97 protein-coding genes (1 of these 97 only partly in view) are annotated in these 114630 nt (G+C 67.5%); 47 read left to right on the forward strand and 50 right to left on the reverse strand.

The features are described 5' to 3' along the window. Nucleotides 1-194 precede the first annotated feature (194 nt). From INR38_RS06050 to INR38_RS06060, 3 genes are all read left to right on the forward strand, one after another. Nucleotides 195-1829 (forward strand): alkaline phosphatase D family protein, encoded by a 1635-nt coding sequence (locus tag INR38_RS06050; protein ID WP_207441792.1) that lies wholly within the window; start codon nucleotides 195-197, stop codon nucleotides 1827-1829. Between the two features lie 137 nt (nucleotides 1830-1966). After that, on the forward strand, nucleotides 1967-3196 hold the full coding sequence (gltS, locus tag INR38_RS06055) for a sodium/glutamate symporter (RefSeq protein ID WP_012206832.1): 1230 nt from the start codon (nucleotides 1967-1969) through the stop codon (nucleotides 3194-3196). Nucleotides 3197-3219: 23 nt separating this feature from the next. Then, nucleotides 3220-4863, forward strand: a complete 1644-nt coding sequence (locus INR38_RS06060; protein WP_207441793.1) for a phospholipase D family protein — start codon at nucleotides 3220-3222, stop codon at nucleotides 4861-4863. 16 nt (nucleotides 4864-4879) lie between these two features. Here the strand turns inward: INR38_RS06060 and INR38_RS06065 are convergent, their stop codons facing one another. Beyond that, nucleotides 4880-6202, reverse strand: coding sequence for an FAD-dependent oxidoreductase (locus INR38_RS06065; protein WP_013801159.1), 1323 nt, complete (start codon nucleotides 6200-6202; stop codon nucleotides 4880-4882). Between the two features lie 397 nt (nucleotides 6203-6599). Between INR38_RS06065 and INR38_RS06070 the strand changes: the two genes are divergently transcribed. The 3 genes from INR38_RS06070 to INR38_RS06080 are packed head-to-tail and all read left to right on the forward strand — an operon-like array spanning nucleotide 6600 to nucleotide 8016. Further along, complete coding sequence (locus INR38_RS06070; RefSeq protein WP_012206835.1) at nucleotides 6600-6875, forward strand: ParD-like family protein; 276 nt, start codon at nucleotides 6600-6602, stop codon at nucleotides 6873-6875. Continuing rightward, nucleotides 6872-7678 carry a type I methionyl aminopeptidase gene (gene map, locus INR38_RS06075; RefSeq protein ID WP_034396318.1) on the forward strand — a complete coding sequence of 269 codons (807 nt, stop codon included), beginning with the start codon at nucleotides 6872-6874 and terminating at the stop codon, nucleotides 7676-7678. Before INR38_RS06070 ends, map begins: the two co-directional genes overlap by 4 nt. 2 nt (nucleotides 7679-7680) lie before the next feature. After that, entirely contained in the window at nucleotides 7681-8016 is a 336-nt protein-coding gene (locus INR38_RS06080; protein ID WP_012206837.1) for an SMR family transporter, read from the forward strand. A 27-nt stretch (nucleotides 8017-8043) separates the two neighbouring features. Here the strand turns inward: INR38_RS06080 and INR38_RS06085 are convergent, their stop codons facing one another. The 3 genes from INR38_RS06085 to INR38_RS06095 all read right to left on the reverse strand — a co-directional run bounded on the left by INR38_RS06085 (nucleotide 8044) and on the right by INR38_RS06095 (nucleotide 12975). Beyond that, a complete protein-coding gene (locus tag INR38_RS06085) occupies nucleotides 8044-9690 on the reverse strand; it encodes an acyl-CoA synthetase (protein WP_012206838.1) in 1647 nt (548 codons plus the stop codon). 471 nt (nucleotides 9691-10161) lie between these two features. After that, nucleotides 10162-11634, reverse strand: coding sequence for a hypothetical protein (locus INR38_RS06090; RefSeq protein ID WP_207441794.1), 1473 nt, complete (start codon nucleotides 11632-11634; stop codon nucleotides 10162-10164). Nucleotides 11635-11637: 3 nt separating this feature from the next. After that, on the reverse strand, nucleotides 11638-12975 hold the full coding sequence (locus tag INR38_RS06095; protein WP_065346028.1) for an SPFH domain-containing protein: 1338 nt from the start codon (nucleotides 12973-12975) through the stop codon (nucleotides 11638-11640). A gap of 266 nt (nucleotides 12976-13241) precedes the next feature. On the opposite strand from INR38_RS06095, the gene INR38_RS06100 reads away from it, so the two are divergent. From INR38_RS06100 to INR38_RS06120, 5 genes are all read left to right on the forward strand, one after another. After that, nucleotides 13242-13967 (forward strand): response regulator, encoded by a 726-nt coding sequence (locus INR38_RS06100; protein ID WP_207441795.1) that lies wholly within the window; start codon nucleotides 13242-13244, stop codon nucleotides 13965-13967. After that, nucleotides 13964-16180 carry a HAMP domain-containing sensor histidine kinase gene (locus INR38_RS06105; RefSeq protein WP_207441796.1) on the forward strand — a complete coding sequence of 739 codons (2217 nt, stop codon included), beginning with the start codon at nucleotides 13964-13966 and terminating at the stop codon, nucleotides 16178-16180. Before INR38_RS06100 ends, INR38_RS06105 begins: the two co-directional genes overlap by 4 nt. A gap of 41 nt (nucleotides 16181-16221) precedes the next feature. Then, nucleotides 16222-18255, forward strand: coding sequence for a DNA primase (gene dnaG, locus INR38_RS06110; RefSeq protein WP_207441798.1), 2034 nt, complete (start codon nucleotides 16222-16224; stop codon nucleotides 18253-18255). 263 nt (nucleotides 18256-18518) lie between these two features. Beyond that, the gene (gene rpoD / locus INR38_RS06115; RefSeq protein ID WP_013801152.1) at nucleotides 18519-20960 is read left to right on the forward strand and encodes an RNA polymerase sigma factor RpoD; all 2442 of its coding nucleotides are present in this window, start codon (nucleotides 18519-18521) and stop codon (nucleotides 20958-20960) included. A gap of 149 nt (nucleotides 20961-21109) precedes the next feature. Beyond that, on the forward strand, nucleotides 21110-21589 hold the full coding sequence (locus INR38_RS06120; RefSeq protein ID WP_207441799.1) for a CYTH domain-containing protein: 480 nt from the start codon (nucleotides 21110-21112) through the stop codon (nucleotides 21587-21589). 85 nt (nucleotides 21590-21674) lie between these two features. Here INR38_RS06120 and INR38_RS06125 read toward each other — a convergent pair whose 3' ends face one another. Beyond that, nucleotides 21675-22181, reverse strand: coding sequence for a GNAT family N-acetyltransferase (locus tag INR38_RS06125; RefSeq protein WP_207441800.1), 507 nt, complete (start codon nucleotides 22179-22181; stop codon nucleotides 21675-21677). Nucleotides 22182-22222: 41 nt separating this feature from the next. Continuing rightward, nucleotides 22223-23731: a PLP-dependent aminotransferase family protein gene (locus INR38_RS06130; protein WP_207441801.1), complete on the reverse strand. Its 1509-nt coding sequence runs from the start codon at nucleotides 23729-23731 to the stop codon at nucleotides 22223-22225. 145 nt (nucleotides 23732-23876) lie between these two features. Here INR38_RS06130 and gabT point away from each other — a divergent pair, with 145 nt between their 5' ends. The 3 genes from gabT to INR38_RS06145 all read left to right on the forward strand — a co-directional run bounded on the left by gabT (nucleotide 23877) and on the right by INR38_RS06145 (nucleotide 27769). Beyond that, nucleotides 23877-25187 carry a 4-aminobutyrate--2-oxoglutarate transaminase gene (gabT, locus tag INR38_RS06135; RefSeq protein WP_207441802.1) on the forward strand — a complete coding sequence of 437 codons (1311 nt, stop codon included), beginning with the start codon at nucleotides 23877-23879 and terminating at the stop codon, nucleotides 25185-25187. A 30-nt stretch (nucleotides 25188-25217) separates the two neighbouring features. Further along, nucleotides 25218-26675, forward strand: coding sequence for an NAD-dependent succinate-semialdehyde dehydrogenase (locus INR38_RS06140; protein ID WP_207441803.1), 1458 nt, complete (start codon nucleotides 25218-25220; stop codon nucleotides 26673-26675). A gap of 116 nt (nucleotides 26676-26791) precedes the next feature. After that, the gene (locus tag INR38_RS06145; RefSeq protein ID WP_013801146.1) at nucleotides 26792-27769 is read left to right on the forward strand and encodes a ketopantoate reductase family protein; all 978 of its coding nucleotides are present in this window, start codon (nucleotides 26792-26794) and stop codon (nucleotides 27767-27769) included. On the opposite strand, the gene INR38_RS06150 is transcribed toward INR38_RS06145, so the two are convergent. The 6 genes from INR38_RS06150 to INR38_RS06175 all read right to left on the reverse strand — a co-directional run bounded on the left by INR38_RS06150 (nucleotide 27757) and on the right by INR38_RS06175 (nucleotide 34800). Next, nucleotides 27757-29937, reverse strand: coding sequence for a TonB-dependent receptor (locus tag INR38_RS06150; RefSeq protein WP_207441809.1), 2181 nt, complete (start codon nucleotides 29935-29937; stop codon nucleotides 27757-27759). The genes INR38_RS06145 and INR38_RS06150 overlap by 13 nt on opposite strands. A gap of 211 nt (nucleotides 29938-30148) precedes the next feature. Beyond that, complete coding sequence (locus tag INR38_RS06155; protein WP_207441810.1) at nucleotides 30149-31534, reverse strand: sulfite reductase subunit alpha; 1386 nt, start codon at nucleotides 31532-31534, stop codon at nucleotides 30149-30151. 44 nt (nucleotides 31535-31578) lie between these two features. Then, nucleotides 31579-32655 carry an FAD:protein FMN transferase gene (locus INR38_RS06160; RefSeq protein ID WP_207441812.1) on the reverse strand — a complete coding sequence of 359 codons (1077 nt, stop codon included), beginning with the start codon at nucleotides 32653-32655 and terminating at the stop codon, nucleotides 31579-31581. Nucleotides 32656-32696: 41 nt separating this feature from the next. Beyond that, entirely contained in the window at nucleotides 32697-33515 is an 819-nt protein-coding gene (locus tag INR38_RS06165; RefSeq protein ID WP_071956552.1) for a DUF4198 domain-containing protein, read from the reverse strand. Nucleotides 33516-33613: 98 nt separating this feature from the next. Continuing rightward, nucleotides 33614-34141, reverse strand: a complete 528-nt coding sequence (locus INR38_RS06170; protein WP_034396360.1) for a DUF2271 domain-containing protein — start codon at nucleotides 34139-34141, stop codon at nucleotides 33614-33616. Between the two features lie 20 nt (nucleotides 34142-34161). Continuing rightward, the gene (locus tag INR38_RS06175) at nucleotides 34162-34800 is read right to left on the reverse strand and encodes a PepSY-associated TM helix domain-containing protein (RefSeq protein ID WP_013801140.1); all 639 of its coding nucleotides are present in this window, start codon (nucleotides 34798-34800) and stop codon (nucleotides 34162-34164) included. A gap of 246 nt (nucleotides 34801-35046) precedes the next feature. Between INR38_RS06175 and INR38_RS06180 the strand changes: the two genes are divergently transcribed. From INR38_RS06180 to INR38_RS06205, 6 genes are all read left to right on the forward strand, one after another. Further along, entirely contained in the window at nucleotides 35047-35547 is a 501-nt protein-coding gene (locus INR38_RS06180; RefSeq protein WP_230355034.1) for a sigma-70 family RNA polymerase sigma factor, read from the forward strand. 77 nt (nucleotides 35548-35624) lie between these two features. Then, nucleotides 35625-36587, forward strand: coding sequence for a FecR domain-containing protein (locus INR38_RS06185; RefSeq protein ID WP_347566752.1), 963 nt, complete (start codon nucleotides 35625-35627; stop codon nucleotides 36585-36587). 126 nt (nucleotides 36588-36713) lie between these two features. Then, nucleotides 36714-39236, forward strand: a complete 2523-nt coding sequence (locus tag INR38_RS06190) for a TonB-dependent siderophore receptor (protein WP_207441814.1) — start codon at nucleotides 36714-36716, stop codon at nucleotides 39234-39236. 156 nt (nucleotides 39237-39392) lie between these two features. Further along, nucleotides 39393-40469, forward strand: a complete 1077-nt coding sequence (locus tag INR38_RS06195) for a tripartite tricarboxylate transporter substrate-binding protein (protein WP_207441816.1) — start codon at nucleotides 39393-39395, stop codon at nucleotides 40467-40469. A gap of 220 nt (nucleotides 40470-40689) precedes the next feature. Continuing rightward, entirely contained in the window at nucleotides 40690-40995 is a 306-nt protein-coding gene (locus tag INR38_RS06200) for a winged helix-turn-helix transcriptional regulator (protein ID WP_012206858.1), read from the forward strand. A gap of 109 nt (nucleotides 40996-41104) precedes the next feature. Continuing rightward, the gene (locus INR38_RS06205) at nucleotides 41105-41458 is read left to right on the forward strand and encodes an FKBP-type peptidyl-prolyl cis-trans isomerase (protein WP_012206859.1); all 354 of its coding nucleotides are present in this window, start codon (nucleotides 41105-41107) and stop codon (nucleotides 41456-41458) included. Nucleotides 41459-41575: 117 nt separating this feature from the next. On the opposite strand, the gene INR38_RS06210 is transcribed toward INR38_RS06205, so the two are convergent. From INR38_RS06210 to ppsA, 4 genes are all read right to left on the reverse strand, one after another. Next, nucleotides 41576-42100 (reverse strand): hypothetical protein, encoded by a 525-nt coding sequence (locus INR38_RS06210; protein WP_207441819.1) that lies wholly within the window; start codon nucleotides 42098-42100, stop codon nucleotides 41576-41578. A 186-nt stretch (nucleotides 42101-42286) separates the two neighbouring features. After that, nucleotides 42287-44377 (reverse strand): VC_2705 family sodium/solute symporter, encoded by a 2091-nt coding sequence (locus tag INR38_RS06215; protein WP_034396370.1) that lies wholly within the window; start codon nucleotides 44375-44377, stop codon nucleotides 42287-42289. Further along, nucleotides 44370-44750 (reverse strand): DUF4212 domain-containing protein, encoded by a 381-nt coding sequence (locus tag INR38_RS06220; protein WP_012206862.1) that lies wholly within the window; start codon nucleotides 44748-44750, stop codon nucleotides 44370-44372. Before INR38_RS06220 ends, INR38_RS06215 begins: the two co-directional genes overlap by 8 nt. A 17-nt stretch (nucleotides 44751-44767) precedes the next feature. Next, nucleotides 44768-47158, reverse strand: coding sequence for a phosphoenolpyruvate synthase (ppsA, locus tag INR38_RS06225; RefSeq protein ID WP_012206863.1), 2391 nt, complete (start codon nucleotides 47156-47158; stop codon nucleotides 44768-44770). 209 nt (nucleotides 47159-47367) lie between these two features. Here ppsA and INR38_RS06230 point away from each other — a divergent pair, with 209 nt between their 5' ends. Continuing rightward, entirely contained in the window at nucleotides 47368-48189 is an 822-nt protein-coding gene (locus tag INR38_RS06230) for a pyruvate, water dikinase regulatory protein (RefSeq protein ID WP_012206864.1), read from the forward strand. Nucleotides 48190-48204: 15 nt separating this feature from the next. Here the strand turns inward: INR38_RS06230 and INR38_RS06235 are convergent, their stop codons facing one another. Beyond that, nucleotides 48205-49149, reverse strand: coding sequence for a LysR family transcriptional regulator (locus INR38_RS06235; RefSeq protein ID WP_207441821.1), 945 nt, complete (start codon nucleotides 49147-49149; stop codon nucleotides 48205-48207). 144 nt (nucleotides 49150-49293) lie between these two features. Between INR38_RS06235 and INR38_RS06240 the strand changes: the two genes are divergently transcribed. Then, nucleotides 49294-49575 (forward strand): DUF2798 domain-containing protein, encoded by a 282-nt coding sequence (locus INR38_RS06240; RefSeq protein ID WP_180319020.1) that lies wholly within the window; start codon nucleotides 49294-49296, stop codon nucleotides 49573-49575. A gap of 48 nt (nucleotides 49576-49623) precedes the next feature. On the opposite strand, the gene INR38_RS06245 is transcribed toward INR38_RS06240, so the two are convergent. The 5 genes from INR38_RS06245 to ahpC form a co-directional block, all read right to left on the reverse strand. After that, on the reverse strand, nucleotides 49624-50748 hold the full coding sequence (locus tag INR38_RS06245; protein ID WP_207441823.1) for a ChuX/HutX family heme-like substrate-binding protein: 1125 nt from the start codon (nucleotides 50746-50748) through the stop codon (nucleotides 49624-49626). After that, nucleotides 50745-51116, reverse strand: coding sequence for a hypothetical protein (locus tag INR38_RS06250; protein WP_242698977.1), 372 nt, complete (start codon nucleotides 51114-51116; stop codon nucleotides 50745-50747). The genes INR38_RS06245 and INR38_RS06250 overlap by 4 nt, the downstream gene beginning before the upstream one ends. Before the next feature lie 66 nt (nucleotides 51117-51182). After that, the gene (locus INR38_RS06255; protein ID WP_207441830.1) at nucleotides 51183-53471 is read right to left on the reverse strand and encodes a TonB-dependent hemoglobin/transferrin/lactoferrin family receptor; all 2289 of its coding nucleotides are present in this window, start codon (nucleotides 53469-53471) and stop codon (nucleotides 51183-51185) included. Between the two features lie 319 nt (nucleotides 53472-53790). After that, nucleotides 53791-55347: an alkyl hydroperoxide reductase subunit F gene (gene ahpF, locus INR38_RS06260; RefSeq protein ID WP_012206870.1), complete on the reverse strand. Its 1557-nt coding sequence runs from the start codon at nucleotides 55345-55347 to the stop codon at nucleotides 53791-53793. Between the two features lie 103 nt (nucleotides 55348-55450). Continuing rightward, nucleotides 55451-56014, reverse strand: a complete 564-nt coding sequence (ahpC, locus tag INR38_RS06265; RefSeq protein ID WP_012206871.1) for an alkyl hydroperoxide reductase subunit C — start codon at nucleotides 56012-56014, stop codon at nucleotides 55451-55453. Between the two features lie 368 nt (nucleotides 56015-56382). On the opposite strand from ahpC, the gene bfr reads away from it, so the two are divergent. Next, nucleotides 56383-56859 (forward strand): bacterioferritin, encoded by a 477-nt coding sequence (gene bfr / locus INR38_RS06270; RefSeq protein WP_012206872.1) that lies wholly within the window; start codon nucleotides 56383-56385, stop codon nucleotides 56857-56859. Between the two features lie 94 nt (nucleotides 56860-56953). Here the strand turns inward: bfr and INR38_RS06275 are convergent, their stop codons facing one another. The 3 genes from INR38_RS06275 to INR38_RS06285 all read right to left on the reverse strand — a co-directional run bounded on the left by INR38_RS06275 (nucleotide 56954) and on the right by INR38_RS06285 (nucleotide 60517). Then, nucleotides 56954-58252, reverse strand: a complete 1299-nt coding sequence (locus INR38_RS06275; protein WP_207441832.1) for a sensor histidine kinase — start codon at nucleotides 58250-58252, stop codon at nucleotides 56954-56956. Between the two features lie 98 nt (nucleotides 58253-58350). Continuing rightward, nucleotides 58351-59070 (reverse strand): FadR/GntR family transcriptional regulator, encoded by a 720-nt coding sequence (locus tag INR38_RS06280; protein ID WP_034396394.1) that lies wholly within the window; start codon nucleotides 59068-59070, stop codon nucleotides 58351-58353. 112 nt (nucleotides 59071-59182) lie between these two features. Beyond that, on the reverse strand, nucleotides 59183-60517 hold the full coding sequence (locus INR38_RS06285) for an MFS transporter (protein WP_013801125.1): 1335 nt from the start codon (nucleotides 60515-60517) through the stop codon (nucleotides 59183-59185). A gap of 203 nt (nucleotides 60518-60720) precedes the next feature. Between INR38_RS06285 and INR38_RS06290 the strand changes: the two genes are divergently transcribed. Beyond that, a complete protein-coding gene (locus INR38_RS06290) occupies nucleotides 60721-61263 on the forward strand; it encodes an ureidoglycolate lyase (protein ID WP_034396397.1) in 543 nt (180 codons plus the stop codon). A 73-nt stretch (nucleotides 61264-61336) separates the two neighbouring features. On the opposite strand, the gene INR38_RS06295 is transcribed toward INR38_RS06290, so the two are convergent. From INR38_RS06295 to INR38_RS06305, 3 genes are all read right to left on the reverse strand, one after another. Further along, on the reverse strand, nucleotides 61337-62305 hold the full coding sequence (locus INR38_RS06295) for an alpha-E domain-containing protein (RefSeq protein WP_012206877.1): 969 nt from the start codon (nucleotides 62303-62305) through the stop codon (nucleotides 61337-61339). Continuing rightward, complete coding sequence (locus INR38_RS06300) at nucleotides 62306-63775, reverse strand: circularly permuted type 2 ATP-grasp protein (RefSeq protein WP_180319016.1); 1470 nt, start codon at nucleotides 63773-63775, stop codon at nucleotides 62306-62308. Between the two features lie 143 nt (nucleotides 63776-63918). After that, nucleotides 63919-66417: a DNA internalization-related competence protein ComEC/Rec2 gene (locus tag INR38_RS06305; RefSeq protein ID WP_207441847.1), complete on the reverse strand. Its 2499-nt coding sequence runs from the start codon at nucleotides 66415-66417 to the stop codon at nucleotides 63919-63921. 173 nt (nucleotides 66418-66590) lie between these two features. Here INR38_RS06305 and INR38_RS06310 point away from each other — a divergent pair, with 173 nt between their 5' ends. Continuing rightward, a complete protein-coding gene (locus INR38_RS06310; RefSeq protein ID WP_012206880.1) occupies nucleotides 66591-67049 on the forward strand; it encodes a RidA family protein in 459 nt (152 codons plus the stop codon). Nucleotides 67050-67092: 43 nt separating this feature from the next. Here INR38_RS06310 and INR38_RS06315 read toward each other — a convergent pair whose 3' ends face one another. The 4 genes from INR38_RS06315 to INR38_RS06330 all read right to left on the reverse strand — a co-directional run bounded on the left by INR38_RS06315 (nucleotide 67093) and on the right by INR38_RS06330 (nucleotide 74275). Beyond that, the gene (locus INR38_RS06315) at nucleotides 67093-68862 is read right to left on the reverse strand and encodes a methyl-accepting chemotaxis protein (RefSeq protein WP_207441849.1); all 1770 of its coding nucleotides are present in this window, start codon (nucleotides 68860-68862) and stop codon (nucleotides 67093-67095) included. 127 nt (nucleotides 68863-68989) lie between these two features. Next, nucleotides 68990-71377, reverse strand: a complete 2388-nt coding sequence (gene parC, locus INR38_RS06320; RefSeq protein ID WP_065347955.1) for a DNA topoisomerase IV subunit A — start codon at nucleotides 71375-71377, stop codon at nucleotides 68990-68992. A 39-nt stretch (nucleotides 71378-71416) separates the two neighbouring features. After that, nucleotides 71417-72289 carry a lytic transglycosylase domain-containing protein gene (locus tag INR38_RS06325; RefSeq protein ID WP_207441854.1) on the reverse strand — a complete coding sequence of 291 codons (873 nt, stop codon included), beginning with the start codon at nucleotides 72287-72289 and terminating at the stop codon, nucleotides 71417-71419. Between the two features lie 3 nt (nucleotides 72290-72292). Continuing rightward, entirely contained in the window at nucleotides 72293-74275 is a 1983-nt protein-coding gene (locus tag INR38_RS06330) for a DNA topoisomerase IV subunit B (RefSeq protein WP_012206884.1), read from the reverse strand. A 181-nt stretch (nucleotides 74276-74456) separates the two neighbouring features. Here INR38_RS06330 and INR38_RS06335 point away from each other — a divergent pair, with 181 nt between their 5' ends. The 5 genes from INR38_RS06335 (at nucleotide 74457) to bamC (ending at nucleotide 78592) form a co-directional block, all read left to right on the forward strand. After that, the gene (locus INR38_RS06335) at nucleotides 74457-75662 is read left to right on the forward strand and encodes an MFS transporter (protein WP_192366902.1); all 1206 of its coding nucleotides are present in this window, start codon (nucleotides 74457-74459) and stop codon (nucleotides 75660-75662) included. Nucleotides 75663-75675: 13 nt separating this feature from the next. Next, complete coding sequence (locus tag INR38_RS06340; RefSeq protein WP_013801118.1) at nucleotides 75676-75825, forward strand: hypothetical protein; 150 nt, start codon at nucleotides 75676-75678, stop codon at nucleotides 75823-75825. 71 nt (nucleotides 75826-75896) lie between these two features. Next, on the forward strand, nucleotides 75897-76466 hold the full coding sequence (locus INR38_RS06345) for a class I SAM-dependent methyltransferase (RefSeq protein WP_097201610.1): 570 nt from the start codon (nucleotides 75897-75899) through the stop codon (nucleotides 76464-76466). A 75-nt stretch (nucleotides 76467-76541) separates the two neighbouring features. Next, nucleotides 76542-77438 carry a 4-hydroxy-tetrahydrodipicolinate synthase gene (gene dapA, locus INR38_RS06350; protein WP_012206888.1) on the forward strand — a complete coding sequence of 299 codons (897 nt, stop codon included), beginning with the start codon at nucleotides 76542-76544 and terminating at the stop codon, nucleotides 77436-77438. Nucleotides 77439-77479: 41 nt separating this feature from the next. Next, entirely contained in the window at nucleotides 77480-78592 is a 1113-nt protein-coding gene (gene bamC, locus INR38_RS06355; protein ID WP_013801116.1) for an outer membrane protein assembly factor BamC, read from the forward strand. A 184-nt stretch (nucleotides 78593-78776) separates the two neighbouring features. Here bamC and INR38_RS06360 read toward each other — a convergent pair whose 3' ends face one another. From INR38_RS06360 to INR38_RS06370, 3 genes are all read right to left on the reverse strand, one after another. Next, entirely contained in the window at nucleotides 78777-79061 is a 285-nt protein-coding gene (locus INR38_RS06360) for a hypothetical protein (protein ID WP_012206890.1), read from the reverse strand. A 387-nt stretch (nucleotides 79062-79448) separates the two neighbouring features. Continuing rightward, complete coding sequence (locus tag INR38_RS06365) at nucleotides 79449-80579, reverse strand: cupin domain-containing protein (protein WP_013801115.1); 1131 nt, start codon at nucleotides 80577-80579, stop codon at nucleotides 79449-79451. A 103-nt stretch (nucleotides 80580-80682) separates the two neighbouring features. Beyond that, nucleotides 80683-81642: a helix-turn-helix domain-containing protein gene (locus INR38_RS06370; protein WP_207441855.1), complete on the reverse strand. Its 960-nt coding sequence runs from the start codon at nucleotides 81640-81642 to the stop codon at nucleotides 80683-80685. Between the two features lie 260 nt (nucleotides 81643-81902). On the opposite strand from INR38_RS06370, the gene INR38_RS06375 reads away from it, so the two are divergent. Beyond that, nucleotides 81903-83354 carry an aldehyde dehydrogenase gene (locus tag INR38_RS06375; RefSeq protein ID WP_017404385.1) on the forward strand — a complete coding sequence of 484 codons (1452 nt, stop codon included), beginning with the start codon at nucleotides 81903-81905 and terminating at the stop codon, nucleotides 83352-83354. 152 nt (nucleotides 83355-83506) lie between these two features. Further along, nucleotides 83507-84028 carry an FKBP-type peptidyl-prolyl cis-trans isomerase gene (locus INR38_RS06380; protein ID WP_207441856.1) on the forward strand — a complete coding sequence of 174 codons (522 nt, stop codon included), beginning with the start codon at nucleotides 83507-83509 and terminating at the stop codon, nucleotides 84026-84028. A 67-nt stretch (nucleotides 84029-84095) separates the two neighbouring features. On the opposite strand, the gene INR38_RS06385 is transcribed toward INR38_RS06380, so the two are convergent. Both INR38_RS06385 and INR38_RS06390 read right to left on the reverse strand, forming a co-directional pair. Then, nucleotides 84096-84668 (reverse strand): glycine zipper 2TM domain-containing protein, encoded by a 573-nt coding sequence (locus tag INR38_RS06385; protein ID WP_043819177.1) that lies wholly within the window; start codon nucleotides 84666-84668, stop codon nucleotides 84096-84098. A 145-nt stretch (nucleotides 84669-84813) separates the two neighbouring features. After that, on the reverse strand, nucleotides 84814-85194 hold the full coding sequence (locus INR38_RS06390) for a PepSY domain-containing protein (RefSeq protein ID WP_017404382.1): 381 nt from the start codon (nucleotides 85192-85194) through the stop codon (nucleotides 84814-84816). Between the two features lie 256 nt (nucleotides 85195-85450). Between INR38_RS06390 and INR38_RS06395 the strand changes: the two genes are divergently transcribed. The 3 genes from INR38_RS06395 to INR38_RS06405 are packed head-to-tail and all read left to right on the forward strand — an operon-like array spanning nucleotide 85451 to nucleotide 87879. Then, on the forward strand, nucleotides 85451-85756 hold the full coding sequence (locus INR38_RS06395) for a PepSY domain-containing protein (protein ID WP_012206897.1): 306 nt from the start codon (nucleotides 85451-85453) through the stop codon (nucleotides 85754-85756). Nucleotides 85757-85762: 6 nt separating this feature from the next. Next, nucleotides 85763-86434 (forward strand): response regulator transcription factor, encoded by a 672-nt coding sequence (locus tag INR38_RS06400; protein ID WP_207441863.1) that lies wholly within the window; start codon nucleotides 85763-85765, stop codon nucleotides 86432-86434. After that, complete coding sequence (locus INR38_RS06405) at nucleotides 86431-87879, forward strand: sensor histidine kinase (protein WP_207441865.1); 1449 nt, start codon at nucleotides 86431-86433, stop codon at nucleotides 87877-87879. The genes INR38_RS06400 and INR38_RS06405 overlap by 4 nt, the downstream gene beginning before the upstream one ends. Nucleotides 87880-87925: 46 nt before the next feature. Here the strand turns inward: INR38_RS06405 and INR38_RS06410 are convergent, their stop codons facing one another. The 4 genes from INR38_RS06410 to coaBC form a co-directional block, all read right to left on the reverse strand. Then, the gene (locus INR38_RS06410; RefSeq protein ID WP_207441866.1) at nucleotides 87926-88750 is read right to left on the reverse strand and encodes a hypothetical protein; all 825 of its coding nucleotides are present in this window, start codon (nucleotides 88748-88750) and stop codon (nucleotides 87926-87928) included. 63 nt (nucleotides 88751-88813) lie between these two features. Beyond that, a complete protein-coding gene (dut, locus tag INR38_RS06415; protein WP_034396440.1) occupies nucleotides 88814-89263 on the reverse strand; it encodes a dUTP diphosphatase in 450 nt (149 codons plus the stop codon). 70 nt (nucleotides 89264-89333) lie between these two features. Then, the gene (locus INR38_RS06420; protein WP_017404377.1) at nucleotides 89334-89855 is read right to left on the reverse strand and encodes a hypothetical protein; all 522 of its coding nucleotides are present in this window, start codon (nucleotides 89853-89855) and stop codon (nucleotides 89334-89336) included. Nucleotides 89856-89872: 17 nt separating this feature from the next. Continuing rightward, nucleotides 89873-91096 (reverse strand): bifunctional phosphopantothenoylcysteine decarboxylase/phosphopantothenate--cysteine ligase CoaBC, encoded by a 1224-nt coding sequence (gene coaBC / locus INR38_RS06425; protein ID WP_013801106.1) that lies wholly within the window; start codon nucleotides 91094-91096, stop codon nucleotides 89873-89875. A 102-nt stretch (nucleotides 91097-91198) separates the two neighbouring features. Between coaBC and INR38_RS06430 the strand changes: the two genes are divergently transcribed. From INR38_RS06430 to INR38_RS06455, 6 genes are all read left to right on the forward strand, one after another. Continuing rightward, nucleotides 91199-92857 carry a CTP synthase gene (locus tag INR38_RS06430; RefSeq protein WP_071956573.1) on the forward strand — a complete coding sequence of 553 codons (1659 nt, stop codon included), beginning with the start codon at nucleotides 91199-91201 and terminating at the stop codon, nucleotides 92855-92857. 40 nt (nucleotides 92858-92897) lie between these two features. Further along, nucleotides 92898-93755 (forward strand): 3-deoxy-8-phosphooctulonate synthase, encoded by an 858-nt coding sequence (gene kdsA / locus INR38_RS06435; protein ID WP_012206905.1) that lies wholly within the window; start codon nucleotides 92898-92900, stop codon nucleotides 93753-93755. Nucleotides 93756-93758: 3 nt separating this feature from the next. Then, the gene (locus tag INR38_RS06440; RefSeq protein WP_012206906.1) at nucleotides 93759-94049 is read left to right on the forward strand and encodes a DUF1330 domain-containing protein; all 291 of its coding nucleotides are present in this window, start codon (nucleotides 93759-93761) and stop codon (nucleotides 94047-94049) included. A 234-nt stretch (nucleotides 94050-94283) separates the two neighbouring features. After that, nucleotides 94284-95570, forward strand: a complete 1287-nt coding sequence (gene eno / locus INR38_RS06445; RefSeq protein WP_013801103.1) for a phosphopyruvate hydratase — start codon at nucleotides 94284-94286, stop codon at nucleotides 95568-95570. Nucleotides 95571-95634: 64 nt separating this feature from the next. Then, on the forward strand, nucleotides 95635-95913 hold the full coding sequence (ftsB, locus tag INR38_RS06450) for a cell division protein FtsB (RefSeq protein WP_012206908.1): 279 nt from the start codon (nucleotides 95635-95637) through the stop codon (nucleotides 95911-95913). Between the two features lie 175 nt (nucleotides 95914-96088). Then, nucleotides 96089-96517 (forward strand): hypothetical protein, encoded by a 429-nt coding sequence (locus INR38_RS06455; RefSeq protein WP_099733031.1) that lies wholly within the window; start codon nucleotides 96089-96091, stop codon nucleotides 96515-96517. Between the two features lie 12 nt (nucleotides 96518-96529). Here the strand turns inward: INR38_RS06455 and INR38_RS06460 are convergent, their stop codons facing one another. Then, nucleotides 96530-97522, reverse strand: coding sequence for an Hsp33 family molecular chaperone HslO (locus INR38_RS06460; RefSeq protein WP_012206910.1), 993 nt, complete (start codon nucleotides 97520-97522; stop codon nucleotides 96530-96532). A gap of 35 nt (nucleotides 97523-97557) precedes the next feature. Further along, on the reverse strand, nucleotides 97558-98082 hold the full coding sequence (locus INR38_RS06465) for a gamma carbonic anhydrase family protein (RefSeq protein WP_207441868.1): 525 nt from the start codon (nucleotides 98080-98082) through the stop codon (nucleotides 97558-97560). Between the two features lie 54 nt (nucleotides 98083-98136). Between INR38_RS06465 and INR38_RS06470 the strand changes: the two genes are divergently transcribed. The 3 genes from INR38_RS06470 to INR38_RS06480 all read left to right on the forward strand — a co-directional run bounded on the left by INR38_RS06470 (nucleotide 98137) and on the right by INR38_RS06480 (nucleotide 101757). After that, the gene (locus INR38_RS06470; RefSeq protein WP_063328076.1) at nucleotides 98137-98943 is read left to right on the forward strand and encodes a ferritin-like domain-containing protein; all 807 of its coding nucleotides are present in this window, start codon (nucleotides 98137-98139) and stop codon (nucleotides 98941-98943) included. A 188-nt stretch (nucleotides 98944-99131) separates the two neighbouring features. Then, nucleotides 99132-100409 carry an HDOD domain-containing protein gene (locus INR38_RS06475; protein WP_013801100.1) on the forward strand — a complete coding sequence of 426 codons (1278 nt, stop codon included), beginning with the start codon at nucleotides 99132-99134 and terminating at the stop codon, nucleotides 100407-100409. 58 nt (nucleotides 100410-100467) lie between these two features. Continuing rightward, the gene (locus INR38_RS06480) at nucleotides 100468-101757 is read left to right on the forward strand and encodes an HDOD domain-containing protein (RefSeq protein WP_012206914.1); all 1290 of its coding nucleotides are present in this window, start codon (nucleotides 100468-100470) and stop codon (nucleotides 101755-101757) included. 78 nt (nucleotides 101758-101835) lie between these two features. Here INR38_RS06480 and INR38_RS06485 read toward each other — a convergent pair whose 3' ends face one another. The 3 genes from INR38_RS06485 to INR38_RS06495 form a co-directional block, all read right to left on the reverse strand. Continuing rightward, entirely contained in the window at nucleotides 101836-102834 is a 999-nt protein-coding gene (locus tag INR38_RS06485; protein ID WP_013801099.1) for a tripartite tricarboxylate transporter substrate binding protein, read from the reverse strand. Between the two features lie 131 nt (nucleotides 102835-102965). Further along, nucleotides 102966-103949 carry a site-specific tyrosine recombinase XerD gene (xerD, locus tag INR38_RS06490; protein ID WP_207441870.1) on the reverse strand — a complete coding sequence of 328 codons (984 nt, stop codon included), beginning with the start codon at nucleotides 103947-103949 and terminating at the stop codon, nucleotides 102966-102968. 76 nt (nucleotides 103950-104025) lie between these two features. Further along, on the reverse strand, nucleotides 104026-104988 hold the full coding sequence (locus tag INR38_RS06495) for a tripartite tricarboxylate transporter substrate binding protein BugE (RefSeq protein WP_012206917.1): 963 nt from the start codon (nucleotides 104986-104988) through the stop codon (nucleotides 104026-104028). A 327-nt stretch (nucleotides 104989-105315) separates the two neighbouring features. Here INR38_RS06495 and INR38_RS06500 point away from each other — a divergent pair, with 327 nt between their 5' ends. Beyond that, nucleotides 105316-106224, forward strand: a complete 909-nt coding sequence (locus INR38_RS06500) for an AEC family transporter (RefSeq protein ID WP_197944032.1) — start codon at nucleotides 105316-105318, stop codon at nucleotides 106222-106224. 21 nt (nucleotides 106225-106245) lie between these two features. On the opposite strand, the gene INR38_RS06505 is transcribed toward INR38_RS06500, so the two are convergent. Beyond that, complete coding sequence (locus INR38_RS06505) at nucleotides 106246-107139, reverse strand: LysR family transcriptional regulator (RefSeq protein WP_012206919.1); 894 nt, start codon at nucleotides 107137-107139, stop codon at nucleotides 106246-106248. Nucleotides 107140-107369: 230 nt separating this feature from the next. Between INR38_RS06505 and INR38_RS06510 the strand changes: the two genes are divergently transcribed. Beyond that, on the forward strand, nucleotides 107370-108758 hold the full coding sequence (locus INR38_RS06510) for a sodium:solute symporter (protein ID WP_013801096.1): 1389 nt from the start codon (nucleotides 107370-107372) through the stop codon (nucleotides 108756-108758). A 24-nt stretch (nucleotides 108759-108782) separates the two neighbouring features. Continuing rightward, nucleotides 108783-109853 (forward strand): agmatinase, encoded by a 1071-nt coding sequence (gene speB / locus INR38_RS06515; protein WP_207441880.1) that lies wholly within the window; start codon nucleotides 108783-108785, stop codon nucleotides 109851-109853. On the opposite strand, the gene INR38_RS06520 is transcribed toward speB, so the two are convergent. The 3 genes from INR38_RS06520 to queG form a co-directional block, all read right to left on the reverse strand. Next, on the reverse strand, nucleotides 109850-110896 hold the full coding sequence (locus INR38_RS06520) for an AraC family transcriptional regulator (protein WP_207441882.1): 1047 nt from the start codon (nucleotides 110894-110896) through the stop codon (nucleotides 109850-109852). The two genes, speB and INR38_RS06520, sit on opposite strands and share 4 nt — an antisense overlap. Before the next feature lie 236 nt (nucleotides 110897-111132). Next, entirely contained in the window at nucleotides 111133-114180 is a 3048-nt protein-coding gene (locus tag INR38_RS06525) for a diguanylate cyclase (protein ID WP_207441888.1), read from the reverse strand. Between the two features lie 115 nt (nucleotides 114181-114295). Further along, a protein-coding gene (gene queG, locus INR38_RS06530; protein ID WP_012206924.1) for a tRNA epoxyqueuosine(34) reductase QueG crosses the window boundary here: on the reverse strand, nucleotides 114296-114630 show its 3' end. It continues 721 nt past the right edge of the window; the window shows 335 of its 1056 coding nt (coding positions 722-1056); its start codon lies off the right edge, out of view; its stop codon occupies nucleotides 114296-114298.

Raw genomic sequence — 114630 nt, forward strand, 5'->3', positions numbered from 1 at the left:
ACGAAAACGGCATGGACGTGCTGCGCCGCGCCGACACCGCCATGCTGCAGGCCAAGGAGCGCGGCAAGCACTGCATTGCCACGGCATCAGGCGCACAATGGCAGCCAGTTGGAAATGCAGGCGCCGGCCTTTGATCCACCCAGGGCCACGCCCCGTCTTTCCCCGCTTTTTTGCGCCACCTGCCCCGAACCGCCATGCACCTGCCCTTCAGCGCCTCCGTCCCTGCACCGCGGCGCCAGTTTCTGGTCGGCTCGGGCCTGGCCACGGCGCTGGGCCAGTTGCCTGCCTGGGCCCGGCTGGGTGAACGGCCTGCGCACAACCCCTTCACGCTGGGCGTGGCCAGCGGCGACCCCGAACCCGACAACGTGCTGCTGTGGACGCGGCTGACGCCACCGCTGACCCAGCTGGGCGAGACCGACACCACGGCCATGCCTGCGCTCAAGATCCGTTGGGAGCTGGCGCACGACCCGTTGTTCCGCCAGATCGTGCGCAGCGGCGAGGCCATGGCCCAACCCGAATGGGGCCACGGCGTGCATGTTCAGGTGGGAGGACTGGCGCCCGACCGCTGGTACCACTACCGCTTCATGCTGGGACAGGCGGTCAGCGGCACGGGCCGCTGCCGCACGGCGCCCGCCCCCGGCAGCATGCCGCAGCGCCTGCGCCTGGCCTATGCCTCCTGCCAGCGCTGGGAGCACGGCTACTACGCAGCCTGGCGCCAGGTGGTGCAGGACGCGCCGGACCTGGTGATCTTCCTGGGCGACTACATCTACGAATACGCCACGCCCGCCATGACGCTGGGCCTGGCCCGCACGCACAACCTGCGCGCCGCGCAGACCCTGCAGGACTACCGCGACCGCTACGCCCTGCACAAGAGCGACCCGCTGCTGCAGGCCGCGCACGCCCTGTGCAACTGGTCCGTGGGCTGGGACGACCATGAGGTGGAGAACAACTACGCGGGCGACCAGGGCCAGGGCGATGCCGCGCGTTTCCTGGCCCGGCGCATGGCCGCCTGGCAGGCCTTCTACGAAAACATGCCGCTGCGTGCCAGCGCGCTGACGGGCGCCGGGGCATCGCATGGCGGCGGCGGCCTGCAGCTGTACCGCAGCCTGCAATGGGGCCGGCTGGCCCGGCTGCATCTGCTGGACGGCCGCCAGTACCGCAGCGCCCAGGCCTGCCGCACCGAGGGCGAGGCAGACAAGGGCAGCGTGCGCCCTGCGCAATGTGCAGCCCTGTCGGACACGGCGCGCAGCTTCCTGGGTTGGACCCAGGAGCAGTGGCTGTACCGCCAACTGGCCGAGGACGCACGCAACCAGGGCAGCGAGGGGCCGCGCTGGAGCATCCTGGCCCAGCCCACCCTGCTGTCGGCGCACCGGCCGCCTTCGGGATCGCAGGCCACGGACAGCTGGGACGGCTACCCGGCCGCGCGCCAGCGCCTGGTGCGCCACCTCACGCCGGGCGCCCAGCCCACGCCGCGCAACAGCGTGCTGCTGGGCGGCGACCTGCACCAGAACTACGTCTGTGCCGTGCATGCCGATCCCGAGGCCGCGCCCGAACGGCGCAACCCCATCGTGGCCAGCGAGTTCTGCAGCACCTCGATCACCTCGCGCAGCGGCACCACACAGGCCAAGGTCGATGCCATCGTCGCCCACAACCCGCAGGTGCTGTACGCACGCTGCGAGGAACGCGGCTATGGCCTGGCAGACATCACGCCCGAACGCTGGACCAGCGAGCTGCGTGCCGTGGCCAACCCCATGCGCGCCGACAGCCGCATCTACACGCTGGCCCGCTTCACCGTCGAGGACAGGCGGCCCGGCCCCGTAGGCAGCTGACAGGGCACTGACGCAGGGCACGACCGAAGGGCACTTTCAGCAGGCCTCGGAATCAGTGGCTATCCTGACATCGCCACCCGGCATGCCGCCTATCGTATGGTGAGCTGCCTTGCCCCGCCCACCAGAACACGGAAGCCATGCACCTGACTTTCAGCGCCTACTACACCCTGATCTTCGCCGCCCTCGTCCTTTTGCTGGGCAAATGGCTGGTGCAGCACCTGCGCCTGCTGCGCGAATTCAACATCCCCGAGCCCGTGGCCGGCGGTCTGGTCGTCGCCGTCGCCCTGTTCGTGCTCAACCAGACCCTGGGATACACCTTCAGCTTCAGCAGCGAGCTGCAGATGGCCTTCATGCTGGTGTTTTTCTCATCCATCGGGCTGAGCGCCAATTTCGCCAAGCTGCGCGAAGGCGGCCGTTCGCTGCTGCTGTTCCTGGCCGTGGTCGCCGTCTTCATCGGCCTGCAGGACCTGGTGGGCGTAAGCCTGGCCACGATGCTCGGGCTCGACCCGCTGTTCGGGCTGATCGCAGGCTCCGTCACCCTGACGGGCGGCCATGGCACGGCAGGCGCCTGGGGCCAGGTTTTCGAGCGCGAATACGGTATCCAGGGTGCGGTCACGCTGGGCATTGCCTGTGCCACCTTCGGACTGGTGATCGGCGGCCTGATCGGCGGCCCGCTGGCCAAGGCCCTGATCACGCGCCGCAGGCTTGCCGTGCATGACCCCGCAGCCGCCCCCGAAAAACAGCCCCCGCTGGGCGAAAGTGCAAGCCACGGCGGCTTCGAGAACCCCGAGCAGACGCGCCTGATCACCACCAGCGCGGCCATAGAAACACTGGCCCTGTTCGCAGGCTGCCTGGGCTTTGCCGAGTTCATGGCGCAGTTCACCGCCGGCACCCTGTTCTCCCTGCCCACCTTCGTCTGGGCGCTGGCAGGCGGCGTCGTGATCCGCAATACGCTGGACTATGTCTTTCACTTCCAGGTATTCGACCGGGCCATCGACGTCTTCGGCAATGCCTCGCTGTCCATCTACCTGGCCATGGCCCTGCTGTCGCTCAAGCTGTGGGAGCTGGCGGGGCTGGCGGCGCCGCTGATGGTGATCCTGGCGGCCCAGACCCTGGTGATGGGCCTGTATGCCGCGCTGGTGACCTTCCGCATCATGGGCAGCAACTACGATGCGGCCGTGCTGGCCGCCGGCCACTGCGGTTTCGGCATGGGTGCCACGCCCACGGCCGTGGCCAACATGCAGGCCATCACCAACCAGTACGGCCCCTCGCACAAGGCCTTCCTCATCGTGCCGATGGTGGGCGCCTTCTTCGTCGACATCGTCAATGCCACGGTGATCCAGCTGTTCATCCGCTGGCTGCACTGACCACCGCAAACACCGAACGCCCCATGCCCCTGCTGCGCCGCGCCCTTGCCACCACCCAGGCGCTCGTCCTGGCCCTGCTGCTGGCAGGCTGCAGCCTGCCGCCGCTGGCCGGCCGCAGCGAATCCACGGCGCTGGCGCCCGAGGCCGCCCAGGCCACGCTGCTGGGCCAGGCGCTGGCACCGCTGCTGGACCAGCATCCGGGGCTTACCGGCATCCACGCGCTTTCCGATGCACGCAACGCCTACGCGGCGCGTGCCCTGCTGGCCCGCGTGGCCCAGCGCACGCTGGATGTGCAGTACTACATCTGGCGTGACGACACCACGGGCCACCTGCTGCTCGACGAACTGCGCCAGGCCGCCGACCGGGGCGTGCGCGTGCGCCTGCTGCTGGACGACGGCGGCACGGCGGGGCTGGACACGCAGCTCAGCGCGCTGGACCGGCATCCGCAGATCGAGGTGCGGCTGTTCAACCCCTTTGCGCAGCGCACGCCCAAGGCGCTGGGCTATATGACGGATTTCTCGCGCACGCAGCGGCGCATGCACAACAAGAGCTTCACGGCCGACAGCCAGGCCAGCATCGTGGGTGGACGCAACATCGGCGACGAGTACTTCGCGGCCACCGACGGCGTGCTGTTCGCCGACCTGGACGTGGTCGCCATGGGGCCGGTGGTGGCCGATATCGCGCACTCGTTCGACCAGTACTGGGCCAGCGCCTCGGCCTACCCCGTGGCCAGCCTGCTGCCGCCGCTGCCCGACTATGCGGTGGCGCGCGCCAGCGAGGCCCTGGCCACCGAGGTGCAGCGCCCCGAGGCCCAGGCCTATGTGCGCGCCGTGGCGCAAAGCCCGTTCACGCAAGAGCTGCTGGCCGGCCGCCTGCCACTGCAATGGGCCCACACCACCCTGGTCAGCGACGACCCGGCCAAGGTGCTGGGCCAGGTGCCCAGGCAGGGGCTGCTGATCACGCAGCTGGCACCCGCCATCGGCCAGCCGCAGCGCCAGCTGGACCTGGTCTCGCCCTACTTCGTGCCCACCGAGGCCGGTGTGCGCGCCCTGGCCGGCCTGCGCCGCCAGGGCATTGCCGTGCGCGTGCTCACCAACAGCCTGGAGGCGACCGACGTGGCCGTGGTCCACGCCGGCTATGCCCGGTACCGGCGCCCGCTGATCGAGGAAGGCGTGCAGCTGTACGAGCTGCGCCGCCAGATCGGCGAGCCGGACACGCCCGCCGCCGATGCAGGCGTGCCCCGGCAAGGGCTACCATCGCCCGCCGCGTCCTCGGGCGGGAAGTCGGGCGGGAAGGCGGGCGTGGGTTCGGGCAGCCGCCCCGGCAGCTCGGGCTCCAGCCTGCATGCGAAGACTTTTGCGGTCGATGGCGAGCGCATCTTCGTGGGCTCGTTCAACTTCGACCCGCGCTCGGCCCACCTCAACACCGAGATGGGCCTGCTGATCGACAGCCCCGAGATGGCTTCGCAGATGAGCCGCATGCTCGACCAGAGCCTGCCGTCCGCCGCCTACCACGTGCAGATCGATGTACAGGGCCGCCTGAGCTGGACCACGGAAAGCGGCACGCCGCCTGAGCCACTCACCACCACCACCGAGCCCGGCAGCAGTGCATTCAAGCGCCTGATGCTGCACGTGCTGGGCTGGCTGCCCATCGAGGGGCTGCTTTGATGCCGGGCCTGGCCGCTCAGTCCAGCCGGATCGACGGGCGCAGGCGCGAATTCATCAAATCGATCAGCCACAGCAGCCCGCCGCGCCAAAAGCCGTAGATGCGGGCCTGGTGCGAGCGGTACAGCATGATGTGGCTCAGCATGGCCATGCGCCCGCGGATCACGCCGCCGTTGAACAGGCCGAATTTGCCCAGCGATCCATAGGCGTCGTAATGGGCCAATGACACCAGGGCGCCAAAGTCGCGGTAGGCAAAGCCTTCGGGGCGGAAACCCGGCTCCTTCAGCAGGCGCGGCAGCGTCTCCACCAGATAGCGGGCCTGCTGGTGCGCCACCTGGGCGGTGGGCGGCAGCGGCACGCTGGCGCCGGGCAGGGTGAAGCTGGCGCAATCCCCCACGGCGTAGACATGGGGGTCGCTGGTCTGCAGCTGGCCGTTGACCTTGAGCTGGTTGCCTTGCGTGGTCTCCAGTCCCAGCTGCGCCAGGAAGGCCGGGGCCTTCACGCCCGCTGCCCAGACGCGCAGGCCTGCGGGGACGAACTCGCCGCTGGCCAGCACGAACCCCTCTTCGCTGGCCGACTGCACGCGGCCGTTGACGATCACCGAAACGCCCAGGGCCTGCAGCCGCAGGCGCGTGGCTTCGGAAATCTCTTCAGGAAAGCCGGGCAGCAGGCGCGGCCCGGCCTCGATGAGCACGATGCCGAAGCGCGCGGCCTCGCCCAGCGCGCCGTAGGCGCGGGCGCTCTCGGCCAGCTGCACCAGCTCGGCCGCCAGCTCCACGCCCGTGGCGCCGCCGCCCACGATGGCCACGCGCAGCTGCTCGCCGCTGGTCATGCAGCGCACCATGCGCAGGCGGATCTCGCTGTTGAAGGCATCGGCCTTGCGGCGCGAGTCGATCATGAAGCAGTGCTCGTCCACGCCCGGCGTGCCGAAATCATTGGCGCCGCTGCCCACGGCGATCACCAGCCGGTCGTAGGCAATGCGCCGGCCCGGCACGATCTCGCGGCCATCGGGCGCCTCGATGGGGGCCAGCAGCACCTCGCGCGCCTCGCGGTCCAGGCCGCACATTTCGCCGGGCTGATAGGCAAAGCTGGCGTCGCTGGCCTGGGCCAGGTAGGTGGTCTGCTGCTGGGCCAGGTCGCGCGTGCCGGCTGCAATGGTGTGCAGCATGGGCTTCCAGACATGGGCCGAATCGCTGTCCACCAGGGTCACGGAGCCGATGGCGTCCGTGCGCCCCTTGCCCAGCGCCGTGGCAATCTCCAGCCCCGCCACGCCACCGCCCACGACGACGATGCGCGCCCCGCCCGATCCCGTTGCCGAACCCGCTTCTTGTTCCTTGCCCATTGCTGCTCCCTGCCGGAAGGCCCGGCCGGCCGCACCATGCGCCGGCTTGCAGGACATTCGCTTCCAGACAGTCTTGATTCTTGTCAGTTTGGGTAGCAGGCGACTTGCTAGGGGTAAGCCCCAGATCTGCAACAGATATCTGATAGAAGACCGCCGATCGCGCAAGGCCCAGTCTTGTACAGGACCGCGCTGCAGGAAAAACATTGTCTCTGCCGGATGGCCAGCCGGACGTGATCATTGCGCTATCAACACAAGAGCATCCACCCCGTCCGTCACGCAGCATAGACGACGACATGGCGGTCTGCATCTGCAGGCCTGCACGAATGCCCCGCCGCCGGGCCCGCGATTTGCGATTGTCAATATACGAAACGTATATTCCCCGTATGATCGCCACCCCATGGGAATCGTCAAAATATCCGACCAATTGCACGACCAGATCCGCCTGTCCAGCGCGGCCCTGGGTCGATCCATCAACGCCCAGGCCGAGCATTGGCTGCGTGTCGGCCAGCTGGCCGAACACCATCCCCATCTCGACTACGCAGGCATCTGCGCCCTGCTGCTGCAGGAGGCCGCGGCCACGCTGAAGCTGGGCGAGCCCGAGGCGGCACCGGCTCCCGCCGATACGGCAGCACGCCGCCCGCGCCCCGTGCGCCTGTCGGGAGGCCTGCAATGAGGGGCGCCAAGCTGCGCAGCGTCCCGCTGCACGATGCCCTCGATATCGGGCAATCACGCAAGGCCGGTGGCCTGGCCGCCCGCGTCCTGCAGATGCTGGTGCCCCACGTGCAGCCGGGCGTCAGCACCGAGCACCTGGACAAGCTCTGCCATGACTTCATCGTCGATGAACTGCGCTGCGTGCCCACCAATGTGGGCTACCACGGCTTTCCGAAGACGGTCTGCACCTCGCCCAACCACGTGGTCTGCCACGGCATCCCCGACGCCCGGCAGATCCTGCGCGAGGGCGACATCCTCAATGTCGATGTGGCCGTGACCACGCCCGAGGGCTGGATCGGCGACACCAGCCGCATGTACTACGTGGGCCAGCCCTCCAACCAGGCGCGCCGCCTGGTGGAGACCACCTACGAGGCCCTGCTGGCCGGCATCCGCGCCGTGCGCCCCGGCGCCACGCTGGGCGACATCGGCCATGCCATCCAGACCGTGGCCCAGCGCGAGCGCTTCAGCGTGGTGCGCGAGTACTGCGGCCACGGCATCGGCAAGGTCTACCACGACGACCCCCAGGTGCTGCATTACGGCCAGCCCGGCCAGGGCATGGTGCTGGAGGCCGGCATGATCTTCACCATCGAGCCCATGCTCAACGCCGGCAAGGCGGCCACGCGCGAACTGGCCGACGGCTGGACGGTGATCACCAACGACAAGTCGCTGTCCGCCCAGTGGGAGCACATGGTGGTGGTGACCGACACGGGCTTCGACGTGCTCACACGCTGGCCCGAGGGCACGGGCAGCTACGCGGCCATCTGAGCATGGCGTCCAACTACCTGTACCTGGGCCTGGCCATCGTCGCCGAGGTGGCGGCCACCTCCTGCCTCAAGCAGTCCGAAGGCTTCACGCGGCTGTGGCCCAGCGTGGTCACGGTCCTGGGCTACGCGCTGGCCTTCTACTTCCTGTCGCTGACGCTGCGCACCGTGCCCACGGGCGTGGCCTATGCGATCTGGTCCGGCGCGGGCATCGTGCTGATCTCCCTGGTCGGATGGCTCTGGCAGGGCCAGACGCTGGACCTGCCCGCGCTGGCGGGCATGGGCCTGATCGTGGCGGGCGTGCTGGTCATCCAGCTGTTTTCCAAGACGGCCGGACACTGAGCCGCTGCCCGCGCTGCGGCCCGGCCCTCAGCCCGTGATGGCCTGGACCGATCCGGCCTGCCGGCGCAGCTCGAACTTCTGGATCTTGCCCGTGCTGGTCTTGGGCAGCTCGCCAAAGACCACGGCGCGCGGCACCTTGTAGCCGGCCAGGTGCTTCTTGCAGTGGGCCACGATGTCTTCGGCCGTGGTCTGCGCGCCGGCCTTCAGCTCGATGAAGGCGCAGGGCGTCTCGCCCCACTTGGGATCGGGCTTGGCCACCACGGCGGCGGCCAGCACGGCCGGGTGGCGGTAGAGCACGTCCTCGACCTCGATGGACGAGATGTTCTCCCCGCCCGAGATGATGATGTCCTTGCTGCGGTCCTTGATCTGTATATAGCCGTCCGGATGCTGCACGGCCAGGTCGCCCGTGTGGAACCAGCCGCCGCGGAAGGCCTCGTCCGTGGCCTGCGGGTTCTTCAGGTAGCCCTTCATGGCGATGTTGCCCTGGAACATGATCTCGCCCATGGTCTGGCCGTCATGGGGCACGGGCTCCATGGTCTCCGGATCGAGCACGCTGGCCGAGCGCTGCAGGTGGTAGCGCACGCCCTGGCGGGAATTGAGGCGCGCGCGTTCGCCGATGTCCAGCGCATCCCAGGCTGCGTGCTTGGCGCAGACCGTGGCCGGGCCGTAGACCTCGGTCAGGCCGTAGACATGGGTGATGTCGAAGCCCAGCTGTTCCATGCCCTCGATCATCGACGCCGGTGGTGCGGCGCCCGCCACCATGGCCTTGACCCCGGCGGGCACTCCCTCCTTCATGGCGGCCGGCGCATTGACCAGCAGGCCGTGCACGATGGGCGCGCCGCAGTAATGCGTGACGCCGTGGTTGCGGATGGCATCGAAGATGGCCTGCGCCTCCACCCGGCGCAGGCAGACGTTGACGCCGGCGCGTGCCGCCACCGTCCACGGAAAGCACCAGCCGTTGCAATGGAACATGGGCAGGGTCCACAGGTAGACGGCGTGCTTGGGCATGTCCCACTCCAGCACATTGCTGATGGCATTGATGGCCGCACCCCGGTGGTGGTAGACCACGCCCTTGGGATTGCCCGTGGTGCCGCTGGTGTAGTTCAGCGCAATGGCGTCCCACTCGTCGGCGGGCAGCTGCCAGTCGAAACCGGCATCGCCGCCGGCCACGAAATCGTCGTAGTCCAGGCTGCCCACCTGCTCGGCGGCCGGGCCGTACAGCGCGTCCTCGACCTGGATCACCAGCAGCGGCGCGCTGCGCTGGCGCAGCTTCAGCGCCTTGGCCACCACGCCCGTGAACTCCGGGTCCACGATCAGCACCTTGGCCTCGCCGTGGTCCAGCATGAAGGCAATGGTTTCCGCATCCAGCCGCGTGTTCAGCGCATTGAGCACGGCCCCCGCCATGGGCACGCCGAAATGCGCCTCCACCATGGGCGGCGTATTGGGCAGCATCACGGCCACGGTGTCGTTCTTGCCCACGCCCGCCTTGTGCAGGCTGCTGGCCAGCTGGCGGCAGCGCGCATAGGTCTCGCCCCAGTTGCGGCGCAGCGTGCCGTGGACCACGGCCAGCCGCTCGGGATAGACCTCGGCCGTGCGGGCGATGAAGCCCAAGGGGCTGAGCGGCGCATGGTTGGCGCTGTTGCGCTCCAGATGCTGGTCGTAAATGTGGGTCATCGTGGTCTCCGGTTCGCTGGGTTTTCTGGTGAGATGCCCGCCTGCCGCCGCAGGCTGGCGAAACCTGAAGATATAGCAAGACAGGCTTACACAAGCTTGATGCGCATCCACCCGGCTCGCCACCGCACAGGCCCTGATAACCAAAGCAGCATGCATGGTCTTTGCAGGGCATCACAACTTTCAGAATTTCATGGAAATTGAAAATACTTATGCAGAACAATCACTTGACCTGCCTGCAGGCGCGCCTGTGACTGTCCCCCAGGCGACTGCACAACCACAGTCCTCTATAAGACATCATTTATCAGATGACTCGGCCGCACGGCCCCGGCTTCACTCGTAGAATCGCCGCTTGGATTCGCCGGCCAGCACCGCTGGAAGGCGAACAAGGAGTTCCTAGAGGAGTCGCCTGGCAACGCTCCAGGCATCGTTGGAGACGAGCCTGCACCCCACCGGTGCAGGCTTTTTTTTGCTTCAGCGCAGGCTCAGGGACTGGCGCTTCCAGGCCGGGTCCTGCCAGCGCTGGAACAGCGGCAGGGCGGACACATCGCCGGTCACGCGCTCGGTGGCCAGGCCGTCCAGCCGCACCACTTCGAAGCTCTTGCGGTAGCGGCCCTGGCCACGGGCCTCACGCGCCACCAGCATCAGCTGGCCGCCAGGCACCCAGCCTGCCCATTCGGCCACGCCGGTCTCCGGGGCGGTGGCGGCCGGGGGCAGCACGTCGGCCAGCCAGCCGCCTTCGGTCTTGCGCAGCACCCACAGTTCGCGCCAGCCTTCCAGCGGCTGCACGGCCAGGGCCACGGCCGTGCCCTCGCGGTTGGTGCTGGCCGATGCAGCCCACACCACGCCATAGGTGCAGCGGCGCAGCAAAGGCGCCTTGGCGCCGTGCTGGGCGTCCACCAGCAGCACGCAGGTTTCGCCGGGAGCACCGGGCTCGGTCAGCAGCGTCGGGCGGGCTCCGGCAGCAGGAGCCGCAGCAGCAACAGGCGACAGCGCCCAGCGCACGGCGCTCACCCGCATGGCCGCGTCGTTGTAGGCGCTCTGGTCTTCATCGGGCAGTTCGGACTTGCCGACGCCCGTGAACTCGGCCAGCGCCCGGGCGGCCGATGCCGCCACGGCAGGGTCGGCCATGCTCTTGCGCGCCTGCTGAAAGGCCAGCGCCGCCCACACGCTGGCGCGGCGCATCTGCACGCGGCCGCGCAGGTAGGGCGGCAGGCCGGTCACGTCCACGCGCTCCAGCACATCGGCCTGCCAGGCATGCATGCGGGCGCGCTCATGGGCCGGCAGATCGGGGTCCACGCATTCGGGCCGTGTCAGCGCCAGGGCGGCGCGGGCGCGCTGCGGCGCGTCGGCGGCGGGCATGGCCAGCACGCGGCGGAAGAATTCGCCTTCATAGCAGACCTGCATGCGGCCTTCGACCTCATAGGTCGCAAAGCGCAGGCCGTAGCCGTTGGCCACATCCAGGTGGGCCGACAGCGTGACGCCCGAGGCCTTGCCGGGCGCCGCGGCGGAGGCGCGCCGCGCCAGCCGGTCGGCAAAGCCGCCCAGTGCGTCGAAGGCCTGCGCGCCTTCGGCGCCAGCCAGGGTCCTGGCGGGCGCGGCCTGCAGGTAGGCGGCCGCCAGGCCAATGCCCAGCGCCTCGGCACCGGGCGTGTCCTGCACGAAGCGCAGCACGGCCAGCAAGGCAGGGGCATCGGCCTCGGTTATTGCCACGCGGCGCACATCGCCTGCGCGGATGAAGCCGCCGCGCTCGCGCTTGTGGTCCCAGACCTGGAGGTAGTCCAGGCGTTCGCCCCTGATCTCCAGCACCTCGCCTTGCCACAGGCTGGCCTGCTGCTGGGCGCCATCGCGCGGCGCGGCGCGCAGGCTGGCCTGGTCCTGCACCACGATGGCGCTGCCCATGCCGGTGGCCAGCGCTGCGGCGGCCAAGGTCGATACGGTCAGCATGGCTTATTGCTCCTGAACGGCTGCGTTGGCATCTTCGGCCGCCACGGAGGCTGCGCCGGCCTGTGCATTGCGGCTGCCGCCCAGCAGGGCCGCGCCGATGAAGTCGCCATTGGCCGGCGGGGGCGCGATGATGACCTGGATCTTGTCCGAGAGCTTGTCGGCCAGCGTCTTCTGGATGAGCAGCGGGTAGCGCGTGACCAGGGTGCCTTCGCGCGCCATCTGCTCGGCGTTCACCTTGCCCAGGCGGTCCATGCGGAAGGCCTCGGCCTCGGCCAGCTTCTGGCGCGCATCGGCTTCGCCATTGGCCTCTATGCGGCGGGCCTGGGCGCTGCCCTCGGCGGCTTTCACGCGGGCCACGCGCTCGGCCTCGGCCTCCAGCTGGCGCTGCTCGATCTGGCGCTGCTTGAAGGGCAGCACATGCTTCATGGCCTCTTCCTGGGCACGCGCCGCAATCACCTGCTCGCGTGCGGCGGCTTCGGCGGCCACTTCGCGGCGCACCTTGTCGGCATTGGCGTCCAGCTCGGTTTCCTTGACGCGCTTGTCCTTGAGCTCCAGCGTGTAGCGCATCTTCTCGGAGGCCAGCTCCTCGGCCAGCAGGCTGTCCATGCCGCGGCGGTACTCGGCAGGCAGGTCCACCTTGCCGATCTGGATGCTGCGCAGCGTGACGCCGTCGGCCGCCAGGCGCGTGCGCAGTTCGGTCTCCATGATCTGGGCGATCTCGGCGCGCTTGGTCGAGAAGATTTCGCGCACGGTGTAGCGCGCAAACACCTTGTAGACCAGGCCCTGCACGGCGGGCTCCACGATGTCGCCGCCTATGTCCAGAGGCAGGTTGCCGGCCTTGACGGCGGGCGATGCGGGATCAAGCGCATAGCGCACGTTCAGGTCCAGACCCAGGGACAGGCCCTCGACCGACTGCAGGGGTGCGCTGCCATTGGCTTGGCGCATGGCCTCCGGACGGTAGCTCTGGTCGCGCAGGGAGAACACGCGCACCGTGTGCAGGCCCGGCACCACCCACACGCTGCCATCGCGCCACAAGCTGACCGAGCCCGTGAACTGGTTCAGGCGCACGCCCAGCGTGCCCTGCTCCAGGTGCTGCACGGGCGGGTTGCGCACCACCACCAGACCTGCCGCCACCACCACGGCACCGATGGCCAGCCAGCGCACGGTACGTGCCGTGGGCAGCAGGACTGCCCAGTCCACGGGCTGGCGGCGGGGCGCGTTGCCCGGCAGCGTGCCGGCGTCGGCTGCAGGCTCGGAGGAATCGGCAGGGCCGGCTCCGTCCAGGCGGGCGGACTTGCGGCCCGTCAGGGCCTGCATGATGCGGTTCCAGGTGGCTTTCATGGTGTTCTCTCTCTCGGCTGTGATGGCTGTTGTTGGCTGTTGTTGGCTGTTTCTGAGGCACCGGAAACAGGGGTGGCTCATTGAGGACCGATTGTTCGGATCCACCCCGGAAGCAACAACGCGGCGCGCGGCCCAATGCGTTCACGGCGCCAGCGCAAACGCTCCGGCCCCGGAAGAAAAACTCACACCCGGGCCGGCGCAGGGCCGAGATAATCCCGCGAACACCGCCACGGCGGCCTCCCCCGACCCCACCACTGCACAGCCCCATGACCCGTATCGCCGTGATCGAAGACGACCTGCCCACCAGCAACCAGTTGGCGGGATGGATACGCAGTGCGCGCAGCGGCATCGTGATCGACCAGTGGTTCACGCGCGACGAGGCCGAGGCCGCCCTGGCCCGCGAACACTACGACGCCGTGGTGCTGGACATCGAGCTGGGCCGCGAGCGCCATGCGGGCGTGGCCCTGATCAACGCCATCAACAAGCTGGGCCAGGGCACGCCGGTGCTGGTGGTGTCGGCCATGCCGGCCGCCATCTACCGCAGCATCATGAAAGCGCTGGACGCCTGGGACTACCTGCAAAAGACCACGTTCGAGGAGGCGGACTTCATCGAGACCTTCCTGGACATCCTGCGCACCACGCAGCGCGCGGCGCCCGTGGCCGCGCAGGCAGCCGCAGCGCCCGCAGGCGACGCCCTGGTGCTGGACCCGCTGTGGCAGCGCACGCCCACCTGGCGCGGCGAGCGCATCAACCTGCCGCTGACTGCCCAGCGCATCCTGGCCACGCTGCACCAGCGCAGCGGCGAAGTGGTGTCCTACGACGAGCTGTTCGAGGTGGTCAAAAGCGGCCGCAACCGCGACAACGTGCGCAAGCACGTGAGCACCATCCGCGAGGCCCTGCGCGAGGTGGACCCGGGCTTCGAAGGCATAGAGAACGTGCCCATGCGCGGCTTTCGCTGGGTGGGCCAAACCGGCGCCGCCGTCCGCACATGAAGCGCCTGCTCAACCCCAGGCTGGAGCTGCCCCGGCTGGAAGTGCCGCGCCTGGGCCTGGCCGCATTCCGCCAGCGCATTCTGCTGCGCGGCGTGTTCGTGCTGCTGGCCGTGGCCACGGTGTCCTTGAGCGTGGTGGTTCTCAAGGACGAGAAGGAACGCGCCTGGCAGGCCTACCAGCACGGCTTTGTGCGCAGCCAGGCCGAGGTCATGGCGCGGCTGCGCCATCCTTCGGGCCGGCTGGCCCTGCTCAACGCCGGCCACCTGGGCCAGGGCGTGACGCCGCTGGCGCCGCTGCTGCTGCCCTACGCGGCCATCGACTTCGACGATCCGCAAAAGTCCCAGCAGGCCGTGGAGATGGCCGGCTGCTCGGTCCAGTACCCCGATGGCGCCTCGCTGTGCGCAGCCATTGGCAACAATCCCTACGCAGGCGGATTCATCTATCTGGTGGGCAGCTTCTTCGCAGGCGAGCTGACACCGCGCGAGCGCGGCTCGCGCGAGCCCGCCCAGGCACACCGCGCCCGCATCACGCTGGACATGCGCGGCAGCACCTACCGCTGGATCGCGCCCTATGAGGCCATGCCGCAGCAGGGCAACAAGTCCGGCAACGGCGAGCACGGCCGGCTCACCGGCTTTGTGGACAACGGCACGCCCCAGCTTGAGGCCCGCGCGCGGCCCGTGCGCGATTTCCGTGGCTGGCTCTGGCAGAACGGCCATTGCCGCGACCTGCCGCCTGGCGTGCAGGGCAATGCGGGCAATGACAAGACACCCCCTGCAGCCGACTGCCTGCGCCGCACGCACTACTCCATCCGCCTGCCGGTCGAGCTGTTCCGCGAAGCCCTGTTCCGCAGGGACGTGCGCCCCGTCTGGCCGCCAGAAGACCTGGGCAGCATGCGTGTGCGCGTGGAAATGCTGGCCCCCGGGGACACGGAGCCGCCGGTGTTCGACAGCAATGCGCCGGGAGCGCAGCTTGCGGCCTCGCTCAACGACATCTCGCGCAGCCTGCTTCCGGGCGAGCGCGTGCAGATCCGCAAGGTGGGTGCCGACGAGGCCAGCGCCATCACCCTCAAGGGCGTGGATGTGCAGGCCGCGCCCTCGGCGCCCTGGCTGCTGCGCCTGATCAGCTGGCTGCCGCTGGATGCAGCCGGTGTCTCCGCCGCCACCATGACCCCGGCCGTGCCCACGGGCCAGGACATTCTGGACACGCCCACGGGCAACTACACCGTCAGCTTCACCGGCCACCCGCGCGATGTGGAACAGGGCCTGGCCGCCGTGGCCACGCGCCTGTCCTGGTACCTGGGCGCCATGCTGGCGGCCATTGCGCTGGCCTGGCTGATCGTCGAGCTGGGGCTGATTCGCCGCGTGACAGCCCTCACCCGGCGCGCCGCCGCCGTGTCCTACAACGTGCAGGATGGCCATGTCGGCCCGCGCCTGGGCGACCTCGAAGTATCGGACCTTCGTGGTTCCGACGAACTGGGCATTCTGGCCGGTGGCCTGGCCGACCTGCTGCAGCGCGTGAAGGACGACCTGCAGCGCGAACAGCTGCGCGCCCAGCAGGAACGCGACATGTGGCATGCCGTGGGCCACGAGATCATGTCGCCCCTGCAATCGCTGATGGTGCTTTACGGGCCCGACGACCCCGGCCACCGCTACGTGCAGCGCATGCAGCAGGCCGTGCATGTGCTCTACGGCACGGCATCGCCGGCCGAGGCGCTGCAGGCCGCCAACGTGCCCGAAGGCCGGCTGGACCTGAACGCCTTCCTGTCCCACGTGGCCGCCAACGCGCACTTCGCGGGCATTGCCAACGTGGTCTACGAAGGCGGGAGCGGGGGCGGGAACAGGGACGTCACGGGCGCCGTGATCGTGCGCGCCGACGAGTTTGCGCTGGAAGACGTGGTCACCCACATCCTGCGCAATGCCGACAGCTACCGGCCCGCGGGCACGGCCATCACGCTGTCGCTGTCGGCCTCGGAGTCCGCCGCCAGCGCCACGCTGCACAACCAGGGCGCCACCATTGCGGAGGACCTGCTGGAGCGCATCTTCGAGCTGGGCGTGTCCGCCCCCCAGGAGCCGGCGGCCGCCGGCGGCGCCGAGCACCGGGGCCAGGGCCTGTTCGTGGCCAGGACCTACATGGCCAAGATGGGCGGCACGATCAAGGCGCACAACACGCGCGATGGCGTGGCCTTCACGCTGACCTTCCAGCGCCTGGGCTGAGCGCCGGGCACCGCCGGCCAGTGCCCCCGGGGCACGGCCGGATGGCCCCGCGAAGGCACAATACGCAGGTGTCCATTCCCCAATCGTTCATCCAGGAATTGCTCTCGCGCGTCGACGTGGTCGATATCGTGGGACGCTACGTGCAGCTCAGGAAGGGCGGCGCCAACTTCATGGGCCTGTGCCCGTTCCACAGCGAGAAGTCGCCCTCCTTCACCGTCAGTCCCAGCAAGCAGTTCTATCACTGCTTTGGCTGCGGCAAGAATGGCAACGCCATCGGCTTTCTGATGGACCATGCCGGCATGGGCTTCGTCGAAGCCGTGCAGGATCTTGCCGGCCAGGTCGGCCTGCAGGTGCCGCAGGACGACATCAGCCCCGCCGAGCGCGAGCGCCAGGCCGCGCAAAAGCAGAAACAGGCCACCCTCACCGACGTGCTGGAGAAGGCAGGCGACGCCTACCGCAAGCACCTCAAGGCATCGCCCCAGGCCATCGACTACCTCAAGCGCCGCGGCGTCTCGGGCGAGACCGCCAAGCGCTTCGGCCTGGGCTACGCGCCTGCGGGCTGGCGGTCGCTGGCCAGCGTGTTTCCGCAGTACGACGATCCGCAGCTCGAAGAATCGGGCCTGGTCATCGTTGGCGAGGGCGACGACAAGCGCTACGACCGCTTCCGCGACCGGCTGATGTTTCCCATCCGCAACGTCAAGGGCGAGTGCATCGGCTTCGGCGGCCGCGTCTTCGGCGACGAGAAGCCCAAATACCTGAATTCGCCCGAAACCCCGGTCTTTCACAAGGGGCGCGAGCTCTACGGCCTGTTCGAGGCCCGCACCGCCCTGCGCGACATGGGCTATGCGCTGGTCACCGAAGGCTATATGGACGTGGTGGCCCTGGCCCAGCTGGGCTTTGCCAACGCCGTCGCCACGCTGGGCACGGCCTGCACGCCCGACCATATTCACAAACTGTTTCGATTTACCGAGGCCGTCGTCTTCAGCTTCGACGGCGACGCGGCGGGCCGGCGCGCCGCGCGCAAGGCGCTTGATGCCGCCCTGCCCTATGCCAGCGACACGCGCAGCGTCAAATTCCTCTTCCTGCCCGCCGAGCACGACCCGGACAGCTTCATCCGCGAATACGGCAGCGAAGCCTTTGCCCGCTACGTGGGCGACGCGCTGCCGTTGAGCCGCTTTCTCATCGAAGCCGCCAGCGAGGGCTGCGACCTGGGCCAGGCCGAAGGCCGTGCCCACATGGCCAGCAATGCCCGCCCGCTGTGGACGGCACTGCCTGACGGCGCCCTCAAGCGCCAGCTGCTGGGCGAGATCGCCGAACTCGTGCAGCTGGATGCGCGCGATCTCTCGGACCTGTGGTCGCAGGAAGCCGCCCGCAGCGGCCCGGCACGGGGCTCCATGGCCGGTGGCGCCCACCATCCGGGCCAGGCCAGCCATGCACCGGCCGCGGCCGACTGGGGCCAGCCGGCCGAATACAACGCCCCATCGGGCTGGCCCGAGGGGGGCAGCCAGGGCGGCGGCACAGGCGGCTGGCGTGGCGGCGAGCCCGGGCGCGGCGGCAAAAAGCCCTGGCCGCGCAAGCCCTGGGACAAGAATGGCCGCAGCGACTTCAACCCGCCGCCCATGGGGCCGCGCGTAGCCCCCGCCACGCGCACGGACCAGGCGGCGCGCCTGCTCATGGCGCACATGGAGTTCATGGAAGAACTCACCCACGAGGACTTCGAGGCGCTGGCGCGCTGCGCCGCAGGGCACGGCGCGCTGTTCCGCTGGATGGAAGCACAGTTCCAGGAATCCGGCCCCCGGCCCTTCGCCGTGCTGCGCGAGCAGCTGCGCGGCCTGCCCCATGAAGTGCTGGCCGACAAGCTGATGAGCGGCCCCCACGCCCATCCCGAAGGCGAGCTGTCCGAGCTGCGCCGCGAGCTGCGCGGCGTGCTCAACCGCATCGTCATCGACCACATCAAGGCCCAGATCGACGAAGCCGTGCGCGACATGGCACGGGACCCCAGCGCCGCCCAGCGCTATCGCGATCTCTTTGCCCGACAGCAGGTCCTGGAAAACCAGATGCGTACTTCCTCTTGAAATCGAGGTAAGCAGATATAATTAGGGGCTATCGGCAAGAGCGACAGCAGCACCTCCGGACCGGGCCCCGTGAAGAACTCACGTGATTGCAGCAACTGCACGGCCCAATTTCCCGCAAGGACTGCACACCAAATGTTCGCCCAGACATCTTGCCTGGAACGTTTTTCGCTTCCCTGGCGGACCTAGTCCGTCCGCGCGTGCGCCTAGGCGGCGCTTGTTTGAGTTTCCCTTTGTGTGTGTTCGCTCCTGACCGTGAGGTGCTCATGCCCGTTTCAAAGTCCGTGAAGTCCAAGCAGGCCCCCGAAGCTCCAGCGAAGCCCAAGACTTCGACAACCTCTTCAGCCCCGGCCAAGGCCGGTGCCGGCAAAGCCGCTGCAGGACCGAAGAGCGCCGCATCTGCGGCCAAAGCAAAGAAAGATACCGACGTGGTAACCAAGTCCCAAGCCGAACTCAAAGCCATGGCCGACGAGCTGCTCGCCGCCGCGACCCCCAAGCGCGGCCGCAAGAAGGCAGCCGAAGGCGACGACGCCCCCGCCCAGACCGAAAAGAAGCCTGCCGCCGCCAAGAAGGCGCCGGCCAAGGCAGCCGCAAGCTCCACCGCCGCTGCCAAGACCCCCGCCAAGCGCGGCCGCAAGCCCAAGGCCAAGGAAGGCGGCGACGACATCGATGATGCCGACCTGTCCGACATCGATGGCGACATCGACGGCGAAGGTGAAGGCGAGTCCGAGGTCGAGACCGAAGTGGAAGTCGAGGTCGAGACCACTTCGGCCCCGGCCGAAAAGGTCAAGCCCCTGCGCATGAAGATCAGCAAGGCCAAGGAACGCGCCTTGATGAAGGAATTCGGCCTGGACGAAACCGTCCTGACCGAAGAGGAAATGTCCACCCGCCGCCAGCGCCTGAAGGCGCTGATCAAGCTGGGCAAGACGCGCGGCTACCTGACGCACAGCGAAATCAACGACCACCTGCCCGACAAGCTGGTCGATGCCGAGACGCTGGAAGTCGTGATCTCCATGCTCAACGACATGGGCGTGGCCGTCTACGAGCAGACTCCCGATGCGGAAACCCTGCTGCTGAACAACACGGGCCAGTCCGCCACCACCGAAGAGGAAGCCGAGGAAGAGGCCGAAGCCGCCCTGTCCACGGTGGACTCCGAGTTCGGCCGCACCACCGACCCCGTGCGCATGTACATGCGCGAAATGGGCACGGTCGAGCTGCTGACGCGCGAAGGCGAAATCGAAATCGCCAAGCGCATCGAAGGCGGCCTGATGGACATGATGGAGGCCATCTCGGCCTCGCCTGCCACCATCGCCGAGATCCTGGCCATGTCCGAGGAAATCCGCGAAGGCAAGGTTGTCATCTCCACCATCGTCGACGGCTTCGTCAACGCCAATGAGAACGACGACTACGTGGCCGAAGAAGACTTCGACGAATACGACGAAGAGGACGACGACGACGGCAAGGGCGGCTCCAAGGCGCTGACCAAGAAGCTCGAAGAACTCAAGAACGAGGCGCTGCGCCGCTTCGACGCCATGCGCGAGAACTTCGACAAGATGCACAAGGTGTACGACAAGGACGGCTACGGCACGCCCGTGTACATGAAGGTGCAGAAGGCCCTGACCGAAGAGCTGATGACCATCCGCTTCACGGCCAAGACCATCGAGAAGCTGTGCGACCTCGTGCGCGCCCAGGTGGATGACGTGCGCAAGAAGGAACGCGAGCTGCGCAAGATCATCGTGGACAAGTGCGGCATGCCGCAGGAGACCTTCATCGCCCAGTTCCCGCCCAACCTGCTGAACCTGCAGTGGGTGGTGCAGCAGGTCGCGGCCGGCAAGCCCTGGAGCAACGTGCTCGAGCGCAACATCCCGCCCGTGCAGGAGCTGCAGCAGAACCTGATCGACCTGCAATCGCGCGTGGTCGTGCCGCTGGACGAGCTCAAGCGCATCAACAAGCGCATGAACGATGGCGAGCGCGCCAGCCGTGACGCCAAGAAGGAGATGATCGAGGCCAACCTGCGCCTGGTGATCTCCATCGCCAAGAAGTACACGAACCGCGGCCTGCAGTTCCTGGATCTGATCCAGGAAGGCAACATCGGCCTGATGAAGGCGGTGGACAAGTTCGAATACCGTCGCGGCTACAAGTTCTCGACCTATGCCACGTGGTGGATCCGCCAGGCCATCACGCGCTCGATCGCCGACCAGGCGCGCACCATCCGTATCCCGGTGCACATGATCGAGACCATCAACAAGATGAACCGCATCTCGCGCCAGCATCTGCAGGAGTTCGGCTTCGAGCCCGATGCGTCCATCCTGGCGGCCAAGATGGAGATCCCCGAGGACAAGATCCGCAAGATCATGAAGATCGCCAAGGAGCCGATCTCCATGGAAACGCCGATCGGCGACGACGACGATTCGCACCTGGGCGACTTCATCGAGGACACCAACAACACCGCTCCCGTGGACGCCGCCATGCAGGCCGGCCTGCGCGACGTGGTCAAGGACATCCTCGACGGCCTCACCCCGCGCGAAGCCAAGGTGCTGCGCATGCGCTTCGGCATCGAAATGTCCACCGACCACACGCTGGAAGAAGTGGGCAAGCAGTTCGACGTCACGCGCGAACGCATCCGCCAGATCGAAGCCAAGGCCCTGCGCAAGCTCAAGCACCCGAGCCGCTCGGACAAGCTGCGCAGCTTCATCGACTCGCTGTAAGGCGCTGTGGATGCCGGCCCCCCGGGCCGGCAAACACCCCCTGGAAAGCCCCGCACTCCCCTGCGGGGCTTTTTGTTTGTGGCGGGCCATCTGCCGACAGGGCGACGGTGGCGCGATAGACTGCCGCCTTTGTCTGCACGGGCAACAGCATGGCTCTCGAAATCGAACGCAAATACCTGGTGGCCGACCCTGGCATCGTGGCAGGCCTGACCGGCGTGCGCATGGCGCAGGGATACATCGCCGACAACGGCATGTGGGTGCGGGTGCGCATCGCCGGAGACACCGGATTTCTCACGCTCAAGGGCCCGGCACGCGGCATGAGCCGGACCGAATTCGAATACCAGATCCCGCTGGCCGATGCCGAGACGCTGCTGGCCCAGCACTGCGCGCATGGCGCCATCGACAAGGTGCGCTACATCGTGCCGGTGGACGGTTTCGACTTCGAGGTCGATGTGTTCGAAGGCCCCCTGGCCGGCCTGGTCACGGCCGAGATCGAGCTGGCGAGCGAGGATATCCAGCCGCCATCGCCCGCCTGGCTGGGCGCGGAGGTCACCTCCGACCTGCGCTACAGCAATTCGCAACTGGCCAAGACCCGGCAGTTGCCCTCACCGGCCGTGCTGCCGGGTTGACGCAGGACGGCCCTGTGGACGCCCCGGGGCTATAGGGACTGACTGCCGGGACTGACTGCCGGAACTGCCTGCGCCGTGCAGCAGTTCAGCCGCCGGCCCGGTCCAGGGCCATCGTCTGCACCCGCAGTTCGCAGCCCTCGCGCAGCGGCTGCAGATCGCCCTGCGCCCGGAAGCCATGCGCCAAATACAGCCGCATGGCGGGAGAGTCTGCTGCGGTCACGCCCAGCCGCACACGCCGCATGCCCATCTGCCAGGCCCAGGCGACGGCCTGCGCCAGCAGCGCCTGGCCCGCGCCCCGGCCACGCGCGGCAGGATCGACCCACATCTGAAAGAGGTCGGCCACGCCGGGCTCGTCGGCACACAGCTTGCACCAGACCAGGCCGCAGGCCTGTTCGCCGTTGACAGCGAAGAGCACCCTGTCCCTGCCCCCGGCAGCAGCGGCCTGCAGCCGTGCAGCCCAGTCCGCGTCAGCCCTTGCAGCCTCTGCCGCCCAGGTGCTGCCGAAGGCGTCGGGGGCATCGCGCAGGGCATGCAGGCGGATATCGCGGTACTGCGGCCATTCATGGGGGTCAACGGGGCGGATGGAGATCATGGAGCTTTCTGCGTCGGACAAAGGGGTTGGGAAAGAGAACCTCAGCCCCGGCCATGCCGGGCTCCGAGCACCGCCAGCATACGGAAAAAGGCGGCACCGATCTCCTCCTCGCAGACGCAGGCGTATCCCAGCAGCAGGCCGCGCCGCTTGTGCGGGCCTGCGTAATAGCGCGACAGCGGCTTGACGAAGATGCCCGCCTGCCGGAGATCCTCGGCAAGCGCCACATCGTCGTCCTGGCCCGGCAGCTGCATCACGAAATGCAGGCCTGCGCTGCTTTCCACCCAGGGCAGGTGGTCGGCGCCCAGGTAGCGCTCGATCAGGGACAGCAGCATGCGGCGGCGCTTGCCGTAGAGCAGGCGCATCTTGCGGATGTGGGCGGCGTAGTGGCCTTCGGTGATCAACTCGGCAATCACCTGCTGGGGCAGTTGGTGCCCCTCGCGGTACAGCTCGGAATGGATGCGCCGCAGGGGCTCGGCCAGGGCCGGTGGCAGCACCATGTAGCCCATGCGCAGCCCCGGATAGAGGGTTTTGCTGAAGGTGCCTATGTAGATCACGGGTGCACCTTCCTCCATGCCCTGCATGCTGGGCACGGGACTGCCGGAGAAGCGGAATTCGCTGTCGTAGTCGTCCTCCACGATCCAGGCGCCCACGCGGCGCGCATAGGCAATCAGCGCACGGCGCCGGGCCATGCTCATGACGGCGCCCAGGGGATATTGGTGCGAGGGCGTGACGAAAATCAGCCGGGGCGCGGGCAGGCCTTCGGGCAGTTGCATGCCCTCCTCGTCCACGGGCACGCTGTGCAGGTGCAGCCCGTGCTGCATGCGCAGCACGTTGGCAATGCCCCAGTAGCCGGGCTCCTCCATCCACACGCAGTCGCCGGGATCGGCAAGGCTGCGCACCACCAGGTCGATGGCCTGGTGCACGCCTTCGGTGATCAGCACCTGGCCCGGCCCGCAGTCCACCGAGCGCGCCACGCGCAGGTGCTCGGCCAGGGCCTGCTTGAGCGCGTCCACGCCGCCGCGCGTGCCGTAGGTCAGCAGTTGCGGCCCGGCGTGGCGCAGCAGGCGGTTGTGGATGCGCGCATAGGTGGCGCGCGGAAATTCGGTCACGTCGGGCACGCCGGGCATGAAGGCGCCCCATTGCTGCTCGGAGGCCTGGGCCGTTTTCAGCAGGGCCTGCGCCTGTGCAGACAGGCCGCCGCCCGGTGCGGGCGCCGCGGCGGTGGCGCGGCGTGCGGGCGCACGCCCGCCGCTCAGCAGCAAGGCCGCAGGCAGGGTGTCCACCACATGCGTGCCCCGCCCCACCTGGCTGCGCACATAGCCCTCCACCTGCAGCTGCTCGTAGGCGTGGTTGACGGTGTTGCGCGACACGCCCAGCTCGCGCGCCAGGTCACGCGAGGCAGGCAGACGGCTGCGCGGCAACAGGGCCCCGCTGTCTATGGCCTGGCGGATGGCCAGGTACAGGCCCCGGTTGAGATGGGTGCGGTCGCCGCCCAGCCCGCGCCAGTCCATCTGGAGGATGAGATCCGCGCACACGGAGGGTTTTGCCATGCCTGCCTTGGTGGAGTGAGGATAGAGCTGGAGGTGGAGGCGCGCTCAATTGGCACCACCATCTTTTCAAAAGATGGCTCCAGTCATGGAACCAATGGCCACTATAACGGGAAGCCTTGCATCCCCATCAACGGAGAACCCTCTCATGTCCAGCGCCACCGCCTCTTCCCCGAACCAGCAACTCCAGAACCGGCGCAACGCCGCCATGCCGCGCGGCGTGGGCGTGATGTGCGGCTTCCATGCCGTGCAGGCCGACAACGCCCTGCTGACCGATGCCGAGGGCCGGCAGTACATCGATTTCGCGGCCGGCATTGCCGTGCTCAACACGGGCCACCGCCATCCGCGCGTGGTCCAGGCCGTGCAGCAGCAACTGGAGCGCTTCACGCACACGGCCTTCCAGATCGTTCCCTACGAAAGCGCGATTGCGCTGGCCGAGCGCATCAATGCGCTGGCGCCCATCGCCGGCCCGGCCAAGACCGCCTTCTTCACCACGGGCGCCGAGGCCGTGGAGAACGCCGTCAAGATCGCGCGCCATGCCACGGGCCGCTCGGCCGTGATCGCCTTCCAGGGCGCCTTCCATGGCCGCACCCAGCTGGGCATGGCACTGACGGGCAAGGTGGCGCCCTACAAGCAGGGCTTCGGCCCCATGCCGGGCGAAGTCTTCCACGCGCCCTTCCCCAGCGAGCAGGCGGGCGTGAGCGTGCAGCAGTCGCTGGACGCCATTGCCATGCTGCTCAAGACCTCGGTGGACCCGCAGCGCGTGGCCGCCATCATCGTGGAGCCCGTACAGGGCGAAGGGGGCTTCCACCCCGTGCCTGCCGCCCTGTTCACCGGCCTGCGCCAGCTGTGCGACCAGCACGGCATGCTGCTGATCGCCGACGAGGTGCAGACCGGCTTCGCTCGCACGGGCAAGCTGTTCGCCATGGAGCACTACGGCGTGCAGCCCGACCTGATCACCATGGCCAAGAGCCTGGGCGGCGGCCTGCCGATCTCGGGCGTGGTGGGCCGCGCGGCCATCATGGACGCACCCCACCCCGGCGGCCTGGGCGGCACCTATGCCGCCAACCCGCTGGCCGTGGCCGCGGCCCATGCCGTGCTCGACGTGATCGATGAAGAACGGCTGTGCGAGCGCGCCCACGCACTGGGCAACCAGCTGCGCGCGCGCCTGCAAGCCCTGCAGGCGCAGGATGCCGGCATTGCCGACGTGCGCGGACTGGGCTCGATGCTGGCCGTGGAGTTCCGCCTTCCCGGCAGCGGCGAGCCCGATGCGCAGCGCGTGGCCGCCGTCGTCCGGCACGCGCAGGAGCAGGGCCTGCTGCTGCTGACCTGCGGCCTGTACGGCAACGCCATCCGCTTTCTCTATCCGCTGACGATTCCACAGCCGCTGTTCGCCAGGGCCCTGGACATCATCGACAGCGCCATCACCCAGAGCGCGTCCCAGCCAGTCGCCGCCTGAATCCCCATCCCAGCCACACCCTGCCGCACCATGAGTCTTTCACTGCAACGCCCCGATCTGTTCCGCCAGGCCTGCCTGCTCGCCGAGGGCTGGCGAGCCGTGGGCTCCGGCCCCGCCATCGACGTCTTCAACCCCGCCACGGGCGAGCGCCTGGGCCAGGTGCCTGCCCTGCAGGCCGGCGAGACCGAAGCCGCCATTGCCGCCGCACAGCGCGCCCTGCCCGCCTGGGCCGCGCTGACGGGCAAGCAGCGCGCCGGCATCCTGCGCCGCTGGTTCGACCTGATGCTGGCGCACCAGGACGATCTGGCGCGGCTGATGACCCTGGAGCAGGGCAAGCCCCTGGCCGAGGCACGCGGCGAGATCGCCTACGCGGCCTCCTTCATCGAATGGTTTGCCGAGGAAGGCAAGCGCGTGGACGGAGAACTGCTGCAGTCGCCCACGGCCGGCCAGCAACTGCTGACGCTGCGCGAGCCCATTGGCGTGTGCGCCGCCATCACGCCCTGGAACTTCCCGGCCGCCATGATCACGCGCAAGGCCGGCCCGGCGCTGGCCGCCGGCTGCACCATGCTGGTCAAGCCGGCCGAAAGCACGCCCTTCACGGCCCTGGCCCTGGCCGTGCTGGCCGAGGAGGCCGGCATTCCAGCCGGTGTGTTCCAGGTGCTGACCGGCCATCCGCAGGACATCGGCCAGGCGCTGACCCAAAGCCCCGTGGTGCGCAAGCTCAGTTTCACGGGCTCCACGGCCACCGGGCGGCTGCTGATGCGCCAGTGCAGCGACACGGTCAAGAAGCTGTCGCTGGAGCTGGGCGGCAATGCGCCGTTGATCGTGTTCGACGATGCCGATATCGACCAGGCCGTGGCCGGCATCCTGGCTTCCAAGTTCCGCAACGCGGGCCAGACCTGCGTATGCGCCAACCGCATCTATGTGCAGGACGGCATCCATGACGAACTGGCCCGCCGCCTGGCGCGGGCCATGGCGGGCTTCAAGGTCGGCAACGGCCTGGAGCCCGGCGTGACGCATGGCCCGCTGATCAACGAGGCCGCCGTGCAGAAGGTGGAAAGCCATGTGGCCGACGCGCTGTCCAAGGGCGCACGCCTGCTGGCCGGTGGCAGGCGCCCGGTGCCGGGTAAGCTGTTCTTCGAGCCCACGCTGCTGGCCGATGTGAACGACAGCATGCGGGTCTGCGAGGAAGAGACCTTCGGCCCGCTGGCGCCGCTGTTCCGTTTCCACGACGAGGACGAAGTGGTGCGCCGCGCCAACGACACCATCTACGGCCTGGCCGCCTATCTGTTCACCAGCGACAACCGCCGCATCTGGCGCGTATCGCGTGCGCTGGAGTACGGCATGGTGGGCATCAACACCGGCCTGATCTCCAACGAGGTTGCGCCCTTCGGCGGCGTCAAGCAGTCCGGCCTGGGCCGCGAGGGCTCGCGCCACGGCATCGAGGAATACCTGGAAACCAAGTACCTGTGCCTGCAGACGGCATGAGCACGGCATGAGGACGGCCTGAAGTCCGCAGTGCCCCCCGGCAGGGAAGACAGCATGGGCCCTTGACGGCAGCCTGGCTAGACTGGGCACCATCAAAGGCCTATCCGATTCGCACCATGGACGCTTCTTCCGCCAGCCCCTCCTCCCCCACCGCGCCGCTGCGCATCGCCGTCATGGGCGCAGGCGCCGTGGGCTGCTATTTCGGCGCACTGCTGGCACGCGCCGGCCACCAGGTCACGCTGATCGGCCGTCCCGCCCATGTGCAGGCCGTGCAGCAGCATGGCCTGCGGCTGGAGACGGCGGCACTGGACATCCAGGTGCCCATGCAGGCATCGACCGAGGCCAGCGCCGTGCGCGATGCCGATGTGGTGATGTTCTGCGTCAAGTCCACGGCCACCGAGGAAGCGGCCCGCGAGATGCAGCCGCACCTGGCGCCGGGCGCCCTGGTGCTGACCATGCAAAACGGCGTGGACAACGACGAGCGCGTTCGCGCCGTGCTGGGCCCGTCCGTTGCCGTGGCGGCCGCCGTGGTCTATGTGGCCACGGCCATGGCCGGTCCCGGCCATGTGCGCCACTTCGGGCGTGGCGAGCTGGTCATCGCGCCCTCTGCACTCAGCGAACAGGTGGCCCGGCAATTTGGCGCGGCGGGCATTGCCGTGCAGGTATCGCCCGATGTGCGCGGCGCGCTGTGGGCCAAGCTGGTGATCAACTGCGCCTACAACGCGCTGTCGGCGCTGTGCCAGCTGCCCTATGGCCCGCTGGTGCAGGCGCCCGGCGTGGCGCACGTGGTGGACGATGTGGTGGCCGAATGCCTGGCCGTGGCCAGGGCCGACGGCGTGGCCCTGCCCGGCGACGTGCCCGCTGCCGTGCGGGGCCTGCCGGCCACCATGCCGGGCCAGTTCTCATCCACCGCCCAGGATCTGGCGCTGGGCAAGCCCAGCGAAATCGACCACCTGAACGGCTACGTGGTGCGGCGCGGCGAGGCCCTGGGCGTGCCCGTGCCGCTGAACCGCACGCTGCAGGTGCTGGTCAGGCTGGCCCCTTCACGCGTGCAGGCCAGCCAGGCGCCTCGGAACCCGCCTCAGAACTCGTAGTTGGCGGAAACCCACAGGCGGCGGCCTTCCTGGTTGTTCGCGTAGCGGTTGCCAAAGATCACGGTACCCTGGACCTGGCCCGGTACGTTGTAGGGCTGGTAGTCCACGAAATCCTTGTTGAACAGGTTGTAGATGGCCGCGTTGATGGTGAACTGCTTGCTCACGCGGTAGCTGCCACCCAGGTGGAACTGGGTATAGGCCTTGTAGTTGCCCAGCGCGGCCTTGGCGGCCTGGGAGCTGGCGCTGGTGCCGGGGTCGCGGAAGCGTTCGCTGCGGTATTCGGCACGCAGCCACAGGTTCCACTGGGCACCCGGCTCCCAGTTCAGGCGGGCGTTGAGCGCATGCTTGGGCGTGTCGCTCAGCGGGTTGCCCCGGTTGGGGCCGCTCTTTTGCTCGCTCCTGGTGAAGGTGTAGTTGGCGCTGGCATTCCAGCCGCGCGCCAGCGGCATGCGCGCGCTCAGCTCCAGCCCGCGCGTGACGGCCTCGTCCACGTTGATGGACTGGCCGAAGGCGTCCACCAGGGGCCAGTTGCCGAAGCTCACGCAGCCGGGGCGGTTGGGCGCCGCCGCAAAATCGCAGTTGATCAGGCCCGGGCCGCTGGTGATCTTGTCCTTGAACTCGTTGTTGAACACCGTGGCGCTGCCCGCAAAGCCCGTGGGGCTGTCGAAATAGACGCCCAATTCGGTGGTGCGGCTGGTTTCGGGCTTGAGGTTGGGGCTGCCCACCAGCGGCAGGCGGCCCTGCTGGCCAAAGCCGTTGATGCCGGGCGCCAGCTGCTCCACACGCGGCGTCTTGTAGCCGTTGCTGATGCCGCCCTTCACGGTCCACTGCGGCGCGGCATTCCACACGCCGTAGATGCGCGGGCTGAGCTTGCCGCCGAAGAGGCTGTGGCGGTCATAGCGCGCGCCCAGCGTGAGCTTGAAGGCGTCGGTCAGGCTCCATTCGTCCTCGGCAAACAGGGCCTTCTGAGTGAAGGCGAACTTGTTCGGCGCCACGCCGTCCTTCATCTCGGCATCCCACCACTGGCCGCCCAGCGTGGTCAGGTGGGCACCCCAGGGCAGGACCAGCTTGCTGTCCAGCACCTTGCTTTCCACCTCCAGCGTGCGCGCAGCGCCCGGTGTCGCGCCCGGCGTTCCCGGGGGAACGGTGCGGCCCATGGTTTCGGTGCGGTTGACCATGAAGCTGGTGTCCCAGGTTCCGAAGCCGAAGCGGCCCGTGTGCGCCAGCGTGAGCTGGTCGCGGTTGTATTTCTGCTCGGGGCCGTAGCCGCCCTGCAGCCCCAGCGTGCCGAGCTGGCCGCGCGAGTTGTCATAGGTCTGGCGGCCCGAGTCCAGGTCCAGCGTGATGTCGTGGTACCTGTTGGGCGTGAGCGCCAGGCGCAGGCCCAGGTTGTTGATCTCGGACTTGACAGGGTTGCCGCCCATGAGGGGAACGGCGGGCTGGCCGTTGGCGCCCGCATAGGTGATGTCCGAAGCGGCCCGGCGCTGCGTGCTGCCGCGGATCGACAGGCCCAGCAGGTCCTCCTTGATGGGGCCGCTCAGGTAGAACTTGCCGGATTTGATGTCGCCGAACTCCGACTCTTGCTGCAGCGTGTAGTCGGCGCTGACGCTGCCCGTCCAGGTCTTGCCGACCTTGCGGGTGATGATGTTGATCACGCCGCCCATGGCGTCGGAGCCGTAGAGCGTGGACATGGGGCCGCGGATGACCTCGATGCGCTCGATGGCGCCGATGGGCGGCATGAAGCTGGTCTGCGTCTCGCCAAAGCCGTTGGGCGTGACGTTGCCGGCCGAGTTCTGGCGGCGGCCGTCGATGAGCACCAGCGTGTAGTCGCTGGGCATGCCGCGGATGCTGATGTTCAGGCCGCCGGTCTTGCCTGCGGGGGCGCCCACGTCGATGCCTTCCACGCTTTCCAGCGCGTCGGTCAGGCTGCCGAAGCGCCCCTTGGCCAGTTCCTCACGCGGGATGACGGTGATGGAGGCCGGCGCCTCCTTGATGTCCTGCTCGAAACCCGAGGCGGAGACCACGACTTCGCGCAGCTCCGTGGCGGGCGCGGCATTGCCTGTTGCCGTCTGTGCAAAGACGGCACCCGAAGCGCAGACGGCAGCCACCACAAGGGCCAGATGGGAAGGACGCGACGGAAGAACTCCGCGCAGATCGCGATACGACATGCAAACACTCCAGAAACGGAAAACGGGCTGTGGGGCCCGTGAAACTCGCTTTGAAATGTTTGGTTATGCGATGGGATGGGGATATGTAACGAAATTATATGAACATTGAGAATCATTTCCATTCTCATGATCACAATAGGATTTATCTGTCGTGCCGATGCTACGTTCCTAGGAGCAAACCGGCCCATCTTTGCGCTGGCGCAAGCGGGGTTCAGTACACATCGCGCCGGTATCGGCCGCTGCGCACCAGCAGCTCCATCTGCGCCTCGCCCAACACGGCGTGCAGCGCCTGGTCCACGCCCTGGGCCATGCCCTGCAGGCTGCCGCACACGTAGATGGCTGCGCCCTGCGCCACCCATTGGCGCAAGACATCGCCGGACTGCGCCAGCAGGTCCTGCACATAGGCGCGCGGCGCGCCTTCGCTGCGGTCGCGCGAGAAGGCCAGGTCCAGGCGCTGCAGCACGCTGCCATCGCACCATGCCTGAAGCTCGTCGCCGTACAGCCGGTCGTGCGCCGCATTGCGCTCCCCGAACAGCAGCCAGTTGGGACCCAGGCCCGCCGCAGCACGCGCGCGCAGGTGGCTGCGCAGGCCGGCCAGGCCCGTGCCGTTGCCGATCAGCACCAGCGGGCGCTGCAGGTTGTCTTCCAGCCGGAAATTGCGGTGCGCACGCAGCCGCAGGGTGATGGCTGCACCCAGGGGCGCGCCCTGCGTGAGCCAGCCCGAGGCCAGGCCCGGCGAGCCATCCTCGCGCCGCGCCTGGCGCACCAGCAGGTGCACGCAGCCATCCTGGGCGATGGAGGCGATGGAGTACTCGCGCGGATGCTGCGGGTCCGCAGGAATGCAGACCTGCGCCAGGTCGCCGGACTCCCACAGCGCCGGCTCCGTTGCAGGAGGCTGCAGCTCGATGTGGAACACCGGCTCGCCTGCGCTGCCCGGGTTCATATGCCGGCGCGCGGCCAGCGTCCATTCGCTGAAGACCGGCTGCTCCCATGCCGGCATGTCGCCCAGGCTGCTGATCTGGGTCAGCTGGTGCTGCCAGGCAGTCAGCGCCTGCGGCGCGCCGTTGTCCATTTCAATGCGCTCGAACCAGGGCCTGGCGCCACCGGCACGCAGCCAGCTGTCCAGCGCGCGGCCAAAGCCGCAGAACTGCGCGTACTGCCGGTCGCCCAGCGCCAGCAGGCCGTATTGCAGATGGGACAGCGGCCGTGCATCGGCCATGGCGTGCGCCAGGAACAGTGCCGCGTTGTCGGGCGGGTCGCCTTCGCCATAGGTGCTGGCGATGAACAGCGCCCTTTGCGTGCGCGCCAGCAGGTCGGCATCCACAGCGTCCAGGGCGCACAGGTGCACGCTTTCTCCGGCTGTGTGCAGCAGTCGGGCGGTTTCGCGCGCCAGTTCCTCGGCCTGGCCGGTCTGGCTGGCATAGGCCACGAGCAGGGGCAGCGCGCCCTCGCGTGCGCTGGTCAGCGCAGCCGCTTCCTGCCGGGCCCGCATGCGCTGGCGGCGCTCGCGCCACCAGATGGCGGCGCACATGGCCGCATAGAGCAGGACCAGCACGGCGGCTGCGAGTAAGCGCAGCCCAGGGTCGGACAAGGTCATGGCAGGACCGGAAATCTACACGGCGGAAAAAGTGAAGGAAACGCTCACAGCAGCAGCGCGGCAAAAGCCGTTGTCATCGCCATGGCAGGGCCTTGGGCAGTGCGCTCGCACAGCAGCGCCGCCACGCCGCGCTGCTCGGCAAAGTCCAGGCCGTCGCGCGGCCCCAGCACGGTGAGCACGGTGGCCAGGGCGTCGGCCTGCATGCATTCGGCATGCAGCACGGTGACGCTGGTCAGGCCATGCGCCACGGGCTCGCCGCTGCGCGGATCGATGGTGTGGGAGTAGCGGCGCCCGCCCTGCTCGAAGGCATGCCAGTGGTCGCCCGAGGTGGCGATGGCCATGTCGCGCAGCGGCAGCGCCAGCGGCGTGGACTGGTCCGCCATGCTGGCCACGGCCACGCGCCAGGGCTGGTTGCCAGGGCGCTGACCGCAGGCCCGCAGCTCGCCTCCCACCTCGACGAGGAAATCGGTATGGCCCAGCGCCTGCAGGCGCTCGGCGACCAGGTCCACCGAATAGCCTTTGGCGATGCCGCTGAAGTCCACATGCACGGCGCCGGGCTGCAGTGCGCGCCGGCCCGCCAGGTCCAGCACGATGCGCTGGTAGCCCACGCGCTCGCGCACCCGCCGCAGCGCATCGGCATCGGGGATGCCGGCGCCCTGCGACTTTTCCGCACGCGGGCCGAAGCCCCACAGATCGACCAGCGGCCCCACGGTAGGGTCCCAGGCGCCGCCGCTGGCCTTTGCCCACTCGAGTGCGCAGGACAGCACGGTGAAGAATTCGGGCGGCAGTGCATGCCAGCTGCCGGGCTCGGCGCGGTTGAAGCGCGAGATGTCGGAGCCGGCTTCCCAGTTGCTCATCTGGCGCACGACCAGGGCCAGCGCAGCCTCTATGGCCTGGCGCGCCTCATCGAGCGGGCGGAAATCCGGGTTGTGCAGGCGCACGCTCCAGGTTGTGCCCATGGCCTCGCCGGTGAGTGTTTGCAGCGCGGCGGGGTCTGCCCGCCGCACGGCCTGCGGCGCGTAGCCGGAGACGGCAAAGGACGCCGCGCCTGTGGACACAGGCGCGGCAAGGCCCCGGCCTGCGCTGCCCTGCAACAGGGCGGGCGCGAAGCTCACGCGCACGGGCGCGGGCGCAGACGGAGCCCCGGGCGGGGACGCAAGGCTCAGGGCAGCACCTCGAACGTGCCCACGTAGGACAGGCGGCGCTCCTTGGCCTGGGGCAGCGATGTCTTGCTGTCCTGGGCATCGGCATCCACCCAGTACATGCCGGCGGTGGGCCAGGTCACGCTGAACTCGCCCTTGGCGTCGGTCGTGGCCTTGATCTCGCCCTTGTTGTCGCGGTAGCGCGTGGCGCCGGGCACCAGGACGACTTCCATGTTGGCGGCGGGCTTGCCGTCCACATGGAAGGCGAAGGTGGCCTTCTCGCCCTTGACCAGGTCGTTGGGATGGGTCACGGGCACCAGCTCCAGCCCCTTGCCGGAAGGCTTGACGGCGCTGGGCTTGCCCACGGTCACGAAGGTCTCGATGCGGCCCACGGACTGGGTCACCTTCAGGTCCTGCGCGTCGGCGGGCACATCGGCGGCGAACTTCTCGGGCGAGCCGCGCCAGCGGCGGTTCTGGCCCGTGGCCTTGTCCTTCCAGGAGGCAAACAGGCCGTCGTTGACGATGGCCAGGCGGTAGGTGCCGCTTTGCTGCAGGTCCAGATCGAACACGCTGCGCAGCTTGCCGCGATGGGCATTCTGCGGCGCGACGGCCGAGCCGTCCGGCGCCGAGACAACGAGGTTGTCCAGGCCCAGCGGCACGTGGTTGAAGAAGAACAGGTCGTTGGAGACAGCGGCATCCACCGTGATCCATTCGGCCTTGGACAGCACCGTGGTCGAGGGCAGCAGCCACAGGTTGTGGGCCTGGGCGGCCTGGAAGGCGCCGCAGGCAATGGCGAGGCTGGCAGCCAGACGGACGGCAAAGCGGGTCTTGGACTTCATGAAAAATCTCCTTGGTTCGTGGATGGGTCTGGCACGTGCAGCGATGGCGTCGTCCCCCTCGTGAGGGAAGGCGCACAGCGCCTCGGCGGCTTTCAATTTCAAGGCTTGAGCTCGACGCTGATCTCGCCCAGCTCACTGCTGCCCTTGGCGCTCAGTTGCTCGGCCTTGGCCGCGGGCCACTTGAAGGGCACGGTGACCACTTCGCGGCCGCCGACTTCGCGCGCGGCCTCGACCACGAGCTTGTATTCACCGGGCGGCAGCTTGGCGAAGGGATTGGCGCCTTCGGTGAAGCTCAGCTGGTGCTTGCCCACGGGACGCGTGGGGCTGGTCACGCCATCGATCGGCAGGGTCAGGTCACGGCCCGTGCGGCGCCACCACTGGCGCATGTCCTTGAGCCACTTCGTGCCTTCGGCATTGCGCATCTTCACGTCGTACCAGACCGACAGCGTGGAGGCCACCGAGGCGTCGGCGCGCTCGATCCACACGGCCACGTAGGGGCGGTGGTATTCGGCGACATCCAGGCGCGGAATTTCCACGCCCACGTTCAGGCCGGCGGCAAAGACCGGGACCGCGCCCAGGCAGGCGCCAAGCGCCATGGTGTAGCGCAGAGAGAAGTGCGGATTCATTGGCAAGGCTCTTTCGGTTCTCAGTGGATCAACAGGAGGGCCAGCAGCATGGGAATCACCAGCCCCATGCCGACCATGGGCCAGGTGAAGGGGCGGTTGCCTGCATGCATCTTCAGGATGAACAGGCCCGTGACGGTGAACACCAGGCAGGCTGCGGCAAAGATATCGATGAACCAGCTCCAGGCGGCGCCCGTGTTGCGGCCCTTGTGCAGGTCGTTCAGATAGGCGATCCAGCCCCTGTCGGTGCGCTCGTATTCGGCCTCGCCATCGGCCAGGGCAACGCGCACCCAGGCATCGCCGCCAGGGCGTGGCAGGGAGACATAGAGTTCGTCGGCCGTCCATTCGGCCTCGCGGCCCTCGGCCTCAAGGCCCCACTGGCCGCGCACCCAGTCCGCAAACGGCGCAGGCACGGGCGCCCGGTCGCGCGGCTGGCTGGCCTGCTGCTGGACCAACTGCACGCGCAGCGCATCGGGCAATGCCGCCTCGCCCCGCACGATGCGCGGCTTGGACTCGATCTGCCCCGCATGGTTGAGCGTGAACCCCGTGACAGCGAACAGCAGCATGCCGATCAGGCACAGCGCGGAGCTGACCCAGTGCCACTCGTGCAGTGTCTTGAGCCAGTAGGAACGGCGCCGAGGGTCCGGTTTGGGGGATGTCATCGCAACAGAAAAAGGCGGCAGCGCCACGCGGCGTCAACCATCACGGATGGCGGGCACGGGAGCCCAGGAAAGGAAAGGCCCGGGGATTCTACCGCCCACAAATAAGAATTGATCGCATTTACACAAGCTTTACCGGCTTAATCGTGCGCCACGCCAAGGCGGTGCCAGCATCACCCAAAGTAAAATAAGAATGCTTATCACTTGCATCCACCCCCCCCCTCTTCACCCTTCGTGTCCTGTCCCGCCGTGACTCCCCACCAGGCCCTTGCCCATCTCTACCAGCAGCACCATGGCTGGCTGCGCACCTGGCTGCAGCGCCGGCTGGGCCATGCAGGCGATGCGGCAGATTTCGCACAGGACACCTACGTGCGCGTGATGGAGTCCCGCACTGAACTGTCCGAGATCCGGGAGCCCCGCGCCTTCCTCACCACGGTGGCCAAGCGCGTGATGGCCAACCATCTGCGCCGCCGAGAAATTGAACGCGCCTATCTGGACACGCTGGCGCTGCAGCCCGAGCCGCTGGCGCCCTCGCCCGAGGAACGCGCCATCGTGCTGGAGACGCTGTGCGAGCTGGACCGCCTGCTCGACGGCCTGCCGCCCAAGGTGCGCGCGGCCTTTTTGCACGCCCAGCTGGACGGCATGGCCTATGCCGAGATCGCGTTGCTGCTGCAGGTCTCGGTCAGCTCGGTCAAGCAGTACATGGCGCGCGCCATCCGGCATTGCTACTTCCCGGAACATGCGGCATGACATAGCGCTGCGCTGCCGGGCGCGTCCATGGCGCCGATGGCTCCACCCATAGTGCCGACCCCGCGCTGCCGCCTGACGTGGTCCACAGCGCCGTGGACTGGCTGGTGCAGCTGTGGTCAGGCGAGTGCACAGAGGAACAACGCGCGCAATGGCTGGACTGGCGCGCGGCCCATCCGCTGCATGAGCGGGCCTGGCAGCGCATCGAGGCCACGAATGCGCGGCTCAGGCTGCCTGACGCACGCCCGGACAGCGGCCCCCTCAATGGCCCCCTTGCCACGGCCACGCTGGCGCGCAGCCTCAAGACCTCCCAGGCACGCCGCCGCCTGCTGGCCAGCGTCGCTGGCCTGGCCGGCGCAGGTGCTGCGGCATGGACTGCGCATGAGCGCCTGCCGTGGCAGGCCTGGAATGCCGATGTCAGCACCGCCAAGGGCGAGCGGCGCTCCCTGCAGTTGCCCGATGGCACGCAGCTGCTGCTCAACACCGAGACGTCCGTGGACCTTGCCTTCGACGACCAGCTGCGCCGCGTGCTGCTGTTGCGCGGCGAGCTGATGGTCACCACCGCCCATGACACGGCCCAGCCCGCGCGCCCCTTTGTGGTGGACACGCCCGCGGGCAGGCTGCGCGCCCTGGGCACGCGTTTCACGGTGCGCCATGACATGGAGACTACGGATACGCGCGTGGCCGTTTTCGAGGGCGCGGTCGAGGCCCGCAGCCGCACGGGCGAGTTGCTGCGTGTCGACAGCGGCGAAGCCGCAAGGCTCAGTGCCACGCAGGCGCTGCCGGCCGGCGCGGCCGGCGAGGGGCCGGGCTGGGACGAAGGCGTGCTCGTGGCCTCGGACATGCGTCTGGACCGCTTCATCGACGAACTGCGCCGCTACCGACCCGGGCTGATCACGCTGGCACCCGAGGTGGCCGGGTTGCGCCTGTCGGGCGTCTTCCCGCTCGCCGATACGGACCGCATCCTGCAGTCCCTGGTACAGGTGCTGCCCGTGCGCATCCATGTGCCGGTGCGCTACTGGGTGCGCATAGGTCCGGCATGAAGAGAAGGCGGCGGTACAACCCGGCCCGGTGACATCGGTCTGTACCTTTTCCCATCTCGCGTGACAAGCAGGGGAGAGGCGCTTTGCGGCGCCATGTTTCCTCCCTGATCCAAAGACCGCACCAACATGTCCGACCTCCATCACCAGCGCCGCCTCGCTACCGCGGCGGCACGCGTCCTCCGCCCCGCGCAGCCTGCGCCCGTGTTCCACCTGTCCGCATTGACCCTGGCCCTGGCCGCCGCACTGGCCAGCCTGTCCGCTCTGCCCTTGCCCGCGAATGCCCGGGGCCAGGCCCAGGCCCAGACAGGTACCGAGCGCGCCCAGGCCTACGACATTCCGGCAGGACCGCTGGAGGCCGCGCTCACGCGCTTCGCCAAGGCCTCGGGCGTGCTGCTGGCCTATACGCCCGAGCTGGTGCGCGATCTGCAAAGCCCGGGCCTGCAGGGCAGCCATGCGCCGGCCGAGGCGCTGACCCGCCTGCTGGCGGGCTCGGGCCTGGCGGCCGCGACCTCGGGCAACGGCGGCTATACGCTGCGCCGCTCGCAGGCATCGCCTGCGTCCTCGACAGCGCCTGCCGCCTCAGCCGTGGGCGCCACCACGCTGGGCGAGGTGCACGTCACCGCCAAGGCCGAGGTCGGCAGCGCCACGGAAGGCACGGGCGCCTACACCGCGACCGGAGCCAGCAGCACGGCCACGGGCCTGGGCCTGTCGCTGCGCGAGACGCCGCAGTCGGTGAGCGTGATGACGCGCCAGCGCATGGACGACTTCAAGCTGGAGACGCTGACCGACGTGCTGGAGCAGACGCCCGGCGTGGCCGTGGTCCGCCAAAGCGAGATAACCACCTTCAACGTGCGCGGCTCCAGCGTCAACCTGCAGACCGATGGCAGCCGCCAGCTCACCAATGGCTGGGGCTGGAACACGCACATCATGTACTCGCTGGACGATCTGGCCGAGATCGACCGCGTTGAAGTGCTCAAGGGCTCGTCGGGCCTGATCAATGGCGACGGCGCCTACGGAGCCACGGTCAACCTGATCCGCAAGCGCCCCACGCGCGACTTCCAGGCCAGCGCAATGGCCAGCGCGGGCAGCTGGGGCACCTACCGTGCCGATGCCGACATTGCCGGTCCGCTCAACAAGGAAGGCAGCCTGCGCGGCCGCCTGGTGGCCTCGCGTAAGAGCGGCGACAGCTTCCGCGACCACCAGCACAGCAACAGCTCCATGCTGTACGGCACGCTGGAATACGACCTCACCCCCGACACCCTGCTGAGCGCCGGCATCACCTACCGCCAGCGCGAGCTGCGCGGCTCGGGCGGCACCACGCCCATCCAGGGCTACACGGGCACCGGCCAGTTCGTCGGCTGGATGCCGCGCTCGCTGAACATCGCCGCGCCCTGGTCGGGCTACGAGCAGGAGTCGCTCAACAGCTTCGCGCGCCTGGAGCACCGCTTTGCCAGCGGCTGGAAGGCCAAGCTGCAGATGTCGCATGAAGAGGTGAAGACGCCCGACATGCAGATCGGCCTGCTGCGCTACGCCCTGCCCAGCTCGGCCCAGTTCGCGGCCTACAAGGACATCGAGTCCCGCAACCAGAACATCAGCATCGACGTGCAGGGCCCGTTCACGCTGTTCGGCCGCCAGCATGAGTTGCTGGTGGGCGCGGGCGCCGCACGCAACCGCACCACGCTGCTGCGCGGCGCGCGCCCCGGCCTGGACCTGCCGCAGGTGGACTTCAGCCAGGGCGGCGCAGCCATCCCGGCGCCAGCGGACAACATCCCCTATTCCAACGACCTGTTCAGCAACAAGCGCAGCTATCTCTACAGCGCGGCACGCCTCAATCTGGCCGATCCGCTGAAGCTGATCGCCGGCCTGCGCGTGACCAACTACGACCAGAAGGATGTGACGGACATCAGCTGGTACAACTACAACATGCGCGAGCACGGCGTGGTCACGCCCTATGCGGGCCTGGTGTATGACGTCGGCCCGAACATCTCGCTGTATGGCAGCTACGCCAGCATCTTCAAGGCGCAAAGCGCCAAGGATCTGCAGGAACGCACCCTGCCGCCCGAGGAGGGCCTGACCTACGAGATTGGCGCCAAGGGCGAATTCTTCGACAAGCGGTTGAACGCCAGCGTCGCCCATTTCTGGATGCGCACCGACAACACGGCCGTGGAAGACGGGCTCATGCCCAATGGCGACACGGCCTACCGCGCGGTCCAGGGCGCGCGCAGGCGCGGCTTCGAACTGGAACTGTCCGGCGAGCTGGCCAAGGGCTGGCAGGCCCAGGGCAGCTACGTGACCATCAACAGCAATCTGGACAACGCCGCCACCAGCCCGCGCCACCAGTTCAAGCTGGGTACCACCTACCGCTTCGCGCAGGGCGCGCTGTCCGGCCTGACCGTGGGTGGCGCCGCGCGCTGGCAGAGCGCCATCTCCACCAGCCGCGGCGCCGCCACGCTGCGCCAGGACGCCTACTGGGTGATGGACCTGATGGCGCGCTACCAGATCAACCGCCATCTCAGCATCGCGGCCAACGTCAACAACCTGTTCGACAAGCACTACTTCTCTGGCGTGACCAACTTCAATGCCCAGGGCCTGTACTACACCTGGGGCGCGCCACGCAGCGTCAACGTGAGCATGCGTTACGACTTCTGAGCGCTGAGGGACCGCACCGGCCCAGAGATCACAGAGCCGCGCGGGCCGGACTGCGCTGTACTGAGTTGTGTCAAGCAGCTGACGCACATGCTTACATAATCTGCCTTTCTGATTCATTTGCGCCCACAATGGCGCGCGAACCCGATTGGAGACTGCATGCGCCTTCCGAGCTTTTCGCAAACCGCCGCCAACGCCGCCCATACCGCCGATGTAACGCGCCAGAACCGCCGCCAGATGCTGGCCCAGGGCGCTGCCCTGGCCATGCTGTGCTCTCCTCTGGCCCATGCCGCACCGCCAGCGGCAGCACCTGCAGCCCATGCGCCACGGGCTGCCGGCAGCGCCCAGCGCGTGGCGACCAGCCTGCGCATCGTCATTCCGGCCAATGCCGGCGGCGGCTGGGACCAGACCGGCCGCGCGCTGGGCGCGGCGCTGGTGGCCAGCGGCGCGGCCGAGCGCGTGGAGTATGAAAACGTGGGCGGCAAGGGAGGCACCATCGGCCTGGCCCAGTTTGCCGAGCGCCATGGCAAGGACCCCGACGCCTTGCTGATCGGCGGCATGGTGATGGTCGGTGCGGTGGCACTGCAAAAGCCGGCCGTCAACATGTCGCATGTGCAGCCGATTGCTCGCCTGACCAGCGATTACCTGGTCGTGGCCGTACCGGCCGACTCCCCCATCCGCAATGCCAAGGACCTGGTGGCCGCGCTGCGCAGCGACCTGGCCCACCAGTCGTTTGCGGGTGGCTCGGCCGGTGGCGTGGACCACATGTTCGCCGGCCTGCTCACGCGCGCGGCCAAGGCGGCGCCCGAGCAACTGGTCTACAAACCATTCCCGGGTGGCGCCCAGGTGGTGGAGGCCTTGCTCAAGGGCGATGCGCGCATGGGCGTGTCCGGCTACAGCGAGTTCAGCGAGGCGCTGGCCAGCGGCAAGCTGCGCGCCATCGGCGTGTCCTCGCGCCGCAGCCTGTTCGGCCTGCCCTCGTTCCGCGAGCAGGGGCTGGATGCGGACATGGCCAACTGGCGCGCCGTCTTCACCGGCAAGCAGGTCAGCGCCGCACGTGCCCAGGCCCTGCTGGGCGCCGTGGAGCAGGCCACGCAGCACGAGAGCTGGCAACGCGCCCTGCGCCAGAACCGCTGGGAGCCTTCCTGGCAGGCAGGCCGCGATTTCAACGGCTTTCTGGAGCTGGAGCACACCACGGCCAGCGTGATGACCTATCTGCTCAAACTCAAGAGCTGAGAAACCGCCGCGCAGCGGGCAGGCCACGTGGCGGGCCTGCAACACTGGCTTGGTCATACGCGTATTCCTCTAGCGTGGGGCATTGCCGCTGTGGGTTTTGAGCTACCAAACTTGTAGCAGAATGGATCCAGAGCTATAGTTCCCCGGGACTTGGCTCGGCGCGCGTCCCACCCGGACGCACCCGCCGGCTCACCCACACCATTGCGCAAGGAGAAGCGTCATGAGCTCCAAGGAAAACGCCGCCATCAACCAGCTGTTCGAGAAACTCGAATGCCGCTACGCGTTGCGCGTGCTGTGGGCGCTGCGTGACGGCCATCCTCAGACCTTTCGACTGCTGCAAGACAGCGTGGGCGGCATCACGCCCAACACGCTGAACACCCGCATCAAGGAACTGCGCGAGTGCGGGCTGCTGGAGCATGGCTCCGACGGCTACACCGTGACGCTGGCCGGCCAGGACCTGCTCAAGCGCCTGTCCGATGTGCAGGCCTTTGCCAACCGCTGGGTGGCCGCGCGCGCCAAGAAGTGATGTCAGGCCGGGCGCGGCACCAGGCGCCACGGCCTCTTCCCGCGCAGGGCCACCGGCCCGCCGGGTCGTCTCCTTTCCCCCTACCGTTTCTCTCTCAAGGAATACCACCATGGCTTTCACCACCACCGCATCCGGCCTGCAGTATGAAGACACCGTCGTGGGCGACGGCGCCGAAGCCCAGCGCGGCCGCAGCGTGACCGTGCACTACACGGGCTGGCTCTACAACAACGGCGTGCAGGGCGCCAAGTTCGACTCCAGCAAGGACCGCAACGATCCCTTCGTCTTCCCCCTGGGCGGCGGCATGGTGATCAAGGGCTGGGACGAAGGCGTGCAAGGCATGAAGGTGGGCGGCCAGCGCACCCTGATCATCCCGGCCGAGCTGGGCTATGGCGCCCGCGGCGCCGGCGGCGTGATCCCCCCCAACGCCACGCTGAAGTTCGACGTGGAGCTGCTGGCCGTCTGAGCCTGCACCCACGGATTCATGCAAGGGCAAGGTGCGAAGGCGCCTTGCCCTTTTTCATTGCCGGGCCGCCCAAGAATGAAAAGCGCACCCTCGGCGAGCGTGCGGGCCATTCCTCATTCAAGGTGCCTTGCCGAACAGCGCCTCGTGCAGCGGCAGGTAGCTGGCAGGACTGGCCGCCTCGCGCAGGCGCGGCGCCAGCGCCACCAGCTGGTCGTAGCCCATGGCCGCTTCCACGGCAAGGTTGAGCCGGAACCCCTTCAGGCCCAGGTTGGCCGTGATGGCCACGGCCAGCGGATAGGCGTTGCGATAGCGCACGGCCAGCGATGGCTCGGATTGCGCGGGGGCATCGCCAGTCAAATCCGTGGACGAAGCCGCTGCAGCAGGCGCGGCAGGGACCGAAGGCACCGCAACGGCCACCACGCCCAGCCGGGGCTCGGCCGCGTCGCGCGGTGCCAGCCATTCGCGCTCCACCAGCGCCAGGATCTCGTCCTGCGTCACGCCCATGCCGGCGACGGCCTGCAGCACCTGCGCCAGGCTGCGTTGCCCGTCAAACAGCAAAAAGGCCGAGCGCAACCGGGGCGAGAGATCGGCATGGCGTTCCTTGAATGCCTGTTGGCCGGCGGACGTTTTCACAAAATGCATGGCGGACGGGATTCTCTGCAAGGGATCGGATCGGACACGGCTCGCAGCGTGTCATGAGCCTCCGGCTCCCAAAAGCGGGTTTTCCAGCACGCACGGGCTTCAGTGGTGCCGGCAATGATCCAGATCTGCCAAAAGCGCAAAAACGGGGCAGAAAATGGCCATCCTCCCGCCCGGCGGCCTCTGCCGTCAGGACGCTTTTGCGGGCACGGAACGCGCCGGAGCCCGGCGGCGCGGGTCCAGGCAGCTGACCAGCCAGGTCACCAGCAGGCCGGCCGGCACGCCGAAGACGCCTGACGAAATCGGCTGTATACCCCACCACAGGCGCGCGTGCAGTGCTTCGGGCAGCACGGGCTGCAGTGCCGGCACATGCGAGACCATGTAGTACAGCGTGACGCCCAGCCCGGCCAGCATGCCGGCCACGGCCCCCCGGCGCGTGGTGCCACGCCAGAAGATGCCCAGCACCATGGCCGGAACGAAGGCCGAGGCCGCCAGCGAGAACGATGCCGTGACCATGGGCAGGATGTCCGAGGAACGGCGTGAGGCCACGAAGGCGGCCGACAGCGCCATCACCAGCAGCGCGAACTTGGACAGGATCACGCGCTGCTCGGGCGAGGCGCGGCGGCGGCGCTCGCGAAAGTACAGGTCGCGCACCAGCGCGTTGCTGATGGTCAGCAGCAGTCCATCGGCCGTGGACAGCGCCGCAGCCAGGCCGCCGGCCGCCACCAGGCCGGAGACCACGTAGGGCATGCCGCCCAGCTCGGGCGTGGCCAGCATGATGAGGTCGGCGCCCATGCGGATCTCGCCGAACTGCAGCACGCCGTCGCCGTTGACATCCTCCACGGCCAGCAAGGAGGCATCCACCCTGGCCCACTGCGCCATCCAGTTGGGCAGCTCGTCAAAGCGGATGCCCACGAGGTTGTTCATGACCTCGAACTTGACCAGCACGGCCAGGGCCGGCGCGCTCATGTACAGCACGCCGATGAAGAACAGCGTCCAGCCCACCGAGGCCCGCGCCCCCGACACAGAGGGCGCCGTGTAGTAGCGCGTGAGCAGGTGCGGCAGGCCGGCCGTGCCGGCCATGAGGCAGAACATCAGCGCCAGGAAGTTGCGCCGGCTGTCCTCGTAGATCTGCTGCTCCTGGGGCGATCCGTCGGGGTTGCCGGCGAATGGCAGGCTGTGCAGCGGGATGCCGCCCAGCGGCTTCTCGCGCTCGCGCATTTCCTGCAGCTGGCGTGTCCACAGCGCGCGCGCGGCCGCTTCATCGCGCGGCATGGCGGCCAGTTCGCGGCTGGCGGCCATGATGGCGCCGATATCGCCGCTGCGCGTGCGCAGATCGCGTATGCGCTCGGCCAGCGCCTGGCGCTCGGCGGCCAGAACGCGCGGCACGTCCTTGAGCTTGTCCTCCAGCACCTCGGCGCGCAGGCGGTAGGCGGCGATCACCTCCTGCTCGGCCGGCGAGTCCAGCAGGCGCTGCTCCATCTCCGCAATCTGGCTGAGCTGGGCCGTATAGGCCAGCGGCGCCACGGGATTGCCCATCTGCCGGTAGGCCAGCCAGGACACGGGGATCAGAAAGGCCAGCAGGATCACCACGTACTGCGCGACCTGGGTCCAGGTGATGGCGCGCATGCCGCCCAGGAAGGAGCACAGCAGCACGCCGCCCAGGCCCAGCATGATGCCGATCTCGAACTGCACGCCCGTCAGCCGCGAGGCGATCAGCCCCACGCCGTAGATCTGCGCCACCACATAGGTGAACGAGCAGATCACGGCCGCCAGCGCCGCGATCACGCGCGGCCAGCGCCCGCCGTAGCGCTGCTGGAAGAAATCGGGAATGGTGTAGAGCTTCATCGCCCGCAGGTGCGGCGCGATCAGCATGGCGACCAGGCAAAAGCCGCCCGTCCAGCCCAGCAGGTAGGCCAGTCCGCCGGCCTGGCCCGGCACGCCGGCAAAGCCCTGCAGGTACAGCGCTCCCGACAGGCTGATGAACGAGGCCGCGCTGACCCAGTCCGCCGCAGCCGCCATGCCGTTGTAGAAGGGCGGAATGCGCCGGCCCGCGACGTAGTACTCCTCGGGGTCGCTGGTGCGCAGGTACACGCCGATGGCCGCATAGACCATGACGGTGAAGAACAGGAAGATGGGGCCTATCCAGTGGCGCGACAGGCCTTGCTGCTCGGCCCAGAACATGAGGGCCAGAAAACCCAGCACGCCGAGCGTGTACAGGGCCACGATGCGGTGCAGCCGCCAGTGGGAGGCCGCCGTCAGCGGTGCTCGCTCAGCCATGGCCGGGAGGCGATGGCGGTGCGGACGGTTGCGTATCGGCCGATGGGGATGCGGGAGCCGGTGCCGTCGCAAAAGCGGCCCGGGCCTCGCGGCGCTCGAAATGGTCCATGGACAAACAATAGACGATGACGATGGCCAGGAACATCAGGACTGCCCCCTGGGCCGCGAACCAGTAGGCCAGCGGCCAGTCCGGCATCAGCGCCTGCAGGTCGCGCGCGTAGTAGCAGGCGCCAAAGGAGACGGCGACCCAGACCGCGAACAGCACGGCCTTGAGCCACAGATGGCGGATGTCGTGCAGGTCGGGGGCGAAGGTCTCGCCTTCGGACGGTCCCCCGACCGCGTCGTCATGCAAGTGCGCTTTCGGCGTATGCATGGCGACGCTGCCAGCCCTTACTGCGCCAGGCGCTGCCAGGTGGCGACCACGCTGTCGGGATTCAGCGAGATGGAGGCAATGCCTTCGTCAGCCAGCCATTGGGCGAAGTCCGGGTGGTCCGAAGGGCCCTGGCCGCAGATGCCCACGTACTTGCCCTGGTCCAGGCAGGCCTTGATGGCGCGCGACAGCATCTTGCGCACGGCGGGGTCGCGCTCGTCGAAGTCGGCAGCCAGCAGCTCCAGGCCGGAGTCGCGGTCCAGGCCCAGCGTCAGCTGGGTCAGGTCGTTGGAGCCGATGGAGAAGCCGTCGAAGAACTCGAGGAACTCGTCGGCCAGGATGGCGTTGGAGGGCACCTCGCACATCATGATGAGCTTGAGTTCGTTGTCGCCGCGCTTGAGGCCGTTGGCCGCCAGCAGCTGGGTGACGCGCTCGGCCTGCTTGAGCGTGCGCACGAAGGGAATCATGATCTGCACGTTGGTCAGGCCCATGTCCTCGCGCACGCGGCGCAGTGCCTCGCACTCCATGCGGAAGGCCTCGCCGAAGTCCTCGGAGATGTAGCGCGCGGCGCCACGGAAGCCCAGCATGGGGTTCTCTTCCTCGGGCTCGTAGCGGCTGCCGCCGATGAGCTTGCGGTACTCGTTGGACTTGAAGTCCGACATGCGCACGATGACGGGCTTGGGCCAGAAGGCGGCGGCAATCGTGGCCACGCCTTCGGCAACCTTGTCCACATAGAAGGCACGCGGCGAGGCATGGCCGCGGGCCACGGACTCGACGGCCTTCTTGAGGTCGGCATCGACGGCGGGGTAGTCCAGGATGGCCTTGGGGTGCACGCCGATGTTGTTGTTGATGATGAACTCCAGGCGGGCCAGGCCCACGCCCTCGTTGGGCAGCTGGGCGAAGTCGAAGGCCAGCTGGGGGTTGCCCACGTTCATCATGATCTTGGTCTTGATGGCGGGCATCTCGCCACGCTGCACTTCGGTGATCTCGGTCTCGATCAGGCCGTCATAGATCTTGCCGGTGTCGCCTTCGGCGCAGCTGACGGTGACCAGGGTGCCGTCCTTGAGCAGGTCGGTGGCATTGCCGCAGCCGACCACGGCCGGAATGCCCAGTTCGCGCGCGATGATGGCCGCGTGGCAGGTACGGCCGCCACGGTTGGTGACGATGGCCGAGGCGCGCTTCATCACCGGCTCCCAGTTGGGATCGGTCATGTCGGTCACCAGCACGTCGCCGGGCTGGACCTGGTCCATGTTGGCGATGTCATTGACCAGGCGCACGGGGCCCGTGCCGATCTTCTGGCCAATGGCGCGGCCTTCGGCCAGCACATTGCCCGTGCCCTTGAGGGCGTAGCGCTGTTCGGCCTGGCCCTTGGCCTGGCTCTTCACGGTCTCGGGGCGGGCCTGCAGGATGTAGAGCTGGCCGTCCGTGCCGTCCTTGCCCCACTCGATGTCCATGGGGCGGCCATAGTGCTGCTCGATGACCAGGGCATAGTGGGCCAGCTGCTGCACGTCCTCGTCGGACAGCGAGTAGCGGTTGCGCAGCTCATGGGCGACGTCGGTGGTCTTGACAAGCTTGCCGCTGGCGGCCTTTTCCTCGGGCGAGGCAAAGACCATCTGGATCAGCTTGGAGCCCAGGTTGCGGCGGATCAGGGCCTTCTTGCCGGCCTTGAGCATGGGCTTGTGCACATAGAACTCGTCAGGATTGACGGCGCCCTGCACCACGGTCTCGCCCAGGCCGTAGCTGGAGGTGATGAAGACGACTTCCTCGAAGCCCGATTCGGTGTCGATGGTGAACATCACGCCGGCCGCGCCCAGGTCGGAACGCACCATGCGCTGCACGCCGGCCGACAGGGCCACCACGTCGTGGGCAAAGCCCTTGTGCACGCGGTAGGAGATGGCGCGGTCGTTGTACAGCGAGGCGAACACTTCCTTCATCTTGTGCAGCACCGACTCGATGCCCACCACGTTCAGGAAGGTTTCCTGCTGGCCGGCGAACGAAGCGTCGGGCAGGTCTTCGGCCGTGGCCGAGGAGCGCACGGCGAACGAGGCCGCCTCGTTGCCGCCCTGCAGGCGCACGAATTCCTCGCGGATGGCCTGCTCCAGATCGGCCGGGAAGGGCTGGTTCTCGACCAGGGCACGGATTTCGGCACCGACCTGGGCCAGGGCGCGGACGTCTTCCACGTCCAGGGCGGCCAGCTTGGCACTGATCTTGTCGGCCAGGCCGTCGTGGGCCAGGAACTGGCGGAAGGCGTGGGCCGTGGTGGCAAAGCCCGTGGGAACGCGCACACCCTGCGGCAGCTGCGAGATCATTTCGCCGAGCGAGGCGTTCTTGCCGCCTACGGACTCGACATCGGTCATCCTCAGTTGTTCAAACGGAACGACGAGGGCGGTGGCCTCGAACAGTTGAGACATGGGAAAGCTCCAGAAGTTGAAAACCGTCGTGCGCCGCCCCGGCTGCCAAAGCCGGGCACGGTCGATCCATCCACGCAGGCATGCGCGAGGCTTTGCTGTTCTGGTTGGAGGCCGGCAGCGAGCATGGATGGGAAATTGGGAATAATGGGCGCCATTGTAGGCGTTTGCCGTGAACCGACGGCAGCCCCCCTGTCCAGAGTCCGACCACCATGCACACCCACACCATCTTCGTCATCTCCGATGGCACTGGCATTACAGCCGAGACCTTCGGCACGGCCATCATGGCCCAGTTCGACACCAAGTCGCGCCTGGTCCGCATCCCCTTCGTGGACACCATGGACAAGGTGCACCAGGCCGTGCGCCAGATCAACCATGTGGCCGAGTCGGAAAGCCACAAGCCCATCGTCTTCACCACCCTGGTCAACCAGGACATGCTCGACCTGATCGAGAGCCAGTGCAAGGGCAAGGTGTTCGACATGTTCGGCACCTTCGTGCGGCCGCTGGAGCTGGAGCTGGGCCAGAAATCGCTGCACCGCGTGGGCCGCTTCGCCGACATCAGCGAGAGCAAGGAATACCTGGAGCGCATGGAGGCCATCAACTACACGCTGGCCCATGACGACGGCCAGACCCACCAGGACCTGACGGGCGCCGACGTGATCCTGGTCGGCGTCTCGCGCAGCGGCAAGACCCCCACCAGCCTGTACCTGGCCATGCAGTTCGGCCTCAAGGTGGCCAACTACCCGCTGATCCCCGAGGATTTCGAGCGCAAGCAGCTGCCGCCCGCCCTGGTGCCCTCGCGCAAGAAGCTGTTCGGCCTGACCATCGATCCGCAGCGCCTGTCCAGCATCCGCAACGAACGCCGGCCCGACTCCAAGTACGCCAGCCTCGTCAATTGCCGCTACGAGGTGGCCGAGGCCGAATCCATGATGCGCCGCAGCGGCATACCGTGGCTGTCGAGCACGACCAAGTCCATCGAGGAAATCGCCACCACCATCCTGCAGGAGGTGCTGCCCCAGCACCTGGGGCACTAGCCTCCCCTGCGCTGCTCAGGCCGGGACGTTCCAGCGCAGCATGGGCTGCTGCGGCAGCGTCTCGACCAGGTAGTCCACCAGGGCACGCACCTTGGTCGGCACGTACTGGCGGTCGCGAAAGCAGGCGAAGAAATCCAGCGTGGTGTCCTCGAAATGCAGCTGTCCCTTGCGCACCGGGCCCAGGGCCAGCGGCTGCAGCAGCCCCTCGCGCATGTAGCGGTGCGCGATGAAGCTGCCGATCCAGACGATGCCGCCACCGGCCACGGCCATTTCGGTCAGGGCATCGACATCGCTGGCGATGGCGGTCACACGCAGCTGCGGGTCCACGCGCTTGCCGTCGCGTGAAAACGGCCAGCGCATGAAGCGGCCATCGGCCTCGCGCCGGTACAGCAGGCAGGCATGGTCCAGCAGATCCTGGGCCGTCCGTGGCCTGCCATGGGCCTGCAGATAGGCCGGCGATGCACACAGCACGCGCGGCACGGCCGCCAGTTGGCGCACGGCCATGCCGGGCTCCAGCACATCGCGGTAACGCACGCTGATGTCCACGTCTTCCTTGAGCACATCCACCTGCCTGTCCACCACCAGCAACTCCAGCTCCAGCCGGGGATGCTGCGCGGCAAAGGCCGGCAGCAGCGGCGCCAGCACATGGCGGCCAAAGGCTGCCATGCAGGCGATGCGCAGCCGGCCCTGCAACTCGCCGTGCAGCTGGGACAGGTCGGACTGCGCTTTTTCCAGCTCCTGCAGCACGGGGCCCACGCGCGCCAGATAGCGCTCGCCCGCCTCGGTCAACGCCATGGATCGCGTGGTGCGCGTGATCAGCCGCGTGCCCAGCTCGCGCTCCAGCCGGGCGATGTTCTGGCTGGCCGCCGCCGGAGAAATGCCCAGCTGGCGCGCAGCCGAGGCAATGGAGCCGCCTTCCAGGGCTTTGACGAAGGTCTCGATGGAACGCAGATTAGGCACAAAAAACTATGGATGAAAAATCAATTCATCAATATAGCTTACGAGTGCACCAAGCTGCAGCCCTCTACACGGCAGCACGGGCCTTGCCTACAGTCCTGCACTTGCCGCGCCGAATCGACAAGCGGCCTGACCGGATACGCCTTCATGCCCGATACCTCTGCCTCCATCGCTCCCGCAAGCCCTGCGGCGCCGAGCAGCCGCAAGCTGCACCGCCGCTTCGCACCCATCGTCTTTGCCTTCTACATGTCGGCAATCATGGCGTTTCTGATGTGCTGCGCCATCGTCGGCGCCAACAGTGGCCTGGGCGCCGACTACCTGCGGCGCGTGATACAGGCCTATGTGCTGGCCATGCCCGTGGCCTTTGTCTGCGTGATGGTGGTGCGTCCGCTGGTGGGCAAGCTGGTGGCCGCCACCGTGCATCTCTGACGCGGCCCGACGCAGGGCCGGATCTTTGTTTTCAGGGCCTGGGTGCGCTCAGGCCAGCGCCTGCGCTGCCAGGCGCGGCAGGCCCGCCACCAGTTCGCGCCAACCCGGCAGCTCGGCCCGGCCCGGCTTGCGCTCGCCAAAGAACATGGCCATCAGGTCGCCCTGGGCATCGAAGGCCTCGACCGAGGTGACCACGCCATCGGCCGTGGGCTTTTGCACGGCCCAGACGCTGGCGATCAGATCGCAGCGCAGATGCAGGTTGAAACTCGGGTCCATCACATTGATCCACTGTGCGCCGCCGGGCGTGTCCATGGGCTGGATGTTGTGCACGGGGCCGGTGTGGATCTGTATGCAGCCGCCGCTGTCCACGAAGACCATGATGGGCAGGCCGTCCACGGCCGCATCGCCCAGCAACTGGGCCACGGACTCGGGCGCCAGCCGCGCGCAGTGACCGGGCACCAGGCGGAAGGCCTGCTGGCGCTCGGCGCCAAACCGGTGCAGCAGATCGAAGAATTCATGCGTGTCCTGCATGGCGGCCCAGGCAGTGCTCAGGCCAGGCACGTCGATGGCCTCGTCGGGCTGCGGCAGCGCACGCGGGCGGGCATGGCGGAACAGGTAACCAGCGCTGGGCTCGGCGAAACGCTGCACCAGCGCCTCCCACGCCTGCAGGTCGGTGGACTCGCGCGCATGGACCTTGTGCACGGCACGGCCCTGCGCATTGAAGAACTGCAGGCTGCGCATGGCCGGCCTGCCGGCATGGGCAGGCTGCTCGGTCACGGCATAGCCGGCATGCCATTGGGCAAAGAACATTCGCAGGTCGATGTCGCGGCCCAGGGCAAGGCCCACGCCGCCGTTGGCCGAAAGCTTCTGGTAGACCCCGGTCTTTTCGTGGACCGTGGACTCGTTGCGCGTCAGCGCCATCACGGGGCCGCAGTCCTGCAAGGCCTTCAGGATGGCCAGCCATTCGGCGCGCAGCGGCACGGCCTGGAGGCTGCCCTCATGCTGGCCCGCATGCGCGGCAATGGCGGCGCCTTCCGGCAGGCCCAGGGAATCGGCGGCCTCCTTGGCGCGCAGGCCACCCTGGCGCGCCCGCGCAAAGCGTTGGCGGACTGCGGGAGCATCGACGGGAATCAGGAGCCCGCTCTCCTCGGCATCGTGGACGGCGCTGCTCATTGCAGGGTGTCCAGCGGTGCGTGCCAGAGCGCATGGGGCACCGGCTGGGCTGCATGGGCTCCAGGCAGGGACACTCCGGCATCGGGCACGGCGCGGTGCGAGCGCGACGGCGCGCCCGCATCGGCCACTGCCTGCCAGCGTTGCTGCAGCCGCCCCAGCAGGGCGCGCATGTCATGGGACAAGCCGCCCGCGCAGGCCAGGTTTTCGAGCTGCTCGGCCACCCGGGCGGCCATGGCCGGCCTATGGGTGTCGCAGCAGCCGTGGCCGAAGCCGGTCATCAGGGCCAGCGTGGCAGCCAGCGCGGCCTCGTTCTCGGGCAGCAGGTATTCCTCGTCCTGGGCAAGGCTCTCACTCTTGGATGGATGCATGGGGTTCTCCTTGCGTTTCAGTTGGCAGCGTTGCACATGCATGCGCCCGCGCCACAGGCGCATGCTTCAGAAATCCTTGACCATCGACACCCGCACATGGCGGCCGGGCTGGCTGTAGGCGTCGGCAATCGCCGTGCTGGCAGCCAGGCCGCGCACATCGGCCCAGCGCCAGTACTTCTTGTCGGTCAGGTTGTAGATGCCGGCGTTCAGGCGCAGGTCGGGACGTATGCGCCACTGGGCGCTCAGGTCGGCGACGGTGGCCGAGGGGCTGAGCCAGGCGGCGTTGCCGTTGGACACGTCGCCGGCCTTCTTGCCGCTCCAGTGCGAGACGTTGAACTGCACGCCCACGGCAGAGCGCTCATAGCGCACGCCTAGCACCAGTTGCTGGGGCGAGATGGTGTCCAGCGGCTTGTCGGACTGCGTGTCCTTGCCGTCGGTATAGCCATAGGCCAGGCGCGTCTGCCAGTCGCCGCCGGCCCAGCGGCCCCAGTCGTAGTCGGCCTTGAGTTCGAAGCCGCTGATGCGGGCACGGCCCACGTTGATGGACTGGTAGATGGCGGGGTTGGCCGCGTTGCCGGGCTGGCCCGCAACCAGTTGCTGGTCAACGATGAAGTCCTTGTAGCGCCCCGTGAACACGGCGGCGTCCAGGCGCAGCCTGTCCATGCGCCCGCGCAGGCCCAGCTCGAAGGTCTGGCTCTTTTCGGGCCGCAGATTGGGGTTGGGAATGTTCCGGTAGAACGCCACCGGGTTCTCGAAGAAGGCATTGATCTGCCCGGCGTTGGGCGCCCGGAAGCCCGCCGCATAGTTGCCATAGACCGACCAGACCGGGCTGGCCTGCAGCATCACGCCCAGCTTGGGCGAGAGCGCGGAGTCCGAGTTGCTGACCACGGTGGGCACAAAGCCGTTCTGCCGGGGCTTGATGCTGTAGTGCTCGGCGCGCAGGCCCGGGGTCACGCTCCAGGGGCCGCTGTGCAGTTCGGCCTGGGCGAACAGGGCGGTGGCGCTTTCGGTGGTGTCGGGGAAGCGCTTGAGCGGGAAGCTCTCGCCCACGGGCGGCGTGATGCCGTTTTGCGCGTTTACCACCTTGTTGCGGAGGTAGTCCAGCCCGTAGGTGAACTTGCCGCTGGCCGAAGAACTCCAGCGCAGCAGGCGGCTGGCCTGGGCGTGCAGCTGGATCGCGTCCTCGTCATAGGTCACGTCGCGCTCGCGGTAGGGCAGGCCGATGCGCGTCTCGGTGACGAATTCGCGCGCGTCGGACTTCTGGTAGCTGGCCATCAGCTGCAGTTCGTCGGCCAGCGCCGTGCCCAGCTGCTGCCACTGGCCCTGCCAGCTGGCCCGCCAGCGCTTCATGTCGGTGCGCGAGTCGGAATTGGCCACGGTGGCCGAGCGCGCGGACAGCAGGGCGTAGTCGGCGCGCTTGTCCACGTTCTCGAAGGTGAAGACATGCTTTTGCACGGCGCTGGGCGTGAAGACCAGGCGACCCATCAGCGATTCGCTGCGGTCTTTCTCGGGATTGGGCGTGGTGCGCGCCGCGCCCGTCACGTTGTTCGTGCCCATGTTCTCCAGCGCACGGGAGCGGCCCAGGCCCGCCGACAACAGCCATGCCCATTCGGGGCTGGCACGGCCCGCCACGGTGGCGCCCAGCTTGCGGCCGTTGTCCGAGCCGTCATAGCCGGCAGCCATGCGGCCGGCGATGCGCTTGTCCTTGCCCAGCAGATCGTCCGGCTGCACGGTCACGAAATTGACCAGGCCGCCCATGCCGTCCGAGCCATAGAGCGCCGGCGTGGAGCCGCGCAGGATTTCCACGCGCTGCACCAGGCCCAGGTCCAGGTAGTCGCGGCCGAAGCTGTTGGCGCTGAAGCTGTAGCTGCGCGGCAGGCGCACGCCATCGACCAGCATGAGCACGCGGTTGCCGTCCAGGCCACGGATGTTGAAGCCGCTGTTCTGGTCACGCCCGGCCGACGAGGTCGCCAGCGAGAAGCGCGCCGGGGCGCGCGGCACTTCGACATTGGGCAGCAGGTTGACCATCTCGCGGATGTCGCTGGCCTGCTCGCGTTCCATGCGGCCGGCGTCAATCACGTCGATGCTCATGGGCAGGGTGTCAGGGTCCTGCACCTCGCGCGAGGCGCTGATCACCATCTCCTTGAGGGCCGGGGCACGAGTCCGTGCCCCGGACGCGGCCTGCGCCAGCAATTGCGTGTCGGCATCTCCGGCGTTTGCAACGTTTGCGGCGTCTGCGGCGGCCTGCCCCGGCTCCTGGGCCAGGGCAGCGGAGGCGCACAGCAGCGCGCAGGCGGCGGCCAGGGGATGGCGCGCCCGCCGGGCGCTTGATTGCATTGCGAAGTCGTAAGCCATTGCGAAGCCCTCTCTCTGATCAACATGGATGTGCGAGAGCTGGCTTCTGCTTGCAGCAGCTGGCGGGTGGCCCGCCAGCCGTTGGCGCGTCATGTGCTGGCTGGATGAAGAAAAATTATATGCGAATAGTTCTCATTTATTGATTTGATCTGGCGCATGGCCCCCGGAACAAACCCTGCTGGCGCCGCGTGCCGCCAGGCAGCTATCTGTGCGACACCCACAGCGACAAGGCCCGCGACTGAGGACGCGGGCATGAAAAACAGCCCCCGCCCTCCCCTTGCTGCGCCAGGCCTTCTGCCCCTGGCAGGGCAGCGGCTGGTCAGTGGCGGATCAGGTGGTCGAAGGCCGACAGTGCAGCCGTGGAGCCGGCACCGGCAGCAATGATGATCTGCTTGTACGGCACGTTGGTGCAGTCGCCTGCGCCGAACACGCCGGGCACGCTGGTGTGGCCCTTGGCGTCGATCACGATCTCGCCGAAGCGTGTCAGCTCCACCGTGCCCTTGAGCCAGTCGGTGTTGGGCAGCAGGCCGATCTGCACGAAGATGCCTTCCAGCGCCACGGTCTTGACCTCTTCCGTCGTGCGGTCCTTGTAGGTCAGGCCGGTGACCTTCTTGCCATCGCCGTTGACCTCGGTGGTCTGGGCGTTGAGGATGACCGTGACGTTGGGCAGGCTGCGCAGCTTCTTTTGCAGCACGGCGTCGGCCTTGAGCTCGCTGGCGAACTCCAGCAGCGTCACGCTGCGCACGATGCCGGCCAGGTCAATGGCCGCTTCCACGCCCGAGTTGCCGCCGCCGATGACGGCCACATTCTTGCCCTTGAACAAGGGACCGTCGCAGTGCGGGCAGTAGGTCACACCCTTGGTGCGGTACTTGTCCTCGCCCGGCACGTTCATGTTGCGCCAGCGCGCGCCGGTCGAGAGGATGACGGTCTTGGCCTTGAGGCTGGCGCCCGAGGCGGTCTGCACCTCGATCAGCCCGCCTTCCGTGGCGGCCGGAATCAGTTTGGACGCCGTCTGCAGGTTCATGATGTCCACCTCGTAGTCGCGCACATGGCGCTCCATGGCGGCGGCCAGTTGCGGGCCTTCGGTCTTGGAGACCGAGATGAAGTTCTCGATGTCCACGGTGTCCAGCACCTGGCCACCGAAGCGCTCGGCGGCGATGCCGGTGCGGATGCCCTTGCGTGCCGCATAGATGGCAGCCGCGGCGCCGGCCGGGCCGCCGCCGACGATCAGCACGTCGAAGGCATCCTTGGCGGAAATCTTGGCCGCTTCACGCGAAGCGGCACCGGTATCGACCTTGGCCACGATCTCGGCCAGCTCCATGCGGCCCTGGCCGAAGCGCTCGCCGTTCACAAAGACGGTGGGCACGCCCATGACTTCGCGCTGCTCGACTTCCTTCTGGAACAGCCCGCCGTCGATGGCGGTATGGCTGATCTTGGGGTTGAGCACGGACATCAGGTTCAGCGCCTGCACCACGTCGGGACAGTTGTGGCAGGACAGCGAGTAATAGGTCTCGAAGTGCAGCGGCACGTCGATATTGCGCACCTGCTCCAGCAGCTCGGCCGATTCCTTGGACGGATGGCCGCCGACCTGCAGCAGGGCCAGCACCAGCGAGGTGAATTCATGGCCCAGGGGGACGCCTGCGAAACGCACGCCGCTGTCCACGCCGGGATTGGTGATCAGGAACGAGGGTTTGCGCACCTCGGCGTCGTTGTGCTCGACGACGGTGATCTTGTCGCTCAGCTCGCGGATTTCCAGCAGCAGTTCCTTCAGCTCGCGCGCACCCTGGCTGTCATCCAGCGAAGCCACCAGCTCCACCGGACGCTGCAGGCGCTCCAGGTAGGCCTGCAATTGGGCTTTCAGGTTGTTGTCAAGCATGTCGGACTCCTAGGGAAATACGAATTTTCGGAAAAAAAAGCCCGGGCGCCAGGCACCCGGGCGTCTTCAACAGTTCAACTGTGAACAGGAAGCGGTGTACCGCTTAGATCTTGCCGACCAGGTCGAGCGAAGGAGCCAGGGTCTTGTCGCCTTCTTCCCACTTGGCGGGGCAGACTTCACCGGGGTGGTTGCGGACGTACTGGGCAGCCTTGACCTTGCGCAGCAGATCGACGGCGTTGCGGCCAATGCCTTCGGCGGTGATTTCCACGGCCTGGATCACGCCATCGGGATCGACGATGAAGGTGCCGCGGTCAGCCAGGCCCTGGCCGGGACGCAGGACTTCGAAGTTGTTGCTGATTTCCCAGGTGGGGTCGCCCAGCATCGTGTACTTGATCTTGCGGATGGTGTCAGACGTGTCGTGCCATGCCTTGTGCACGAAGTGGGTGTCGGTGGACACGGAGAAGACTTCCACGCCCAGCTTTTGCAGTTCGTCGTAGTGGTCGGCCACGTCGCCCAGTTCGGTGGGGCACACGAAGGTGAAGTCAGCGGGGTAGAAGAAGAACACGGCCCACTTGCCCAGGACGTCCTTTTCGGTCACTTCGATGAACTTGCCATTCTTGAAGGCCTGCGTCTTGAAGGGCTTGATTTGGGTGTTGATCACGGACATTGCTGTTTCCTTTGTGGTTGGTGAGTGAACACAGGACGAAGTCTAGGCCCAGGCAATCGATTGATCCAATGAATTGATTGAATTCATCCGATTGCCAAAAACTATGTGAACATCCTTGGTCTCCAGGCCTGCGGGCTTGACCAGCCCGCCACCGGCCTGAAGAGGCTATTTTGGGCCGAAATATGACAAGGCAATGCAGCAACCCCGCAGCCGCGTCGGCAGCCGGCCCGCAAACGAGAACGCGCCTCATAAGCAGCCAATGCGCGATAACAGGGGTTTGCTTGATCTGACGCAGAAACCCTAGACAATCCACCCCTATAGCGGCCGGCGATCGGCGCGGTCCCCCACGTACAACAAAGGAGTTCCCCATGCAAGGCGACGCACAAGTCATCACCTGGCTGCAAGCCCAGCTCAAGAACGAGCTGACGGCCATCAACCAGTACTTCCTGCACTACCGCATGTACAAGCACTGGGGCTTCGACAGGCTGGCCAAGAAGGAATACAAGGAGTCCATCGGCGAGATGAAGCACGCCGACTGGCTCATGGACCGCATCTTCGTGCTCGACGGCCTGCCCAACCTGCAGGACCTGGGCAAGCTGCAAGTCGGCGAGGACGTGCCCGAAGCCCTGGCTTGCGACCTGAGCAGCGAGAAAACCGCGCAGCAGACCATCAAGGATGGCATCGCCCACTGCGAAAGCGTGCGCGACTATGTCTCGCGCGACCTGCTGCAAAAGATCCTGGACGATACCGAGGAGCACATCGACTACCTCGAAACCCAGCTGGACCTGATCGACAAGGTCGGCATCCAGAACTACCTGCAGTCGCAGATGGACGAAGAGTCCTGAGCATCGGACTCAGGGGCGGCGGCACAGGCCGCACCCCGCACTCGAAACGACGGGCCTGTGTGCCCGTTTTTTCATCTTCTGGCCCGGCTATCGGTCACTCGTCGGCGTATCGCAGCGGAAACAACAGAAGAAAGGTCGTGCCGGTCTGCGCGGCCGACTGCACCTCGATCGTGGCGTCCAGCAATTCCGCCAGCCGCTTGACGATGGACAGGCCGATCCCCTCGCCTGCGCCGCTGCGGTAGCTGGCCGCCGCACCGCCTTGCTGCGGCGCGCCCCCGGTGTGGACCTCCCCGGACGCCGCCGTCCCCAGGTGGCCCGAAGGGTCCATGTCCGTGGCCTGCTTGAGGGCGGCGACCAAAGGCGCCGCAGGCGCCATGCCAGGGCCCGTGTCCCCGATGGAGAGCATCCAGCGGCGCCGGTCCTCCCCATCGCCCAGAGCCCATTTCACCGTGACACCGCCCTCCTGGGTGTACTTGAGCGCATTGAGTATCAGGTTCTGCGCGATGCGGCGCAGTTTCAAGGCATCGCCTTCCACCGGCATCGTCCCCGGCCCCTGCAGGTGCAGGTACAGGCCGCGATCGTTGGCCAGGGCCTGCAGTCCCTCGCACAGATGGGTGATCACCTCGGCTGCGTCAAAGGAGGTCAGCTGGCGATGCTCGCGCCCGGCGTGCAGCTTGGCCAGTTCCGTCACGTCATCCAGCAGATGGCGCAGCGACTGGACGTTGCGGTCCAGCATGCGCAGGAGTTTCTCGCGCGACTGCGCCGGCGCATGCTGCATGCCCAGGCCATGCGTCACATTGGCCACCACGCCGACGTTGCTGCGCAGGTCATGCGCGACCTGCTCCCACAGTTGCGAGCGCTGCAGGTCCAGCGTGCTCACGTCATGCAGCGCCGCTTCCAGGTCCCGCACATGGCCCTCGGCCTCCTGCTGCTGCAGGCGGAAATACTGGGTGCTGCTGTCCTGCACGTCGCGCGTGTAGGTGGCGGCCCAGGCCTTGCGCGCAACGGGCATGGCGCCATGCGCATCGGGATGCTCCTCGGCATAGGCCTCCAGTTGCGCCACCATGACTTCGTTGAGCAGGCCCAGCTCGCGCACGACTTCATGCAGGTCATAGCCCTGTTGCCAGCGGTGCAGGCCGTGGGCGGCGGCCTGCTCGCCATCGCCCGGCGGCTCGGCAGCGCCTGCCGGGGCACCGCCGAGGGCCCGCAATTGCTGCTCGAACGCGGCCAGCACGGCCGGAATGTGATCGTTCAACTGGGTGCGGGGAAGCGCCTCGCCGGCGGTCAGTGCCGGGTCCCGCCTGACGGCCTTGCGCCATGTCTGCAAGAGTCCTTCGCGCTGCGCCGCGAGGGCGTCTGCCAGTATGCAGAGTTCATTTCCTTGGCTTGTCATGGATCGGCATCCGTGGCGGTCTGTGGAGAGGGGAAAAATGCGTTGCGCCAAGGATGGTAAGGCCAAAAACCCGGCCGATCGGGCTCGTGCCGGCGCGCCTACAGGCCGGTGGGAAAGTGCACGCCCGCGCGCTGGGCAGCCTGCACGATGTGCGTGGCCATGGCCTGCTGCGCCAGCTCGGGCCGGCCCTGGGACAGGGCCTCGATGATGGCGGCATGCTCCTCGGCGGTCGCGTGGCGCGCGCCGCGCTTGTAATACGGCAGGCGCTGGCTTTCCTGCATGACCTCGCCGCTGCCGCGCAGCACGTCGGCAATCGCATGATTGCCCGAGATGGTGGCGATCTGCAGGTGAAACTCGAAATCCAGGCGCGTGGCCTGCACGAAATCGGCCAGCTCGATGCTTTGCTGCATGGCCTGCAGGTTGGCCTGCAGGGCCGCCACGTCTTCGGGCTGCACCACCAGGGCGGCCAGGCGTGCGACAAAGCCCTCCAGCGCATAGCGCAGCTGATAGACATCGGTGAGCGCATGCGAGTCGGCAAAGCGCCAGGCCTCTGCGCCAGAGGCCGGGGCGTCGGTGGCCTCGGTCACGTACATGCCCTTGCCGGGCCGCGCCACGACCAGGCCCAGCCCCTGCAGCGTGGACAGCGCCTCGCGCAGCGAGGTCCGGCTGATGCCCAGTTGCTCCGACAGGTCGCGCTGCGACGGCAGCAGCGCGCCCACCGGATACACGCCGCCCTCGATCCACTCGCGGATCACGCGGGCGGCATTGCCGGCAACGGCGGTGCTGGCGGAAGGACTGGAAGCGGTGCTGGGTTCCATGCGTTGGCAGGTCTCGGGGTCGGGGGCGGCAGGTGCGCTGATCTTAGCGACTGCGCACCGCTACCGCATGGTCGTGGGTCGTGGGTCGTGTGGTCGTGCGGCGTTGGTGCCTCTACTTGTTGACCAGCTTGGCCGGCACCGTATAGGTCAGGAAGGCGCCAAACAGCAGCACGCCGGCCAGCACGAACATGGCGGCATTGGTGCTCTGTGTCGCATCCTTGATGAGGCCGATCATGTAGGGACTGATGAAGCCGGCCAGGTTGGCAAAGGAGTTGATCAGCGCAATGCCGGCTGCCGCACCCGCGCTGGACAGGATGGCCGTGGGCAGGCTCCAGAACAGCGGAGAGGTCGCCAGGCTGCCGCCCGCGGCCAGCGCCAGGGCGGCCAGCGACAGATAGACGTTGCCGCTGAAGATGGCCGACAGCATCAGGCCCGCTGCGCCCACGCAGAACGGCACGATCAGGTGCCAGCGGCGCTCGCGCATGCGGTCCGAACTGCGGCTGACCAGGTTCATGGACACCACGGCCACCGAGAACGGCACGGCCGTCAGCAGGCCGATGTGAAAGGCCCCCTCCACGCCCGACTGGCGGATCAGGCTGGGCAGCCAGAACGTGAGGCCGTACTGGCCCATGACGGTGCAAAAGCAGATCAGGGCCATCTTGATGATGCGCGGGTCGGAGAACAGCGCGCGCAGCGTCACATGGCTATCGCTCTTGCTGGCGTTCTCGCGGGCGATGTTGCGCTCCAGCAGGGTCTTTTCCGCCTCGGTCAACCAGCGTGCGGCGCGGATGCCGTTGTCCAGGTACCAGAGCACGGCCAGGCCCAGGATCATCGAGGGAATGGCCTCGAGCAGGAACAGCCATTGCCAGCCGCGCAGCCCCGCCACGCCCTGCATCAGGTCCATGATGCCGCCCGACAGCGGGCCGCCCAGGATGCCCGAGACCGGAATCGCGCACATGAACAGCGCCACCATGCGGGCGCGCCGGTACGACGGAAACCAGTAGGTCATGTACAGGATCATGCCGGGGTAGAAGCCCGCCTCGGCCGCGCCCAGCAGAAAGCGCAGCACGTAGAACTGCGTGGGCGTGCTCACGAACATCATGGCCGCCGAGATCAGGCTCCACATGATCATGATCCGCGAGATGGTGGCCTTGGCGCCTATGCGGTGCATCAGCATGTTGCTGGGCACCTCGAAGAAGAAGTAGCCGATGAAGAACAGCCCCGCACCCAGGCCGTACATGGCCTCGCTGAACTGCAGGTCGGCCAGCATGTGCAGCTTGGCGAAGCCCACGTTCACCCGGTCCAGGTAGGCCGCCACATAGCAGGCCATGATGAAGGGCAGCAGGCGCCAGGCCACCTTGCGGTAGACGGCGGCCTCGGCCGGCGTTTCGCTGGCCAGCGCCGGCGCCGCGCCGGCGACCTCGGCAGATGCGGGAAGAGATGACATCAGGGAGTCCTTGGTTGAGGAGTTGCGACCAACTGGTATTACCGGTATGAAATTACGAAGCGAACGGTACCTCCAGCGCTTGGCCATGTGCACTCGCATTTACCCCAACTCAACACAAGCAAAACTAATTCCCCGAGGTTTGACAAAAATCCGGCCCAACTGCAAACTGGTATTACCAGTATGAAAACAAGAGGCAAAACTTCGTGAACACCTTGTCAGAGACCCGCCCCGCCAGCCTTTGCCTGCGCGCCCAGCCGCTGACCGCCGAGGCCTTTGCCGAGTTTGGCGAGGTCCTGGACAGCACAGGCCACACACCGCTGCTCATCAACGATGGCATGACCGAGCGCTACCACGCCCTGGCCCGCGTGGACACGGGTGGCAGCGAAGGCCATGGGCTGATCAACCTGTTCCATGCCCGGCCCTATGCGCTGCCCCTGCGGCTGACCAGCATGGAGCGCCACCCCCTGGGCAGCCAGGCCTTCATGCCGCTGGATGCGCAGCCCTTCATCGTGGTGGTGGCCCCCCTGGGCGAACAGGTGGCAACCGCCGACCTGCGCGCCTTCATCACCAACGGCCGCCAGGGCGTGAACTACCGGCGCGGCGTCTGGCACCACTCGCTGATCGCGTTGAATGCGCCGGCGCGCTTCATCGTGATCGACCGTGGCGGCCCTGGCGACAACTGCGACGTGCTGCCCATCGGCGGCGCCGAGGGCGTTGTGCTGGACCTGGACAGCGCACAGGCCTGAATTCGGCCCACCCAATGAACCAATGAACAAAGCCGCCCGAGGGCGGCTTTGTGCTGTGCGGCGGCCGGCGGACTCAGGCGGGCACCAGAAAGTCCCGGCTGATGCCCTGGCCCAGGTCGTGCACGCGGTCCAGGAACTGCGTGAGATAGGCGTGCAGGCCCGTGGCCAGGATTTCGTCGATGCGCGCATAGCGCAGGTCGGCCAGCAGGCGGCCTGCCTTGCGCTGGGTCTCGCGCGACTGGGCGTTGGCCACGCTTTCCAGGTTGGCCACCACCTCCAGCATGCTGGCCAGCAGCGAGCGTGGCATGTCGCTGCGCAGCATCAGCAGCTCGGCCACGCGCTCGGGCGTGATCACGTCGCGGTAGACCTTGCGGTAGACCTCGAAAGCCGAGACGCTGCGCAGCAGCGCGCTCCAGTGGTAGAAGTCGAACGGCGTGGCCGCCTTGCCCGATGCGCCGTTGCGTGCGCTGCCGTGGTAGTCGCGCTCGATGGCGTGGAACTTCACGTCCAGCAGGCGTGCCGTGTTGTCGGCGCGCTCGATGAAGGTGCCCAGGCGCAGGAAGTGGAAGGCCTCGTCCTGCAGCATGGTGCCCAGCGTCACGCCGCGCGACAGGTGCGAGCGGTGCTTGACCCATTCGAAGAACTGGCCCGGATCGCGCTCCCAGTCGCCCTCGGCCAGCAGGCGCTTGAGCTCCAGCCAGGTCTGGTTCTGGGTCTCCCAGGCCTCGGTGGTCAGCGCGCCGCGCACGGCGCGCGCATTCTCCCGCGCAGCGCGCAGGCAGGAGGCGATGGACGAGGAGTTGCTCTCGTCGCGCACCATGAAGTGCAGCACGGCCTCGCGCTGCACCTCGCCGTGGCGGGCTGCGTAGGAGGGGATCAGCTCGCTGATGGACAGCACGCCCTGCCAGGCCTTGCGCGCCACCTGCGGCGCCTGGGGCAGCATGGAGGTGTCATAGGAGACGTTGAGCATGCGGGCGGTGTTCTCCGCACGCTCCGTGTAGCGGGACATCCAGTACAGATGATCGGCAGTACGGCTGAGCATTCAATGTCCTCCCTCGTTTGACTCACCGGCCCCGAGCACCCAGGTGTCCTTGGTGCCGCCGCCCTGTGATGAATTGACCACCAGCGAGCCCTCCTTGAGCGCCACGCGCGTGAGGCCGCCGGCCACCATGCGCACCTGGTTGCCGCTGAGCACGAAGGGCCGCAGATCGATGTGCCTTGGTGCGATGCCCTGCTCCACCAGGGTGGGGCAGGTGGACAGCGCCAGCGTGGGCTGCGCGATATAGCCGCCGGGATTGGCGATGAGCGCGCGGCGGAAATCCTCGATCTCGCCGCGCGAGGCGGCAGGCCCGATCAGCATCCCGTAGCCACCGGCGCCGTGGACTTCCTTGACCACCAGCTCGTCCAGGTGGTCGAGCACGTAGCGCAGGTCATCGGGCTTGCGGCACAGCCAGGTCGGCACGTTCTGCAGGATGGGTTCCTCGCCCAGGTAGAAGCGGATCATCTCCGGCACATAGGGGTAGACCGATTTGTCATCGGCCACACCCGTGCCCGCTGCATTGCAGATGCTCACGTTGCCGGCACGGTAGGCGCGCATGAGGCCGGGGCAGCCCAGCGTGGAGGTGGGGCGGAAGACTTCGGGGTCGAGAAAATCATCGTCCACGCGCCGGTAGATCACGTCCACGCGCTGCGGACCGCGCGTGGTGCGCATGTAGACAACGTCCTTGTCCACCACCAGGTCCTGGCCCTCGACCAGCTCCACACCCATTTGCTGGGCCAGGAAGGCATGCTCGAAGTAGGCGCTGTTGTGCATGCCGGGCGTCAGCACCACCACCGTGGGCTCGGGCGTGCCGGCCGGCGCGCTGGCGCGCAGCGTCTCCAGCAGCATGTCGGGATAGTGGGCCACGGGCTCCACGGGATGGCGCGAGAACAGGTCCGGGAACAGCCGCATCATCATGCGCCGGTTCTCCAGCATGTACGACACACCCGAGGGCACGCGCAGGTTGTCCTCCAGCACGTAGTACACGCCCTCGCCCTGGGCATTGGCGGCGCGCACGATGTCGATGCCGGCAATGTGGGCGTAGATGCCGCCCTGCACCGCCAGGCCCCGCATCTCGGGCCGGTACTGGCTGTTGTTCAGCACCAGTTCGCGCGGCACCAGGCCCGCGCGCAGGATCTCCTGGTCGTGATAGACATCGTGCAGGAAGCGGTTGAGCGCCGTCACGCGCTGCACCAGGCCCGCCTGCATTCGCGACCACTCATGTGCGGGAATGACGCGCGGTATCAGGTCGAAGGGGATGAGGCGCTCGTTGCCGGCGCCGCTTTCGTCCTTGTCGCCGTAGACGGCGAACGTGATGCCGACGCGCCGGAAGATGATCTCGGCCTCGGCGCTGCGCGCTCGCAGCGTCTGTTCGGGCTGGCGCGCAAGCCATTGCGCGTAGTCCTTGTAGTGCAGGCGCACATCGCTGCCGTCGAACGGCGTCATCGTGTACATCTCGTCAAATGGATGCATTCGTCACCTCCTGTCGCTGCATGTGTACGGGGTCTAGCAAGCTACGGGCCAGCCCTCGTATCGCACCAGTGTAGCGATAGGTAACCTCAATTCGGACAAGCGGTATCCAGCATATGCATCCTGTTCCGCCATCGGCGCACGCCCTATCCGCCCTGCCTCTGCGTGACGTGCACATCCCAATAGCGGCGCGCCCTTTCCCGCTCGCAGACCAGGTGCACGGGGTCCGAAGAGCGCCAGTGCGCCGCGCCGCAGCGGGCCGACTGCACCACGCCGGCGCCATGGGCCTCATAGCGGCGCACCACCTCGGGGACAGGATGGCCATAGCGGCTGCGATATCCCGCCTGCACCATGGCCCAGCGCGGTGCCAGGGCCTGCACCAGGGCGGTGCTCGATGAGGTGCGGCTGCCGTGGTGGGGCACCAGCAGCCACTGCACCGGCGTGAGGGCGCCGGCCCTTGCCAGTGACCGCTCCTGCGCAGCCTCGATGTCACCGGCCAGCAAGGCCTGCACACCAGATGCCGAGCGCAGCAACAGCACGCAGCTGCCCGCATTGGCATGGGCCAGCGCCCGTGCGGAGGGCAACCGTTCGCCGGCAGACGGATGCAGCACCTCCAGCCGCACGCCATCCCATTCCCAGTGCTGGCCCGCCTGGCAGCGGCGCACAGCGCCCAGGCCGGCCAGCGCAGGGTCGAGGATCACGGAATCCGATCCCCAGACCTCCGCCTGCGGCTGCGCGGCATGCACGGCCAATGCACCGCCCGTGTGGTCATTGTCACGGTGGCTGAGCCACAGGGCATCCAGCCTCAGACCCAGAGCCTGCAGCAGCGGCACCAGCACCCGGTCGCCGGCATTGCTGTCCAGGCCGTACTGCGGCCCCGCGTCATACAGCAAGGCATGCCGCGCCGTGCGCACCAGCACGGCATTGCCCTGGCCTATGTCCACGGCCATCAGGTCGAACTCGCCATGCGCCGGTGATGGCGACGGCCACCACAGGGCCGGCAGGCACATGGCCAGGCCCCAGCAGCGCCATCCGGCAGGCACCGGAGCCACCAGCGCCAGGCCACCGCACAGCGCAGCCAGCCCTGCCCACAGCGGCGGCTGCGGCAGTTGCACCACGGCCCAGGCCCAATGGTCCAGCCATTGCAGCAGCTCCAGCAGCGGGGCCAACGCCAGCGCCGCGCCTGTCCACAAGGGCGGCCACAAGGCCCCCAGCAGGGCCAGCGGCGTGACCACGAAGGTCACCCAGGGAATGGCCGCCAGATTGGCCAGCAGCCCCGACAGCGACAGCTGGCCGAACAGCATCAGGCCCAGCGGCGCCAGCGCCAGCGAGATGCGCCATTGCTCGCCCCATAGGGCCAGCGCACGGGCAGGCAGCGAAGGCCGCTGCGCGCCCTGCATGCGCGCATCGGTGGCCAGCAGCACGCCAACGGCCACAAAGCTCAGCCAGAAGCCGGCCTGCCACAGGGCCCAGGGATCCAGCACCACGACCACGGCCAGCGCCAGGCACCACACGGCAGGCCAGGGCCAGCGCAGTCCGGCGCCGCGCAACGCAGCCACGCTGGCCAGCATGCAGACGGTGCGCTGCGCCGGCAGTCCCCAGCCGCTGAACAGCGCATAGCCCCCAGCCAGCAGCACGCCGGCCAGCAGGGCCGCCTGCGGCGCCGGGCACCACAGGCAGGCCCGTGCGCTGCAGCGCCACAGCCGCTCCACCACCAGGGCTGCCAGCCAGGAGAACAAGGTGATGTGCAGGCCGGAAATGCTCATCAGATGGGCCACGCCGGTATGCCTAAACAGCGCCCAGTCATCCCGCGCAATGGCCTGCTGATCGCCCATGGCCAGGGCGGCCACCACACCCAGCATGCGCGGCGCATGGGCAGGGTCCAGGCCGATGCGCTGCAGGGATGCCGCAAGCGCGGATGTGCGGCCCAGGATGGCGTCGCGCATCTGCTGGCGCCAGCGCTGCAGGGCATGGCTGCCGGTGTCGGCCAGTTGGCGTGCAGCGGGCTGTTCGCGCACATGGCCCGTGGCCTGCACGCCCTGCTCCCACTGCCACAGCTCATAGTCGAAACCATGGGGGTTGCGCGCGCCATGCGGGCGCTTGAGCCGCACGGTCAGCGCCCAGCGCTGGCCCGGTCGCAGATCGGGCAGCATGGCAACACCCCTGGACTGCCGGCCCCGGGGGGTGTACCAGGACAGTTCGATCCGTGCAGGAAACGGCGCCAAGACCTCTTCGCTGCCGGCGATTCGAGCCTGCTCCACCTCCATGCGCCAGCGCATGCCCTGGGCCATGTTCTGGGGAAGCGATGCCACGACGCCGACGATGCGCAGGTCACGCCCCTCCAACGGCGCAGACAGCGCCTGGCCCGCAAAGTCCTGGGCTCGCCACCCGGTCAACCCGCCCACCAGCAAGGCGGCGCAGACAGCGGCCCACAGGCGGTGCATACCACGATCGCGCCGGCCTGCCCATGCCCGCCACGCCCTCCATGCCAGGCCTGCCAGCCCCATGCCCGCCAAGAGCAGATACATCCACAGCGGCCACAGGCGCGGCTGCGTGACCTGCCAGGCCGCACCGGCCACGCAGCCGAGCAGCAGGGGCGTCCAGGAAGACGGCGAGAGGGTTTGGGCAGGTGCCGCAGGGTGCATCCACACATGCTAGGAGCGGATGCCGCGCAGCCACCATGCACCGCCTCGGATTCAGACAACAATCAGACTGACGGAAGCCCAGGCCCTGACATGCCAGGGTGCAAGGGGCTGTGTCACACTGTCCGCCACCCCGGCACTGGTGCCGGATTTTTCTTGTCTCGAAGGAATCAACGATGAGCGTTTACGAACAACTGAAGGCCCTGAACATCGAACTGCCGTCGCCCGCCATCCCGGCGGCGGCCTACGTGCCCTATGTGCAGACGGGCAATCTGGTGTTCCTGAGCGGCCATATCGCGCGCAAGGACGGCAAGGTCTGGGCCGGCCAGCTGGGCCGTGATCTGCAGACTGCCGACGGCCAGCAGGCCGCGCGCGCCATCGCCATCGACCTGATGGGCACGCTGCAGCATGCCGCCGGCGGCGACCTGGGCCGCGTGCGCCGCATCGTCAAGCTGATGTGCCTGGTCAACTCCACGGGCGACTACACCGAGCAGCACCTGGTGGCCAACGGCTGCAGCGAGCTGCTGGGCCAGGTCTTCGGCGATGCCGGCACGCATGCGCGCAGCGCCTTCGGTGTGGCCCAGATCCCGCTGGGCTCCTGCGTGGAAATCGAGCTGATCGCCGAACTGGCCTGATCGGCAGCATGCCGCCGCACGGCGCCGCCGTGCTCGCAGGCTGCTAGAAGTTCTCCCATTGGCCATCCTCGGCTGCCGGTGCGGCAGGCCGGGGCGCCGAGGCCAGCTTGGGCGCCGCCGCCCTTGCTGCGGCAGGCCGCGCGGCAACCCGCCCGACAGCCGCAGGCGCCACGGCTGCTGCCGGCCGCCTTGGCGCTGCGGCCGCGCTGTGCGCAGTGCGCACCGCCGGCGCAGCCTGCCTTGCGAGCGTCGTCGGCGAAGGCGCCAGGTGCCCCACCTTGAACACCGCCACCGTGCGCGACAGCTGCTCGGCCTGCTCCCGCAGGCTTTGCGCTGCGGCCGCGCTTTGCTCGACCAGGGCCGCGTTCTGCTGCGTCATCTGGTCCAGCTGTCCCACGGCCTGATTGACCTGGGCCACGCCCGCGCTTTGCTCCGAAGAGGCCGCCGTGATCTCGCCGATGGTGTCGGCCACGCGCTGCACGGACTGCACGATGCCCTCCATGGTGGTGCCCGCGTCGCCCACCAGGCGGGCGCCGTCCTCCACCCGCTCCACCGAGGCGCCGATGAGCTGGCGGATTTCCTTGGCAGCCGCCGCGCTGCGCTGTGCCAGCGTGCGCACCTCGCTGGCCACCACGGCAAAGCCCCGGCCCTGCTCGCCGGCTCGGGCCGCCTCCACGGCGGCGTTCAGTGCCAGGATATTGGTCTGGAAGGCAATGGAGTCGATGACGCCGACGATGGCGGCAATCTGCCGGCTGCTGTCGTTGATGCCCTTCATGGTCTCGACCACCCGGGCCACGACCTCGCCGCCGCGCTGCGCCACCTGTGACGCGCCCGCCGCCAGGCTGCTGGCCTGCTGGGCACTGCTGGCGCTTTGCTGCAGCGTGCTGGTGAACTGCTCCATGGCGGCAGCCGTCTCCTGCAGGTTGCTGGAGGTCTGCTCGGTGCGCACGGACAGGTCCTGGTTGCCGGTGGCGATCTCGGCGCTGGCGATGGCGATGCTGTCCGTGCTCTGGCGCACCTGCTGCACCATGCCCGACAGCGATTCGCTCATGGCCTGCAGCGAGCGCAGCAGGTCGCCGAATTCATCAGCACGCTGTGCCTGTCCCTGCACGCCTGCGCTCAGGTCGCCTGCGGCAATGCGTTCGGCCAGTTCGCTGGCCTCGGCCAGGGGCCGGCGGATGCTGGCAATCAGGAAATGGGCGCCGATGACGATGCCCAGCAGCAGCAGGCCCACGGCCGCAGCGGCAAAGCCCACAGTGAGCCTGCGCGAGGCGGCCATCTCTTGCTGGCTGCTGCGCGCCACCTGCTCCTGCATCTGCACGAAGTCGCGCAGCGACTGCAGGTAGGCATCCACGGCGGGGTTGTAGGACTGCTTGACCAGGACCAACGCCTGGTCCTGCCGGCCGTCGGCCTTGAGCTGGCGTGCCTGGGCACGCAGTTCGATCATGGTCTTGCGGGCTGCCGCAATCCTGGCCATCTGCGCCTTGTCTGCGTCGGACAGGGGCATGGCTTCCAGCGATTTCTGCACCTCGGTGATCCGCGCCGAGGTGGCGCTGATCACGTCCTTGAACTCGGCCTCGACGGCGGCATCACTGCTGACCACCACGGCCTGGGTGCGGGCCGCGTTGGTTTCGGTCAGCCCCATCCAACGCACGGCGGCCTGGACCCGCGCCTGCATCTCCTGGGTCACCGCCTCGGACCGGGCCTGGACCTGGGCCGAGCGATAGCCCGACAAGCCGACCACGCCCACCAGCGCCACCACGATGGCGGCCACTGCAAGCCACAGCTTGTGTGCCATGCGAAGTCGCAGCATATCCAGTCTCCCTCATTTTGGAAGACTCCATGTTGAGGCCTGGAAGAGGGCCTGGTGGGCGGAAAAACCCAGAGGAAACCCCTGATCCGCCCCTTTCGCGGAGGGCATTGCAGGGGCGGCCGCGTTCTTACTCCACGCGCGTCACGCTTTGCGGCTTGAAGCCCAGGTCGGCCGACTTGCCCTTGCGGCCTCGCGTGCCACGGGCATTGTTGAGACTGCGGATCTCCAGCGTCTCGCTGCGCTCCTTGCCGCCGCGGCCCACGCCATCGATGCGGATGCTGCGCGTGTAGGCGGCAGCACCCGCCAGCGTGTCCTTGTCCTCCAGATCGAGCAGCATCAGCCCGCGACCGCCCTTGGCCATGTGCTTGAGGCTGGCGATCTCGAAGGTGAGGATGCGGCCACCCGTGGAAGCGCAGATCACATGCGTGGCCGGCAGCAGCAGGCCCGCGCCCTGCTCGCCTTCCTGCGGCTCGGCCCGTGCGCCCATGGGCACGCCGTAGGCCGTGGATGGGGCGCACAGCGTCTCGCCGTCGGCCAGCGTGACGAAGGCCTTGCCCGCTTTCTGGCGCGAGACCATGTCGCTCACCATGGCCACGAAGCCGTAGCCACCCGACCCCGACAGCAGCAGCGCCGTGCCCTCGGCACCGGCGAAGTAGTACAGGATCTGGGTGCCGGCCTCCAGCTCGATGAGCGTGGTCACGGGCTGGCCATCGCCGCGCCCGCCGGGCAACTGCGCCACCGGCACCGAATAGATGCGGCCGTTGCTGCCAAAGGCCAGCAACTGGTCCACGGTGCGGCACTCGAAGGTGCCGTGCAGGCTGTCGCCGGCCTTGAAGCTCAGCGTGCCCGCATCGACGCCATGGCCCTGGCGCGTGCGCACCCAGCCCTTGTCCGAGATGATGACCGTGGTGGGTTCATCGACCACCTTGACTTCGGCGACGACCTTCTTTTCCTCCTGGATCAGCGTGCGGCGCGCATCGGCGAACTGCTTGGCATCGGCCTCGATCTCCTTGCAGATCAGGCGGCGCATGGTGCTTTCGCTGCCCAGGATGTCTTCGAGCTTGCCTTGCTCCGTGCGCAGCTCCTTGAGTTCCTGCTCGATCTTGATGGCCTCCAGCCGCGCCAGCTGGCGCAGGCGGATTTCAAGAATGTCGTCGGCCTGGCGCTCGGACAGCGCAAAGGCATCGATCAGCGCCTGCCGGGGCTCGTCGCTGGCCCGGATGATGGCGATGACCTTGTCGATGTTCAGCAGCACGGCCTGCCGGCCTTCGAGGATGTGGATGCGGTCCAGCACCTTGGCCAGCCGGTGCTGGCTGCGCCGCGTGACCGTGGTCTGGCGGAAGGCGATCCATTCCTCGAGCATCAGGCGCAGGCTTTTCTGCACCGGGCGGCCATCGAGGCCGATCATGGTCAGGTTGATGGAGCTGGACGACTCCAGGCTGGTATGCGCCAGCAGCGCCGTGATCAGTTCCTGCTGCGGCACCTTGCCGGTCTTGGGCTCGAAGACCAGGCGCACGGGCGCATCCTTGCTGGACTCGTCGCGCACGCCGTCGAGCACGGCCAGCATGCTGGCCTTGAGCTGGGTCTGTTCCTGGCTCAAGGCCTTCTTGCCGGTCTTGACCTTGGGATTGGTGATGTCCTCGATCTCTTCGAGCACCTTCTGCGCCGAGACGCCGGGCGGCAGCTCGGTCACCACGATCTGCCACTGGCCGCGCGCCAGCTCCTCGATCTTCCAGCGCGCGCGCAGCTTGAGGCTGCCACGGCCCGTGCGATAGGCGTCCTGGATGTCGGAGGCGCTGCTGATGATCTGCCCGCCACCCGGATAGTCGGGGCCGGGGATGATCTGGAACAGTTCCTCGTCGCTGAGCTGGGGCCGCTTGATCAGGGCCACGCAGGCGTCGGCCACCTCGCGCAGGTTGTGGCTGGGGATTTCCGTGGCCAGGCCCACGGCAATGCCGCTGGCGCCATTGAGCAGGGCGAACGGCAGGCGCGCGGGCAGTTGCTGCGGCTCCTGCGTGCTGCCGTCGTAGTTGGGCACGAAGTCCACCGTGCCCATGTCGATCTCGTCGAGCAGCAGGCCCGTGATCTTGGACAGGCGCGCCTCGGTGTAGCGCATGGCGGCTGCGCCGTCGCCGTCGCGGCTGCCGAAGTTGCCCTGGCCATCGACCAGCGGATAGCGCTGGTTGAAGTCCTGCGCCATGCGCACCAGCGCGTCGTAGGCCGACTGGTCGCCGTGCGGGTGAAAGCGGCCCAGCACATCGCCGACCACGCGTGCGCTCTTGACGGGCTTGGCTGCCGTGTTGTGGTTGGGACCGCTGTAGCTCAGGCCCATGCGGTCCATGGCGTACAGAATGCGCCGCTGCACGGGCTTGAGGCCGTCGGTCACATCGGGCAGTGCCCGGCCCTTGACCACGGACAGTGCGTATTCGAGATAGGCCCGTTGCGCGTACTGGCCCAGGTCCAGTGCATCGCCGGCCGCCTGTTGTGCCAGATCCAGAGAGGTTTGGTCGCTCATGAAGAAATTCGTGATCTCAAAAAATGCAATGAATGCCGCTCATTGCGGCGTGGGCAGTCCTGTGGGCAGCGTCATGCGCACCCGGGGCGTGGTGCCCGGCAACGCCGCTGCTGCAGGCGCTGCAGGGCCCGCGCGTTCGCGCCCGCCCTGCAGCTGCTCGTAGATGCCGAGCACGGCCTTCACGTAATTGCGGGTTTCCTGGAAGGGAGGGATGGCCTGGCCCGCGCGCCGCACGGCGCCCTCGCCGGCGTTGTAGGCGGCCAGCACCAGGTCCAGCCGGCCGGGGAACAGCCCCATCAGATGGTTGAGGTAGCGCGCGCCGGCCGGCACGTTGACGGCCGGATCGGCCAGTTGCTGCTGCACGCTGCGCTGGCGGCTGGCCTCCACGCCGAAGCGCTGGGCCGTGGCCGGCATCAGCTGCATCAGGCCGACCGCCCCCTTGGGCGAGATGGCCTGCGCGTCAAAGCCCGACTCGACGGCGATCACGGCCTTGAGCAGGTCGTAGTCCACGCCCGTGTGGTCCGCCGCCTTGCGCAGATGGCCGCGCACGCTCTTGTAGCGCGGCGAGATGTCGAAGAAGCTTTGCAGCCGCGTATGCGCCTGCAGCCTGCGGCCGGCATCGCCGCTGCCGTCAGCGTCGGCAGCGGCCTCGGCCTGCACCATCGGGGGCTTGAGCCCCTGCTCGGTGCTGTCATAGACCGAGCCGCGAAAGTACAGCCTGTAGCGCTCGTCCAGCGCCTCGGCAGCGAAGTGCGTGATGCCGCGCTCGTCCACGAAGGCCCAAAGATCGGCATGCGCCGGCCGCGCCAGCCCCCACAGCGCCAGGGCCAGGCCCAGCGCCGCCAGCGCGCGCACCCCGGCGCCGCGCGCCGGGTGCGGGCGGTGCTTGAGGGCGGCGCGGGGCACAGTCATGGGTCAGATGTCGACTTCAATGGCGTCGCCATGGAGCTCCATGAGCTCGCGGCGCGCTGCGGCCTCGCCCTTGCCCATGAGCTTGGTGACGACCTGCTCGGCCGCCGCGAAGTCCAGGTTCATGAACTGCACGGGCAGCAGGCGGCGCGTGTCGGGGTTGAGCGTGGTCTCCCACAGCTGCTCCGCATTCATCTCGCCCAGGCCCTTGAAGCGGCTGATCTGGCATTTCTCGCGCGGCACGCCGTCCTTGGCCGATTTGTCTAGGATGGCGGTCAGCTCGCCCTCGTCCAGCGCGTACATCTTGGCCGCAGGCTTCTTGCCGCGCGCAGGCACGTCCACACGGAACAGCGGCGGCAGCGCCACATGGATGTGGCCGGCCTCGATGAGCTTGGGGAAATGGCGGAAGAACAGCGTCAGCAGCAGCACCTGGATGTGCGAGCCGTCCACGTCGGCATCCGAAAGAATGCAGACCTTGCCGTAGCGCAGGCCCGACAGGTCGGGCGTGTCGTTGGGGCCATGCGGGTCCACGCCGATGGCCACCGAGATGTCATGGATTTCGTTGTTGGCGAACAGCCGGTCGCGGTCCACTTCCCAGGTGTTGAGCACCTTGCCGCGCAGGGGCAGCACGGCCTGGGTTTCCTTGTTGCGGCCCATCTTGGCGCTGCCGCCGGCCGAGTCGCCCTCGACCAGGAAGACCTCGTTCAGGCTCAGGTCGCGGCTTTCGCAATCGGTGAGCTTGCCCGGCAGCACGGCCACGCCCGAGCCCTTGCGCTTTTCGACCTTCTGGCCCGCCTTCTGGCGGGTCTGCGCGGCCTTGATGGCGATCTCGGCCAGCTTGCGGCCCCATTCCACGTGCTCGTTGAGCCACAGCTCCAGCGCGGGGCGCACATAGCCGCTGACCAGGCGCACGGCATCGCGCGAGTTCAGGCGCTCCTTGATCTGGCCCTGGAACTGCGGGTCCAGCACCTTGGCGTTGAGCACATAGCTGGCGCGCGCAAAGACGTCATCCGGCATGAGCTTGACGCCCTTGGGCAGCAGCGAGTGCATCTCGATGAAGGCCTTGACCGCCTGGAACAGGCCGTCGCGCAGGCCGCTGTCATGCGTGCCGCCAGCGGTGGTCGGGATCAGGTTGACATAGCTTTCGCGCAGCGGTGCGCCGTCTTCGGTGAAGGCCACGCACCAGGCGGCGCCCTCGCCTTCGGCAAAGCTGTCGTGGTGGCGGTCGGCAAAGCCCTCGCCCTCGAACAGGGGGATGACCGCCTCGCCATGCAGGCTTTGCTGCAGGTAGTCGCGCAGGCCGCCCTTGAACTGCCAGGTCTGGGTGTCGCGCGTCTTCTCGTTGACCAGGGTCACCGAGACGCCGGGCATGAGCACGGCCTTGCTGCGCAGCAGGTGCATCAGCTCGCCCATGGGCAGCTGGGGCGATTCGAAATAGCGGGCATCGGGCCACACGCGCACGGTCGTGCCCTGCTTGCGTTCGCCCGCGGCCAGCGGCCGCGACTGCAGGGGCTCGACCACGTCACCGCCCGAGAAGGCGATGGTGGCCACCTTGCCCTCGCGGTGGATGCAGGCCTCAAGGCGCGTGGCCAGCGCATTCGTGACCGAGACGCCCACACCGTGCAGGCCGCCCGAGAAGCTGTAGGCGCCGCCCTTGCCCTTGTCGAACTTGCCGCCCGCATGCAGCCGCGTGAAGACCAGCTCCACCACGGGCGCCTTTTCCTCGGGATGCATGCCGAAGGGGATGCCCCGGCCGTCGTCTTCGACGCTGTAGGAGCCGTCGGAATGCAGGGTGAAGCGGATTTTCTTGCCGAAGCCGGCCAGTGCCTCGTCGGCCGCGTTGTCGATCACCTCCTGCAGCACATGCAGGGGGTTGTCGGTGCGCGTGTACATGCCGGGACGCTGCTTGACGGGCTCAAGGCCCTTGAGCACGCGTATCGAGCCTTCGGAGTATTCGCTGGCGGAAGTGGGAGATGGTTTGACTGCCATGGGGGCGGATTGTAGTGCGCGGCCCGGCTCAGTGCTGGATGCATTCACAGTCATTGACATTGACTATCCCGAAAAAGCCGCTGCCATCAAGGGCCGCGCTGGCGCATGGGCGACCCAAGCGGCACAGCGCAAAACCCGGAGTTTCGCTAAAGTTTGCCGCATGCAAAAAAACAACCAACCCATGTCCATGGTGCAGATACTGCTGTGCGGGGGCGCAGTCGTGACGCTGTCCATGGGAATCCGCCACGGCTTCGGCCTGTGGCTGCAGCCCATCACCCAGGAGATGGGCTGGACGCGCGAGTCCTTCGCGCTGGCCATCGCCATCCAGAACCTGTCCTGGGGCGTGCTCGGCATCTTCGGCGGCATGCTGGCCGACCGCTTCGGCGCCTTCCGCGTGCTCCTGGTGGGCGCGCTGCTGTATGCGCTGGGCCTGGCCGGCATGGCCATGGCGCCCACGACAACCTGGTTCGCTCTGACGGCCGGCGTGGTGATCGGCGCAGCCCAGGCAGGCACCACCTATGCCGTGATCTACGGTGTGCTGGGCCGCCAGATTCCCGTGGCGCGGCGCAGCTGGGCCATGGGCGTGACGGCGGCGGCGGGTTCCTTCGGCCAGTTCTTCATGGTGCCCGTGGAAGGCAGCCTGATCGCGAACTTCGGCTGGTCCAACGCCCTGCTGCTGCTGTCGCTGTGCGCGCTGATGATCATTCCGCTGGCCTTCGGCCTGCGCGAGCCCGGCTTCCAGGCCGGCAACGCCCGTCCCGTGCGCGACCAGAGCGCGGGCCAGGCCGTCGCCGAAGCGCTGCGCACGCCCAGCTTCGTGCTGCTGACGGCCGGCTACTTCGTCTGCGGCTTCCAGGTGATGTTCATCGGCGTGCACATGCCCAGCTACCTCAAGGACTACGGCCTGGCACCGCAGGTGGCCAGCATCTCGCTGGCGCTGGTGGGGCTGTTCAACATCGTTGGCACCTACGTGGCCGGCAACCTGGGCCAGCGCCTGCCCAAGCGCTACCTGCTGTCCACCATCTACTTCACGCGCTCGGTGGTGATCGTGCTCTTCCTGCTGGCGCCGCTGACGCCCTGGTCGGTCTATATCTTCTCGGCCGCCATGGGCCTGCTGTGGCTGTCCACCGTGCCGCTGACCAATGCCACCGTGGCCCAGATCTTCGGCGTGCAGCATCTGTCCATGTTGAGCGGCATGGTGTTCTTCAGCCACCAGGTGGGCAGCTTCCTGGGCGTCTGGCTGGGCGGCTATCTCTATGACCACACGGGCAGCTACCAGGTGGTCTGGTACCTGGCCATCGGCCTGGGCGTGGCCGCCGGCCTGCTGAACCTGCCCATCCGCGAAGCCCCCGTGGCACGGTTGCGCGCAGCCCAGGCCGCTGCCTGACATGACGACATCCATGACGACATCCACCAGGCCCCGCCCACGCATCCTGCGCAGGCTGGCGCTGTGGGCCGCCGTGCTGCTGGTGCTGGGCCTGGTCTTCATGCTCTACCTGCAGCCGCAGTTCATGCTGGGCATGGCAGACCAGATCTGGGCCTGCTTCTGAAATGGAAGCGGCAGCGGCGAAGGCCTGCCGGCACAATGTCGGCCGCTTTCACTTTATTTCCAAAATTGCACATGCACGCAGCCACGCCGCCCTCGTCCTGGATCCAACGCTGGTCGCACCTTCTGGCGCCCCAGGCCTCGGTGCTTGACGTGGCCTGCGGCCCCGGCCGGCACATGCGCTGGTTCCATGCGCGTGGCCACGCCGTCACCGGCGTGGACCGCGACGCCCAGGCCCTGGCCGGCCTGCAGGGCGTGGGCGAGCTGCTGTGCGCCGACATCGAAAACGGCCCCTGGCCCCTGCCCGGCCGGCAGTTCGGCGCCGTGGTCGTGACCCACTATCTGTGGCGCCCGCTGTGGCCGGCGCTGCTGGACAGCGTGGCCCCCGGCGGCGTGCTGCTGTACGAAACCTTTGCCCAGGGCAATGAGGCTTTCGGCAAGCCTTCCCGCCCCGATTTCCTGCTGGCGCCCGGCGAGCTGCTGCAGGCCTGCGCGGGCTGGCACATCGTGGCCTACGAGCACGGCCAGCTGGGCGAGCCCGATCGCATGGTCCAGCGCATTGCGGCACTGCGCCCCGATGCAACAGGCCGGGAACCCGTGGCCATGCTGGCGCATCAGAAGGCGTCAGGCTCTGCAATCGCCTGAATCCCTACAGGCGCCCGCCTTGGGCCTGCCTCCGACACTCGTTAGAATGATCCTTTCCCGTTTTTTCTTGCGGACATGACATCCTCCTCCGTCGCTCTCACTGGCAGCATCGTTGCCCTCATCACGCCCATGCACGAGGACGGTAGTGTTGACTACCCGGCGCTGCGAAAACTCATCGATTGGCATGTGGCCGAAGGCACGGACTGCATCGGCGTGGTGGGAACGACAGGTGAATCCCCCACCGTCAACGTGGAGGAGCACTGCGAAATCATCCGCGTGTCCGTCGAGCAGGCCGCGGGCCGCGTGCCCGTGATGGCCGGCTGCGGCGCCAACAGCACGCACGAGGCCATCGAGCTGGCCCGCTACGCCAAGAAGGTCGGCGCCGACAGCCAGCTGCAGGTCGTGCCCTACTACAACAAGCCCACGCAGGAAGGCCAGTACCAGCACTTCAAGGCGATTGCCGAAGCGGTGGGCGACCTGCCGGTGGTGCTCTACAACGTGCCCGGCCGCTCCGTGGCCGACATGCAGCACGACACCGTGCTGCGCCTGGCGCAGATCCCCGCCATCATCGGTATCAAGGAAGCCACGGGCAACATCGAGCGCGCCCAATGGCTGATCCGTGAAGTGCCCAAGGACTTCGGCGTGTACTCCGGCGATGACCCGACCGCTGTGGCCCTGATGCTGTGCGGCGGCCATGGCAACATCAGCGTCACGGCCAACGTGGCGCCACGCCTGATGAGCGATCTGTGCAAGGCGGCCCTGGCCGGCGATGTGCGCACCGCCATGGACATCCAGCTGCGCCTGATGCCCGTGCACAAGAACCTCTTCGTCGAGGCCAACCCCATTCCCGTCAAGTGGGCCGCAGCGCGCCTGGGCCTGTGCGGCCCGGCCATGCGCCTGCCGATGACACCTCTGAGCAAGAACCTGGAAGCCACCGTGGAAGCCGCCCTGGGCTCCGCTGGCCTGCTGTGAGGCGCCCCGCCCCACCGACCGAACGCACCAAGGATATTCGCGTGAAACAGCCCATTGCACGTCTGAGCCTGCTGAGCCTGGCCATCGGCCTGACAGCCTGCACGACCACGTTCCAAGAGAGCAAGATCGACTACAAGAGCGCCGGCAAGCAGCAGGCGCCCACCCTGGAAGTTCCCCCGGATCTGACCCAGCTGTCCACGGATTCGCGCTATGCCGTGCCCGGCGGCGTGGTCTCCGCCGCAGCCATGGAAGCCAACTCCAAGGCGCAAAAGCCCAGCGAAGGCCGCACGGCCACCGTTGCAATGGGCGATGTGCGCATCGAGCGCAACGGCGAACAGCGCTGGCTGGTGATCAAGCGCCCGGCCGACCAGCTGTGGGAGCCCGTGCGCGACTTCTGGCTGGAAAACGGCTTCATCTTCACCACCGAAGACCGCCAGCTGGGCATCATCGAGACCGACTGGGCCGAGAACCGCGCCAAGATCCCGCAGGACGTGATCCGCAAGACGCTGGGCAAGGTCTTCGACGGCCTGTACTCCACCAGCGAGCGCGACCGCTTCCGCACACGCCTGGAGCGCTCGGCCGACGGCTCCACCGAGGTCTACATCACGCACCGCGGCATGCAGGAGGTCTACACCAGCGCCCAGAAGGACCAGACCATCTGGCAGCCGCGCCCCTCCGACCCGGAACTGGAAACCGAATTCCTGCGCCGCCTGATGGTCAAGCTCGGCGTGAGCCAGGAGCAGGCCGATGCCGTGGCCAAGGCCAACACCACCACGGCAGCCGCCACCGGCAGCGTGCGCATGGAATCCGCCAACGGACAGCCCGTGCTGCAGATCGACGAAGGCTTTGACCGCGCCTGGCGCCGTGTCGGCGTGGCCCTGGACCGCACGGGCTTCACCGTGGAGGACCGTGACCGCAGCCGCGGCATCTACTTCGTGCGCTATGTCGCGCCTGACGCCAAGGTCGAGCCCAAGGGCTTCTTCGGCAAGCTGTTCAGCCGCTCGCCCGATGCGGCCGCGCCGGTCAAGTACCAGATCCAGGTGCGCAGCGAAGGCGACAAGTCCACCGTCACCGTGCTCAACACCCAGGGCCAGCCCGAGACATCGGCCAATGCCCAGCGCATCGTGCGCGTCATCACCGACGACATGAAGTAAGCAAGCCTCTTTTCGGGCCTTGGGGCGGCAGCGTCCGCCCTTGGCTTGCAGCCACCGCGCAGTCATTTGCCGGTGGCTTTTTTACTGGACCAAAGCAAAGCGAAGACGAAAAAAAAACCGCAGCCCGAAGGATGCGGTTCTTTCGCGACAGAGGCCGAAACCTCTGCCATCGGCGAGGGCCGAATTACTGCTTGGTGGCTTCCTTGGCGGCAGCGTCGGCAGCAGCCTTGGCGGCGTCTGCAGCGGCAGCGTCAGCAGCGGGAGCAGGTGCTGCAGCGTCGGCGGCAGGCGCTGCGGGAGCAGCAGCGTCGGCGGCGGGAGCAGCAGGAGCTTCTGCGGGAGCGGGAGCTGCCGGTGCGGGAGCTTCAACGGCGGGTGCGGGAGCGGGGGCCGGAGCCTCTTCCTTCTTGCCGCAAGCGGCCAGAGCTGCAGCAGCGATCACAGTAGCCAGGATCAGAGAGTTCTTCATCACAGTTTCCTAGAGAGTAGGTAAGAAGACAGTACACAGGAGGGGCCCCGCCACTTGCGCCACCGGATGCGGGCAACCGGTACGCGGCGGCCAGGCCACGTCAAACACATTCATTCGACTTGGAGCGAATTATAGGGAGATTTTTTCGAGGCTGACTGAAACTGACAACCTCTGAACAATTCCGCACAAATCCTCTTGCCAAGTCCGAATGGGGCAGCAAGAAGCTGCCTTGGCGTCCACTGTGTAACAAAACCAGGTTGCTGTCAATTTACTGACGAACCCAAGACAATTCTTTACAAATCTATCGGAGTCCGCCTTGAATCAGCAGAACGCTGTCAACGGTGAATGCCCGAACTTAGCATGACTGCGTCACAGCGTCTACCCAGTTCAGGACAGCGGCCCGCCTCGCACCCAGCCGGCGTCAAACCAGGAGGACAGCAGCTCCAGCGCGTCATCGCTGGCCTTGGCCAGATCGGCGCGTGACAGGGCGCGCGTATCGGCCAGCTTGCGCATCAGGGTGGCATCGCGGCCACCGGCCAGATAGCTTTCGCCGTTGATGAAGATGTGTTTTGCGTCATACATCATGCGCGTGCGACGGTCGAGGACCACGCTCTCGAACATGCCGTGTTCCTCGCCATGCTCGAACCAGACATTGGCCTTGGGCTCGGTCATGTACTCGCCCAGAGCGCGCTCCAGCGCCAGCGGCTCGGCCAGCGCGCGCTCCAGCGCCTTGCGCGCGAAGTCGTGCAGGCTCGACGGAATCTCGCCCGGGGCCTCGACGGCGGGCTGGTCGGGATCGCGGTAGACCATGGGCGCTTCGGGCTCATCGGGCTCGTCGGACATGCGCAGCAGCAGCTCGCGGGCCAGTTCGTCGCGCGCGGGCGAGCGAAAGCCGATGGAGTAGGTCATGCACTCGCCCTCGGCGATGCCGTCATGGGCCCACTTGGGCGGCAGGTAGAGCATGTCGCCGGGCTCGAGCACGAACTCCTCCTCGGGCTCGAAATTCGAGAGCACCTTCAGCGGCACATCGGGCTGCAGCGACAGGTCCTTCTGGCGGCCGATGCGCCAGCGCCGGCGGCCATGCGCCTGCAGCAGGAAAACGTCGTAGCTGTCGAAATGCGGGCCGACGCCGCCCTGGTCGGTGGCAAAGCTGATCATCAGATCGTCCAGCCGCGCCTCGGGCACGAAGCGGAACTGCTGCATCAGCTGGTGCACGCCGTCGTCGTGCAGGTCCACGCCCTGCACGAGCACGGTCCATCCGGGCTTTTGCAGCGAGGGCAGGCTGCGGCGCGACAGCGGGCCGTGGCTGAGCTTCCAGTGGCCACCGTCCTGCTGCTGGATCAGGCGCGACTCCACACCGTCCTCGCCTGCCATGGCCAGCAGCCTGGCGCGGGGAATCAGGGGCTTGAAGCCCGGGATTGCCTGGCGCACCAGCAAGGGCTTCTTGTGCCAGTGGCGGCGCATGAATTGGGAAGCGGTAAGCCCGCCCAGCAGGGCAAGCGGTGTGTTGGTGTCCATGAAATGGTCCGAAGTGAGCGAAGAGACAGGGCGGCATTGTCCTATGCGGGCATTGCCCTGTCCTGGCGCCAGCGCAAGCTGCCCCGCAATGGCTTCGTGGCAGTCAGCCGGCCGGCTTGCGCATGGCCCTGAAATCCGAGGGCGACAGGCCCGTATAGATCTTGAAAGCGCGGCTGAAATGCGCGGTGCTGCCAAAGCCGCAATCCATGGCGACCTCGGTGATGGTGCGCTGCGCCTGGGCGGGCTGCAGCAGCTCGCGCATGCACAGCTCCAGGCGGCTGTGCTGTATGAAGGCGCCCAGGCTGGTCTGACTGTCCGCAAAGGCGTTGTGCAGGTGGCGCTTGCTGCAGTTGAGCGCGGCGGCCACCGACTCCACCGACAGGCCCGGGTCGCGCAGATGGGCCGCCACATGGGCGCGGATGCGGTCCTGCAGCGCCAGTTGCTGCGTGCCTGCCGTGCCCTGCCCGGCCAGTTCCTGCAGCGACAGATGGACCATGTCCACCAGCAGCTCGCCCGCGCGGCGCGCCAGATGCGGCGCCATGCCGGGCAACTCCTGGTAGGTGCTGCGCATGGTTTCCAGCGCGATGCGGGCAATGCCCGAGCTGCCGCCCACATTGCGCCCCATCAGCCCTTCCAGCCGGATGCCCCGGTCCACGATGGCCTGGCGCGGCAGCATCACGATGAGGTGTTCGGACCATTCGGGGTTGGTGACCTCGTACTCCTGCGCCGTGTCATAGATCACCCAGCTGCCCTTGCGCACGCTGGCCTCGCGGTTGTGCTGGCGCACGCTGGCCACGCCCTCCCAGGGCGCGACGATCTTCAGATAGGGGGACTCATGGGCGCGCAGGCCCTGCATGCTGCGCATGACGCGGTGGCGGCCCGCCTCCAGCCGGGTCAGCACTACATCGCCGGCATTGGCCACGCGCACATGGCCTTCGAACAGGCGATCGCCATAGACATCGGTATCCAGGCCCGCAAACAGGCGCGACATCCAGGCGTGCCAGGCCGACGCCGTCTCGTCGGGCGGCAGTCCGTCGGTGCTCAACACCATGGCATCGGTCATGTGCGGTCTCTCCTGCTCGCCGCACGGGTGAAGGATCTGTGTGCGGCCATGGACGTGATTATGGGAAAGTGCAGGCCCATCGCGCCCCATGGCTTTCCCCGCGGACAGCCAGGACAAGGGTAAACCCCGGAGCCTGTGCACGATCCGTCATGCGCTTTGTGCGCGCAGCGGGCTGCCTGTGCCATCGCCTGCTTCTACGATGACGGGCACGCCCGGCTACGCCAACGCCCAGGCCACAACCGCATACCAAGGAGACAGTCATGATCGAACAAACCATGCTTATCGCAGGCCAGGCCGCACAGGCCGGCAATGGCGCCACCTTCGAGCGCCGCAATCCGCTGGACGGATCGGTGGCCACGCGCGCCCCGGCCGCCACGCCCGAAGATGCCGTGCGCGCCGTCGAGGCCGCGCAAAAGGCCTTCCCCGCCTGGGCCGCGCTGGGTCCGACCGAGCGCCGCCAGATGCTGATGAAGGCATCGCAGGCGCTGGAAGCCAAGACCGAGGCCTTTGCCGCCGCCATGGCCGCCGAGACCGGCGCCTCGGGCATCTGGGCCGGCTTCAACGTGCACCTGGCCGCCAACATGTTCCTGGAGGCCGCCTCGCTGACCACCCAGATCAACGGCCAGATCATTCCCTCTGACGTGCCCGGCAGCCTGGCAATGGCCGTGCGCCAGCCCGCCGGCGTGGTGCTGGGCATTGCGCCCTGGAATGCGCCCGTCATCCTGGCCGTGCGCGCCATTGCCACGCCGCTGGCCTGCGGCAACACCGTGGTGCTCAAGGGCTCGGAACTGTGCCCCGCCACGCACGGCCTGATCATCGAGGCCCTGCAGGAAGGCGGCCTGCCGCCCGGCGTGGTCAACTTCGTGACCAATGCGCCCGAAGATGCCGGTGCCGTGGTCGAAGCTATGGTGGCCCACCCGGCCGTGCGCCGCGTGAACTTCACGGGCTCCACGCGCGTGGGCCGCATCCTCGGCCAGACCTGCGCCAAGTACCTCAAGCCCGCCATCCTGGAGCTGGGCGGCAAGGCGCCCTTCGTGGTGCTGGACGATGCCGACATCGACGCCGCCGTGGCCGGCTGCACTTTCGGTGCCTTCGCCAACTCGGGCCAGATCTGCATGTCCACCGAACGCATCATCGTGGACGAGTCCGTGGCCGGCGATTTCCTGGACAAGCTGGTGGCCCGCGCCACCTCGCTGCCACTGGGCGATCCACGCAAGGGCCCCGTGGTGCTGGGCTCGGTGGTGGATATGGCCACCGTGGAGCGTGCCAACCGCCTGATCGACGACGCGCTGGCCAAGGGCGCAAAACTGCTGTGCGGCGGCAAGGCCACCAACACCCTGATGGCCGCCACGCTGATCGACGGCGTCACGCCCGAGATGGACATCTTCCGCGAGGAAACCTTTGCCCCCGTCAAGGCCATCGTGCGCGTGCGCGGCGAGGAGCAGGCCATCGCCATGGCCAATGACAACGAATTCGGCTTGTCCTCGTCCGTCTACACCCGCGACACCGCACGCGGCTGGCGCGTGGCCGCGCGCATCGAGGCCGGCATCTGCCACGTCAACGGCCCCACCGTGCATGACGAGGCACAGATGCCCTTTGGCGGCGTGAAAAACTCGGGCTACGGCCACTTCGGCGGCCAGGCAGGCATCGACGCCTTCACCGAGACGCGCTGGATCACCATGCAGACCACCCCCCGCCACTATCCGTTCTGATCGGCAGGACTCGCCGCCCGGCCTGCGCAGCAGCCGGGCAGCCGTGGGAAAATCGCGCCAACGCGGCCGCCGGCACGCCTTCGTCAAACACGGGCGCGCGCGGCGGTCTTTCTTTTTCCCCACTGCGGCATGGGCCGCACAAGCTGCACACCATGGAAATCACAGAACAATGCGTGGTCGCTCTGACCTGGACCCTCAAGGACACCCTGGGCGAGGAACTGGACGTGCTCGATGAGCCCGTGGAGTTCCTGGTCGGCGGCGACGATCTGCTCAAGCGCATCGAGGAAGCCCTGCAGGGCCACGGCCAGGGCAAGACCCTGGACCTGCACCTGGAGCCCGAGGAAGCCTTTGGCGACTACAACGAAAGCCTGATCTTCCTGGAGCCGCGCGCCCTGTTCCCGGCCGAGCTGGAGGAAGGTATGAGCTTCGAGGCCAGCGCCCTGCCCAAGGGCTGCAGCGCCGTGCAGCCCGACCTGCTCTACACCGTCACGGAAATCTATCCCGAGCATGTGGTGCTGGACGGCAACCACCCGCTGGCCGGCATTGCGCTGCGCCTGCACCTGAAGGTCGAAGGCGTGCGCGAAGCCACCGAGGAAGAAGTCGGCCGCGGCTCGGCCGGTACCGGCTTCTTCCGCATCCAGCCCATGGCGCCGGGCAACGACACGCTGCACTGAAATTGCCGCGCTGAAATGGCAAAGGGCTCCCTGCGGGGAGCCCTTTTGCATGGAGCGAGCCTGGTACTCAGCGAATCAGCTGGTTGTTGTCTACGCGCACGCTCTCGCCTATGCGCAGCTGCGGATTGTTCTGGTAGTCGAACACGCGCGTACTGCCGTCGTTCAACTGCACGGTGACGCGGTAGACATCGCGCAGGTCGCCAGGGCCGGTGTTCTTCTCGATGGCATTGCCCGCCATGGCACCGCCCACCACGCCCGCAATGGTGGCGATGTCGCGCCCACTGCCCTTGCCCACCTGGCGGCCCAGCACCCCGCCGACCACGCCGCCCACCACGGCCCCGGCGCCTATGCCCGAGCCGCCAATGCCGCTGGGCTGCTGGATCTGCACCAGTTGCACATTGGTCACGCGCCCCTGCTGCGCATAGCCACCGCCGCCCGGGTAGGCCGTGCCGGGCTGGCCGCCGTTGGGATAGCCACCGCTGGGGTAGCCGCTGGTCGGATAGCCGCCGGCTGGATAGCCACCGGCAGGGTAGCCGCCACCCGGGTATCCGCCCTGCTGGGGGTAGCCCGCGCAGGCGCTGAGCATCAGCGCGGCAATGCAGCCGGCGCCCATGGCGCTCAAGCGATGAATGGAAGGCATGAGAATCTCCTGTGTACTGTCCGTGGATCGATCAAGGGCAGCCACCGGACCGGCCGGCGGCTGCATACCGCTTCAACGTCCCAGGCCGCATGCCTGCCGACCGGACAGAACACTTGCTGACAAAAATCAGCCTGCCCGCCCGGCCTCAATTGCGTGCGCGGATGCTGAGCACGTTGCCGTTGTTGCCATCGACGTAGAGCTTCACAGGGCGGCCATCGCCAGTCTGGCCTTTGACCTGGTAGAGGCCGTCCTCCCACTCGATCTCGCGCAGGTCGCGGTAACCCAGGACCTCCATGCGTTCGAAGACTTCGCGGATGCTCAGGCCCGGCCCCTGGAAGGCGCCGCGCACGGAGGCCACCGTGGTGGCCACGGCCTCGCCGGCCTGTACGGTCACGGATGGCCCGCCCGTGGCGGCTGCCTGGGCCTGCACCTGGGCGACCAGCCCGGCAGTGGCGATCAGAACAATGCCCAGGCCCGTCAGGCCATGGCGTGCAGCGCGGGAAATCAGTTGTCGGATGGAAGGCATGAGGTTCTCCTTGGCATGTGAAGGTCGGCGACTGGGCCGGCGATTGGGTCGGCGATTGGGCTGGCGATGCATCTGAAAAGGCCGCATCTGCCGGCTGCTGCGCCTTCGTTTCCGTTGGATTGCGACGGCGTGCAGCCATTGTTCGATGCAGGCCATGAACGCAGGCTGAAGCAGCCGTTCATCCGAGGTTCATCCACGCTGGGCTATAAAGTTTTCCATGCCCACTCCATCCTTCTCCATTCCTCGCAGGTCCTGGATGCTGCTGGCCGCACTGCTGCTGATGGCGGCGGCCCTGGCCTCCTGGACCACGCCCTCGGATGCCGGCGACAGCGACCATGAACTCGCTCGCCAGGCCCTGCAGCAAGGCCGCGTGCTGCCGCTGCGCACCGTGCTCGACCAGGTCGAGCGCGACTACCAGGGCCAGGTCATCAAGGTCGAGTTCGAGCATGACGACGGCCGCTTCATCTACGAGATCCGGCTGCTGCAATCGGGCGGCCGCGTGGCCAAGCTCAAGATCGATGCACGCGATGGCAAGGTGCTGAGCTTCAAGCGCAAGGACTAGACGCAGATGCGAATCCTCGTGGTGGAAGACGAGCCCACGCTCTGCGGGCAACTGGTACAGGCCTTGCAGCAGGCAGGCCATACAGTGGAGACGGCCGCGGACGGCGCAACGGCCCAGTACCTGGGCGAGGTCGAGGAATTCGACGCCGCCGTGCTGGACCTGGGCCTGCCCGTGCGCGACGGGCTCACCGTGCTGCGCGCCTGGCGTGCGCAGGGCCGGGTCATGCCGGTGATGATCCTCACGGCGCGCGGCGCCTGGCATGAGAAGGTGGCCGGCATGGATGCCGGCGCCGACGACTATCTGGCCAAGCCCTTCCACATGGAAGAGCTGATGGCCCGCCTGCGCGCCCTTCTGCGCCGGCTCAGCCCGCACGCCAGCGCCCAGTGGCAATGCGGCCCCATCGTGCTGGACTCGCGCCATGCCCGCGTGAGCGTCGCCGGCCAGCCGCTCACGCTCACCAGCCATGAATTCAAGGTGCTGGCCCTGCTGATGCAGCGCGTGGGGCAGGTGATATCGCGCACCGAACTGTCAGAACACATCTACCCGCAGGACAGCGACCGCGACTCCAACACCATCGAGGTCTTCGTCGGCCGCCTGCGCAAGAAGCTGCCGGCCGGCAGCATAGAGACCGTGCGCGGCCTGGGCTACCGGCTGGTGGAAGGCGCGCCCGTTGCATGAACGCGCCACAGGAAAGACAGGTATCCCGGCTCGGTGATTCGCTGCGCCTGCGCCTGCTGGCCGGCACGCTGGCCTGGGTGCTGGCGGCCGTGCTGCTGGCCGGCTGGGGGCTGCGCGGCCTGTTCCGCGACCACATCGCGCAGCAGTTGCAGGCGCAGCTGGTGCTGCAGCTCGACCAGCTCAGCGCAGCCGTCAACAGCCTGCCCGGAGGGCGCATCGAAGTCGGGCTGGCCGTGGGCGATCCGCGCCTGGCGCAGCCGCTGTCGGGCCTGTACTGGCAGATCGACCAGGTGAGCGATGGCGCGGGTCCGCACGAGAAGGCCGGCTTGCTGCGCTCTCGTTCGCTGTGGGACCAGACGCTGGACTGGCACCAGTTCCGCGCCGATGCCGGCCGCCCGGATGAGCACCACGAGGACACGGCGCTGAACACCGGCATGCTGCCCGATGGCCAGGGCCACCAGCTCGTGGCCGTGGCACGCCCCCTGCAATTGCCCGAAGCCGACGCGCCGCCGCTGCGCCTGATCGTTGCGGCCGACAGCGCCCTGCTGGCCGAACCCATGCAGCGCTTCACCACCATGCTGATCGCCGCACTGGGAACGCTGGCGGCCGGGCTGGTGCTGGCCGTGGTGCTGCAGCTGCGCCTGGCGCTGCGGCCGCTGCAGCTGCTGCGCAAGGGCCTGTCCGACGTGCGCAAGGGGGCAACGCCGCGCCTCGAAGGCCGGTTCCCGCAGGAACTGCGCCCCCTGGTGCAGGAATTCAACCATGTGCTGGATGTGAACGCCGACATGGTGCAGCGCGCGCGCACGCAGGCCGGCAACCTGGCCCATGCGGTGAACACGCCGCTGTCCATCCTCGGCAATGCCGCCGCGCAGGAAGGCGGGGCGCTGGCCGAACTGGTCCGCGAGCAGGTCGCCAGCGCCAGCCGCCAGGTGGACCACCATCTGGCACGCGCCCGCGCTGCGGCCCGCCAGGCCACAGGCCTGCGCACTCCGCTGGAGCCGCCGCTGGCCTCGCTGGTGCGCACCATGGAGCGGCTGCACGCCGGCCGCGGCATCCGCTTTGCGCTGAAGGGCGATGCGCAGCCTTGGGACTTTCTGGGCGATGGCCAGGACCTGATGGAAATCCTGGGCAACCTGCTGGACAACGCCGGCAAGTGGGCGGCCCAGGCCGTGAGCCTGGAAGTCCAGGGCCTGGAGCACGATCAGGCCGGCGGCCCCTTGCTGCTGACAGTGGACGATGACGGCCCCGGCATCGAAGACGCCGACCTTGGCCGCATCTTCGAGCGCGGCGAGCGCCTGGACGAACGCAGGCCCGGCGCAGGCCTGGGCCTGGATATCGTGCGTGACCTGGTGCAGACCTATGGCGGCAGCATCGCGGCCAGCCGCTCACCGCTGGGCGGCCTGCGCATGCAACTGCGCCTGCCGGGGGCAAAAAGACAGGCGTGACGGCATGAGCCGCGCAGCAGCGGCTCTGTGCCCTCTCAGGGGCCTTTCAGTGTCCTCTCAGCGCACGCAGCACCTGCACCAGGGTGTCTGCCTGGGGAAACAGCCAGTCGGCCAGCGCGCCAAGCGCCACGGCGGCCACCAGTGCGCCCAGCACCGGCTTCCAGCTCAGGCGCAGCGCGGCCAGCAACCAGCCTTCGCGCTCCACCACATAGAGCGTGCGCGCCATCAGCAGCGCAAAGGCCACCTCCACCGCCACGGCCAGGAACAGGTCAGCCCCAAAGACCAGCCACAGCAGCGACCCTGCCCCCGTGACCGCGACCAGCAGCGCCGCAAACACCAGCAGCACGGGGACCAGGACGACGGCGCCGTCGTCCAGCCCATCGATGCCCGGCAGATCAAAGCCTTGCGAGGCCGAGGAAGCGGCCTCGGACATGGCGCCGCCGTCATCCCAGCTGCCACTGGAGCCACCGCCGCCATACGAGCCGCCCTGCCCGCTGTCGAATCCGCCAGCTTCCAGCGTGCGGGCCGGTGAAGAACCGCTGCCGCCGGGCGTCACATCGGGAACATCGGACACCTCCCAGTCGCGGCGCAGCATGCATTCGGCCCACAGGCGCAGCAGCAGCAGGTACAGCAGATAGCCGCAGGCCAGGGCCACGCCATAGCGCAGCGCCATGCTGTGCATGCCCGCGTGCAGCAGGCCCAGGCTCAACAGCGACATGCCGGCCAGGCTCAACCCGCCCGTCAGTGCCGCATGCAGCCGCAGCCAGTGGCGCTGCTGCAGGCGGCGGCGCATGCGGTCTTCCTGCGTCAGCATCACGCGCGTCCATGACGCGGATGGGCGGTGGCGCGTGCGCCGGGATGGCCTGGCCATGCGGATTCCTCCCTGGAGCGATGCCCGGGCAGCGCGGCTGCGGGCGTTTTCTGGCTGAGCGCCTTATTGCTTGCCTGTAGAGCCGTAGCCGCCCGCGCCGCGCTCGGAAGCCGACTCGAACTCCTCGACCACATTGAAGCTGGGCTGCACCACGGGCACGATGATCAGCTGGGCCAGGCGGTCCATGGGCTGCAGCGTGAAGGCCGTGGTCGAGCGGTTCCAGGCGCTGACCATGAGCTGGCCCTGGTAGTCGCTGTCGATCAGGCCGACCAGGTTGCCCAGCACGATGCCGTGCTTGTGGCCCATGCCCGAGCGCGGCAGGATCATGGCCGCGTAGCCGGGGTCCTTGAGGTACATGGCCATGCCCGTGGGCACCAGTTGCCATTGGCCGGGCTCCAGCGTCAGCGGTGCATCGATGCAGGCGCGCAGGTCCAGGCCCGCGCTTCCCGGCGTGGCGTAGGCGGGCATGTTCTCGCGCAGGCGCGCGTCAAGGATCTTGATATCAACGTTCATGGAAACAATCTGGGGAGCGCCTCACGGCAGGCTCTCTTGAAAAGCAAAGCGCGCATTGTGCCCCGCGCCGTCACCCGGACGACTTGAGCCCGCTGCGAAAGCCTTTGACGATGGCATTGATGATGGTGAGCAGCAGGATGAAGGGGCCGATGCCCGGAATCACCACGGCCAGGATCAGGCCGATCACGATACCCAGCAACTGGCCCGGACCTATCTTGAAGACCGTCTTCTTGACGGCCTTGGCGGCGGAGGACGCCTGGGCTTGCTGTGCCCGCGCCGCCTGCCGGCCGCGATCGGCCCTGCCACCATTCCTGTCGCCTGCAGATGGCTGGCGCCCCGGCAGGGCGGGCACCGAAGCCTGCTGCGCGGCGATGCGCGCCTTCTCGGCCGCAGCCTGCACCTGCTCGCGCACGCGCTCGACCACGGACTGGGACTGCGCGCCCGGCGTGGCCACCGCATCGGTGAAATCGCTGCGTCCCTGCGCCATCCAGCCGTGGGCCGCAGAGCGGTACAGGGGGCTGGCGCGCAGCAGCTCATCCACATAGCGCACATAGTCGCCGTGGCGGGGGCCTTCGTAGGTGTTCTGTGACATGCGGGCCTTCGGTGGTGTCAACGGACGGGCGGCAGGCGCCGGGCGATCTCGGCCACCAGCTGGCGCGCCAGCAGGGACTTGGAGGCGTGCGGCAGCTCCATGGTGCCAGCCTCGTCGATCAGCAGCAGGGCATTGTCATCCCGCCCAAAGGTTGCGGGTCCGATATTGCCCACCAGCAGCGGCACCTGCTTGCGCAGGCGCTTGGCGCTGGCGTGCTGCAGCAGGTCATGGCTTTCGGCAGCGAAGCCCACGCAGTACAGCCGGCCGCTGCGCGCAGGCTCGGACTGCGCGGCGGCCGCCAGGATGTCGGGGTTCTCGACGAAGGTCAGCGTAGGGGTCTGGCCCGAGCCGTCCTTCTTGATCTTCTGGTCTGACGCCGTGGCCGGGCGCCAGTCGGCCACGGCCGCCGTGGCGATGAACACGCCGGCTTGCGGCAATTGCTGGTGAACGGCGTCAAACATCTGCTGCGCCGATTGCACATCGATGCGCTGCACGCCGCGCGGCGTGCGCAGGTGCACGGGCCCGGCCACCAGGGTCACCTGGGCGCCCGCCTCGCGCGCGGCGCGCGCAATGGCAAAGCCCATTTTTCCGCTGGAATGGTTGGTGATGCCGCGCACGGGGTCGATGGCCTCGAAGGTCGGGCCCGCCGTGACCAGCACCTGGCGGCCCTGCAGCAGCTTGGGCGTGAAGAAGGCAGCCAGCTCCTCCATGATTTCCTCGGGCTCCAGCATGCGGCCGTCGCCCACCTCGCCACAGGCCTGGTCGCCAGTTCCCACGCCCAGCACCAGCGCACCGTCGGCCGCCACCTGCGCCAGGTTGCGCTGCGTGGCCGGGTGCGCCCACATCTCGCGGTTCATGGCAGGCGCCAGCAACAGGGGCACGCGGTCCATGGGGCGCGCCAGGCACATCAGGCTCAGCAGCTCGTCGGAACGGCCCTGCACCAGGCGTGCGATGAAGTCGGCGCTGCAGGGCGCGATCAGCATGGCATCGGCCTCGCGACTGAGGTTGATGTGGGGCATGTTGTTGGGCTCGCGCGCGTCCCACTGCGAACCATAGACCGGACGGCCCGACAGCGCCTGCATGGTCACCGGCGTGATGAACTGCTCTGCCGCCTCGGTCATCACCACCTGCACGGTGGCCCCGGCCTGCACCAGCAGGCGCACCAGCTGGGCAGATTTGTAACAAGCCACGCCTCCGGAGAGGCCGAGCACCAGATGTTTACCTGCGAACACTTCAGTCATGGCGCGCAATTTAGCAGAGCCGGAGCATCCGAGCAGCCCCGCGCGGCGCGGCGAATTCGGCGGCGCATCTATAATCCTGCTTTACCACCACCAATAAAAGACATGACCAAATTTGTCTTCGTCACAGGCGGTGTGGTGTCTTCCCTGGGCAAGGGAATCGCCTCAGCCTCCCTTGCTGCGATCCTCGAATCGCGCGGCCTCAAAGTCACCCTCATCAAGCTGGATCCCTACATCAACGTGGACCCGGGCACCATGTCGCCCTTCCAGCACGGTGAAGTGTTCGTGACCGATGATGGCGCCGAGACCGATCTGGACCTTGGCCACTACGAGCGTTTCATCGAAACGCGCATGAAGCAGTCCAACAACTTCACCACCGGCCGCATCTACCAGAGCGTTCTGGAAAAGGAGCGCCGCGGCGACTACCTGGGCAAGACCGTGCAGGTGATCCCGCACGTGACCAACGAAATCCAGGAGTACATCAAGCGCGGCGCCGGCCTGGGCACGCCTGACGCTGTCGATGTCGCCATCTGCGAAGTCGGCGGCACGGTGGGCGATATCGAGTCCCTGCCCTTCCTCGAAGCCGTTCGCCAGCTGGCCCTCAAGCAGGGCCCCAACAACACGGCCTTCGTGCACCTGACCTACCTGCCCTGGATTGCCACGGCCGGCGAGCTCAAGACCAAGCCCACGCAGCACACCGTGCAGAAGCTGCGCGAGATCGGCATCCAGCCCGACGCCCTGCTGTGCCGCGCGCAGCACCAGGTGCCGGAAGAGGAGAAGGAAAAGATCTCGCTGTTCACCAACGTTCCCGAGTGGGGCGTGATCTCCATGTGGGACGTGGACACCATCTACAAGGTGCCCCGCATGCTGCACGAGCAGGGCCTGGACGGCCTGATCTGCGACAAGCTGCGCCTGAACACGCCGCCTACCAACCTCAAGCGCTGGGACGACCTGGTCCATGAGACCGAGCACCCGCAGGGCGAGGTCAAGATCGCCATGGTCGGCAAGTACGTCGAGCTGTCGGACGCCTACAAGTCCGTCAACGAGGCGCTCAAGCACGCCGGCATGCAAAGCCATGTGGCAGTGAAGATCACCCACGTCGATTCCGAGACCATCAGCGACGCCAATGCGCGCGACAAGCTCTCGCAGTACGACGCCATCCTCGTGCCCGGCGGCTTCGGCTCGCGCGGCGTGGAAGGCAAGATCTCCACGGCCCGCTACGCCCGCGAGAACAAGGTGCCCTACCTGGGCATCTGCCTGGGCATGCAGGTGGCCACCATCGAATACGCCCGCCACGTGGCCGGCCTCGAAGGCGCCAACTCCACCGAGTTCGACCCCAAGTCTGCCAACCCCGTGATCGCCCTGATCACCGAGTGGAAGGACGCCGACGGCACGGTCAAGACCCGCGACGAGAACTCCGACCTGGGCGGCACCATGCGCCTGGGCGCGCAGTCCTCCGACGTGCAGGCCGGCACGCTGGCCCACAGCATCTACGGTGATGTGGTCACCGAGCGCCACCGCCACCGCTACGAAGCCAACGTCCAGTATCTGGACCAGTTGCGCGAAGCGGGCCTGGTGATCTCGGCGCTGACGCAGCGCGAGCAGCTGACCGAGATCGTCGAGCTGCCCAAGGAAGTTCACCCCTGGTACATCGGCGTGCAGTTCCACCCCGAGTTCAAGTCCACGCCGTGGAGCGGCCACCCGCTGTTCAATGCCTTCGTGAAGGCTGCGATCGAGCGCCAGAAGGCGCCGCGCAAGTCCTGATCCCGCACCGCCGCCCACCATTTCCCAAGGAATCCCCACCATGAAACTCTGCGGCTTCGATGTCGGCCTCGACCGGCGCTTCTTTCTCATTGCAGGACCCTGCGTCGTCGAGTCCGAACAGCTGCAGATGGACGTGGCGGGGCATCTCAAGGAAATCACGGCGGCCCTGGGCATCCACTTCATCTTCAAGAGCAGCTACGACAAGGCCAACCGCAGCTCGGGCGCCAGCTTTCGCGGCCCGGGCATGGACAAGGGCCTGGAGATCCTGGCCAAGGTGAAGAAGGACCTGCAGGTCCCCATCCTGACCGACGTGCACACCGAGTCCGAAATCCCGGCCGTGTCCCAGGTCGTGGACGTGCTGCAGACGCCGGCCTTCCTGTGCCGCCAGACCGACTTCATCCGCGCCGTCGCCCAGTCGGGCCGGCCGGTGAACATCAAGAAGGGCCAGTTCCTGGCCCCGCATGACATGAAGAATGTCATCGACAAGGCCCGTGCGGCTGCAAAGGAAGCCGGCCTGCCCGAGGACAGCTTCATGGCCTGCGAGCGCGGCGCCAGCTTCGGCTACAACAATCTGGTCTCGGACATGCGCAGCCTGTCCATCATGCGCGAGACCGGCGCGCCCGTCGTCTTCGACGCCACGCACAGCGTGCAGCTGCCCGGCGGCAACGGCACCAGCAGCGGCGGCATGCGCGAGATGGTGCCCGTGCTCTCGCGCGCGGCAGTGGCCGTGGGCGTGGCGGGCCTGTTCATGGAAACCCATCCCAACCCTCCCTGCGCTCTCAGCGACGGCCCCAACGCCGTGCCGCTCAAGCACATGAAGGCCTTGCTCGAAACCCTGGTCGCGCTCGACGACGTGACCAAGAAGAACGGCTTCCTCGAAAACGACTTTGGAGTCTGACCCATGGCCAGCGGCTACATCATTGCGTCCGTCACCGTCACCAAGCCCGAGCAGTACGAGGAATACCGCAAGTGGAGCACCGAGGCCATGCGCGTGCATGGCGCCGAAGTCTGCGTGCGCGGCGGCAAGGTCGAAGTGCTCGAAGGCGACTGGAACCCCGGCCGCACCGTGATCCTCAAGTTCCCCAGCTTCGAGGCCGCCCGGGCCTTCTACGACACGCCCGAGTACCTGCGTGCCCGCGAGGCGCGTGAAGGCGCATCCATCATGCGCATGGTCTGCGTGGAAGGCGTCTGACGGCCAGCCACCCCGGCTCGTCAAGAGCGCAGCGCATACAAAGCCATACAACCAATTTGTGCACAATAGCCGCCGCCCGATCGCAGATACTGCGCCGCGGAGCACGGCTGTGCCCGGTGGCACGGCAGCCAGCCACGCCATCGACCACCCATACCGCTTGCCCGGCAAGCACCAGGGCGCAACCTCACCGGAACCCGCCTGCACACCGATTTCAAAAACCGCAAAGGAAATGCCATGAGTGCAATCGTTGACATCGTAGGCCGCGAAGTGCTGGACAGCCGCGGCAACCCCACCGTCGAATGCGACGTGCTGCTGGAATCGGGCGTGATGGGCCGTGCCGCCGTGCCTTCGGGCGCGTCCACCGGCTCGCGCGAAGCCATCGAGCTGCGTGACGGCGACAAGAGCCGCTACCTGGGCAAGGGCGTGCTCAAGGCCGTCGAGCACATCAACACCGAGATCTCCGAAGCCGTTCTGGGCCTGGACGCCTCCGAGCAGGCCTTCCTGGACAAGACCCTGATCGACCTGGACGGCACGGACAACAAGGGCCGCCTGGGCGCCAACGCCATGCTGGCCGTCTCCATGGCCGTGGCCCGCGCCGCTGCCGAAGAAGCCGGCCTGCCGCTGTACCGCTACCTGGGCGGCATGGGCGGCATGCAGCTGCCCGTGCCGATGATGAACGTCATCAACGGCGGCGCGCACGCCAACAACAGCCTGGACCTGCAGGAATTCATGATCATCCCCGTGGGCGCGCCTTCGTTCCGCGAAGCCGTGCGCTGGGGTGCCGAAGTCTTCCACGCGCTCAAGAAGATCATCCACGACAAGGGCATGAGCACGGCCGTGGGCGACGAAGGCGGTTTTGCGCCTTCCGTGGAAAACCACGAAGCCGCCATCCAACTGATCCTGCAGGCCATCGAAAATGCAGGCTACAAGGCCGGCGAACAGATCGCTCTGGGCCTGGACTGCGCCGCCAGCGAGTTCCACAAGGACGGCATGTACGTGCTGGCCGGTGAAGGCAACCTGACGCTGACCGCCACCCAGTGGACCGACATGCTGGCCGGCTGGTGCGACAAGTACCCCATCATCTCCATCGAGGACGGCATGGCCGAAGGCGACTGGGATGGCTGGAAGATCCTGACCGACCGCCTGGCCGCCAAGGTCCAGCTGGTGGGCGACGACCTGTTCGTCACCAACACCAAGATCCTGAAGGAAGGCATCGACAAGAAGATCGCCAACTCCATCCTGATCAAGATCAACCAGATCGGCACGCTGACCGAAACCTTCGCCGCCATCGAAATGGCCAAGCGCGCAGGCTACACGGCCGTGATCTCGCACCGCTCGGGTGAAACCGAGGATTCGACGATTGCCGACATCTCGGTGGGCACCAATGCCGGCCAGATCAAGACCGGCTCGCTGAGCCGTTCGGACCGCATCGCCAAGTACAACCAGCTGCTGCGCATCGAGGAAGACCTGGGTGACATCGCCCACTACCCCGGCCGCGAGGCTTTCTACAACCTGCGCTGAAAAGCGTTAGGCTTGCAAGCCATCCGGCCTGCAAGCCTTTTTCCTTTCCGCAACATCTGCTGCCATGGTCAACCGCGTCGTCCCCCTTGTCCTGCTCGCCCTGCTCGCCGCCGTACACGCGCAGCTGTGGCTGGGCCATGGCAGCGTGGCCTACGTCAAGGAACTGCAGCAGCAGATCCACGACCAGAACGTGGCCAATGCCCTGGAAAAGGCCGAGAACGACCGCCTGGCCTCCGAGGTCAACGACCTCAAGGACGGCCTGGCCATGGTCGAGGAAAAGGCCCGCAGCGAGCTGGGCATGGTCAAGCCCAACGAGATCTTCGTGCAGATCGTGCGGCGCTGAGGGTTGGGATTTCCTGCATCAGGGCCGGCTTCATGCCGGCCTTGTGCTTTTGCAACAAGGCGCCTGCACCCCTTAACCGGGCCTGCGCGCAAGCCGAGACAGGTACTTGGACACAGACCGCTTGCCCCCGCCCCCTGTGATTCTTCTGGGATCGCCGCCCGCGCTCGCGCTTTCCATGGCCCATGCACTGCGCCAGGCCTGGCGGCACCACGGAGCATCTCCTGCTGACTGGCAATGCCTGGCGGCCGAGCCGGGGCAGTGTCTGCCGGAACATGGGGCCGTCTACCTGCTGGGACTGGATTGGAGAGCCTCCGTCACCGAGCACGAAGGAGTGAGCAATGGCCCTGCCGCTCAGCTCCAGCATTGGCGCGACCAATTGCAAGGCCAGTCGCGCGACTACGTGGTGCTCTACGGCAATACCGCCCGGCAATGGCAACAGCTGGCCGAGTCGCTCAGGCTCAAGGCTCCGCAAATGGACTGGTCCTGGCTGCCCGCAAGCCCCGCGCAACGCAGCGCGCGCCTTCGCCCCTACGGCTGCGAGCAATGCAGCGACCCGGACTGCGAGCGGCGATTGTTCGACGCGCTGCGCAGCGGGCGGGACTGACTCCGAGCGTATTTACTGGACGTTCGTCGAGGTCGGCGGCTGTTTGCCGGCTTCGGTGAACAGCTGGGCGGCATCGATGGGATCGAACTCGTACTGCTTGCCGCAGAAGTCGCAGCCCACCTCGATATTGCCGCGCTCCTCCAGGATGCTGTCCACCTCTTCAATGCCCAGCGACACCAGCATGGCGCCCACGCGCTCACGGCTGCAGGTGCAGGCAAAGCGCGGGCGCTCTTCATCTTGCTGGGGGACGAAGCGCATCAGCTTCTCTTCCCAGAACAGGCGCCGCAGGATGGTTTCCACATCCAGCGTGAGCAGTTCGTCGCGCGTCAGGCTGGCGGCCAGCGTGGCGATGCGGTTGTAGTCCTCGTTCAGACCGATGGCGTCCTGGCCCGATTGCTCGCTTTCGGTGGCGGAGGCCAGGTTGGCCTCGCCCTTGACCGGCATGCGCTGGATCAGCAGGCCGGCAGCCAACTGGTCATTGGCGGCCAGCACCAGCACGGTATCCAGCTGCTCGGACTGCAGCATGTAGTGCTGCAGTGCATCGGACACCTTGGAGAACCTGCGGCCTTGCGCATCCTGCAGCGGCACCACGCCCTGGTAGGGCTGCTGGCCCGGCTGGCGTCCCTTGGGATCCAGCGTGATGGCGCAGCGGCCACCACCATTCACATTGAGCAGTTGCTCCAGCGTGGCGCCTTCGGGCGCCTCCCCGATCAGGGTGGCGGTGGCGCGCAGGCCGAAGTCGGACTGCACCTCGGCCACGGCCAGCTTGACCGGGCCGTCGCCCATGACCTGGAAGACCAGGGCGCCGTTGAACTTGATGTTGGACTGCATGAGCACGCCGGCAGCCGCCATTTCGCCCAGCAGTTCGCGCACGGCAGCGGGGTAGGCGCCGGTCTCGCCGTTGCCCGCGCGGCGTTGCAGGATTTCCTGCCAGGCGTCGGTGAGGCGGACGATGGAGCCGCGCACGGGCAGGCCTTCGAAGATGAATTTATGCAGTTCAGACACGCTGATGGATTCCGTAAAAAAGTGCCGGGCCTCGCTCAGCCCAGCTTGCGCAACCCGGTCTTGAACCGGCGCGCATTATCGACATAGTGTTGGGCGCTGCGGCGCAAGCCTTCGATCTGCTCGGGCGTCAATTGGCGCACGGCCTTGGCCGGGCTGCCGATGATCATCGAGCCATCGGGAAACTCCTTGCCCTCGGTGATGAGGGCGCCTGCGCCGACCAGGCAGTTCCTGCCGATCTTCGCGCCGTTGAGCACCACGGCACCGATGCCGATCAGCGTCTCGTCGCCGATGGTGCAGCCATGCAGCATGACCTGGTGGCCCACGGTCACATGGCGCCCCACGACCAGCGGCTTGCCCAGGTCGGCATGCAGCACGCTGGCGTCCTGGATGTTGCTGCCCTCGCCGATGGAAATGCTCTCGCAGTCGCCGCGCAGCACGGCGCCGAACCAGATGCTGGCGTCTTCAGCCAGCTGCACATTGCCCATCACCTCGGCGCTGTCGGCCACCCAGGCCGATGCTGCCACTTCAGGGGCCACTCCATCCAGTTCATAAATCGCCATGGGTCTTTGTCTCCGTCAATTATTGGTGATGGCAGGAAACCTAGAATTGTAGGGATGGAGTTACGTCACCGCGCCCTTGAGGTTTTGTGCCTCCCGGACCCCGAAGAAAAGGCCGCCGCCGCGTTGGACATGTATGCACGGCAGGCGCTTTATTCAATAGCAGCGCAGGCACCGGCCCTGTCCGATCCCGCACCGGACCTGCCCGGCCGCCCGCTGCGGCCCGAGCTGCGCCACCACACCGCCGTTGCAAGGCGCTCGCCGGCCACGCCCGAAGGCCGGGCCGTGCTGATCCACGCCATTGCCCACATCGAGTTCAACGCCATCAATCTGGCGCTGGATGCCGTCTGGCGCTTTGACGGCATGCCGCAGCAGTACTACCTGGACTGGCTGCAGGTGGCCGCCGAGGAGGCCAAGCACTTTCGCCTGCTGCGCGAGCATCTGCGCGCGCACCTGGGCCACGACTATGGCGATTTCCCGGCCCACCAGGGCCTGTGGACCATGTGCGAGAAGACCGCGCATGACGTGGTGGCCCGCATGGCCCTGGTGCCACGCACGCTGGAGGCACGGGGCCTGGACGCCACGCCCCAGATCCAGAACAAGCTGCGCAACACGCGCGCGCCCGATGCGCTGGCGGCCGTGGACATCCTCGACATCATCCTGCGCGAGGAAGTGGGCCACGTGGCCATAGGCAACCACTGGTACCGCTGGCTGTGCGAGCGTGAAGGCCTGGAGCCGGAGGCGCACTACCAGCACCTGACGCAGCGCTACGAGGCACCGCGCCTGCGCCCGCCCTTCAACGAGCGCGCGCGCCGCGCCGCTGGCTTCACCGATACCGAACTGGCCTGGCTGCAGCAGGTCTGAAGAAAGACTGCCGCAGCCGCGCGGACGGGCCCGTCCCGTCCGCATGGCCGCACAATGGTTTACAAACTAGGATGGGTCCGACTCCGCAATCGGACTTGTCCCAGCAGACACTGCCTGTCGGCATATTTATTCAGAACATTCCTACAATCAGATCTGCTGCTTACCGTGCCTCTTCGACCGAACACTCCATGACCGAATTGCCTGTCCATCTCTTCAACGATGCCCCTGCGGCCAGCCCCGCGTCCACAGACCGGGGAATGATCGCGCGCCAGGCCATCGTCAATGGGGTGCAGCAGATCATCGGCTACGAGCTTTTCAACCGTTCTCGCGCCTACCCGGACCATACGGCGGCCTCGGACGTGTCCCTGGTGTTCACGGCCCTGTCGCATGCTGGCGAAGAGGATCTGGTCGGCACCAAGTTGATGTTCGTCAACTGCACGCATGAAAGCCTGGCCGGCGGGCATCTGGAGCTGCTCAACCCCGACAAGGTGGTGCTGGAGATCCCGCCGCTGGGCCTGGCCGCACAGCAAGAGGTGCAGGCCCGCCTGCCCATCCTCAGCAATCTGCGCGCGCGCGGCTTCAACCTGGCCTTCAATCACACGGTGCTGGAGTCCGCCTATGCGGCCTGGCTGCCCCTGGCCGACTACATCAAGTTCGACCTGTCCGTGCTGGCCCCTGACCAGTTGGCCGTGCTGGTCAACTTCGCTGGCCGCCACACGCGCGCCGAGCTGATCGCCGAGAAGGTGGAAAGCGCACAGCAGTACGAGCAGGTGGGCCGCCTGGGCATTCAGCTGTTCCAGGGCTTCTGGTTTGCGCGGCCCACGGTGGTGCGCACCAAGCTGCTGTCGCCCTCGCAGCAAAGCATCGTCCAGCTGCTGAATCTGGTGCGCCAGCAGGCCAGCACCGATGCCATCGAGGATGTGCTCAAGAAGGATGCGGGCCTGGCCTTCAACCTGATGCGCCTGATCAATTCCGTGGGTTTTGGCGTGCAACGCGAGATCACCTCCTTCCGCCAGGCCGTGATGCTCATGGGCCTCAAGAAGCTGTTCCGCTGGGCGGCCATGCTGCTGACCGCATCGCGCAACGGCGGCCCGCCGCCGGCCATCGGCCAGACCGCCGTGATCCGCGGGCGGCTGATGGAGCTGCTGGCCCAGGAATCGCTGAGCGAGGAAGACTCCGACCAGGCCTTCGTCGTCGGCATCTTCTCGCTGCTGGGCAGCATGCTGGACCTGCCGCAGGATGTGGCCATGAGCCTGATCCCCGTGCCCGATGCCGTCTCCGCCGCCGTGCTGCGCCACGAAGGCGTGCTGGGCGAGCTGCTGATCCTGGCCCAGGCCTGCGAAGCCAGCGACGACGCAGCCTTCAACCGCAGCGCAGACGCACTGCGCCTGAGCAGCCAGCAGATCAACTGGGCCCATCTGCAGGCCCTGGCCTGGACCGATCAACTGGCAGACAGCTCGCTATAGTCATGAGCTATCGCACGCAACTCAACGCCGCCGCTCCTTCATCTTTCTCAGCTTCCAAATGACTACCAACGACAACTCCTCCGCTCCGCCACCACCCCTGCCAGAAGGAGTGGAGGACGGACAGGTGGCCGTCATTGCGCGCCAGGCCATCGTCAACGAGGCGCGCGATGTCTTCGGCTATGAACTCTTCGATCGCTCCACAGCCCAGCATGCGCACACGGCGGCCTCCGATGCCGCCCTGCTGTTCAACGCACTGTCGTATGCGGGAGCCGAGGCGCTGGTGGGCAAGAAGACGGTCTTCATCAACTGCACGCATGACAGCCTGGCCGGCGGCCACCTGGAACTGATCCACCCCGACAAGGTGGTGCTGGAAGTGACCACGCTGGGCGAGAACGCCACCACAGCCGATATCGAAGAGCGCCTGCCCACCTTCCAGGCCCTGCGCCAGCGCGGCTTCCGCCTGGCCTTCAACCAGCACCTGCTGCGCCGCGCCTATGCCAGCTGGCTGCCTGCGGCCGCATTCATCAAGCTGGACATGCAGACCTTTGCACTGGCCGATGCCGAGACCCTGGTGAATTTCGCGCGCGCCCATACCAATGCCCAGATCGTGGCCGAAAAAGTCGAGACCTCCGAGCAGTTCGAGCGCATGCGCGACCTGGGCGTGCGGCTGTTCCAGGGCTTCTGGTTCGCCCAGCCGCAGCTGGTGCAGGCGCGCACCATCCGCCCCACGCAGGCCACCATCATCCAGCTGATCAACCTGGTGCGCCAGCAGGCCAGCACGGACGAGATCGAAGCCCTGCTCAAGAAGGACCCCACGCTGTCCTTCAACCTGCTGCGCTTCATCAACTCCTCGGGATTCGGCCTGTCCTGCGAGATCACCTCGTTCCGCCATGCGGTGATGATCCTGGGCCTCAAGAAGCTGTTCCGCTGGGCCGCGCTGCTGCTGACCACCTCGCGCGCGGGCGGCACGCCACCGGCCGTGGGCCAGACCGCCGTGGTGCGCGGACGCCTGATGGAGCTGCTGACGGCCGAGCTGCTCTCGCCCGAGGAATGCGACAACGCCTTCGTGGTGGGCGTGTTCTCGCTGCTGGACGTGATGCTGGGCCAGCCCATGGAAAAGGCGCTGGAATCCATCGCCCTGCCCCAGCCCGTGATCGATGCGCTGGTGCACAACAAGGGCGTGTTCGCGCCCTTCCTGGAGCTGACACGCGCCTGCGAAAGCGGCGACGACGAAGGCTTTGCGCGCGCCGCCAACGCCTTGCAGCTGTCCAACCACCAGGTCAACTGGGCGCACCTGCAGGCCCTGGCCTGGGCCGACAACCTCACGGCGGACGACGCCACGGTCTGAACGGGCCAGCCACCATGGCAAAGGGCTTGCGGCCGGGAAGCCGCAAGCCCTTTTTGCATGCCACGCGCCGCAGCGGTATCAGTTCAGCTTGATGCCTGCAGCCTGGATGATGCGCGCGTTGGACTGGGACTCGGCCTCGATCTGGCGCGCGAAATCCTCGGCCTTGCCGCCCGTGGCCACGTTGTCGGTGGCCTCCAGCTTGGCACGCATGTCGGGCTGGGTCAGCACCTGGTTGATCTCGGCATTGAGCCTTTGCAGCACGGGCGCGGGCGTTCCTGCGGGCGCGAAGATGCCGAACACCGAGGTCATGTTGGCGCTCTTGTAGCCCAGCTCGGCCAGCGTGGGGACGCCGGGCAGCGACTCCAGGCGCTGGGGGGCGCCCACGGCCAGGGCCTTGAATTTGCCCGCCTTGATGTGCTGCAGCACGGCCGGCCCGGCGTTGGTGGAGAGCACCTCGAACTGGGCGCTCAGGCCATCATTGAGCTGCTGGCCGCCGCCCTTGTAGGGAATGTGCGTGATCTTGGCCTGCGAGGCATACATGATCTGCTCGAGCATGATGTGGCCCAGCGAGGCCAGGCCGGCCGTGGCCCAGCGGACTTCGCCGGGCTGGGCCTTGGCCTGCGCCACCAGTGCCTTGAAATCGGTCGCCGTGGAGCGCGCCGTGCCCAGCAGCAGCACGGGCGAATACATCACGCTGGTCACGGGCACGAGATCGCGCTGCGGATCGAACAGCGGCTTGCCCAGGTGCGGGCTCAGCGTCAGCGGGCTGATGGAGGAAAAGCCCAGCGTATAGCCATCAGGTGCGGCCTTGGCCACCAGGTCCAGGCCGATGGCGCCGCCGGCGCCGGCCTTGTTGTCCACCACCACGGGCTGGCCCAGGCGGGCGGCCAGCTTCTCGCCCAGGGCGCGCGCCACCACGTCGCTGACGCCACCGGCCGGATAGGAAACCACCACGCGGATGGGCCGGCTGGGCCAGGCGGCATCGGCGGCCGACGCGGACATCGGCAAGGCCGCAGCAGCGACCGTCGCCGCCAGCATGGAAGTCACCAGCACATGCCGGCGCAGGAAATCAGTCATCGAAAACTCCGCAGAAACACATCGAACACGGCGGTAATTGTTCTGCAAAGCGCATATCCCCGGGACAGGCTTTGCCACTTCGACGATTTCAACGGCAGAAACACCCAAACCGGCGAACCCTCCACATCCAATCAACCACGCGGATGGTGCAAAGCGTGCAATGCCTTGAGCCGCTCGCGCGCCACATGGGTGTAGATGGTGGTGGTGGAGATGTCGGCATGGCCCAGCAGCATCTGCACCACGCGCAGGTCTGCGCCATGGTTGAGCAGGTGGGTGGCGAAGGCATGGCGCAGCGTGTGTGGCGACAGCGGTGCCGTGACGCCCGCAACCTGCGCGCAGCGCTTGACGATGACCCAGAACATCACGCGGCTCATGGCCGCTCCGCGCTGGGTCACGAAGACCGCATCGCTGCGCTGCCCGCCCAGGATGGCACCGCGCGCCGTGGCCAGGTAGCGCTCCAGCCACCAGTGCGCCTCCTGGCCGAAGGGCACCAGCCTTTCCTTTTGCCCCTTGCCCGTCACGCGCAATACGCCCGAGCGCAGATCGATGCCATGCAAGGGCAGATCCACCAGCTCGCTCACGCGCAGGCCGCTGGCATACATCAGCTCCAGCATGGCGCGGTCACGCAGGCCCAGTGGCGTATCGACATCGGGCGCCCTGAGCAGTGCCTCCACCTGCGCCTGCGTCAGCGTATGCGGCACGCGCGGCGGCTGCCGGGCCGCCAGCACGCGTGCCGTGGGATCGGCGGCAATGCGCTGCTCGCGCAGCGCCCAGTGGTAGTAGCGGCGCAGCACCGTCAGCCGCCGGTTGGAAGAACTGGCCTTGGTCTGCTCCACCCGCACCGCGAAATAGCCCTGCAGCTCCAGCTCGCCCGCCGCATCCAGCGCCAGCGGCGGCCGCTGGTGCGCCAGCCACCGCCCCCAGGCCGTCAGATCCCGGCGATAGGCCGCCAGCGTATTGCGCGACAGCCCGTCCTCCAGCAGCAGCGCATCCATGAACAGGTCCAGCGCATCCAGGCTGGCCGGCAGCGGCGCCGGCCAGGATGCAGGATCGGCAGCAGATTCGGCTTCGGCAGCCGATGGGGAAGCGATGGAAGCAACAGGCACTTGGGACATCCCATCAAGCCTACAACGAAAAAACCCGAGGTCCGCAAGGAGCCTCGGGTTCTGAGCCAACCGCTCAAGGCGGTGCTTACTCCAGCGTGAGTTTCTGCTGAGCAACCACCTTCTTGTAGGTCTCGTACTCGTCCTTGATCTGCTTGGCGAACTCTTCAGGCGAGTTGCCGATGACCAGGGAGCCCGTGTCCTCGATGCGCTTGCGCACGGCCGGATCCTGCAGCACCTTGCGCACGGCGGCGTTGATCTTGTCCACCACGTCCTTGGGCATGTTCTTGGGGCCCAGGATGCCGTAGTAGGCCATGCGGTTCACCGGCTCCAGGCCCACTTCCTTGAAGGTGGGCACATTGGGCAGCACGGCCAGGCGCTGGGGCGCGGCCACCACGATGGGCACCAGGCGGTTGTCCTTGATGAACGGCAGGGCCGAGGGCAGGTTGTCCAGCACCATGGGCACCTGGCCCGCCACCACGTCGTTGAGCGCCGGGCCGGCACCGCGGTAGGGGATGTGGGTGACGAAGGTGTTGGTCAGGCTCTTGTACAGCTCCATCAGCATGTGCTGGATGCCGCCCGTGCCCGAGGAGGCATAGGAGTACTTGCCCTGGGACTTCTTGAGTTCGGCCTCGAAGCTCTTGTAGTCCTTGGCGGGGAACTTGGGGTTCACCGCGATCACGTTGGGCGTGGCCGCCACGTTGATGATGGGCGTGAAGTCCGTCAGCGTGTTGTACGAGATCTTGGGATTGATCGCGGGGTTGGTCGCCGTGGTCGAGACCGTGGCGATGCCCAGGCTGTAGCCATCGGGCTGCGAGCGCGCGGTTTCCATGGCGCCGATGACGCCACCGCCGCCGCCGCGGTTGTCCACCACCACGGGCTGGCCCAGTTCCTTGGTCAGGGGTTCGGCGATCACGCGGGCGATGATGTCGGTCGTGCCACCGGGGGCGAAGGGCACCACCAGCTTGATCGGCTTGGTGGGATAGGCCTGGGCCAGGGCTCCGGTGCTTGCGAGGACCAGGGTCAGGCCCATCCAGCTGCGACGATTCATACAAGATCTCCTTTTGGGGGTCGTGTTGACGAAGAAGGTTTCATGGACATCCGCAAGGCCGTGCCTGCGGATGGATGGTCTGCGAAATGAAGGCTCGCAAACGCTGCCACGGAACAGCCATGGTGGGGCCTGGAGCCCGCTGCGCGCTTGACGGTCGTCAGGACCTGCGCTTTCGGATCGGCTGTGTGGACCCCAGCGATGCTAAGGCCCGGGGCCCGGTTGTCACAGTTTGTCGCAGCACTGATTTCCCGGTGTTTACCCCTAGCCTCGCGCCATGGTTTCTCGGGAGACGCGGCGACTGCGGGGTTGCGCTTATGCTCTGCCCCCGTGAACTACGCCGTGCTGCTCTTCCCCGATTTTTCGCTCATCGTGCTTGGCTACGTGCTGTGCCGCTTCACACAGCTCAACCGCACGGTCTGGCAGGCAGTGGAGGCGCTGGTGTACTACCTGCTGTTCCCGGTGCTGCTGTTCCACTCCATCGTCAAGAGCCCGGTGGACTGGGGTGCCACCTCCCATTTGCTGGCCGCTGGCGTGTGTGCGGCCCTGGTCGGCATTGCCCTGGCCTACAGCCTGCCCTGGTGGCCGGGCCTGCGCGGCCGGATCGACACACGCGAACATGCCGGCGCCGTGCAGGTGGCGTTTCGCTTCAACTCCTTCATCGGCCTGGCGCTGGCCAGCCGGCTGGCGGGGCCTGAGGGCCTGCTGTTCATCTCGGTGCTGATCGGCGTGAGCGTGCCGCTGTGCAATATCGCGGCCGTCTGGCCCATGGCGCGCGGCAGCAACCAGCACTTCCTGGGGCAGCTGGTGCGCAATCCGCTGATCGTGGGCACGCTGTCGGGCCTGGTGTTCAGCGCGCTGGGGCTGAAGCTGCCGGCGCTGATCGAGCCGTCGATCTCCCGCATAGGCGCAGCCTCCATCGCGCTGGGCCTGATGTCGGCCGGCGCCGGCATGCAGTTCGGCGCGCTGGCCGCCGGCAAGCTGCTGGCCGTGTGCCTGCTGGCCGTGCGGCATCTGGTGCAGCCGCTGATCGCCTATGCCATGGTGCGGGCGTTTGGCCTGAGCGGTGCGCAGGCGCTGATCCTCATGGCCTTCTCTGCCCTGCCCACCGCATCGTCGTGCTATGTGCTGGCCGCGCGCATGGGCTACAACGGCTCGTATGTGGCGGGGCTGGTCACGCTGTCCACACTGCTGGGCGTGCTCAGCCTGCCGTTTGCGCTGAGCCTGCTGCAGTACTGATGCCGCTGTGCCGCGGTGCCCCTACAGCACGGCACGCATGTCGTCCGTGAAGGCGGCCGTGATGTCATCCTGGCGTGCGCGCTTCTTGGCCACCATGGTGATGTCCACGTCATAGCTGAAGAGGGATTCGTCCAGCGCATGCAGCAGGCCGGCAGCCACATAGGGCGCCGCGTAGTGCTCGGGCAGGTAGCCCAGGTGGGCGCCTGACAGGATGAGGATGGCGGCCGCCTCCATGTTGTCTGCCTCTGAGGTGACATGGCGCGGGCGCCCCGTCAGCGGTGCCTGCGGCAGCGGATAAGTGCGCCAGGTCCAGTCGGCTTCGCCCGCCTCCTGCGCCCCGATGCGGCCCGCGCGTGCAGCAAAGGGATGGCTGGCGCTGCAATAGGCCACCTGCCTTTCGCTGAACAGCAGCGTGTATTCCAGCGCCGGCGCACGGTGCAGGAAATAGCCCACGGCGACCTGGAGCTCGTCGCGCAGCAGCATTTCCTCCAGCTCGCGCGGCCCGCGCACCAGCACCGACAGGCGCACAGCCTCGTCGCGCTGGCGAAAGCGCTGTATGGCCCGCCCCATGAGCGCGTTGTATTCCATGGGTGCATTGCCGATCAGGCCGATGGCCAAACTGCCGACCAGCTGCCGGTGCATGTTGCGCGCCTGCGCACTGAAGCCTTCCAGCCCCTGCAGGGCCGTGCGAGCCATATCGACGAAGCGCCGGCCCTTGGCCGTCAGGCGAAAGCCGCCGCGCCCCCGTTCGCACAAACTGAAACCCAGCCGCGTCTCCAGTGTGGACAGCTGACTGCTGAGCGTGGACTGCCCTACGCCAAGGCTGGCCTGCGCCGCCGACACGCCGCCCGCGTCAACGATGGCCAGAAACACGCGCAGCAGCCGCAGGTCCAGATCTGAAACGGTATGGAGCATGGGGTTTTCACTCGGAAAAGATCGATTCTTATCGATGTTTGTAAATGGAACTTGAAATGGATGCAATCCGGGCTGCTGTCTAGCATCCACGGCTGTTGCAGCACATCTGGATTGAACAAAGAGGGACTGCAATACAGAACAAGAGGGGCGGGCCAGGGAATTCACTTCCATGGATACCGCTGTTTCAAGAGGCCCCTGCCAACAGGGCCGCAACAAAAGGGAGACAAACGATGTTGCTCGATATCTCGGTCGTGGTGATCTACGCGGCAGCCATGCTGCTGCTGGGCTGGTACGGCATGCGCCGCGCGAAGACGCAGGAGGACTTTCTCGTGGCCGGCCGCAACCTCGGGCCAGGCCTGTACATGGGCACCATGGCCGCCACGGTGATAGGCGGCGCCAGCACCGTGGGCACGGTGCGCCTGGGCTATGTGTACGGCATCTCCGGCTTCTGGCTGTGCGCGGCGCTGGGCGCGGGCCTGCTGGTGCTCAACCTGTTCCTGGCCAAGCCCCTGCTCAGGCTGCGCATCTGCACCGTGACCCAGGTGCTGGAGCGGCGCTACAGCGCCCGCACCAAGCAGGCCAGCGCCCTGGTGATGCTGGCCTACTCGCTGATGCTGGCGGCCACGTCGGTGATCGCCATCGGCACCGTGATGCAGGTGCTGTTCGACCTGCCGCTGTGGATCTCCATCCTGGTGGGCGGGGGCGTCGTGGTCATCTACTCGGCCGTGGGCGGCATGTGGTCGCTGACGCTGACGGACATCGTGCAGTTCGTGATCAAGACCGCGGGCCTGATGCTGATCCTGCTGCCCATCTGCCTGTACCGCGTGGGCGGCTGGGACCAGCTGGTTGCACGGCTGCCTGCGTCCAGCTTCGATGTCACCCACATCGGCTGGGACACCATCGCCACCTACTTCGTCATCTATTTCTTCGGAATCATGATCGGCCAGGACGTGTGGCAGCGCGTGTTCACGGCCCGCAGCGAACGGGTGGCCGCCGTGGCCGGCAGCCTCGCCGGCGTGTACTGCGTGGTCTACGGACTGGTCGGCGCCCTGGTGGGCATGACAGCGCGCGTGTTGCTGCCGGACCTGGACAACGCCAACAATGCCTTTGCCGCCATCGTGCAGGCCAGCCTGCCGGACGGCATCCGCGGCCTGGTGATCGCTGCCGCACTGGCGGCCATGATGTCCACCGCCAGCGCCGCCATGCTGGCCGGCTCCACCGTGCTGGCCGAGGACCTCGTGCCCCTGCTGCGGGGCGGCCGGCCGCTGGTCGATGTGCGCTGGCACCGGCTGCTGACGCTGCTGGTGGGGCTGGCCGTGCTCGGCATCGCCCTGGTGGTTGACGATGTGCTCAATGCCCTGACCACCGCCTACAACCTGCTGGTGGGCGGCATGCTGGTGCCGCTGATCGGCGCCATCTACTGGCGCCGGGCCACCACGGCGGGCGCCATCGCCAGCATGCTGCTGGGCTGCACCACGGCCGTCGCCTTCATGGTCAGGGACGGCCTGGCCGCCAACACGCCCATCTATGCCAGCCTGGCCGTGAGCACGGCCAGCTTCATCCTCATCAGCCTGGCGCAGCGCACGCAGCAGCGCTCGCTGTCGGGCATTCAATCCTGATACCGGCACTGAATCGGAGACGACATGACGCTTTTCACACCAGACAGGCTGCAGGCGCTGCGCGCACGCTTCGGCGGCGCCAACGAGTCCGTGATCCACGACCCGCATTTCCGCGCCGTGGCCGCCCACATCATCGATGCCAGCGGCACGCGCAACGCGCCCTACGCAGGCATGCCCTCGCTGCTGGACGCGCCCATTCGTCCCATGGACTGGAGCCGCCCGGATTTTGGCGACCTCCAGGCCGCGCTGATCGGCGTGCCCATGGACCTGGGCATCAGCAACCGCAGCGGCTGCCGCTTCGGCCCCCGGGCCCTGCGTTCCATCGAACGCGTGGGCCCCTACAACCATGTGCTTCGATCCGCTCCCACACGCGAGCTGCGCGTGGCGGACATCGGCGACGTGCCGCTGTCCAGCCGCTACAGCCTGGAGCAGTCGCACCGCGACATAGAGTCGACCTTCGCGAAGATCCATGCGGCCGGCGTGATTCCGCTGGCCGCTGGCGGAGACCATTCCATCACCCTGCCCATACTGCGGGCGCTGGGCCGCGACCGGCCACTGGCCCTGGTCCACTTCGATGCCCACTGCGATACCGGCGGCCCCTTCGACGGCAGCCGCTTTCACCACGGCGGGCCCTTTCGTCAGGCCGTGCTGGACGGCGTGCTCGACCCCACGCGGACCATTCAGATCGGCATACGCGGCGCGGCCGAATATCTCTGGGAGTTTTCCTATGAGTCGGGCATGACCGTGATCCATGCCGAAGACATTCCCGCGCTGGGCGTGGACGGCGTCATTGCCCGCGCAAGCGAGGTGGTGGGCGATGCGCCCGTCTACGTCTCCTTCGACATCGACTGCCTGGACCCGGCCTTTGCGCCCGGCACGGGCACGCCCGAGGTCGGTGGAATCACCGTGCGCGAGGCACAGGCCATGGTGCGCGGCCTGGCCGGCATCCACATCGTGGGCGGCGATGTGGTGGAGGTGTCTCCAGCCTACGACGCCACCACCAACACCGCCCACGCAGGCGCGCAGATGCTGTTCGAAATCCTCGGCCTGATCTGCGCACGCCACGCCGGGCGCGGCGCCGCCCAGCCTGCCTAGGTCCCCTGCCCGCCCTCCGCGTCCCGCAGCAACCCCAGCGGCGTGCTGCCGTAGCGTGCCCTGAACCGGCGGGAAAAATGCGCGGGTGAGCTGAAACCGCAGTGCTGCGAGATCTCCGCGATGCCCAGCGTTCCCGGCTCCGTGCCACGCAGCAGCGCATGGGCGCGCTCCAGGCGATAGGCCATGAGTTCGGCGCTGAGGCTGGTGCCTTCGCGCGACAGCTGGGATTGCAGCGAGCGCACGGACAGCCCCAGCCTGGACGCCACGCGCTCGGGCCCCAGCGCCGGGTCCGGGTACTGGCGGGCAATGAGCTGGCGCACCCTGCGCAACAGCACGTGCATGGGCGCGCCGGGTCGGGCCGTCGCCATGTCGGCGCTGGCCTGCAGCACGGTCTTCACGGTGTTGATGACCAAGTCGGACAGCCTGGCGGATTCGGCCTCGGGCAAGGGGTCCTGCCACGCGGCCAGCAATTGCATCTGCTGGACCAGCAGTTGAAGCGATGCACAGTCGGGCAGGCTGCGTGCCAGCAGTTGCGAAGCCAGGCCGCCACGCGAATCGATCAGTGCCAGCGGCACGGCCAGCACCACCAGGTCCACGGCCTCTTTCTGCCAGATGCGGTAGCCGCGCCGCTCATCCAGCAGGAACAGCTGGCCGGGTTGCGCCTGCAGCCTCCTGCCCGCAACCGCCATGCCCGGCTCCCCAGATGACGCCGAGGCATCCGGTACGTCTGGCACGTCAGATACGTCAGGTGCATCCGGTGCGAATACCTGGGCTCCACCTTTGGCATAGAGCACGCACAGCAGGCAGGGCGGGCCTGCGCGCTGGCCATCGTCATGCAGGCGCTCCATGCCATGTTCGGCCGCCATCTGGATGCGGTTGAGCACCACCGCGCCCACGCCGCGCGATGTCAGCACGGCCTCGAATCGCTCGGGCTGCGCGACCAAGGGCGTGTGCGGCATCTGCGCCTCGCGGCTGGCATCGCTCCAGAACTGCGCTCGCGAAAGCGGCGCGATATGCACCGTGGACCAGCGGTTGTACGTCATACATTCCTCGCCCTGCGCTCGGCGCGCAGCCTCTTTTTGTGATGGGGTTGCACGGAGAGTCGGCCGCACCCGAGTGTTGGGGCCAGGCAAGAGGCGGCAGGTCCACGCGACAGCATGAACCCAGGATTTTCGGGATTGCGGCCCGATCAGGCCATTGGATGATTCTGAAAATTCACCGGGGTGAATTCCTAGGCCTGTGCGCCGCACCAGCCCGGATCAGCCCGGATCAGCGCATATCAGCGCGCGATGGCAGGCAGCCGCTCGCTCCACAGCGTGGACTGGTTGCGGCCGTTGCGCTTGGAGTAGTACAGCGCGGCGTCGGCACGCTCCAGGCAGCCCTGGGCCGAGGCATCGCTGCGCTGCAGCTCATACACGCCCAGGCTGATGGTGATGCGCAGGTCGCCGGCCAGGCCCGCATCGATGGCGCGCGCGGCAACGGTTTCGCGCAGGCTTTCGGCGCGGCGCAGGCCCACCTCGGCATCGGTGTCGGACAGCAGCACGGCAAACTCCTCGCCACCCAGCCGGCCCACCATGTCTTCCTTGCGCATTTCCTGCGCCACCGAGGCCAGCAGCTCCTTGAGCACGATATCGCCCACCGCGTGGCCGTAGCCGTCGTTCACCTGCTTGAAGTGGTCTATGTCCAGCATGATCAGCGTGGAGTGCGCCACCAGTCCGCTGCGCAGATGGTCCAGCTCCATCGCCAGCCGCTCCATGAAGGCGCGGCGGTTGGGAATGCCGGTCAGCGCGTCGGTCAGCGCCAGGGTCTCCAGCTGGGATTCGCGCTGCTGCCGCTCCGTCGCATCGTGGAAGACCCAGCAGTGGCCGATGGAGCGGTCACCGTCGCGCAGCTGCATGCCCTCGATCTCCACATAGTGGTCGTCGGGCAGCGCGTGCAGGGAACGGCCAGCCACGGGCCCGGCGCTGAGCACGCCAGCCACCGAAGGCGGCAGCAGCTGGATCAGCGCCGGCATGCCCAGCCCCACCAGGGCGGCAGGCGCCATGTCCAGCCGCAGCGCGGCCGCCAGCATGCGGTTGGCGGCCAGCACTTGGCGGCCCTGGGCGTCGGTGACCAGAATGCCTGCGGGAAAGCGGTCGATGATGGCCTCCAGCCGGTGCTGGGTCTCGGCCAACGCGGTCTCGGCGCGCCGGCGCGCGTCGGTATCGATCATGGTCCAGATGACGCGGCCGTCGTCCTCGTCGGGGTCCAGCAGCGAGCCCTGCATGTCGAACCAGTGGCCCGAGCCCGAAGGCATGCGCAAAATCCATTCCGTGCGCACCGTGCCGCGTGCGTTGAGCTGTCCGTAGAGCTGGCCGAAGCGCTCGGAGCTCTCGTCGCTGACATGCAGGGAGCGAAAGTTCACGCCGCCGGGCAGCCGGTCTGTCTCGATCTCGAAGGTCTGCACCGCGCGCTCGTTGGCATAGAGGATTTCGCGCTGGGGACCGGCCATGACGATCAGGGCGCTTCCCCGGTCCAGCAAGGCCTTGATGAGCCGGGACTGCTCCACGCGCTGCTGTATGTCGGTGTGCGTGCCCAGCATGCGCACGGGCTTGCCGTCGGCATCGCGCTGGGTGATTTCGCCGCGCGACTCCACCCACAGCCAGCTGTCGGCCGAGCTGCGCAGCCGCATCTCCACGCGAAAATCGGCCCCGGCCTCGGCATGGCGCTGCAGCCGCGCCAGCATCCGCGCCCTGTCCGAGGGATGGACCATGGCGCAGAAGGCGTCATAGTTCATGGGGAACTGCGCGGCCTCGAAGCCCAGCATCTGGTAGCAGCGGGCATCCCATTCCACATGGCCGCTGCGGCAGTCCCACTGCCACAGGCCGTCGCGCACGGCGCCCACGGTCAGGCGCAGGCGTTCCTCGCTGTGGCGTATGGATTCCTGCATGGCCTGGTCCTGCGTCACATCGTGCACATAGCCATGCCACAGCAGGGAGCCGTCTTCCTCCTGCTGCGGCCGGGCGTGACCATGCAGCCAGCGCAGCTCGCCTGCAGAGCCGTAGACGCGGTACTTGTGCTCCCAGACACCCTTGCTGCCCACGCTGGCCTGCACCGAGGCCGCCAGGGCCGGCAAATCCTCGGGGTGGACCCGCTTGAGCAGTTCATGGTCGGCAAACCGGGCGGCATCGGCCTTGGCGCCATGCAGTTCGAAGAATCCGGGGCTGGTGAAAGGGAACCGGAACTGTCCATCCGCGCCTATGCGGAACTGGAACAGCCCGCCCGGCACCTCCTGCGCCAGCCGCGCGAAGCGCCGCTCACCCTGCAGCCGCATGCGCTCGCTGAGCTGGCGCTGGCGCGCCAGCCACAGCGTCAGCAGCATGCCCAGCAGCAGCACGGCCGTGCCTATGCCGTTGCGCAGCAGGCCGCGCTCCAGCGATGCCTCCAGCGACTCGAAGATGGCTTTCTTGTCCAGCCCTGCACTGACGATCAGCGGATAGCCCTCCACCCGGCTCCAGGCATACATGCGCTGCACGCCATCGACGGACGATTCGGCCTCGTAGGTGCCGCGCTCCAGGGCCGGTGCGAACAGCGCCACGCGCACATCGGAGACCGAGCGGCCCATCACCTGCTCCTGCCCCTGCGAGCGCGCCAGGTAGGCGCCATCGGTGCGCAGCAGCAGGATGACGTCGTTGGCGCCATCGAAGATGGACTGGAAATAGCGCGAGATGTATTCGGGCGACAGCGACAGCACCAGCACGCCCGAGAACTGCCCCTGGCGGTACAGCGCGCGGCTCAGCTGTATGGTCCATTTGTGCGAGACACGCCCCTGCACGGGGCGGCCGATGAACATGCCCATGTTCTCGCGGTTGGCATGCACCTGGAAATGCTCGCGGTCCCGAATGGAGACCTTGGCAGCCCGCGTCTCCGCTTCCTGCTGGAGGTTGGAGTACACGATGTCCCCTTTCTCGTCGGCCACGGCGATCTGCAGGAAGGTGCCGGCCGGGTAGGCGTCGAACGTGGTCTGCACGGCACGCCGGAACCCGTCGACATCGCCATCGGCAAAGTCGGACTCCAGCCCGCGCATGGTGTAGTCCAGGCCGGACAGCAGGGTCTGCACCTGCACCGACACCGCATGCGACATTTGCCCCACCCGCAGCCAGGACTGGGACTCGGTAAAGCTGCGCTGCGTGCGGTGGCTGTCCACCAGCACCGTCCAGTACGCCACCGTGGCCAGCAGCACGCAGCACAGGCCCACCCAGACGGCCACAGTGGTCTGGGTCAGCGGTTCTGCGTTCAGCAGGCGGGACAGGCTGCGGGGAGGCTTTGCGCGCATATCAAACATCATGTTGAGTCACACAGGCCCCGCGCCTTCAAGGGCAGTGGCCCGCAACAGGCCGCCGGGGGGCACTCCGACAGAGCGCAACAATTGTTTCACACACAGGCACCCTGGTCTTATCAGCTCAATCCGATCTTTGCGACAGCGCCCAGGCCACGTGCTCGCGCACCAGGGCGTCCGGATGTTCGGCGCGGCTGGCCAGCGCCTGCTGCAATGCCGCGTTGCCGGTTTCACGCCAGGCATTGCCCAGCGCCACGGCCACATTGCGCAGCCAGCGCGCATGGCCTATGCGCCGGATGGGACTGCCTTCGGTCAGGCGCAGAAAGGTCGGCTCGTCCCAGGCAAAGAAGTGCACCAGCTGCCCGCCGGACAGGGCCTCGCGCGCATCGAAGTCGGGCAGGCGGCTGGGCTGGGCGAACTTGTTCCAGGGGCAGGCCAGTTGGCAGTCGTCGCAGCCAT

Source organism: Delftia sp. SD018 (genome assembly GCF_017355445.1).
Lineage (GTDB): Bacteria > Pseudomonadota > Gammaproteobacteria > Burkholderiales > Burkholderiaceae_C > Comamonas > Comamonas acidovorans.

Bases quoted from the DNA above. Each gene is read 5' to 3' on its own strand.
- INR38_RS06050 (WP_207441792.1), top strand. From the start codon at position 195: ATGCACCTGCCCTTCAGCGCCTCCGTCCCTGCACCGCGGCGCCAGTTT.
- gltS (WP_012206832.1), top strand. From the start codon at position 1,967: ATGCACCTGACTTTCAGCGCCTACTACACCCTGATCTTCGCCGCCCTC.
- INR38_RS06060 (WP_207441793.1), top strand. From the start codon at position 3,220: ATGCCCCTGCTGCGCCGCGCCCTTGCCACCACCCAGGCGCTCGTCCTG.
- INR38_RS06065 (WP_013801159.1), bottom strand. From the start codon at position 6,202: ATGGGCAAGGAACAAGAAGCGGGTTCGGCAACGGGATCGGGCGGGGCG.
- INR38_RS06070 (WP_012206835.1), top strand. From the start codon at position 6,600: ATGGGAATCGTCAAAATATCCGACCAATTGCACGACCAGATCCGCCTG.
- map (WP_034396318.1), top strand. From the start codon at position 6,872: ATGAGGGGCGCCAAGCTGCGCAGCGTCCCGCTGCACGATGCCCTCGAT.
- INR38_RS06080 (WP_012206837.1), top strand. From the start codon at position 7,681: ATGGCGTCCAACTACCTGTACCTGGGCCTGGCCATCGTCGCCGAGGTG.
- INR38_RS06085 (WP_012206838.1), bottom strand. From the start codon at position 9,690: ATGACCCACATTTACGACCAGCATCTGGAGCGCAACAGCGCCAACCAT.
- INR38_RS06090 (WP_207441794.1), bottom strand. From the start codon at position 11,634: ATGCTGACCGTATCGACCTTGGCCGCCGCAGCGCTGGCCACCGGCATG.
- INR38_RS06095 (WP_065346028.1), bottom strand. From the start codon at position 12,975: ATGAAAGCCACCTGGAACCGCATCATGCAGGCCCTGACGGGCCGCAAG.
- INR38_RS06100 (WP_207441795.1), top strand. From the start codon at position 13,242: ATGACCCGTATCGCCGTGATCGAAGACGACCTGCCCACCAGCAACCAG.
- INR38_RS06105 (WP_207441796.1), top strand. From the start codon at position 13,964: ATGAAGCGCCTGCTCAACCCCAGGCTGGAGCTGCCCCGGCTGGAAGTG.
- dnaG (WP_207441798.1), top strand. From the start codon at position 16,222: ATGGCCCCGCGAAGGCACAATACGCAGGTGTCCATTCCCCAATCGTTC.
- rpoD (WP_013801152.1), top strand. From the start codon at position 18,519: ATGCCCGTTTCAAAGTCCGTGAAGTCCAAGCAGGCCCCCGAAGCTCCA.
- INR38_RS06120 (WP_207441799.1), top strand. From the start codon at position 21,110: ATGGCTCTCGAAATCGAACGCAAATACCTGGTGGCCGACCCTGGCATC.
- INR38_RS06125 (WP_207441800.1), bottom strand. From the start codon at position 22,181: ATGATCTCCATCCGCCCCGTTGACCCCCATGAATGGCCGCAGTACCGC.
- INR38_RS06130 (WP_207441801.1), bottom strand. From the start codon at position 23,731: ATGGCAAAACCCTCCGTGTGCGCGGATCTCATCCTCCAGATGGACTGG.
- gabT (WP_207441802.1), top strand. From the start codon at position 23,877: ATGTCCAGCGCCACCGCCTCTTCCCCGAACCAGCAACTCCAGAACCGG.
- INR38_RS06140 (WP_207441803.1), top strand. From the start codon at position 25,218: ATGAGTCTTTCACTGCAACGCCCCGATCTGTTCCGCCAGGCCTGCCTG.
- INR38_RS06145 (WP_013801146.1), top strand. From the start codon at position 26,792: ATGGACGCTTCTTCCGCCAGCCCCTCCTCCCCCACCGCGCCGCTGCGC.
- INR38_RS06150 (WP_207441809.1), bottom strand. From the start codon at position 29,937: ATGTCGTATCGCGATCTGCGCGGAGTTCTTCCGTCGCGTCCTTCCCAT.
- INR38_RS06155 (WP_207441810.1), bottom strand. From the start codon at position 31,534: ATGACCTTGTCCGACCCTGGGCTGCGCTTACTCGCAGCCGCCGTGCTG.
- INR38_RS06165 (WP_071956552.1), bottom strand. From the start codon at position 33,515: ATGAAGTCCAAGACCCGCTTTGCCGTCCGTCTGGCTGCCAGCCTCGCC.
- INR38_RS06170 (WP_034396360.1), bottom strand. From the start codon at position 34,141: ATGAATCCGCACTTCTCTCTGCGCTACACCATGGCGCTTGGCGCCTGC.
- INR38_RS06175 (WP_013801140.1), bottom strand. From the start codon at position 34,800: ATGACATCCCCCAAACCGGACCCTCGGCGCCGTTCCTACTGGCTCAAG.
- INR38_RS06190 (WP_207441814.1), top strand. From the start codon at position 36,714: ATGTCCGACCTCCATCACCAGCGCCGCCTCGCTACCGCGGCGGCACGC.
- INR38_RS06195 (WP_207441816.1), top strand. From the start codon at position 39,393: ATGCGCCTTCCGAGCTTTTCGCAAACCGCCGCCAACGCCGCCCATACC.
- INR38_RS06200 (WP_012206858.1), top strand. From the start codon at position 40,690: ATGAGCTCCAAGGAAAACGCCGCCATCAACCAGCTGTTCGAGAAACTC.
- INR38_RS06205 (WP_012206859.1), top strand. From the start codon at position 41,105: ATGGCTTTCACCACCACCGCATCCGGCCTGCAGTATGAAGACACCGTC.
- INR38_RS06210 (WP_207441819.1), bottom strand. From the start codon at position 42,100: ATGCATTTTGTGAAAACGTCCGCCGGCCAACAGGCATTCAAGGAACGC.
- INR38_RS06215 (WP_034396370.1), bottom strand. From the start codon at position 44,377: ATGGCTGAGCGAGCACCGCTGACGGCGGCCTCCCACTGGCGGCTGCAC.
- INR38_RS06220 (WP_012206862.1), bottom strand. From the start codon at position 44,750: ATGCATACGCCGAAAGCGCACTTGCATGACGACGCGGTCGGGGGACCG.
- ppsA (WP_012206863.1), bottom strand. From the start codon at position 47,158: ATGTCTCAACTGTTCGAGGCCACCGCCCTCGTCGTTCCGTTTGAACAA.
- INR38_RS06230 (WP_012206864.1), top strand. From the start codon at position 47,368: ATGCACACCCACACCATCTTCGTCATCTCCGATGGCACTGGCATTACA.
- INR38_RS06240 (WP_180319020.1), top strand. From the start codon at position 49,294: ATGCCCGATACCTCTGCCTCCATCGCTCCCGCAAGCCCTGCGGCGCCG.
- INR38_RS06245 (WP_207441823.1), bottom strand. From the start codon at position 50,748: ATGAGCAGCGCCGTCCACGATGCCGAGGAGAGCGGGCTCCTGATTCCC.
- INR38_RS06250 (WP_242698977.1), bottom strand. From the start codon at position 51,116: ATGCATCCATCCAAGAGTGAGAGCCTTGCCCAGGACGAGGAATACCTG.
- INR38_RS06255 (WP_207441830.1), bottom strand. From the start codon at position 53,471: ATGGCTTACGACTTCGCAATGCAATCAAGCGCCCGGCGGGCGCGCCAT.
- ahpF (WP_012206870.1), bottom strand. From the start codon at position 55,347: ATGCTTGACAACAACCTGAAAGCCCAATTGCAGGCCTACCTGGAGCGC.
- ahpC (WP_012206871.1), bottom strand. From the start codon at position 56,014: ATGTCCGTGATCAACACCCAAATCAAGCCCTTCAAGACGCAGGCCTTC.
- bfr (WP_012206872.1), top strand. From the start codon at position 56,383: ATGCAAGGCGACGCACAAGTCATCACCTGGCTGCAAGCCCAGCTCAAG.
- INR38_RS06275 (WP_207441832.1), bottom strand. From the start codon at position 58,252: ATGACAAGCCAAGGAAATGAACTCTGCATACTGGCAGACGCCCTCGCG.
- INR38_RS06280 (WP_034396394.1), bottom strand. From the start codon at position 59,070: ATGGAACCCAGCACCGCTTCCAGTCCTTCCGCCAGCACCGCCGTTGCC.
- INR38_RS06285 (WP_013801125.1), bottom strand. From the start codon at position 60,517: ATGTCATCTCTTCCCGCATCTGCCGAGGTCGCCGGCGCGGCGCCGGCG.
- INR38_RS06295 (WP_012206877.1), bottom strand. From the start codon at position 62,305: ATGCTCAGCCGTACTGCCGATCATCTGTACTGGATGTCCCGCTACACG.
- INR38_RS06300 (WP_180319016.1), bottom strand. From the start codon at position 63,775: ATGCATCCATTTGACGAGATGTACACGATGACGCCGTTCGACGGCAGC.
- INR38_RS06305 (WP_207441847.1), bottom strand. From the start codon at position 66,417: ATGCACCCTGCGGCACCTGCCCAAACCCTCTCGCCGTCTTCCTGGACG.
- INR38_RS06310 (WP_012206880.1), top strand. From the start codon at position 66,591: ATGAGCGTTTACGAACAACTGAAGGCCCTGAACATCGAACTGCCGTCG.
- INR38_RS06315 (WP_207441849.1), bottom strand. From the start codon at position 68,862: ATGCTGCGACTTCGCATGGCACACAAGCTGTGGCTTGCAGTGGCCGCC.
- parC (WP_065347955.1), bottom strand. From the start codon at position 71,377: ATGAGCGACCAAACCTCTCTGGATCTGGCACAACAGGCGGCCGGCGAT.
- INR38_RS06325 (WP_207441854.1), bottom strand. From the start codon at position 72,289: ATGACTGTGCCCCGCGCCGCCCTCAAGCACCGCCCGCACCCGGCGCGC.
- INR38_RS06330 (WP_012206884.1), bottom strand. From the start codon at position 74,275: ATGGCAGTCAAACCATCTCCCACTTCCGCCAGCGAATACTCCGAAGGC.
- INR38_RS06335 (WP_192366902.1), top strand. From the start codon at position 74,457: ATGTCCATGGTGCAGATACTGCTGTGCGGGGGCGCAGTCGTGACGCTG.
- INR38_RS06340 (WP_013801118.1), top strand. From the start codon at position 75,676: ATGACGACATCCACCAGGCCCCGCCCACGCATCCTGCGCAGGCTGGCG.
- INR38_RS06345 (WP_097201610.1), top strand. From the start codon at position 75,897: ATGCACGCAGCCACGCCGCCCTCGTCCTGGATCCAACGCTGGTCGCAC.
- dapA (WP_012206888.1), top strand. From the start codon at position 76,542: ATGACATCCTCCTCCGTCGCTCTCACTGGCAGCATCGTTGCCCTCATC.
- INR38_RS06360 (WP_012206890.1), bottom strand. From the start codon at position 79,061: ATGAAGAACTCTCTGATCCTGGCTACTGTGATCGCTGCTGCAGCTCTG.
- INR38_RS06365 (WP_013801115.1), bottom strand. From the start codon at position 80,579: ATGGACACCAACACACCGCTTGCCCTGCTGGGCGGGCTTACCGCTTCC.
- INR38_RS06370 (WP_207441855.1), bottom strand. From the start codon at position 81,642: ATGACCGATGCCATGGTGTTGAGCACCGACGGACTGCCGCCCGACGAG.
- INR38_RS06375 (WP_017404385.1), top strand. From the start codon at position 81,903: ATGATCGAACAAACCATGCTTATCGCAGGCCAGGCCGCACAGGCCGGC.
- INR38_RS06380 (WP_207441856.1), top strand. From the start codon at position 83,507: ATGGAAATCACAGAACAATGCGTGGTCGCTCTGACCTGGACCCTCAAG.
- INR38_RS06385 (WP_043819177.1), bottom strand. From the start codon at position 84,668: ATGCCTTCCATTCATCGCTTGAGCGCCATGGGCGCCGGCTGCATTGCC.
- INR38_RS06390 (WP_017404382.1), bottom strand. From the start codon at position 85,194: ATGCCTTCCATCCGACAACTGATTTCCCGCGCTGCACGCCATGGCCTG.
- INR38_RS06395 (WP_012206897.1), top strand. From the start codon at position 85,451: ATGCTGCTGGCCGCACTGCTGCTGATGGCGGCGGCCCTGGCCTCCTGG.
- INR38_RS06400 (WP_207441863.1), top strand. From the start codon at position 85,763: ATGCGAATCCTCGTGGTGGAAGACGAGCCCACGCTCTGCGGGCAACTG.
- INR38_RS06405 (WP_207441865.1), top strand. From the start codon at position 86,431: ATGAACGCGCCACAGGAAAGACAGGTATCCCGGCTCGGTGATTCGCTG.
- INR38_RS06410 (WP_207441866.1), bottom strand. From the start codon at position 88,750: ATGGCCAGGCCATCCCGGCGCACGCGCCACCGCCCATCCGCGTCATGG.
- dut (WP_034396440.1), bottom strand. From the start codon at position 89,263: ATGAACGTTGATATCAAGATCCTTGACGCGCGCCTGCGCGAGAACATG.
- INR38_RS06420 (WP_017404377.1), bottom strand. From the start codon at position 89,855: ATGTCACAGAACACCTACGAAGGCCCCCGCCACGGCGACTATGTGCGC.
- coaBC (WP_013801106.1), bottom strand. From the start codon at position 91,096: ATGACTGAAGTGTTCGCAGGTAAACATCTGGTGCTCGGCCTCTCCGGA.
- INR38_RS06430 (WP_071956573.1), top strand. From the start codon at position 91,199: ATGACCAAATTTGTCTTCGTCACAGGCGGTGTGGTGTCTTCCCTGGGC.
- kdsA (WP_012206905.1), top strand. From the start codon at position 92,898: ATGAAACTCTGCGGCTTCGATGTCGGCCTCGACCGGCGCTTCTTTCTC.
- INR38_RS06440 (WP_012206906.1), top strand. From the start codon at position 93,759: ATGGCCAGCGGCTACATCATTGCGTCCGTCACCGTCACCAAGCCCGAG.
- eno (WP_013801103.1), top strand. From the start codon at position 94,284: ATGAGTGCAATCGTTGACATCGTAGGCCGCGAAGTGCTGGACAGCCGC.
- ftsB (WP_012206908.1), top strand. From the start codon at position 95,635: ATGGTCAACCGCGTCGTCCCCCTTGTCCTGCTCGCCCTGCTCGCCGCC.
- INR38_RS06455 (WP_099733031.1), top strand. From the start codon at position 96,089: ATGGCCCATGCACTGCGCCAGGCCTGGCGGCACCACGGAGCATCTCCT.
- INR38_RS06465 (WP_207441868.1), bottom strand. From the start codon at position 98,082: ATGGCGATTTATGAACTGGATGGAGTGGCCCCTGAAGTGGCAGCATCG.
- INR38_RS06470 (WP_063328076.1), top strand. From the start codon at position 98,137: ATGGAGTTACGTCACCGCGCCCTTGAGGTTTTGTGCCTCCCGGACCCC.
- INR38_RS06475 (WP_013801100.1), top strand. From the start codon at position 99,132: ATGACCGAATTGCCTGTCCATCTCTTCAACGATGCCCCTGCGGCCAGC.
- INR38_RS06480 (WP_012206914.1), top strand. From the start codon at position 100,468: ATGACTACCAACGACAACTCCTCCGCTCCGCCACCACCCCTGCCAGAA.
- INR38_RS06485 (WP_013801099.1), bottom strand. From the start codon at position 102,834: ATGACTGATTTCCTGCGCCGGCATGTGCTGGTGACTTCCATGCTGGCG.
- xerD (WP_207441870.1), bottom strand. From the start codon at position 103,949: ATGTCCCAAGTGCCTGTTGCTTCCATCGCTTCCCCATCGGCTGCCGAA.
- INR38_RS06495 (WP_012206917.1), bottom strand. From the start codon at position 104,988: ATGAATCGTCGCAGCTGGATGGGCCTGACCCTGGTCCTCGCAAGCACC.
- INR38_RS06505 (WP_012206919.1), bottom strand. From the start codon at position 107,139: ATGCTCCATACCGTTTCAGATCTGGACCTGCGGCTGCTGCGCGTGTTT.
- INR38_RS06510 (WP_013801096.1), top strand. From the start codon at position 107,370: ATGTTGCTCGATATCTCGGTCGTGGTGATCTACGCGGCAGCCATGCTG.
- speB (WP_207441880.1), top strand. From the start codon at position 108,783: ATGACGCTTTTCACACCAGACAGGCTGCAGGCGCTGCGCGCACGCTTC.
- INR38_RS06520 (WP_207441882.1), bottom strand. From the start codon at position 110,896: ATGACGTACAACCGCTGGTCCACGGTGCATATCGCGCCGCTTTCGCGA.
- INR38_RS06525 (WP_207441888.1), bottom strand. From the start codon at position 114,180: ATGATGTTTGATATGCGCGCAAAGCCTCCCCGCAGCCTGTCCCGCCTG.